Annotated in this window: 119 protein-coding genes, 3 tRNA genes and 2 riboswitches (2 of these 124 running past the window's edge); of the genes, 39 read left to right on the top strand and 83 right to left on the bottom strand. The window is 38.1% G+C overall.

The features are described from left to right. From BM143_RS14785 to BM143_RS14755, 6 genes are all read right to left on the bottom strand, one after another. Nucleotides 1-929, bottom strand: partial view of a YEATS-associated helix-containing protein gene (locus tag BM143_RS14785; RefSeq protein WP_139222052.1) — the 5' portion only. 109 nt of this gene lie to the left of the window's left edge; only the first 929 of its 1,038 coding nucleotides appear in the window; it begins with the start codon at nt 927-929; the stop codon falls past the left edge of the window. Between the two features lie 74 nt (nt 930-1,003). Next, entirely contained in the window at nt 1,004-1,858 is an 855-nt protein-coding gene (locus BM143_RS14780; protein WP_090025183.1) for a trypsin-like serine peptidase, read from the bottom strand. 99 nt (nt 1,859-1,957) lie between these two features. Beyond that, nucleotides 1,958-2,710: a sensor histidine kinase gene (locus BM143_RS14775; protein ID WP_228430842.1), complete on the bottom strand. Its 753-nt coding sequence runs from the start codon at nt 2,708-2,710 to the stop codon at nt 1,958-1,960. Nucleotides 2,711-3,339: 629 nt separating this feature from the next. Continuing rightward, nucleotides 3,340-4,209, bottom strand: a complete 870-nt coding sequence (locus tag BM143_RS14765) for a hypothetical protein (protein ID WP_090025177.1) — start codon at nt 4,207-4,209, stop codon at nt 3,340-3,342. A gap of 5 nt (nt 4,210-4,214) precedes the next feature. Then, nucleotides 4,215-4,847 carry a response regulator gene (locus tag BM143_RS14760; RefSeq protein WP_090025176.1) on the bottom strand — a complete coding sequence of 211 codons (633 nt, stop codon included), beginning with the start codon at nt 4,845-4,847 and terminating at the stop codon, nt 4,215-4,217. Nucleotides 4,848-5,099: 252 nt separating this feature from the next. Continuing rightward, the gene (locus BM143_RS14755) at nt 5,100-6,959 is read right to left on the bottom strand and encodes a glycoside hydrolase family 35 protein (protein WP_090025174.1); all 1,860 of its coding nucleotides are present in this window, start codon (nt 6,957-6,959) and stop codon (nt 5,100-5,102) included. 65 nt (nt 6,960-7,024) lie between these two features. On the opposite strand from BM143_RS14755, the gene BM143_RS14750 reads away from it, so the two are divergent. Then, the gene (locus BM143_RS14750; RefSeq protein WP_090025406.1) at nt 7,025-7,462 is read left to right on the top strand and encodes a hypothetical protein; all 438 of its coding nucleotides are present in this window, start codon (nt 7,025-7,027) and stop codon (nt 7,460-7,462) included. 49 nt (nt 7,463-7,511) lie between these two features. Here BM143_RS14750 and BM143_RS14745 read toward each other — a convergent pair whose 3' ends face one another. From BM143_RS14745 to BM143_RS14600, 30 genes are all read right to left on the bottom strand, one after another. Next, nucleotides 7,512-8,090, bottom strand: a complete 579-nt coding sequence (locus BM143_RS14745; protein WP_090025172.1) for a DUF2272 domain-containing protein — start codon at nt 8,088-8,090, stop codon at nt 7,512-7,514. Between the two features lie 131 nt (nt 8,091-8,221). Continuing rightward, nucleotides 8,222-8,746 carry a 50S ribosomal protein L17 gene (gene rplQ / locus BM143_RS14740; RefSeq protein WP_034725967.1) on the bottom strand — a complete coding sequence of 175 codons (525 nt, stop codon included), beginning with the start codon at nt 8,744-8,746 and terminating at the stop codon, nt 8,222-8,224. Between the two features lie 6 nt (nt 8,747-8,752). Continuing rightward, nucleotides 8,753-9,748: a DNA-directed RNA polymerase subunit alpha gene (locus BM143_RS14735; RefSeq protein ID WP_034725969.1), complete on the bottom strand. Its 996-nt coding sequence runs from the start codon at nt 9,746-9,748 to the stop codon at nt 8,753-8,755. A 33-nt stretch (nt 9,749-9,781) separates the two neighbouring features. Beyond that, nucleotides 9,782-10,390: a 30S ribosomal protein S4 gene (gene rpsD / locus BM143_RS14730; RefSeq protein ID WP_034725972.1), complete on the bottom strand. Its 609-nt coding sequence runs from the start codon at nt 10,388-10,390 to the stop codon at nt 9,782-9,784. 19 nt (nt 10,391-10,409) lie between these two features. Next, nucleotides 10,410-10,799 (bottom strand): 30S ribosomal protein S11, encoded by a 390-nt coding sequence (gene rpsK / locus BM143_RS14725; protein WP_027387198.1) that lies wholly within the window; start codon nt 10,797-10,799, stop codon nt 10,410-10,412. Nucleotides 10,800-10,811: 12 nt separating this feature from the next. Continuing rightward, complete coding sequence (rpsM, locus tag BM143_RS14720; protein ID WP_002983260.1) at nt 10,812-11,189, bottom strand: 30S ribosomal protein S13; 378 nt, start codon at nt 11,187-11,189, stop codon at nt 10,812-10,814. A gap of 9 nt (nt 11,190-11,198) precedes the next feature. Continuing rightward, a complete protein-coding gene (gene rpmJ, locus BM143_RS14715; protein WP_007839480.1) occupies nt 11,199-11,315 on the bottom strand; it encodes a 50S ribosomal protein L36 in 117 nt (38 codons plus the stop codon). Nucleotides 11,316-11,378: 63 nt separating this feature from the next. Continuing rightward, the gene (gene infA / locus BM143_RS14710; RefSeq protein ID WP_027381317.1) at nt 11,379-11,594 is read right to left on the bottom strand and encodes a translation initiation factor IF-1; all 216 of its coding nucleotides are present in this window, start codon (nt 11,592-11,594) and stop codon (nt 11,379-11,381) included. A 3-nt stretch (nt 11,595-11,597) separates the two neighbouring features. Then, nucleotides 11,598-12,977 carry a preprotein translocase subunit SecY gene (secY, locus tag BM143_RS14705; RefSeq protein WP_034725974.1) on the bottom strand — a complete coding sequence of 460 codons (1,380 nt, stop codon included), beginning with the start codon at nt 12,975-12,977 and terminating at the stop codon, nt 11,598-11,600. A 9-nt stretch (nt 12,978-12,986) separates the two neighbouring features. Next, nucleotides 12,987-13,436, bottom strand: a complete 450-nt coding sequence (gene rplO, locus BM143_RS14700) for a 50S ribosomal protein L15 (RefSeq protein ID WP_034726154.1) — start codon at nt 13,434-13,436, stop codon at nt 12,987-12,989. Nucleotides 13,437-13,455: 19 nt separating this feature from the next. Then, entirely contained in the window at nt 13,456-13,632 is a 177-nt protein-coding gene (rpmD, locus tag BM143_RS14695) for a 50S ribosomal protein L30 (protein WP_007839493.1), read from the bottom strand. Between the two features lie 10 nt (nt 13,633-13,642). Further along, nucleotides 13,643-14,164 (bottom strand): 30S ribosomal protein S5, encoded by a 522-nt coding sequence (rpsE, locus tag BM143_RS14690; protein WP_034703137.1) that lies wholly within the window; start codon nt 14,162-14,164, stop codon nt 13,643-13,645. Between the two features lie 19 nt (nt 14,165-14,183). Next, entirely contained in the window at nt 14,184-14,537 is a 354-nt protein-coding gene (gene rplR, locus BM143_RS14685) for a 50S ribosomal protein L18 (RefSeq protein WP_034725976.1), read from the bottom strand. Nucleotides 14,538-14,552: 15 nt separating this feature from the next. After that, nucleotides 14,553-15,098: a 50S ribosomal protein L6 gene (gene rplF / locus BM143_RS14680; RefSeq protein WP_090025171.1), complete on the bottom strand. Its 546-nt coding sequence runs from the start codon at nt 15,096-15,098 to the stop codon at nt 14,553-14,555. Between the two features lie 17 nt (nt 15,099-15,115). Beyond that, nucleotides 15,116-15,514 (bottom strand): 30S ribosomal protein S8, encoded by a 399-nt coding sequence (gene rpsH, locus BM143_RS14675; RefSeq protein ID WP_034725979.1) that lies wholly within the window; start codon nt 15,512-15,514, stop codon nt 15,116-15,118. 144 nt (nt 15,515-15,658) lie between these two features. Further along, complete coding sequence (gene rpsN / locus BM143_RS14670; protein ID WP_034702868.1) at nt 15,659-15,928, bottom strand: 30S ribosomal protein S14; 270 nt, start codon at nt 15,926-15,928, stop codon at nt 15,659-15,661. Nucleotides 15,929-15,931: 3 nt separating this feature from the next. Further along, entirely contained in the window at nt 15,932-16,483 is a 552-nt protein-coding gene (rplE, locus tag BM143_RS14665) for a 50S ribosomal protein L5 (protein WP_047454303.1), read from the bottom strand. A gap of 13 nt (nt 16,484-16,496) precedes the next feature. Further along, nucleotides 16,497-16,823 carry a 50S ribosomal protein L24 gene (rplX, locus tag BM143_RS14660; protein ID WP_034725983.1) on the bottom strand — a complete coding sequence of 109 codons (327 nt, stop codon included), beginning with the start codon at nt 16,821-16,823 and terminating at the stop codon, nt 16,497-16,499. Between the two features lie 22 nt (nt 16,824-16,845). Beyond that, nucleotides 16,846-17,214, bottom strand: coding sequence for a 50S ribosomal protein L14 (rplN, locus tag BM143_RS14655; protein WP_007839504.1), 369 nt, complete (start codon nt 17,212-17,214; stop codon nt 16,846-16,848). 2 nt (nt 17,215-17,216) lie between these two features. Then, nucleotides 17,217-17,474 carry a 30S ribosomal protein S17 gene (rpsQ, locus tag BM143_RS14650; RefSeq protein ID WP_053073319.1) on the bottom strand — a complete coding sequence of 86 codons (258 nt, stop codon included), beginning with the start codon at nt 17,472-17,474 and terminating at the stop codon, nt 17,217-17,219. A gap of 11 nt (nt 17,475-17,485) precedes the next feature. Further along, the gene (gene rpmC / locus BM143_RS14645; RefSeq protein WP_034725985.1) at nt 17,486-17,674 is read right to left on the bottom strand and encodes a 50S ribosomal protein L29; all 189 of its coding nucleotides are present in this window, start codon (nt 17,672-17,674) and stop codon (nt 17,486-17,488) included. An 11-nt stretch (nt 17,675-17,685) separates the two neighbouring features. After that, a complete protein-coding gene (rplP, locus tag BM143_RS14640; protein ID WP_034725986.1) occupies nt 17,686-18,111 on the bottom strand; it encodes a 50S ribosomal protein L16 in 426 nt (141 codons plus the stop codon). A 98-nt stretch (nt 18,112-18,209) separates the two neighbouring features. Then, nucleotides 18,210-18,962: a 30S ribosomal protein S3 gene (gene rpsC, locus BM143_RS14635; RefSeq protein WP_034725987.1), complete on the bottom strand. Its 753-nt coding sequence runs from the start codon at nt 18,960-18,962 to the stop codon at nt 18,210-18,212. A 7-nt stretch (nt 18,963-18,969) separates the two neighbouring features. Continuing rightward, a complete protein-coding gene (gene rplV, locus BM143_RS14630) occupies nt 18,970-19,368 on the bottom strand; it encodes a 50S ribosomal protein L22 (protein ID WP_034725989.1) in 399 nt (132 codons plus the stop codon). Nucleotides 19,369-19,370: 2 nt separating this feature from the next. Beyond that, on the bottom strand, nt 19,371-19,649 hold the full coding sequence (gene rpsS / locus BM143_RS14625) for a 30S ribosomal protein S19 (protein WP_034702850.1): 279 nt from the start codon (nt 19,647-19,649) through the stop codon (nt 19,371-19,373). A 2-nt stretch (nt 19,650-19,651) separates the two neighbouring features. Further along, nucleotides 19,652-20,473, bottom strand: coding sequence for a 50S ribosomal protein L2 (gene rplB, locus BM143_RS14620; protein ID WP_034702846.1), 822 nt, complete (start codon nt 20,471-20,473; stop codon nt 19,652-19,654). A gap of 22 nt (nt 20,474-20,495) precedes the next feature. Next, nucleotides 20,496-20,786, bottom strand: coding sequence for a 50S ribosomal protein L23 (rplW, locus tag BM143_RS14615; RefSeq protein ID WP_034702844.1), 291 nt, complete (start codon nt 20,784-20,786; stop codon nt 20,496-20,498). Between the two features lie 3 nt (nt 20,787-20,789). Next, a complete protein-coding gene (rplD, locus tag BM143_RS14610) occupies nt 20,790-21,419 on the bottom strand; it encodes a 50S ribosomal protein L4 (protein WP_034725990.1) in 630 nt (209 codons plus the stop codon). Next, entirely contained in the window at nt 21,410-22,036 is a 627-nt protein-coding gene (rplC, locus tag BM143_RS14605; RefSeq protein ID WP_034725991.1) for a 50S ribosomal protein L3, read from the bottom strand. Before rplC ends, rplD begins: the two co-directional genes overlap by 10 nt. 247 nt (nt 22,037-22,283) lie before the next feature. Continuing rightward, nucleotides 22,284-23,048, bottom strand: coding sequence for a DeoR/GlpR family DNA-binding transcription regulator (locus BM143_RS14600; RefSeq protein WP_090025169.1), 765 nt, complete (start codon nt 23,046-23,048; stop codon nt 22,284-22,286). Between the two features lie 117 nt (nt 23,049-23,165). On the opposite strand from BM143_RS14600, the gene BM143_RS14595 reads away from it, so the two are divergent. The 7 genes from BM143_RS14595 to BM143_RS14565 all read left to right on the top strand — a co-directional run bounded on the left by BM143_RS14595 (nt 23,166) and on the right by BM143_RS14565 (nt 32,444). Further along, nucleotides 23,166-24,764 carry a glycerol-3-phosphate dehydrogenase/oxidase gene (locus BM143_RS14595; protein ID WP_047454293.1) on the top strand — a complete coding sequence of 533 codons (1,599 nt, stop codon included), beginning with the start codon at nt 23,166-23,168 and terminating at the stop codon, nt 24,762-24,764. Between the two features lie 11 nt (nt 24,765-24,775). Continuing rightward, nucleotides 24,776-26,272 (top strand): glycerol kinase GlpK, encoded by a 1,497-nt coding sequence (gene glpK / locus BM143_RS14590; protein WP_090025168.1) that lies wholly within the window; start codon nt 24,776-24,778, stop codon nt 26,270-26,272. Nucleotides 26,273-26,296: 24 nt separating this feature from the next. Then, nucleotides 26,297-27,028, top strand: coding sequence for an MIP/aquaporin family protein (locus BM143_RS14585; protein ID WP_034726001.1), 732 nt, complete (start codon nt 26,297-26,299; stop codon nt 27,026-27,028). An 8-nt stretch (nt 27,029-27,036) separates the two neighbouring features. Further along, nucleotides 27,037-27,837 (top strand): hypothetical protein, encoded by an 801-nt coding sequence (locus BM143_RS14580; RefSeq protein WP_090025166.1) that lies wholly within the window; start codon nt 27,037-27,039, stop codon nt 27,835-27,837. Between the two features lie 374 nt (nt 27,838-28,211). Then, nucleotides 28,212-28,631: a hypothetical protein gene (locus BM143_RS14575; RefSeq protein ID WP_090025165.1), complete on the top strand. Its 420-nt coding sequence runs from the start codon at nt 28,212-28,214 to the stop codon at nt 28,629-28,631. Next, nucleotides 28,628-29,599 carry a hypothetical protein gene (locus BM143_RS14570; protein ID WP_090025163.1) on the top strand — a complete coding sequence of 324 codons (972 nt, stop codon included), beginning with the start codon at nt 28,628-28,630 and terminating at the stop codon, nt 29,597-29,599. The genes BM143_RS14575 and BM143_RS14570 overlap by 4 nt, the downstream gene beginning before the upstream one ends. A 112-nt stretch (nt 29,600-29,711) precedes the next feature. After that, nucleotides 29,712-32,444, top strand: coding sequence for a hypothetical protein (locus tag BM143_RS14565; RefSeq protein WP_090025405.1), 2,733 nt, complete (start codon nt 29,712-29,714; stop codon nt 32,442-32,444). Between the two features lie 390 nt (nt 32,445-32,834). Here the strand turns inward: BM143_RS14565 and BM143_RS14560 are convergent, their stop codons facing one another. The 10 genes from BM143_RS14560 to BM143_RS14515 all read right to left on the bottom strand — a co-directional run bounded on the left by BM143_RS14560 (nt 32,835) and on the right by BM143_RS14515 (nt 44,455). Further along, complete coding sequence (locus BM143_RS14560) at nt 32,835-33,335, bottom strand: low affinity iron permease family protein (RefSeq protein ID WP_090025162.1); 501 nt, start codon at nt 33,333-33,335, stop codon at nt 32,835-32,837. An 83-nt stretch (nt 33,336-33,418) separates the two neighbouring features. Beyond that, entirely contained in the window at nt 33,419-34,243 is an 825-nt protein-coding gene (locus tag BM143_RS14555; protein ID WP_090025161.1) for a GLPGLI family protein, read from the bottom strand. Between the two features lie 179 nt (nt 34,244-34,422). Then, a complete protein-coding gene (locus BM143_RS14550) occupies nt 34,423-35,652 on the bottom strand; it encodes a PepSY-associated TM helix domain-containing protein (RefSeq protein WP_090025159.1) in 1,230 nt (409 codons plus the stop codon). A 264-nt stretch (nt 35,653-35,916) separates the two neighbouring features. Continuing rightward, nucleotides 35,917-36,534 carry a hypothetical protein gene (locus tag BM143_RS14545; protein WP_090025157.1) on the bottom strand — a complete coding sequence of 206 codons (618 nt, stop codon included), beginning with the start codon at nt 36,532-36,534 and terminating at the stop codon, nt 35,917-35,919. Between the two features lie 18 nt (nt 36,535-36,552). Beyond that, nucleotides 36,553-38,727, bottom strand: coding sequence for a TonB-dependent siderophore receptor (locus BM143_RS14540; protein ID WP_090025403.1), 2,175 nt, complete (start codon nt 38,725-38,727; stop codon nt 36,553-36,555). Nucleotides 38,728-39,303: 576 nt separating this feature from the next. Beyond that, nucleotides 39,304-39,609, bottom strand: a complete 306-nt coding sequence (gene rpsJ, locus BM143_RS14535) for a 30S ribosomal protein S10 (protein WP_002661363.1) — start codon at nt 39,607-39,609, stop codon at nt 39,304-39,306. A gap of 17 nt (nt 39,610-39,626) precedes the next feature. After that, nucleotides 39,627-41,744: an elongation factor G gene (gene fusA / locus BM143_RS14530; RefSeq protein WP_090025155.1), complete on the bottom strand. Its 2,118-nt coding sequence runs from the start codon at nt 41,742-41,744 to the stop codon at nt 39,627-39,629. A 6-nt stretch (nt 41,745-41,750) separates the two neighbouring features. Continuing rightward, nucleotides 41,751-42,227 (bottom strand): 30S ribosomal protein S7, encoded by a 477-nt coding sequence (rpsG, locus tag BM143_RS14525; RefSeq protein ID WP_034726018.1) that lies wholly within the window; start codon nt 42,225-42,227, stop codon nt 41,751-41,753. 23 nt (nt 42,228-42,250) lie between these two features. After that, nucleotides 42,251-42,664: a 30S ribosomal protein S12 gene (gene rpsL, locus BM143_RS14520; RefSeq protein WP_002983146.1), complete on the bottom strand. Its 414-nt coding sequence runs from the start codon at nt 42,662-42,664 to the stop codon at nt 42,251-42,253. A 204-nt stretch (nt 42,665-42,868) separates the two neighbouring features. Continuing rightward, nucleotides 42,869-44,455, bottom strand: coding sequence for a hypothetical protein (locus BM143_RS14515; RefSeq protein WP_090025154.1), 1,587 nt, complete (start codon nt 44,453-44,455; stop codon nt 42,869-42,871). Between the two features lie 121 nt (nt 44,456-44,576). Between BM143_RS14515 and BM143_RS14510 the strand changes: the two genes are divergently transcribed. The 13 genes from BM143_RS14510 to BM143_RS14450 all read left to right on the top strand — a co-directional run bounded on the left by BM143_RS14510 (nt 44,577) and on the right by BM143_RS14450 (nt 55,784). Next, nucleotides 44,577-45,053, top strand: coding sequence for a Dps family protein (locus tag BM143_RS14510; RefSeq protein ID WP_034726023.1), 477 nt, complete (start codon nt 44,577-44,579; stop codon nt 45,051-45,053). A gap of 93 nt (nt 45,054-45,146) precedes the next feature. Then, nucleotides 45,147-46,325 carry a nicotinate phosphoribosyltransferase gene (gene pncB, locus BM143_RS14505; RefSeq protein ID WP_034726026.1) on the top strand — a complete coding sequence of 393 codons (1,179 nt, stop codon included), beginning with the start codon at nt 45,147-45,149 and terminating at the stop codon, nt 46,323-46,325. Between the two features lie 54 nt (nt 46,326-46,379). Beyond that, complete coding sequence (locus tag BM143_RS14500; RefSeq protein WP_090025152.1) at nt 46,380-46,850, top strand: YciI family protein; 471 nt, start codon at nt 46,380-46,382, stop codon at nt 46,848-46,850. 11 nt (nt 46,851-46,861) lie between these two features. After that, nucleotides 46,862-47,326, top strand: a complete 465-nt coding sequence (locus tag BM143_RS14495; RefSeq protein ID WP_090025151.1) for a hypothetical protein — start codon at nt 46,862-46,864, stop codon at nt 47,324-47,326. 27 nt (nt 47,327-47,353) lie between these two features. Beyond that, nucleotides 47,354-47,920 carry a cysteine hydrolase family protein gene (locus BM143_RS14490; protein WP_090025150.1) on the top strand — a complete coding sequence of 189 codons (567 nt, stop codon included), beginning with the start codon at nt 47,354-47,356 and terminating at the stop codon, nt 47,918-47,920. 102 nt (nt 47,921-48,022) lie between these two features. Continuing rightward, the gene (locus BM143_RS14485; protein WP_090025148.1) at nt 48,023-48,862 is read left to right on the top strand and encodes a hypothetical protein; all 840 of its coding nucleotides are present in this window, start codon (nt 48,023-48,025) and stop codon (nt 48,860-48,862) included. A 162-nt stretch (nt 48,863-49,024) separates the two neighbouring features. After that, nucleotides 49,025-49,261 (top strand): hypothetical protein, encoded by a 237-nt coding sequence (locus BM143_RS14480; protein ID WP_090025146.1) that lies wholly within the window; start codon nt 49,025-49,027, stop codon nt 49,259-49,261. Nucleotides 49,262-49,525: 264 nt separating this feature from the next. Continuing rightward, nucleotides 49,526-51,118, top strand: coding sequence for a GEVED domain-containing protein (locus tag BM143_RS14475; protein WP_090025144.1), 1,593 nt, complete (start codon nt 49,526-49,528; stop codon nt 51,116-51,118). Between the two features lie 195 nt (nt 51,119-51,313). Further along, a complete protein-coding gene (gene rmuC, locus BM143_RS14470; RefSeq protein WP_394332580.1) occupies nt 51,314-52,816 on the top strand; it encodes a DNA recombination protein RmuC in 1,503 nt (500 codons plus the stop codon). Between the two features lie 4 nt (nt 52,817-52,820). After that, nucleotides 52,821-53,246: a hypothetical protein gene (locus BM143_RS14465; protein ID WP_090025143.1), complete on the top strand. Its 426-nt coding sequence runs from the start codon at nt 52,821-52,823 to the stop codon at nt 53,244-53,246. Between the two features lie 18 nt (nt 53,247-53,264). After that, nucleotides 53,265-54,113, top strand: a complete 849-nt coding sequence (locus BM143_RS14460; protein ID WP_090025141.1) for a LytTR family DNA-binding domain-containing protein — start codon at nt 53,265-53,267, stop codon at nt 54,111-54,113. Between the two features lie 91 nt (nt 54,114-54,204). Continuing rightward, nucleotides 54,205-54,990 (top strand): CPBP family intramembrane glutamic endopeptidase, encoded by a 786-nt coding sequence (locus BM143_RS14455; protein WP_090025139.1) that lies wholly within the window; start codon nt 54,205-54,207, stop codon nt 54,988-54,990. Between the two features lie 26 nt (nt 54,991-55,016). After that, complete coding sequence (locus BM143_RS14450; RefSeq protein ID WP_090025138.1) at nt 55,017-55,784, top strand: TrmH family RNA methyltransferase; 768 nt, start codon at nt 55,017-55,019, stop codon at nt 55,782-55,784. Between the two features lie 141 nt (nt 55,785-55,925). Here the strand turns inward: BM143_RS14450 and BM143_RS14445 are convergent, their stop codons facing one another. Further along, nucleotides 55,926-56,267, bottom strand: coding sequence for a hypothetical protein (locus BM143_RS14445; RefSeq protein WP_034726052.1), 342 nt, complete (start codon nt 56,265-56,267; stop codon nt 55,926-55,928). 182 nt (nt 56,268-56,449) lie between these two features. On the opposite strand from BM143_RS14445, the gene BM143_RS14440 reads away from it, so the two are divergent. Together BM143_RS14440 and BM143_RS14435 are read left to right on the top strand one after the other, a co-directional pair. Then, the gene (locus BM143_RS14440; RefSeq protein WP_090025137.1) at nt 56,450-57,631 is read left to right on the top strand and encodes a hypothetical protein; all 1,182 of its coding nucleotides are present in this window, start codon (nt 56,450-56,452) and stop codon (nt 57,629-57,631) included. Continuing rightward, nucleotides 57,615-58,196, top strand: coding sequence for a hypothetical protein (locus BM143_RS14435; RefSeq protein WP_090025136.1), 582 nt, complete (start codon nt 57,615-57,617; stop codon nt 58,194-58,196). Before BM143_RS14440 ends, BM143_RS14435 begins: the two co-directional genes overlap by 17 nt. Here BM143_RS14435 and BM143_RS14430 read toward each other — a convergent pair. Beyond that, nucleotides 58,145-58,720 carry a 5-formyltetrahydrofolate cyclo-ligase gene (locus BM143_RS14430; protein WP_090025135.1) on the bottom strand — a complete coding sequence of 192 codons (576 nt, stop codon included), beginning with the start codon at nt 58,718-58,720 and terminating at the stop codon, nt 58,145-58,147. The two genes, BM143_RS14435 and BM143_RS14430, sit on opposite strands and share 52 nt — an antisense overlap. A gap of 48 nt (nt 58,721-58,768) precedes the next feature. Continuing rightward, nucleotides 58,769-60,139 carry an oxygen-dependent tRNA uridine(34) hydroxylase TrhO gene (trhO, locus tag BM143_RS14425; RefSeq protein ID WP_090025134.1) on the bottom strand — a complete coding sequence of 457 codons (1,371 nt, stop codon included), beginning with the start codon at nt 60,137-60,139 and terminating at the stop codon, nt 58,769-58,771. Nucleotides 60,140-60,531: 392 nt separating this feature from the next. On the opposite strand from trhO, the gene BM143_RS14420 reads away from it, so the two are divergent. Continuing rightward, a complete protein-coding gene (locus BM143_RS14420) occupies nt 60,532-62,058 on the top strand; it encodes a trypsin-like peptidase domain-containing protein (RefSeq protein WP_090025133.1) in 1,527 nt (508 codons plus the stop codon). Nucleotides 62,059-62,120: 62 nt separating this feature from the next. Here the strand turns inward: BM143_RS14420 and BM143_RS14415 are convergent, their stop codons facing one another. The 3 genes from BM143_RS14415 to BM143_RS14405 all read right to left on the bottom strand — a co-directional run bounded on the left by BM143_RS14415 (nt 62,121) and on the right by BM143_RS14405 (nt 65,684). Beyond that, nucleotides 62,121-62,576, bottom strand: coding sequence for a hypothetical protein (locus BM143_RS14415; RefSeq protein WP_034726085.1), 456 nt, complete (start codon nt 62,574-62,576; stop codon nt 62,121-62,123). Further along, the gene (locus tag BM143_RS14410; RefSeq protein WP_034738882.1) at nt 62,576-62,956 is read right to left on the bottom strand and encodes a RidA family protein; all 381 of its coding nucleotides are present in this window, start codon (nt 62,954-62,956) and stop codon (nt 62,576-62,578) included. Before BM143_RS14410 ends, BM143_RS14415 begins: the two co-directional genes overlap by 1 nt. A gap of 142 nt (nt 62,957-63,098) precedes the next feature. Further along, entirely contained in the window at nt 63,099-65,684 is a 2,586-nt protein-coding gene (locus tag BM143_RS14405) for a putative LPS assembly protein LptD (RefSeq protein WP_090025132.1), read from the bottom strand. Between the two features lie 53 nt (nt 65,685-65,737). On the opposite strand from BM143_RS14405, the gene BM143_RS14400 reads away from it, so the two are divergent. The 6 genes from BM143_RS14400 (at nt 65,738) to BM143_RS14375 (ending at nt 68,068) form a co-directional block, all read left to right on the top strand. Next, nucleotides 65,738-67,027, top strand: a complete 1,290-nt coding sequence (locus BM143_RS14400) for an N-acetylmuramoyl-L-alanine amidase family protein (protein ID WP_034726093.1) — start codon at nt 65,738-65,740, stop codon at nt 67,025-67,027. Nucleotides 67,028-67,085: 58 nt separating this feature from the next. Beyond that, nucleotides 67,086-67,160: transfer RNA gene (locus tag BM143_RS14395), tRNA-Glu, on the top strand. 11 nt (nt 67,161-67,171) lie between these two features. Then, nucleotides 67,172-67,492, top strand: coding sequence for a hypothetical protein (locus BM143_RS14390; protein WP_047454243.1), 321 nt, complete (start codon nt 67,172-67,174; stop codon nt 67,490-67,492). 67 nt (nt 67,493-67,559) lie between these two features. After that, nucleotides 67,560-67,814 (top strand): 30S ribosomal protein S20, encoded by a 255-nt coding sequence (gene rpsT / locus BM143_RS14385; protein ID WP_034726096.1) that lies wholly within the window; start codon nt 67,560-67,562, stop codon nt 67,812-67,814. 10 nt (nt 67,815-67,824) lie between these two features. Beyond that, nucleotides 67,825-67,896 (top strand) — tRNA-Glu (locus tag BM143_RS14380). 100 nt (nt 67,897-67,996) lie between these two features. Next, a tRNA-Glu gene (locus BM143_RS14375) sits at nt 67,997-68,068 on the top strand. 399 nt (nt 68,069-68,467) lie between these two features. Here the strand turns inward: BM143_RS14375 and BM143_RS14370 are convergent. From BM143_RS14370 to tssD, 6 genes are all read right to left on the bottom strand, one after another. After that, nucleotides 68,468-68,659 carry a hypothetical protein gene (locus tag BM143_RS14370; RefSeq protein ID WP_090025131.1) on the bottom strand — a complete coding sequence of 64 codons (192 nt, stop codon included), beginning with the start codon at nt 68,657-68,659 and terminating at the stop codon, nt 68,468-68,470. A gap of 79 nt (nt 68,660-68,738) precedes the next feature. Then, complete coding sequence (locus BM143_RS14365) at nt 68,739-69,035, bottom strand: hypothetical protein (RefSeq protein ID WP_090025130.1); 297 nt, start codon at nt 69,033-69,035, stop codon at nt 68,739-68,741. An 11-nt stretch (nt 69,036-69,046) separates the two neighbouring features. Beyond that, entirely contained in the window at nt 69,047-70,687 is a 1,641-nt protein-coding gene (locus BM143_RS14360) for a polymorphic toxin-type HINT domain-containing protein (protein WP_090025129.1), read from the bottom strand. 4 nt (nt 70,688-70,691) lie between these two features. Next, complete coding sequence (locus BM143_RS14355; protein ID WP_090025128.1) at nt 70,692-71,498, bottom strand: hypothetical protein; 807 nt, start codon at nt 71,496-71,498, stop codon at nt 70,692-70,694. Between the two features lie 6 nt (nt 71,499-71,504). Next, nucleotides 71,505-73,673, bottom strand: coding sequence for a type VI secretion system Vgr family protein (locus tag BM143_RS14350; protein WP_090025127.1), 2,169 nt, complete (start codon nt 73,671-73,673; stop codon nt 71,505-71,507). A gap of 240 nt (nt 73,674-73,913) precedes the next feature. Continuing rightward, a complete protein-coding gene (gene tssD / locus BM143_RS14345) occupies nt 73,914-74,318 on the bottom strand; it encodes a type VI secretion system tube protein TssD (protein WP_090025126.1) in 405 nt (134 codons plus the stop codon). Nucleotides 74,319-74,766: 448 nt separating this feature from the next. On the opposite strand from tssD, the gene BM143_RS14340 reads away from it, so the two are divergent. From BM143_RS14340 to BM143_RS14320, 5 genes are all read left to right on the top strand, one after another. Further along, nucleotides 74,767-75,804, top strand: coding sequence for a helix-turn-helix domain-containing protein (locus BM143_RS14340; RefSeq protein WP_090025125.1), 1,038 nt, complete (start codon nt 74,767-74,769; stop codon nt 75,802-75,804). A 120-nt stretch (nt 75,805-75,924) separates the two neighbouring features. After that, nucleotides 75,925-77,577 carry a serine hydrolase domain-containing protein gene (locus BM143_RS14335; protein ID WP_090025124.1) on the top strand — a complete coding sequence of 551 codons (1,653 nt, stop codon included), beginning with the start codon at nt 75,925-75,927 and terminating at the stop codon, nt 77,575-77,577. 188 nt (nt 77,578-77,765) lie between these two features. Continuing rightward, nucleotides 77,766-78,422, top strand: a complete 657-nt coding sequence (locus tag BM143_RS14330) for a FadR/GntR family transcriptional regulator (protein ID WP_167375298.1) — start codon at nt 77,766-77,768, stop codon at nt 78,420-78,422. Nucleotides 78,423-78,477: 55 nt separating this feature from the next. Further along, nucleotides 78,478-79,683, top strand: coding sequence for an MFS transporter (locus tag BM143_RS14325; protein WP_090025122.1), 1,206 nt, complete (start codon nt 78,478-78,480; stop codon nt 79,681-79,683). 177 nt (nt 79,684-79,860) lie between these two features. Continuing rightward, nucleotides 79,861-80,634 carry a T9SS type A sorting domain-containing protein gene (locus tag BM143_RS14320; RefSeq protein WP_034726104.1) on the top strand — a complete coding sequence of 258 codons (774 nt, stop codon included), beginning with the start codon at nt 79,861-79,863 and terminating at the stop codon, nt 80,632-80,634. Nucleotides 80,635-80,760: 126 nt separating this feature from the next. Here BM143_RS14320 and BM143_RS14315 read toward each other — a convergent pair whose 3' ends face one another. From BM143_RS14315 to BM143_RS14220, 20 genes are all read right to left on the bottom strand, one after another. Continuing rightward, entirely contained in the window at nt 80,761-83,040 is a 2,280-nt protein-coding gene (locus BM143_RS14315; RefSeq protein WP_090025121.1) for a DUF5074 domain-containing protein, read from the bottom strand. Between the two features lie 39 nt (nt 83,041-83,079). Then, nucleotides 83,080-84,288, bottom strand: coding sequence for a cell surface protein (locus BM143_RS14310; RefSeq protein WP_090025120.1), 1,209 nt, complete (start codon nt 84,286-84,288; stop codon nt 83,080-83,082). A 14-nt stretch (nt 84,289-84,302) separates the two neighbouring features. Next, entirely contained in the window at nt 84,303-85,436 is a 1,134-nt protein-coding gene (locus BM143_RS14305; RefSeq protein WP_090025119.1) for a YncE family protein, read from the bottom strand. Beyond that, complete coding sequence (locus BM143_RS14300) at nt 85,433-87,463, bottom strand: TonB-dependent receptor plug domain-containing protein (RefSeq protein WP_090025118.1); 2,031 nt, start codon at nt 87,461-87,463, stop codon at nt 85,433-85,435. The genes BM143_RS14305 and BM143_RS14300 overlap by 4 nt, the downstream gene beginning before the upstream one ends. Nucleotides 87,464-87,572: 109 nt before the next feature. Continuing rightward, nucleotides 87,573-87,757, bottom strand: a riboswitch (cobalamin riboswitch). 268 nt (nt 87,758-88,025) lie between these two features. Then, nucleotides 88,026-88,967, bottom strand: a complete 942-nt coding sequence (locus tag BM143_RS14295; protein WP_185116549.1) for a transporter — start codon at nt 88,965-88,967, stop codon at nt 88,026-88,028. A gap of 11 nt (nt 88,968-88,978) precedes the next feature. Next, complete coding sequence (locus BM143_RS14290; RefSeq protein WP_090025117.1) at nt 88,979-90,025, bottom strand: cytochrome-c peroxidase; 1,047 nt, start codon at nt 90,023-90,025, stop codon at nt 88,979-88,981. Beyond that, nucleotides 90,018-90,845 carry an MbnP family protein gene (locus BM143_RS14285; protein ID WP_090025116.1) on the bottom strand — a complete coding sequence of 276 codons (828 nt, stop codon included), beginning with the start codon at nt 90,843-90,845 and terminating at the stop codon, nt 90,018-90,020. The genes BM143_RS14290 and BM143_RS14285 overlap by 8 nt, the downstream gene beginning before the upstream one ends. A 254-nt stretch (nt 90,846-91,099) precedes the next feature. Then, the gene (locus BM143_RS14280; protein ID WP_090025115.1) at nt 91,100-91,468 is read right to left on the bottom strand and encodes a hypothetical protein; all 369 of its coding nucleotides are present in this window, start codon (nt 91,466-91,468) and stop codon (nt 91,100-91,102) included. A 3-nt stretch (nt 91,469-91,471) separates the two neighbouring features. Then, nucleotides 91,472-92,146, bottom strand: coding sequence for a superoxide dismutase (locus BM143_RS14275; protein WP_090025114.1), 675 nt, complete (start codon nt 92,144-92,146; stop codon nt 91,472-91,474). A gap of 209 nt (nt 92,147-92,355) precedes the next feature. Next, on the bottom strand, nt 92,356-93,039 hold the full coding sequence (locus BM143_RS14270; RefSeq protein ID WP_090025113.1) for an SCO family protein: 684 nt from the start codon (nt 93,037-93,039) through the stop codon (nt 92,356-92,358). After that, nucleotides 93,026-93,301, bottom strand: coding sequence for a YHS domain-containing protein (locus BM143_RS14265; RefSeq protein ID WP_047450552.1), 276 nt, complete (start codon nt 93,299-93,301; stop codon nt 93,026-93,028). The genes BM143_RS14270 and BM143_RS14265 overlap by 14 nt, the downstream gene beginning before the upstream one ends. Before the next feature lie 137 nt (nt 93,302-93,438). Continuing rightward, the gene (locus tag BM143_RS14260; protein ID WP_090025112.1) at nt 93,439-93,801 is read right to left on the bottom strand and encodes a hypothetical protein; all 363 of its coding nucleotides are present in this window, start codon (nt 93,799-93,801) and stop codon (nt 93,439-93,441) included. A gap of 421 nt (nt 93,802-94,222) precedes the next feature. Further along, nucleotides 94,223-96,187, bottom strand: coding sequence for a heavy metal translocating P-type ATPase (locus tag BM143_RS14255; protein ID WP_090025111.1), 1,965 nt, complete (start codon nt 96,185-96,187; stop codon nt 94,223-94,225). A 44-nt stretch (nt 96,188-96,231) separates the two neighbouring features. After that, nucleotides 96,232-96,651 carry a Fur family transcriptional regulator gene (locus BM143_RS14250; RefSeq protein ID WP_047450562.1) on the bottom strand — a complete coding sequence of 140 codons (420 nt, stop codon included), beginning with the start codon at nt 96,649-96,651 and terminating at the stop codon, nt 96,232-96,234. A 15-nt stretch (nt 96,652-96,666) separates the two neighbouring features. Next, on the bottom strand, nt 96,667-97,563 hold the full coding sequence (locus BM143_RS14245; protein ID WP_090025110.1) for a cation diffusion facilitator family transporter: 897 nt from the start codon (nt 97,561-97,563) through the stop codon (nt 96,667-96,669). 21 nt (nt 97,564-97,584) lie between these two features. Next, a complete protein-coding gene (locus BM143_RS14240) occupies nt 97,585-98,466 on the bottom strand; it encodes a bestrophin family protein (protein ID WP_090025109.1) in 882 nt (293 codons plus the stop codon). 20 nt (nt 98,467-98,486) lie between these two features. Beyond that, nucleotides 98,487-99,224, bottom strand: a complete 738-nt coding sequence (locus BM143_RS14235; RefSeq protein ID WP_090025399.1) for a methyltransferase family protein — start codon at nt 99,222-99,224, stop codon at nt 98,487-98,489. A gap of 22 nt (nt 99,225-99,246) precedes the next feature. Further along, nucleotides 99,247-100,509 (bottom strand): efflux RND transporter periplasmic adaptor subunit, encoded by a 1,263-nt coding sequence (locus tag BM143_RS14230; protein WP_090025108.1) that lies wholly within the window; start codon nt 100,507-100,509, stop codon nt 99,247-99,249. 1 nt (nt 100,510) lies between these two features. Beyond that, nucleotides 100,511-104,872, bottom strand: coding sequence for a CusA/CzcA family heavy metal efflux RND transporter (locus tag BM143_RS14225; RefSeq protein ID WP_090025107.1), 4,362 nt, complete (start codon nt 104,870-104,872; stop codon nt 100,511-100,513). A gap of 135 nt (nt 104,873-105,007) precedes the next feature. Further along, a complete protein-coding gene (locus BM143_RS14220; RefSeq protein ID WP_034723892.1) occupies nt 105,008-105,331 on the bottom strand; it encodes a DUF6660 family protein in 324 nt (107 codons plus the stop codon). Between the two features lie 135 nt (nt 105,332-105,466). On the opposite strand from BM143_RS14220, the gene BM143_RS14215 reads away from it, so the two are divergent. From BM143_RS14215 to BM143_RS14205, 3 genes are all read left to right on the top strand, one after another. Further along, a complete protein-coding gene (locus BM143_RS14215; RefSeq protein ID WP_090025106.1) occupies nt 105,467-105,940 on the top strand; it encodes a hypothetical protein in 474 nt (157 codons plus the stop codon). Nucleotides 105,941-106,008: 68 nt separating this feature from the next. Next, nucleotides 106,009-106,356, top strand: a complete 348-nt coding sequence (locus BM143_RS14210) for a hypothetical protein (protein ID WP_090025105.1) — start codon at nt 106,009-106,011, stop codon at nt 106,354-106,356. Nucleotides 106,357-106,368: 12 nt separating this feature from the next. Next, nucleotides 106,369-106,833: an SMI1/KNR4 family protein gene (locus BM143_RS14205; RefSeq protein WP_090025104.1), complete on the top strand. Its 465-nt coding sequence runs from the start codon at nt 106,369-106,371 to the stop codon at nt 106,831-106,833. 237 nt (nt 106,834-107,070) lie between these two features. Here BM143_RS14205 and BM143_RS14200 read toward each other — a convergent pair whose 3' ends face one another. Beyond that, nucleotides 107,071-108,564, bottom strand: coding sequence for a RagB/SusD family nutrient uptake outer membrane protein (locus tag BM143_RS14200; RefSeq protein ID WP_090025103.1), 1,494 nt, complete (start codon nt 108,562-108,564; stop codon nt 107,071-107,073). A gap of 18 nt (nt 108,565-108,582) precedes the next feature. Further along, on the bottom strand, nt 108,583-111,516 hold the full coding sequence (locus tag BM143_RS14195; protein WP_090025102.1) for a SusC/RagA family TonB-linked outer membrane protein: 2,934 nt from the start codon (nt 111,514-111,516) through the stop codon (nt 108,583-108,585). A gap of 83 nt (nt 111,517-111,599) precedes the next feature. Beyond that, a riboswitch (SAM riboswitch) is annotated at nt 111,600-111,697 on the bottom strand. A gap of 234 nt (nt 111,698-111,931) precedes the next feature. Here BM143_RS14195 and BM143_RS14190 point away from each other — a divergent pair. Beyond that, a complete protein-coding gene (locus tag BM143_RS14190) occupies nt 111,932-112,342 on the top strand; it encodes a type II 3-dehydroquinate dehydratase (protein WP_090025101.1) in 411 nt (136 codons plus the stop codon). 146 nt (nt 112,343-112,488) lie between these two features. Here the strand turns inward: BM143_RS14190 and pckA are convergent, their stop codons facing one another. The 3 genes from pckA to fabD form a co-directional block, all read right to left on the bottom strand. Continuing rightward, nucleotides 112,489-114,105 (bottom strand): phosphoenolpyruvate carboxykinase (ATP), encoded by a 1,617-nt coding sequence (pckA, locus tag BM143_RS14185; RefSeq protein WP_034723906.1) that lies wholly within the window; start codon nt 114,103-114,105, stop codon nt 112,489-112,491. 127 nt (nt 114,106-114,232) lie between these two features. After that, on the bottom strand, nt 114,233-115,138 hold the full coding sequence (locus tag BM143_RS14180) for a GYDIA family GHMP kinase (RefSeq protein WP_090025100.1): 906 nt from the start codon (nt 115,136-115,138) through the stop codon (nt 114,233-114,235). Nucleotides 115,139-115,147: 9 nt separating this feature from the next. Further along, a protein-coding gene (gene fabD / locus BM143_RS14175) for an ACP S-malonyltransferase (RefSeq protein WP_034723909.1) crosses the window boundary here: on the bottom strand, nt 115,148-115,343 show its 3' end. It continues 680 nt past the right edge of the window; 196 of the gene's 876 nt are visible here — the last part of the coding sequence; the start codon falls outside the window, past its right edge — the gene reads right to left on this strand; the stop codon is at nt 115,148-115,150.

The raw sequence follows: 115,343 nt of genomic DNA, 5'->3' as shown, positions 1-115,343 counted from the left end.
GGAATTTTATATTCTACTTCTTTCTTCCCATTTCCGTCAAGATGAATGATGGATTTAGCAAAAGAATTATGTAGAAATAAATAAACACCGCTGTTTAAATCCCCTTCTGCAGAAGACACCTTGATGGTGAGATTGAGAACACCTGGAAGATCGGACTGGCTATAATCTGCGGTAAGCGTTTTACCATTGGCACTGCTCCTTCCTCCGAACCTTCCTTTCTGCGGATCATTGGAATGAGTAATCGGTGGCAGCCATGAGAGTAATAATGTGCTTTGATCCGGTGCATTGATTCCATTCTCAGCCAGGCTACTCCTTTCCACGGCATCTTTAAGCTGAATAGATTCACTTATTTTATAATTATTCAGAGAGGTTATCATTTCTTTTTCCTTGCCTTCAATTTCTTTACTCAGTTCCTGTATCTCAGTATTTTTCTGATTCATAGCTTCTTTACTGATAATTTTTGACATCAGCAGATCTATAAACCTCATTCCGGCACACGCAGCAAGCAGGCAATATGCTGTCCAGATCAGATAATCTGTTGCTTTTTCTTCTGGTTTTGGCTCTTTAGGATCGGTTTGAGTTGATGCATTTGTACCAGTACCTGATGGCGTAGTTTGTAAGGAATCAGCCTTTACCAAACTGTAATTTGCGGTTTTAGCAGTGGCCGTTCCTGATGATTTCTTATCACCTGAATCTGTCTTTTTCGGAATATAGATTTCCTGCAATAATTTGCTGTCTGCAAATTTCAGAAATAAGGGAACCAGGACAGTCGCTGCTATTCCAAAAAGGATACAGATTCCCCAGTGTCGTAACTTGGTTACAGTAGTACTTTCAGGTTCTTTTTGAGCATTGGCATCTGAGAAGTAATTCACAATTCCTCCAAAAACACCTGTTGCAGCCATAATGATCGCGATATAATACAATGACATGGTTATTAGTTTTTATGGTTATTGGTATTAGTTTATTTCCTTTTAAATAAGTTTCATATACAATCAGCGCATGATTATAGTCTCGCCCATTCAGCCCATCTTTGAAAAAAGTAATCTCGTACTCTTACAGCCTTATTGGGACAGCCTCCATACCCGTGAACCCCTACTACGGAACGCACCGGAGCGTTTACATAAACAGGGCTCCCGCTTTGTCCTCCTTCTGTGTCTATCATGTATTCAAGTTTGTAATCTGTCACATTAGTGGGCATACCTGCATTAAACCATTGGGTTCCTCTTGGTTTATCTTTTGGATATCCAGAATTATTTAGAAGAGTAGAAGTTTTCAATTCGGAATAACCAAAATAGCCACCTACTCTGTTAAAAAGTGTATTATCCGGAAGAATAATAGCCCCATGATCAAAATCCGAATTTTCATTCCGGATAAATTCTTCCATACTTCTGAAATTCGTACTGATCTGTGATCCAAACGGTGCATTTCCTCCGTCGCGACCGGGAATAACCTGAACTGACCGAACCCAGCCTCCAGCATTTTTTATAAAAACGCAGTGGCCACTCGTAATGATACATCTTTTGTTAATAAAAAAACCGGTACCGATGTATTGTCCTCCATTGCTTGCCGTAATAATCAGACTGCATATGTATCTATACGGTATATTCTGAGGGTTGACCATTACCCTGTCATCGTTGCCACAAGTACTTTCCGGCAGGAACGAATCAATGTGCGGAAGATTCACAATATCATCTGATAGAGCTTCAAGCCAGTCTGCATTTCGTAATTTAAATCCCTGAACTTCTTCCAGGGTGTTTTTATCAAGTCCTTCAACCTGAACAAAGGGCGATGGTAAAGTTTTGTTTTCAAACTCTGCCAGCTCACCTGTATTTGATACTGAAAAAAAATTATTATCCATTGTAATTAGTTTTTATTTCAGTAAAGTTCAGGTTAAAAATTTCTCATGTCAATTACACAAAAGGGTGATTAGAATAAGTAATAGACCTCTATGCAATATTTATATGGTAACTCTAAAAAGTATCTGAGTTCCGGGCCCGTTTTTTAAAATCTGGCATTCTCCGTTTTGCTCCTGCATTCTTCGTTTCATATTTCTTAATCCATTTCCTTCCGAATGTGCTTCAGGAATTCCTGTACCGTCATCTGAAATTTTCATGGAAAAGACATTTTTCGCCTGTGAGAAAGAAAGCTTCAGTGTATTTGCCCGGCTATGTTTGTAAGCGTTATTCAGAGATTCTTTTAAACATAAAAACATATTCCGTCTGAGCTCTGTGGAAATTGGGGTATCAGAAATAATGTCTACACTTTCTGACCATAATTTGATTTTCGTTTTTTTCAGGAAGTTATCCGCGTATTGAACAGCATAATCTATAAAGCTTCCTAGGGTATCATTTCCTGAGTTTAAACTCCAAAGCATTTCCCGCATGGACAGATTCATTTCTTCGGAGGTTTTCAGAAGTTCGTCAATGTCATTTTGCAGATCACCATCTTCAGCCTTCTGTTTGAGGAATTCCGCCTGAAGTTTCAGGGCTGAAATGCCGGCTCCGAGATCGTCATGCATGTCATGGGAAATACGTTCCCGCTCTTGTTCTATTGACTTTTGTTTTTCAAGCTCTTTTTGAAGGAGCTGGTTTTGATATTCTGCTTCTTTAAGTTGTTGTTCTTTGAGATACAGCAACTGTTTTCTTTTGTACATGAGGACAACGAAAATAATAAAACCAACAAAGAATGTAACAATCAGTAATGCTATCAAATATGTCAATTTAATTTCTATTGGTAAAACTTTCATAATCTTTTACTTAAAAGTCCTATTAAAAACAAAATGTAAGATAGATTTGTAGCTACCTGAAATATGTACTTCAGAACAATTAAAAAATTTTTATCTTCAGATTGAATCCAATACATCGGTGTCATTCTGAACAAATAAAATACGGCCCAAAACAGTAGTGAAGATGATATCCAAAATAATTGTTCTTTCAATAATGACCCGTTTTTCTCCTCATTTATTACTTTTTCACAAAACCAAGTTAAAGAAATAATGATCATGTATAAACAACAAATTACACCTGTATATATTGAATATAGCGTTTTACTTATTGAAAAAAAATATATAGATAATAAGATCGCTGAAAAAGAAATAATTGCTAGCCAAATTTTATTTTTAATTTCTTTCTGAAAAATAAAACCCAAAAAAATTATAGTAAAAATATCCAGAATATTATATATTTTTTGTGCATTTGGGAAAAGGAGTATTAAAAACTCTGCGACAATAATTACAAAAAAATATACGAAATAAAATTGTTTCCATAACCTTACAAAGATTATGGAAACAACGAAATTTATTACTATAATTAAGTAATATATAATATCCAGAGTAGTCATTTAGCAATTTCCAGGAGGGCAAAGACCATTTCTATCAAAGAATGCTGTGTGTGAAACTATTTCAAGATTAAACATATAATAATCCCCAATGACCATCACAAAAGTCACTAAATTCTTATGTTTCATTTTTACTAAATGTCCATCAACATCTTGCTCTATTTCATCATCTAATGTATAAATTGCCGGATAAAAAAGAACACAAGAAGTATCCGGTTCTTTTTTTGAAGCTTTTAATTCATCATAAATTATTGATCCAATTTCAAATTTTCTTGTATTTCTTGATATATTCCCACCTGAAAGATCATGAACATAAATATCGGCTTTGGAACCAAAATCATTATTAAATTGATTATTGTAATCTATCAAATCTGCTGAAATTTCATTAATTTCATGCATGTCATTAATTTGAAAAATTTGTCCACCTTGTTTAATGTAAAATACAACGTTATTACCATTCTGGGTTAGATAAATATCAATTGTTTTTTTTCCTTTTAACATTAAGTTATCTTCAAACAATTTAATAATGATTTCACTTTTAACTCTAAGAGGTCTGTTTAAGATAGGGCTAACTCCTGTTTTAAATTCTAATATAAAATTATTAGCATCACCCGGATCTATTCTTGTTGTACTTCCATCATAAGCAGTGTAATGTAATTCTAAATCATCCGAAAAGATTATTTCTGGTAATTTAGGGGGCTGTTTCTTCTCTAAACCGTGAAGTTTATTATTAGCCCAAAGGTTTACAGTCTCTTCTTTGTCTGAAATTAAGGCTTTGTTAATTACGTCTAAATCATCAGTATTTAACAAATCATAATCTAATCCTTCCTTAATAAATGCTAATGTTCTTTCTAGTCTTTCATTTGGTTTCATAATTCTTAGTTTTTAAAATGGTTAAATTTATTGATTGCCTCTACCTTATTACTGACATGCAGCTTTCGGTAAATGTTTCCTACGTGTTTTTTTACGGTATCAATGCTGATGAACTTTTGGTCGGCAATTTCCTTATACAAAAGTCCCTGTGAAAGAAGTTCAAGAATTTCTTTTTCGCGTTCAGTGAGATCGTCAAAATCTTTGGTTTCGGGAAGTTTTTTTTCGAAGTGGCTCAAAACTCTTCGGGCAATAGAGAGGCTCATAGGTGCACCACCGTTATAGACATCCCGGATAGAGGATAAGATTTTATCCATACTTTCTCCTTTGATGAGATAGCCCATAGCACCGGCTTTTAAAGAATTGAAGATTTTTTCATCGTCTTCAAAACTGGTACACATAATAAACTGTGTTTCCGGCATTTTTCTTCTGAGTTTTTCAATGATTTCAATCCCCAGCATGTCCTGTAGCTGAATATCCATCATCACTACATCCGGAGAAATATCTGGGAGATTTTTCAGGGCGTCATTCCCGTCGAAGAACTGGGCGGCCACCTTCATATCATCCTGGTAATTGATGACTTTCTTCAACGCATTGTTGTAGTTCTTTTCGTCTTCTACTATGGCGATGGAAATGCTCATTGTTTTTTTGTTTAAGACAAATTTCGTAAGAAAACAAGGCGGAATCAATTACACCTTTGTGTAATTTTGAGACTTGAGTTCAGGGTTATTGGTTTACTTTTTATTATCATTAAATTTAACATTTTTTTTAGATTTTAACCATCAATTCTAAATAATTAATAATAGTTTCAAACTTATCCTGTTTCAACCGCAAAATAAAAACGTCCCTGAAAAACAGGGACGTGTATGCTGAGTCGCAGTCAGAATAAAAACCTATTTTACCAGCTGATCAAGAATAGGCGTATCAATGCTGCTTATTTCCTGAATATCCTTATCATTGATCTGTTCAAAAACCTGAATGGTATTTTTTCCTTTCTTCAACCATACTCCGGGAACATAAAGCGTCAACTGCGGCCCTACTTTACTCCAGTATCGTCCTATATTTTTTCCGTTCACAAAAACGATTCCTTTTCCGAAGTTTCTCATATCAAGAAAAGTGTCTCCGGTTTCATTAAGATTGAAATGAGCTTCCTTGATAACGGGCGTTTTCGCGGCTATAAATTTTGATTGCGTCGTAATACCTGGGATTTTATCAAATGGTAAGACAAACATCTCCCAATGACTGACCATCTCGTTCTCGCCGATCGTTACCGGGCTTATGATGCCTTTGAGGTTCTGAACTATTTGTGCACCATAATTAATCCTTCCCATATTTTCTACAAGGATATCCAGGACATCCCCAGACTTAAGGTCAATTTCAAGATCATACTTTTTATAATAGCGGTTGAGTTCTCCTTTCCAAATTCCGTTTACATAAATGTTAGCGTAATCTCTTAAACCTTTTATTTCAAGCTTTCCCTTTTCATCTTTTTCAAATTTTCTCCGGTAAAGAACATAGCCGTGCCCAATGCCAAGATCTTCAAAGCTAAGGGGTCGATCTGCCTTGACTGAATTTTGCTTTTTTATCATATCAAATAAAGCAAGCGTTTTGGAAAATTTTACATTTTTAAAGGTGATAACATTGGGTGTCTTCGGAACTTCCGGAAGGTTTTCCTTATTTATTTTCTGAAACACAGCTCTCAGGGCATTGTATTTCGGACTTGCCCAGCCTGCTTCCGTGATCGGTGCATCATAATCATAGCTTGTCATATCCGGCTGGATATCATGATCTTTATCGTAATTCGCCCCACTGGTAAAACCAAAATTTGTACCTCCATGAACCATGTAATAGTTGAAAGAAACGTTATTACTGATATACAATTCTGATTGTTTCACCACTTCTTCCACGGAAACTCTGGGAAAAGGCTCAGCCCAGTGATCAAGCCAGCCCGGATAGTATTCTGCTACCATGTACGGACCTTTACCTCCATGATATTCATCTACCACTTTTTTCAGGACTTCTATATCACTCTCTCCATTTGCTGTAGGCAAAGCACCTTCAATAGAACCTCCTTTAAACAGCGAGCTCCCATCTGAGGTAAAAAAAGGAACGGACAGACCTGATTTCAATAACAAATCTTTTATTTTATAACTGTATGTTCTGTGCTGCTCCAGTGAAATATCTTTCCGCTGAGCGACATAAGATCCAAATTCATTTTCAGCCTGAACCATAATAACCGGCCCGCCATTATTGATCTGGAGGGGAATAATCTGTCCTGCCAATTCATTAATATAATTTTCGCACTGTTTAAGAAAAGCTTTATTATCCGTTCTTATTTCCAAACTTTTATCTTTCTGCAGCCACCAGGGGTACCCCCCAAATTCCCATTCCGCACAAACATAGGGTCCCGGACGGATAATTACATATAAACCTACTTCCTGTGCTGTTTTAATAAATTTGCTTAAATCTTTTTCACCTGAAAAGTTCCATTTTCCAGGTGATTCTTCGTGATAATTCCAAAAAACATATGTAGTAACGGTATTCAGGCCCATTGCTTTCATCATTTGTAACCGGTGTTTCCAATATTCTGACGGAACCCGGGGATAATGCATCTCCCCTGAATAGATGGTAAAAGGTTTTCCATCCAACAAAAAATGGCCATCCTTAATGTCGAAATTTCTTTTCTGAGAGTCTATTAAATTAACCGTAAAAAAGAAAATAGTTATGTATAAATAATGACAAAAAGATTTCATATTATAGCATGATTTTTGTAAAATTAAAGAATAAAATTCAAGTAAAATCTCAAACTTTAAAAATCATGAAAAAAAGCCTCATAGTACTGAATGCTATACTTGCAATGACCGTAATCAGCTGTAAAAAATCAAGTGAAAGCGGAAACAAAAACGTGATCAAAATGGATAGTTCTACAACTGTGGTCACGGATAATAACGGAAAAATAGATTCCGTAACCCAAAGTTCTTCCACCATTGAAGTGAACGGCCAGAAGATAGAAAAAACAGATTTCGTTTACAAGGCTACAGATGGAACATTGGTAAAAGTAGTTTTCAAAAATGATCCTAAGGAAAGTACAGTAGCAATTACAAGCAACAAAAAAACATTCACTCTTCCTAAATCTGAAATTAAGAATGGTGAAGCCATCTATCAGAAAGATGATATGACTGCAAGAGTAAAAGGAGATAGCATACACCTTGAACAAGGGAATAATGTGATTGAACTGAAAAGAACGAAAATATAACAAAAAAATAACCCTCATTTTCATGAGGGTTTTTCATATCATCTGATCTCTACTTTAAGGTTTCAATAATTGAGATATAGGGATTGATACTTCTTTGTTTGATAAATCCATTCTTATCGAGCCGAATTTCTTTCATTCGCACAGAATCACTTTCGTTTCCACCTACTGTAAGCAGATATCTTCCACCGCTGTCTTCTCCTACTTCAACTACAATGGCAGAGTGGGACTGGTAGCTTTCGTGGTTTTTTGCGTACTCATAATCAAACGTTGAATTTCCCCGGTTGTTATGGATGATATCACCAATTTTAGGTTTGTATTCATTCAGTTTTCTTGCCCTGAAAACGCCTGCTGCCTGAGTAGCATTTTGAATGGCTTTATATACAAATTTAGAATGTGCCACAGAGAATTTAAATTCCGTAGCGTTGGCACCTCCTTTCAGGACACACCATGAAATAAAAACGGCAGACCACGGTTCATCTACGCAGCTTGTAAAAGTAAAGCCCAGATCTGTGTAGTATTTACGGATTTGTTTGCAGAGTTTTTCATCTGCTTCATCCATACTTTTATAAAGTTGGTATTGCTGTTGAGCAGTCTCAACGAGTTTTTTAGTAAAAGGGGTAATAGCCATGGTATTAGATTTTGTTGATTGATTAGTGGAACAAAATTAGATCTCCACTCTACTTCCTACAATACCCCTTTTGTGTAATAAAAAAGCCATCCGGAATCCGGATGGCTTTTCATTTATATCTGAATGAAATATTATTCTTCAGTTTTCTCTTCTGTAGAGTCTGTTGCTTCAGCCTTAGGCTCTTCAACTTTTTCTTCTACTTTAGGAGCATCAGCAACTACAGCTTCTTTTTTAGCAGTTGTAGCTCTTCTACTTCTTCTTGTAGTCTTTTTCTCTTCAGCATTAGGATTGTAAAGTTCGTTGAAATCAACTAGCTCGATAAGAGCCATGTCAGCAGCATCACCTTGTCTGAATCCAGTCTTGATGATTCTTGTATATCCACCGTTTCTTTCTGCGATTTTAGGAGCTACTGATCTGAAAAGTTCAGTAACTGCTTCTTTACTTTGAAGATATGAAAAAACAATTCTTCTATTGTGTGTAGTATCTTCTTTTGCCTTTGTTAATAGAGGTTCAACATATACTCTTAAAGCTTTAGCTTTAGCTACAGTAGTGTTGATTCTTTTATGCTCAATTAGAGAACAAGCCATATTAGAAAGTAAAGCACTTCTATGAGAAGCTGTTCTTCCTAAGTGATTGAATTTTTTACCGTGTCTCATTATTAATTATTTATCAGCGTCTAACTTATATTTTGCAACGTCGAAACCGAAGTTAAGACCTTTTGAATGCACTAATTCTTCTAGTTCTGTCAAAGATTTTTTACCAAAATTTCTGAATTTCATCAAATCAGACTTACTGTAAGAAACAAGTTCTCCAAGAGTTTCTACTTCAGCTGCTTTCAGACAGTTAAGGGCTCTTACTGAAAGATCCATATCTGCTAATTTAGACTTAAGTAATTGTCTTGTGTGAAGTGTTTCTTCATCATATTGGATAGATGCTTTTACAGCTTCCGTTTCAAGTGTGATTCTCTCATCAGAGAACAACATGAAGTGATAAATTAATATCTTAGAAGCTTCAGTTAAAGCATTTTGAGGACTGATGGAACCATCAGTTTCTATATCTAATACAAGTTTTTCGTAGTCTGTTTTTTGCTCTACACGATAATTTTCAATGCTGTATTGTACTTTCTTAATTGGCGTGAAAATAGAGTCAATAGCAATAGTTCCTACAGGAGCATTGTTTGACTTATTTTGTTCTGAAGGAACATACCCTCTACCTTTTTCAATATTGAAAGTGATTTCGAAAGTTACATCACTGTTCAGGTTGCAGATCAAAAGATCCGGGTTCAGCACCTCAAATCCGTTGATAGACTTACCTAAATCACCAGCAGTAATAACCGTCTGACCTGATACTTTAGCAATTACCTGCTCGTTGGCCTGGCCTTCTGCTGAAGCTTTTAATCTTACCTGCTTAAGGTTAAGAATAATTTCGGTAACATCTTCGATTACTCCTGGAATAGTTGAAAATTCGTGCTCTACACCTTCTATTTTGATAGATGAAATAGCATATCCTTCCAGAGAAGAAAGCAACACTCTTCTCAAAGCATTACCGATTGTAAGCCCGAAACCTGGTTCTAATGGTCTGAATTCGAATTGACCTTTAAATTCATCAGAGTTAAGTAAAATTACTTTATCGGGTTTTATGAATTGTAAAATTGCCATATTATTGGGTTGAGCAAAAATTTGATTAAAAAATTATTTAGAGTAAAGTTCGACGATAAGCTGTTCCTTGATGTCCTCCGGAATTTGGATTCTTTCAGGAGCAGAAACGAAAGTACCTTCTTTCTTCTCATCGTTGAATTGTAACCACTCATAATTAGCTTTAGAAGCTAATGAATCAGTAACAACCTCAAGAGATTTAGATTTCTCTCTTACAGCGATCACATCACCTGCTTTTACTAAATAAGAAGGAATGTTAAGGATCTCACCATTCACAGTAATGTGTCTGTGAGAAGTTAACTGTCTAGCAGCAGATCTTGTTTTAGCAAAACCTAATCTGAATACTACGTTATCCAATCTTGATTCACAAAGCTGTAATAGAACTTCACCTGTTACACCTTTACTTCTGTGTGCTTTTTCAAATAAGTTAGCAAACTGCTTTTCTAAAATACCGTAAGTATATTTAGCTTTTTGCTTTTCAGCTAGCTGAACTGCATATTCTGATTTCTTAGCACCTCTTCTTTTGTTAGGACCGTGTTGTCCTGGCGGTTGGTTTTTTCTTCTTTCGAAGTTTTTGTCATCTCCGTAGATTGCAGCACCAAACTTTCTAGCAATCTTAGTTTTAGGTCCAATATATCTTGCCATAATGGGTAAATTCTAAAAATTAAACTCTTCTTCTTTTAGGTGGTCTACATCCATTGTGCGGCATAGGAGTCACATCAATGATTTCGCTAACTTCAATACCTGAATTGTGGATTGTTCTGATCGCAGATTCTCTACCTGCACCAGGACCTTTCACATACACCTTTACTCTTCTTAGTCCAGCTTCGTGAGCAACATTAGAGCAATTTTCAGCTGCCATTTGAGCAGCAAATGGAGTATTCTTTTTAGAACCTCTGAAACCCATTTTACCGGCAGACGCCCAAGAGATAACTTCTCCGCTTTTATTTGTTAAAGAAATGATGATGTTATTGAAAGAAGCTTGAATATGCGCTTCACCAATAGCTTCAACTTTTACTTTTCTTTTTTTAACTACTTTAGTTTGTTTTGCCATAATTCCTAACGATTATTTACTTGCTTTTTTCTTGTTAGCAACTGTTTTTCTCTTTCCTTTACGGGTTCTAGAGTTGTTTTTCGTTCTCTGGCCTCTTAAAGGTAGTCCTAGTCTGTGACGTATTCCTCGTTGGCATCCTATGTCCATCAATCTCTTGATGTTCAATTGCACTTCAGATCTAAGTTCTCCTTCTACTTTTACGTTTTCTGAGATATAAGTTCTGATTGCAGCCAATTCATCGTCATTCCATTCGTTGACTTTCTTGTCTTCGCTGATACCGGCAGCCTTAAGGATTTCAGAAGAAGTACTTCTTCCAACTCCGTAGATGTAAGTTAAACCGATAACACCTCTTTTGTTTTTTGGTAAATCAATACCTGCAATTCTCGCCATAATTTAATGTTAGCCTTGTCTTTGTTTAAATTTTGGGTTCTTCTTGTTGATTACGAATAGTACACCTTTTCTGCGTACAATCTTGCAATCAGCGCTTCTTTTTTTAATTGATGCTCTAACTTTCATTTTGATAGTATTTATTTTTCAACAAGAGCCAAATGGAACATACATTCCATTTGGCAGCTGTTTTTAATATCTAAATGTGATCCTCCCTTTAGATAAATCGTAGGGAGACATTTCTAGTTTTACCTTGTCTCCAGGTAAAAGTTTAATATAATGCATTCTCATTTTACCGGAAATATGAGCGATAAGTATATGCCCATTCTCCAGCTCTACACGGAACTGGGCGTTCGAAAGTGCTTCCGTGATAACGCCGTCTTGTTCAATATGTTTTTGTTTTGCCATAAATTAATATCCAGTCGTTCTTGACAATTTAGACTGCATTAAGCCATCATAATGATGGTTCAGCAGATAAGTATTAATCTGTTGAACGGTATCTAAAATAACTCCAACCATAATCAATAGTGATGTTCCCCCGAAAAATAGGGCGAACGCATCTGTCTGAACAAAGCTTCCATGCACTATTGCTGGAAGGACTGCAAAGATAGACAAAAATATTGCACCTGGCAAGGTAATTTTTGATAAAATATCATCTAAATAGTCAGCTGTCTCTTTACCGGGTCTTACTTTCGGTACTAAACCTCCATTTCTCTTCAAATCATCAGCCATTTGGTTCACCGGAATTGTAATTGCAGTATAGAAAAATGAGAATATAATAATTAATAGCGCGAACAATACATTGTACTGCCAGCTAAAAACATTCTTGAAACCTGCAAGAAAAGTATTGGACTCATCGAATTTCGTCAATAATCCTGGTACGAACATCAATGCCTGAGCAAAGATAATCGGCATTACACCAGCAGCATTCACTTTCAATGGGATCCACTGTCTTGCTCCCTGCATAAGATTTCTGTTTACACCTCCTCTTGCTTGAGCTCTGCTTACATACTGAATTGGAATTTTCCTAACAGCGACAGATAATACCACTGCTAAAAGAACTACCAGCATCCAGAATATTACTTCTATAAGGATCATAATAGATCCCATTCCTCCTTTTCCGTTCTGCACGGCCATTTCCTGAACGAATGCTTCAGGTAATCTTGAAAGGATCCCCACCATAATAAGGATGGAAATACCGTTTCCGATACCTTTGTCGGTGATTTTCTCACCTAACCACATTGCGAATACTGAACCAGCAACCAAGATAACAATACTTGGCAACCAGAACATGATAGAATTTGGCTCTACATAGTATGCAGAAGAGAACTGAGCATATGGTAAGAATAATTGAGTAATAGAAGTTAAATAAGAAGGAGCCTGTACAAGACAAACACCAATCGTTAACCATCTAGTAATTTGATTCAATGTATTTCTACCTGACTCTCCATCCTTCTGAAGTTTCTGAAGATAAGGAATAGCCATTCCCATCAACTGAACAATAATAGAAGCAGAAATATAAGGCATGATTCCCAACGCCATTACGGAAGCGTGGCTGAAAGCTCCCCCCGTAAACGACGAAAGCAAGCCAAGGAGACCTGCTCCTTGCTTGTTACCGCCTTGATTTTTATAATGCTCTAAGAGATCTCCCACCTCTGCAAGGTTAATTGCAGGAAGTGAGATATAAGATGCGAATCTATACACAAGGATAATACCTAACGTAAAGAGAATTTTATCTCTTAATTCCTTTAGGCTCCAAATATTCTTAAGGGTTTGTATAAATTCTTTCATTAGTAAGTATTATAAGGTAATTGCTTTTCCACCTGCTTTAGCAATAAGCTCTTCAGCAGATTTAGTGAACTTGTCAGCAGAGATTGAAACCGCAGATTTCAATTCTCCTCTACCCATAATTTTCACTAATTCGTTTTTAGAAACGATCCCGTTCTCTACTAAAACTTCTTTCGTGATCTCTCCAGTAATGGATTTGTTCTCGATTAAAGTTTGAATAGTGTCAAGGTTTACGCCTCTAAACTCTTTTCTGTTTACGTTTTTGAATCCGAATTTAGGTAATCTCCTTTGTAAAGGCATCTGTCCACCTTCGAAACCGATTTTCTGAGAATAACCAGCTCTAGCTTTCTGACCTTTATGTCCTTTCGTAGCAGTACCTCCTTTTCCTGTACCTTGCCCTCTACCAATTCTTTTAGAGTTGTGAGTAGCACCTGCAGCAGGTCTTATGTTGTTTAAATTCATTTTAATTTTTGTTTTAAAATTATTTTTGAACTTCAAGTAAATGACTAACTGCAGCTATCATTCCTAAAATAGAAGGCGTAGCTTCGTGTTCTACAACTTGGTGAAGTTTCTTAAATCCTAATGCTTCAAGCGTTCTCTTTTGGGTTTTTGTTCTTCCAATAGCGCTTCTTACTTGCTTTACTTTGATTGTTGCCATTGTTCTAATATTAACCGTTAAACACTTTACTTAGAGAAACTCCTCTCATTCTAGCGATCTCTTCAGGTCTTCTGATATCTAATAACGCTTTGAAAGTAGCTTTCACTACGTTGTGAGGGTTAGAAGATCCTTTAGATTTTGAAAGGATATCGTGAATACCAGCAGACTCAAGTACCGCTCTTACCGCACCACCGGCGATAAGTCCTGTACCGTGAGAAGCAGGTCTTAAGAAGATATCTGCACCTCCATATCTAGCAGTAGTCTGGTGAGGAATAGTGTGGTTCATTACAGGAACTTTCACTAGGTTTTTCTTAGCATCTTCAACAGCTTTAGCAATTGCAGAAGCTACTTCTTTAGATTTTCCAAGACCGTGACCGATTACTCCGTCTTCGTTCCCTACTACAACAATAGCAGAAAATCCGAAAGCTCTACCTCCTTTGGTTACTTTTGTTACTCTGTTAACAGCTACGAGACGATCTTTTAATTCTAATCCTCCCGGTTTTACTCTTTCTATATTATCTAGTCCTAACATATTTCCGAAATTTTTATGATTAGAATTTAAGTCCTCCTTCTCTCGCTCCATCAGCAAGAGCTTTCACTCTTCCATGGTAAACGAAACCGTTTCTGTCAAATACAATACTTTCGATTCCTGCAGCGATAGCTTTAGCAGCGATAGCTTTACCAACAGCAGCAGAAACTTCAGTCTTAGTACCGTTAGCATCTACACCTTTCTCTCTAGAAGAAGCGGAAACTAAAGTTGTACCATTTTTATCATCGATTAACTGAGCGTAAATTTCCTTATTACTTTTATATACAGATAATCTTGGCAATTCAGAAGATCCAGAGATTTTTCCTCTTACTCTTCTTTTGATTCTTATTCTTTTTTCTAATTTACTTAATGCCATAATACTTATAATTTATTAAGCAGATTTACCAGCTTTACGTCTAACAATTTCTCCAAGGAATCTTACACCTTTTCCTTTGTAAGGCTCAGGCTTTCTGAAAGAACGAATCTTTGCAGCTACCATTCCTAGAAGTTGGTTGTCATGAGACGCTAAAGTAATAATTGGGTTTTTACCTTTTTCAGTCAATGTATCTACTTTTACTTCGCTAGGAAGTTCTAATACGATACCGTGAGAGAATCCTAAAGCTAACTCAAGTTTTTGACCTGTGTGTGATGCTCTGTATCCTACTCCTACTAGTTCTAGTTTCTTTTCGAAACCTTGTGCTACACCAACAATCATGTTGTTGATCAACGCTCTGTATAAACCGTGAAGCGCTTTGTGTTGCTTAGAATCAGATGGTCTGTTTACATTAAGCTCGCCATCTTTTTGTTCTAAAGTAATTCCTGCTGTAAGCTCCTGAGAAAGTTCTCCTTTAGGACCTTTTACTGTTACAACACCGTTATTTTCAGTGACAGTAATTCCAGCTGGAATTGTTATAATTGCTTTACCAATTCTTGACATTTTCCTCTGATTAAAAATTAATAAACATAGCAGATTACTTCACCGCCTACTTTTTCTTCTCTAGCCTTCTTGTCAGTCATTACTCCTTTAGAAGTAGAGATAACAGCTATTCCCAAACCGTTCAGTACTCTTGGAAGTTCAGTAGAACCTTTGTACTGTCTTAAACCTGGTCTAGAAGCTCTCTGGATAGATTTAATAGCCGGCTTGTTAGTTTGCTTGTCATACTTTAAAGCGATTTTGATCGTACCTTGAACAGCGCTTTCTTCAAACTTAAAGTTTAAGATATAACCCTGATCAAATAAGATCTTAGTAATCTCCTTTTTGATTTTCGATGCAGGAATTTCCACCACTTTGTGGCCTGCGCTTTGTGCGTTCCTTACTCTTGTTAGGAAATCTGAAATTGGATCTGTTACCATTTTTCTATTTTAAATTATTGGTTAAAGACAATCAGTATTGAAGGGACTTGAAGATTAAAATATCAGACTTCAGAAAAACTTGGGTCTGATATTTTTATTCTTTAGTATCCAGACAACTTAATTGTCCCGATTAATTAGTAATTATTACCAACTAGCTTTTTTCACTCCCGGGATAAGACCGTTGTTGGCCATTTCACGGAACGTTACTCTAGAAAGACCGAAAGTTCTCATGTACCCTCTTGGTCTACCTGTTAGTTTACATCTGTTGTGTAATCTTACAGGAGAAGCATTTTTAGGTAATTTCTGAAGACCTTCATAGTCACCAGCTTCTTTTAAAGCTTTTCTTTTGTCAGCGTATTTAGCAACTAGTGCTTCTCTTTTGCGCTCACGCGCTTTCATTGATTCTTTAGCCATTTCTTAGTTCTTTTTAAATGGTAAACCGAAGTGAGTTAATAATGCTTTCGCTTCTTTATCTGTTTTCGCACTCGTTACGAAAGTGATGTCCATCCCTTGGATTTTTTTCACTTTGTCAATTACGATCTCAGGAAAGATAATCTGCTCAGTAATACCTAAGTTGTAGTTACCTCTACCATCGAACCCGTCTGCTTTGATACCAGAGAAATCTCTGATACGTGGTAAAGCAGAAGCAGTAAGTCTGTCTAAGAATTCATACATTTTATGAGCTCTCAATGTTACTTTAGCACCTACAGGCATACCTTTTCTCAATTTGAAAGCCGCTTCGTCTTTCTTAGAGATAGTACCAACTGCTTTCTGGCCAGTAATCATTGTTAATTCTTCTACAGCGTAATCAATGATTTTTTTGTCTGCAGTGGCATCACCTAATCCTTGAGATAGGATGATTTTTTCCAATTTAGGTACCTGCATTACAGATTTGTACCCAAATTCTTCCATCATTGCAGGAACAATTTTCTCTCTGTATATATTTTTGGGTCTTGCTATAAATTCCATGTGTTAATTCAAATTATAAAGTTTCACCCGTTTTTTTATCGATTCTTACTTTCTTATCTCCGTCGATTTTATAACCAACTTTAACCGCTTTTCCGTCTTTACCAACTAGAGCGATGTTTGAGATATGAATAGAAGCTTCCTTTTCAGTGATTCCACCTTGAGGGTTGGAAGCTGAAGGCTTAACGTGTTTCTTAACGATGTTAAGACCTGCAACGATAACTCTAGGATCTTTTCCTTCTTTTTTGATCACTTCAATAACTTCACCAGTTTTACCTTTGATATCTTTCTTACCAGTAGTAATGATGACGTTATCTCCTCTTTTTATTTTTAACTTTGACATTTTCTTTTAAAAATTTTAAAAATTAAAGTACTTCAGGAGCTAATGAAATGATTTTCATATATTCTTTGTCTCTCAACTCACGAGCAACTGGTCCGAAAACACGCGTTCCTCTCATTTCTCCCGCTGCGTTTAGTAATACACAAGCATTGTCTTCGAATTTGATGTATGAACCATCTTTTCTTCTCACTGCTTTTTTAGTTCTTACTACTACAGCTTTAGATACCTGACCTTTTTTAGCATTTCCTGATGGCGTAGAATCCTTGATAGTAACAACGATTTTATCACCAACTGAAGCATATCTTCTTCTGGTTCCTCCCAGAACTCTGATAACTAGTACTTCTTTTGCACCTGTGTTATCAGCAACTTTTAATCTTGATTCTGTTTGTAACATTATTACTTAGCTTTTTCAATGATTCTTACTAATCTCCATCTCTTGCTCTTGCTCAAAGGTCTAGTTTCTTGGATAAGAACTGTATCACCTTCTGTGCATTCGTTGTTCTCGTCGTGTGCAGTATATTTTTTCGTTTTCAAAACGAATTTACCGTACATCGGGTGTTTCACTCTAGTAGTCTCACTTACAACAATGGTCTTTTCCATTTTATTGCTGGAAACTATTCCGATTCTTTCTTTTCTTAAGTTTCTTTCCATAATGTATGAAAATCTTATTGTTGTTTAGTGGTTAACTCAGTGTTTAGTCTAGCGATCGATCTTCTCAAATCTCTGATTTGAATCGGGTTTTCAATTGGACTGATCTTGTGAGCCAATTTCAGTTTTGAATATTGAGTTTTCAATTCAGCAAGTTTTGCTTGAATATCACCCGCGCTTAAATTTTTAATATCAGCTTGTTTCATTGTATCAAAGATTATAGAGGTTTAACAAAATCGTTAGCAACTACGAATTTAGTAATTACCGGTAATTTCTGTGCAGCAAGTCTTAAAGCTTCCTTAGCGATATCGTAAGATACTCCTCCGATTTCGAACATAATTTTACCTGGTTTTACTACAGCTACCCAATATTCCACAGCACCTTTACCTTTACCCATCCTTACTTCGGCTGGTTTCTTAGTAATAGGCTTATCCGGGAAGATTTTGATCCATAGCTGACCCTCTCTCTTCATATATCTAGTCGCAGCGATACGAGCAGCTTCGATTTGTCTTGCAGTGATCCAAGCACCTTCTATAGCTTTGATTCCAAATGTTCCGTAAGCCAGTTGATTACCTCTTTGAGCAATCCCCTTCATCTTCATCTTGTGAACTCTACGGAATTTGGTTCTTTTTGGTTGTAACATAATTTCTAAATTTTAGATTTTAGATTTTAGATTTTAGATTTTTTATATTTTAAAAAAGTAACGGTAATTTAAAATTCAAAATTTCTAACCTAAAATTTTTAATTATTATTGTTATTATTGTTATTATTCTTTCTAGGTCTTCTGTTATCTCGGTCTCCACCTCTGTTTCCGCCTCCTGAAGGACCTCCTTTCTTCTGTTGTCCTACTAGTGGAGAAAGGTCTCTTTTACCGTAAACCTCACCTTTCATGATCCAAACTTTCACTCCTAGTCTACCGTAAGTAGTGTGAGCTTCAGCCCAGTGATAATCGATATCAGCTCTGAAAGTAGACAAAGGAATTCTTCCGTCTTTGAAAGATTCGCTTCTTGCCATTTCAGCACCGTTCAATCTACCAGAGATTTGAACTTTGATACCTTCAGCACCCATTCTCATTGTACTTGCCATCGCCATTTTAACAGCTCTTCTGTAAGAAATTCTGTTTTCGATCTGCTTAGAGATGCTGTCAGCCACTAATACTGCGTCAAGTTCAGGTCTTTTGATTTCGAAAATGTTGATTTGAATATCCTTACCTGTAAGTTTCTTCAATTCTTCTTTTAACTTGTCAACTTCCTGACCTCCTTTACCGATGATAAGTCCCGGTCTAGCAGTAGTGATTGTCACTGTTACTAATTTTAGTGTTCTTTCAATATAAATTTTTGAAATACCACCTTTAGATAATCTAGCCTCAAGGTATCTTCTGATTTTGTAGTCTTCCGCGATTCTGTCTCCATAATCGTTTCCGCCAAACCAGTTAGAATCCCATCCTCTGATGATACCTAATCTATTACCAATTGGATTTGTCTTCTGTCCCATACCTTGATTAATTTTCTTTATTACCTAAGATTAATGTAACGTGGTTAGATCTTTTTCTGATTCTATACCCTCTACCTTGCGGAGCTGGTCTTAGTCTCTTCAATTGTCTTGCACTATCCACGAAGATTTCTTTAACGATAAGGTTTGCTTCTTCAATATCAGCACCTTCGTTTTTCGTCTGCCAGTTTGCCATAGCAGAAAGAAGTAACTTCTCTAACTTGTTAGATGCATCCTTCTTAGAATATTTTAGGATATAAAGAGCTTTATCTACCTGCTCTCCTCTAATGATATCAGCAACTAATCTCATTTTTCTTGGAGATGATGGGCAGTCATTTAATGAAGCTTTTACAACGTCTTTGTTAGCTTCTTTTCTTGCGATTGAACTATCTTGTTTTCTTGATCCCATGATTATCTGCTTCCTTTGTTTTTGTTACCACCATGACCTCTGAAAGATCTTGTTGGAGAAAATTCGCCTAACTTGTGACCAACCATGTTTTCTGTAACATAAACAGGGATAAAAGATTTCCCGTTGTGTACAGCAATAGTTTGTCCTACGAAGTCCGGAGAAATCATCGATGCTCTAGACCAAGTTTTAATAACTGTCTTCTTACCAGACTCTATGTTTGTCTGAACCTTCTTATCTAAAGTATGATGAATGAATGGTCCTTTTTTAAGTGATCTTGCCATAATTATTTACGTTTAGATATGATATGACGGTTAGACGCTTTGTTTTTCTTTCTGGTTTTGTAACCTTTAGCAGGCATACCATTTCTAGATCTTGGGTGACCTCCTGAAGAACGACCTTCACCACCTCCCATTGGGTGATCTACAGGGTTCATTACTACCGGTCTAGTTCTAGGTCTTCTACCTAACCATCTGCTTCTACCAGCCTTACCTGAAACAGTTAACTGATGATCAGAGTTAGAAACAGATCCAATCATTGCATAACATTCAGTAAGGATCATTCTTGATTCTCCTGAAGGCAATTTGATGATTGCATATTTTCCGTCTCTTGAAGTTAATTGAGCTGAAGAACCAGCACTTCTTGCTAAAATAGCACCTTGTCCAGGCTTCATTTCAACACAAGAAATTACAGTACCCAATGGAATATTTTTCAATTTCATTGCGTTACCGATGTTCGGTTCTACGCTTTCTCCTGAAACTACCTTCTGATCTACTTTGATACCGTTTGGAGCGATGATATATCTCTTCTCTCCATCTGCGTACTCTAATAAAGCGATAAATGCAGTTCTGTTTGGATCATATTCTACAGTTTTTACCGTTGCTTCAACATCATGCTTGTTTCTTTTGAAGTCGATAATTCTGTATTTCTTTTTGTGTCCACCTCCGGTGTAACGCATGGTCATTTTACCAGTTTGGTTACGTCCACCTGACTTACTAATACCAACTGTTAGAGATTTCTCTGGTTTGTTGGTAGTAATTTCCTCAAAATTGTTAACAATTCTGAATCTCTGTCCTGGGGTGATAGGTTTTAATTTTCTAACAGACATTACTATTATTTATAATTAATAATTAATTTACAGCAAAAATATCGATAACCTCACCTTCAACAAGCTTGATTACCGCTTTTTTCAATTTGTTTGTCTTTCCTACTTGAAGACCTTTTTTAGTGTATTTTGAAGAAACCTTCGGAGCATAAATCATTGTATTAACGTCTGCTACTTTTACACCGTAAGCCGCTTCAACAGCTTTTTTAATCTGGATCTTATTAGCCTTAGGATCTACTAAGAAAGAATAAGAACCTCTTAAATCTGTAAGGTAATTAGCCTTTTCTGAAATAACTGGTTTAATAATTAGTGACATGATTTATTTCTTTAAATTTTCCTGGAATTTTTCAACTGCACCTTCTAAGAATACGATCTCACCTGCATTCATTAAGTCATATGAACTAATTTCGTTGAAGTTCATTACTTTAGTTTTAGGTAAGTTTCTTGAAGATAAATACACATTCTTGTTAGCTTCAGGAAGAACGAATAGAGATTTCTTATCGTTCAATGCCAAAGCATTTAGGATAGTGATGAAATCTTTAGTTTTAGGAGCGCTTAAGCTCATATCCTCCATTACTCTGATGCTGTTGTCTCTCATTTTCTGAGATAAAACAGATTTTTTAGCTAATCTCTTAAGAGCTTTGTTCAATTTGAATCTGTAGTCTCTTGGTTTTGGTCCGAATACTCTACCTCCACCTCTGAAAGTTGGAGATTTGATATCACCATATCTAGCAGAACCAGATCCTTTTTGCTTCTTAAGTTTCTTAGTAGAAGCAGTAATTTCGCTTCTTTCCTTTGATTTATGAGTCCCTTGTCTCTGTGCTGCAAGGTACTGTTTAACTTCTAAGTAAACCGCGTGCTGATTTGGCTCAATTCCGAATACTGATTCGTCTAGAGTTACTTTTCTTCCGGTCTCTTTTCCTGATGTATTTAATACTACTAGTTCCATTTTCTGATAATTACATAAGAATTTTTAGCTCCCGGAACAGCACCTTTTACTACTAAAAGATTTTGTTCTTGATCCACTTTTAATACTTGAAGGTTTTGAACAGTTACCTGCTTACCTCCCATTCTACCCGCCATTCTCATTCCTTTGAATACTCTTGAAGGATCCGATCCAGCACCGATAGAACCTGGAGCTCTAAGTCTGTTGTGCTGACCATGAGTAGCTTGCATTACACCTCCAAAGCCATGTCTTTTAACAACACCTTGGAAACCTTTACCTTTTGAAGTTCCTGTTACGTCAACGAATTCACCTTCAGCGAATAAGTTCACTTTTACTTCTTCTCCTACTTTCACTTCGTCAACGAATTCTCTGTAGAATTCTACCAACTTAGCTTTTGGAGCAGAACCAGCCTTTTTAAAATGGCCAGCTAACGCTTTACCTACGTTCTTTTCACTCTTGTCATCGAAACCTAACTGAACTGACTTGTAGCCGTCCTTTTCAATGGTTCTGACCTGTAAAACCGAGCATGGACCCGCCTGAATAACTGTACAAGGAATGTTTTTTCCTTCTTCGTTAAACAAAGACGTCATACCGATTTTTTTACCAATAATACCTGACATTGTTTATGTTATAATAAAATTTATCTTTCTATTTCTACATTTTTAGGAAGTCTGAAGTAATTTCTACTTTTGATATAGGCATACTACGCCCCTAAAATGGAGTGTGCAAATTTATGAATATTTTTATAACTGACAAGTATTTTGAGTAAAATATTTTGATTTTTAATCAATTAGATCATTTTGAAAAAATCCGGATGAAATTTTCAGAGAAATTATTTTGTTCTTAAAAAAGAAATGATGAAGAAATTTATTTTACAATTACCGAAACACCTATTTCTTCCAAGGCAACTTTATCCTCACCACAAATACCATCATCCGTGATCAGATAATCTATTTTATCCAGAGGAGCAATCTTCCCGAAACCTTTTTTATTCAGTTTCGAAGAATCACCAAGAATCACCACTTTTTCGGAACATTCTATCATAAGCTGATTCAGATGAGCTTCTGCTGCATTGGAAGTACTGATGCCGAATTCCATATCAATACCATCTACTCCAAGAAAGAGTTTATTACAGGAAAATTGTCTGAGAATGGTTTCTGAGATGGATCCTACTATAGAAGTAGAACTCTTTCTCACTTCCCCACCTAATTGTATGATATTAATATTAGGATTGTTGCATAGCTCCAGTGCAACCCTTAAAGAAGAAGTAAGAACCGTAAGCGGGCCAAAGTTCACCAGCATTCTCGCCAGATAATGCATCGTGGTTCCCGAAGCCAGAATAATACAGTCATTCTCCTGGATAAGCTGCAAAGCCGCTTTCGCAATGTTCTGTTTTGCTTCTACATTGATGTTTTCTTTTTCATCCACATTCCTTTCATAAGCATAGCGCACATGCTTACTCGCCCCTCCATGGTTTCGAAAAAGCAATCCCAGACTTTCGAGATAATTCAGATCCTTTCGAACCGTAACCGACGAAACATTCAGCTTCTCACATAAATCCTGTACCAGAACATGCCCTTTTTCATTCAGTTCCTTTAATATATCATCGTGCCTTGGTATTAACTTTTCCATTCTGATTCTTTCATCAAAAATACCATTTTTTTCCGAGACCGATAAAATTTCATTTATTTTCTTTTTAGTTTCGTTTTTAATTTATACATTTGAAAACGAAACATAAACGAAACATTTATGAAACGAAACGAAGAACTTAGTAAACTGACCAGTGTGCAGGAATGGGACTTTATTGTCATCGGAGGTGGAGCCAGTGGTCTGGGCTCAGCACTGGATGCAGCCAGCAGAGGATTTAAAACCCTGCTCCTTGAGTCCCACGATTTTGCAAAAGCAACATCCAGCCGAAGCACCAAACTGGTACACGGCGGCGTAAGATATCTTGCCCAGGGAGATGTAGGACTTGTAAAAGAAGCCCTGAAAGAAAGAGGGCTGCTTGCCCAAAATGCGGCGCACGTAGTCAAAAACCAGTCATTTATTATTCCCAACTACACATGGTGGGGAGGTATTTACTATAAGATAGGATTGTCTGTTTATGATTTCCTTGCAGGAAAACTCAGTCTTGGAAAAACAAAATACATCAGCAAAGCCAAAACCATTGAAAAACTACCTACGATTGAACAGCACAACCTCGCAAGTGGTGTAGTGTATCAGGACGGGCAGTTTGATGATGCGAGATTAGCGATCAACCTTTCCCAGACTCTTATAGAAAAAGGAGGAAGCGCGGTGAACTATATGAAAGTAACCGGCCTTCTGAAAAATGATTCCGGAAAAATAAACGGCGTAAAAGCGGAAGACCAGTTTTCCAACCAGCAGTATGAGCTTCGTGCGAAAGCTGTGATCAATGCAACTGGCGTATTCACGAATGACATTCTGAATATGAATAATCCTAAGCACGGTAAATTTGTCGTTCCAAGCCAAGGCATCCATTTGGTATTAGACAAATCTTTCCTTAAAAGTGATGATGCTATCATGATCCCTAAAACATCAGACGGCAGAGTGCTGTTCGTTGTCCCTTGGCACGACAGAGCATTGGTGGGAACTACAGACACCCTTCTTGAAAGTCCGAGCTTTGAACCACATGCTTTGGAATCTGAGATTAATTTCGTTCTCACGACAGCCAGACAATATTTAGCCAAGAAACCGACGAGAGAAGACGTAAAATCTATGTTCGCCGGATTGAGACCGCTTGCCGCACCAAAAGAAGGAGGTAAAAACACAAAAGAAGTTTCCCGAAGCCACAAAGTCATTACTTCAGATACAGGATTGGTTTCCATCATCGGCGGAAAATGGACCACGTACCGTAAAATGGCACAGGACACTGTAGATAAAGCGGTAGAAATTCTTCATTTAAACGGAGGACCTTCCCAAACAGAAAACATGTCTATTCACGGAAATATCAAAGCAGAACTTGTAGACCGTACCAGCCATCTTTATGTATACGGATCTGATATTCCTGCTATCAAGGCATTACAAAGCAGCGATCCTCAGTATTCTAAAAAAATACATCCGGATCATGCTTTCACTATAGCAGAAGCAGTCTGGGCCATACGACATGAAATGGCAGAAACCATAGAAGACATTCTCGCCAGAAGAGTCCGACTCTTATTTTTAGATGCAAGAGCTGCCATCGATAGTGCCCACACGATTGCACAGCTTATTGCCAAAGAAAAAGGCTATTCTCAGGAATGGGCAAATGATCAGGAAAAAGAATTTATTGAATTAGCACAAGGATATTTATTAACGCCTTACTCTCCCAAAACTATTACTCATAACTAAAGATTTGCAGTATGAAGGAAAAACTGATTCTCGCTCTGGACCAGGGGACAACATCCTCCAGAGCCATTTTATTCAACCACAGCGGAGCTATAGAATACATCTCCCAGAAAAATTTTGAACAGATCTTCCCTACTCCGGGATGGGTAGAGCACGATCCCAACGAAATCTGGTCTTCCCAGATATCCGTTGCCGCAGAGATTATCGCCAAAGCAGGCATTTCCGGACTGGAAGTTGCTGCCATCGGAATCACCAATCAGCGTGAAACAACGATTGTATGGGATAAAGAAACCGGTGAACCTATTTACAACGCAATTGTCTGGCAGGACAGAAGAACCTCCAAATATTGCGATGAATTAAAAGAACAGGGACATGCCGAAACCATCAAAGAAAAAACCGGACTTGTTCTGGATGCTTATTTTTCTGCAACCAAACTTAAATGGATTCTTGATAACGTAGAAGGCGCAAGAAAAAAAGCAGCAGAAGGGAAATTATGTTTCGGAACCGTTGACACCTGGCTGGTATGGAAACTGACCCGCGGGAAAATGTTCATCACCGATGTTTCCAATGCGAGCAGAACGATGCTTCTGAACATTCATACTTTAGAATGGGATCAGGATTTGTTGGATTTATTCGACATTCCGAGATCTGTTCTTCCTGAAGTAAAACAGAGCAGTGAAATTTATGGCGAAACTGCAACCACTCTATTCTCCACTAAAATTCCGATTGCAGGAATTGCAGGAGATCAGCAGGCTGCTTTATTCGGACAGATGTGCATCACTCCGGGAATGGTAAAAAACACCTACGGAACAGGATGCTTCCTTCTAATGAATACAGGAAAAGAAGCCGTTTCTTCTAAAAACAACCTGTTGACAACTGTAGCATGGAAAATTAACGGAGAAGTAAATTACGCACTGGAAGGAAGCGTATTCGTAGGCGGAGCAGCCATACAGTGGCTGAGAGACGGGCTAAAACTGATCCGTACCTCTGAGGAAGTGAATGATCTGGCCGCAAGCGTTGAAGATAACGGAGGTGTTTATTTTGTCCCTGCACTTACAGGATTGGGCGCACCATACTGGGACCAATATGCCAGAGGAACGATTGTAGGGGTAACCCGCGGAACCACCAACGGACACATCGCAAGAGCAACTTTGGAAGGAATTGCATTCCAGGTGTATGATATTGTAAAATCTATGGAAGCGGATTCCGGAAGACCAAGTCTTGAACTTAGAGTAGATGGCGGTGCTTCGGCAAGTGACCTTCTGATGCAGATCCAGTCTGATCTTTTCGGGTTCAAAATTACAAGACCGAAAACCCTTGAAACAACAGCCTTAGGGGCAGCGTATCTTGCAGGATTGGCCGTAGGATACTGGAAAGACATCAACGAAATTCAATCCCAATGGATTGTGGACGAAGATTTCCATCCGAAAGTGGACAAGGAAAAAGCAGATAATATGATCCATTTCTGGAACAAAGCTGTGAAGCGTTCTCAAAGCTGGATCGAAGATTAAATCCTAAACTTAAAAAAACTACTCATGAACCCATTTACCGCAGAACTCATAGGCACCATGCTTATGATATTATTAGGCAACGGCGTTGTAGCGAATGTTGTCTTAAAGGATACCAAAGGAAATAATTCAGGATGGATCGTCATTACAACGGCATGGGCACTGGCCGTTTTTGTGGGGGTTACCGTAGCAGGACCGGTAAGTGGTGCTCACCTGAATCCGGCTGTATCTATCGGGCTTGCTGTTGCAGGAAAATTCTCATGGGACCTTGTTCCCACGTATATTGCCGCGCAGTTTCTCGGTGCAATGCTTGGCGCTTTCCTTGTATGGCTTTTTAATAAAGACCATTTCGCTATTACCGAAGACGGAGGTGCTAAACTGGCTTGTTTCAGTACCGGTCCCGCGATCAGAAATACATTCTCCAATCTCATCAGTGAGATCATCGGAACGTTTGTCCTAGTATTTGTCATCTTTCATTTTTCGGATCCCAGCATTGCTCTGAATGCAGATCCAACCGCTAAAGTAGGACTTGGCTCTGTGGGAGCGCTTCCTGTTACCTTACTGGTTTGGGCTATCGGTTTATCTTTAGGTGGAACCACCGGTTATGCCATTAATCCCGCCAGAGATTTAGGTCCCAGAATCATGCACGCCATACTTCCCGTAAAAGGCAGCAGTGATTGGGGATATGCCTGGATTCCTGTTGCAGGCCCTATTCTGGGCTGTATTATCGCAGCAGTTCTATATGGAATCTTAAAATAAACACATCCATGAAAGTTTTAAAAATAGCATGCCTGATTATTTTGGGCACAGGAAAACTATGGTCTCAGGAGAACACTGAACCTAAGGAAAGCAACAGACTCGATTTCACGGCAAATATTCAGAATAACCACTTGTGGAGAGGTTTGATCATTACAGATAAACCAGTCGTCATGGGAAATCTGTCGTATGCCTTCGATGCGGAAAAGAAATGGAAAGCAGGAATCTGGGGCGCCTCTTCCCTGACGGATGACAAAGACGGAACACATTATAAAGAGATCAATTACTACGTTCAGTATTCAGACGGAAGGCTTTATATCGGGCTTTGGGATCTTTTTAATTCCAGAAACATCAATACGGCGGTTGCGTCAGAAGACATATTCCATTATTCACGTACAAGAACGGCTCATATCATTGATCTTAGAACCAATTATACATTCGGACCTTCTTTCCCTCTGAATATTGAAGCTGACATTATGCTGTACGGAGGAGCCAATGCAGGAGAAGTGGTTCTGGAATCTGACGGAAACTATAAAAAGAATAAGTATTCGACTTACGTTCAGGCAAGCTATCCCGTCATTGCAGGACAGAAAGTCAATCTGGATGCTTTCATCGGTGCAGGATTTGCCCTTAACGACAGGAATTTTCTCTATGGAAACGGCAAAAACAGTTTTGACATTGTTAACGTTGGGGTAAAAGCCAGCAAGACGGTCAAAATCACGGAACATTACAGTCTTCCGGTTGCCATGATGGCCATGTGGAATCCTTCGAATAAATATGCAAGAATTCAGCTGGCAGCCACTGTTTTTTAATCTGAATTTAAATTAATTTATACTAAGACCACTCCAATTCGGGGTGGTTTTCAACTTTTATACTGATTTAAAAGATTCAACCACAAAAGTCACAAAAGCTTTTCGTTCATTTAAACACTTAAGAACACATTAGCTTAAAAGTTTTATCATGCTGAAAACACTAAGATTATATAAGTAAGAAAATCGTTGATTTTCAGAAAACTTAAGTGTACTATATATGTACAAAGTATGTAACTTTAAAATAACTAAAGTGTTTCAAAAGCTTTTGCGACTTTTGTGGTTAAAAAAAACGCTACAATTACCTCCAACAGCCAATCACCGGGTTTTTACGGTTTCATTTTTGCTTAAATATTTTTACTTTTGAAAAAAAAAATATGAAAAAGATTTTCAGCTTAGTGATCTTATGCATCAGCATTTTATCTTTTGCCCAGACAAAAGCACCATTTGTCGGTCACAGAAGTTTTAACATCATTGAAGGATTCAGCGGATCGGGAACGCCATCTTACTATCTGGATGTGAAGAAAAACGGCGATGTCTATTTTGGATTCGTTCAGGTGAATCAGGCCGATGGAACCGAAACTACCGAAGAAATGAATGCCGGAAAATACAATCCAAAAGTCATGAACGTGGTTTTCAAAAAGTACGGAGAAAACTTCTATGTGAAATTTGACAAAGACAATATCTACCTTACCGATAAAGAAGGAAACATCCGGAAATCAGAAGACTGCTGCTCTTCCATGGAAAGCGCTTCCACCGACGTCTGTACCTGCGAAAGCAAACTGTACAAGAAATGAAAGCATTAAAACTCCTGTTGATCCTTCTTCTCGCTGTTTCGTGTAGCGGAAAAAAGAATCATCCCTATACTTTTTATTACTGGAAAACTCAGCTTAAGCTAGATCAGGAAGAGAAAAAAGCATTGGACAAGGCTTCGGTTCCTTATGTGTACACAAGATTTTTCGACATAGATAAAATCGGCGGACAGTTTCAGCCGGTTGCTGTGATTACGAAAGACAAAAGTTTCCAAACGGATAAACAGATTGTACCGACTGTTTTCATTACCAATCAGTCGATGTACCGTATCTCTGCGGAAGAGATCAGGTTTCTTGCCAAAAACATCAACGATCTGGTTCAGAAGAAATCCAAGGAATATGGTTTAAAGATTAATAATGAAATTCAGATCGACTGCGACTGGACGGCCGGAACCAGAAATGATTATTTTAAATTTTTAAAAGAACTGAAAAAGGTTTCCGGAAAGGAGATCACCTGTACTTTACGCCTTCATCAGGTTAAAGATAAAAACCAGACCGGAGTTCCGCCTGTAGAAAAAGTATACCTTATGTGCTACTCTACTTCCTCACCATTGGAAAATTCGAATAAGAATTCTATCCTGGATGTGACGATTCTAAAAAGCTACCTTTCCAAACTGGAAGACTATCCTATAAAGAAAACAGAAGTCGCGCTGCCGATCTACTCCTGGGGAATCGTTACCAATCATCTTGAAAAGCATAAATTAATCAATGCCCTGTCCAGAAAAGATCTTGAAAACCCGGAATTCAAAAAGATATCCGATCATGAGGTTGAAATTATGAAAGACGGTTTCTATTTCGGAAGCTTTCTAAGTAAAGGTTTCAGAATAAAGGTGGAGGAAATCTCTGATGAGCAGCTGGAAGACGTCGTTCGTTTTCTGGAGAAAAAAATACCTGATTTTAATGTAATTTATTATCAATTAGATAGTAAATTTGTAAGTAACCGGGATTTTTAAAATTTTATCTCCCGCAGATTGAGCACTTTAAGCAGATATCAAATCCTGTTGATCATACAGCTTTTGAATTCTATTGACATTTAATTATAAAAATAAAAACACCCTCAACTATATGAAAAAGTATATTCTTTCACTGGCGGTTCTATCGCTGTTTTATACTAAATCTGACGCCTGCGCGTGGTCAGACCCCGATTATGAATACTTCAACCTGTTTACGCAGAGCATCATTAAGGATAAATCTTATCTTCCTTTCCTGCTTACGTATTCCAATAGGTTCTACGGTGATTATAAAAACATGACGATTCCTGACGACAATATTGAGACGTGGAAGAAATTCTTCAACAACCAGCTCAATTATGCGGAAACAGAGAATCTGGTGTACAAAATAAGCATGGCAGATTTGAATGCCCTGAAAAACGGAACACCGAGTAATCCCCTTTTGCAGAAATTGGGAACAGGATTCTACCAAAAGTATAAGGAAGGCATCGATTATTTAATTGAAGCGAAATATCTGGAGCCTTACATGAGCATCAATTATGTGGAAAGCCCGGATTCCTTTTACAATAATGGCCCTTCAAAAAATCTCAATGCCACTTCTGTTGATTACGCGAAAACAGTCAATGCACTGACTTCTTTATACAATGCCACAAGAAACCCTGAGATCAAGCAGCGTTACGGATATCAGCTGGTGCGTTTCAATCATTACACGAGAAATTATGATGCCGCACTGGAAGCGTTTAAAACATATATTGAACCGATCAAACAGAAAGGTGCCGTGTATTTTATGGCCCTTGATCAGCTTTCGGGTGCTCAGAGAGGTAAGGAAATGAACAGTGATGCGAACTGGAATTTCTTCCAGGTTTTTATGAACAGTAAAGACCGTAAGGAATCTGCTTTCGTTTCCATGAAACTTTCGGATACGGCTTCTTTCAGCAATATTATGAAAAGAGCGGATACCAGTGATGAGAAGAATATGGCTTATTTCCTGTTGGGCTACGAAGGTTTTACAGATCCTATTCCCATCATGGAAAAGATGTACGACATCAATCCCGATTCTGAGATTCTGAAAGTCATGGCCGTAAGAAGCATCAATGAATTGGAAAGAAGCTATCTGCCGATCTATTACTACAACTCGGATGCTTCAGACAATGTGTATATGCAGAGAGGCAATGCGGATGATCATAGCAAAGCTTCCACCGATACAAAATCTGAACCTGCAGCTGCAGAGGTAAAAAAAGAAGAGAAGCTTTCGTTCTGGCAAAAGATTGTAAGGTTTTTCAAAAATCTTTTCGGAGGTTCAAAATCTGACAGTGCGGATGGTGGCAAAAATGATAAGAGTGATGATGAGCTATTGAACAACCCGGACAGAATTCCGTTCTACACCAAATCCGGCTACGGCTATGATGAAAAAACGAAAGATTATCTGGACAACCTGGAAAAATTCACAGAGAAAACGAAGAAGGTATCTAAGGATGAATATTGGCAGATCGCAGATGCTTATCTAAAGTTTTTGAAAAAAGATTACAAAGCCAGCTCCGAAATACTGGAAGATATCAAAACAACCAACCCGGAATATCTGGAAGAAATCAAAAGAATGAAAGTTCTGAATGATATCGTTTCTCATCCCAGAGTTGATGCTGAATTCGAAGATCATCTGATGAAAGACTACGCCGATTATTTCGTTAAAAAGGAAGTAAAAAAAGACACTGCTGCCGTTGCAGATTATGACTATTACGGTGAAACTCCGTCTACAGCAGACTTCCTTAAAGATGTTCTTGCGAACCGTTACTTCTTACAGGGTGAGGATGGAAAATCGTTCTTAATGAACAATAAACTTTCCGATCTTCAGTACAACCCGAATTCAAGCCTGGTAAAAAGCGTTGAAGACTTTTACAAGAAACCGAATAAGACCCAGTTTGAACAGCAGATCATCGCCAAAAACATGGACAACGTAGGAAATATTGATGCGTTCTTCAGCATGATCTACGGAGACAGAGCTATGAAACAGGCAGATTTTGAAAAGGCCAAATCATATTACGAAAAAGCCCAGGGCTTTGCAGGAATTCCAAGAATGAATTATGACTGGACCGATAAAGGTGAAAAGATCACGGCGAAACAATATGCAGCCGGAGAATACAACGGATTCAGAGATATTTCCAATCTGGTTTTCGGACATAATGTATGGGAAAGTTTTGGAAGTGCAGAAACGGAAAGTATGGAGGCTGACGATTATTCTGCGTTCCCTTTCATTAAAAACAGCATGAATAAACTGGAACTGGCAGATGCATTGATCCAGCTGAAAAAGATCAGCAACGGAACAGATGAAAAGGCAGCTACAGCCAACCAGCTTATCGGAAACTTGATGTATAATACGTCCAGCTTAGGCTATTACCGTCAATTGTTCGTGATGGACATCGACAACAGCAATGGTGGAAAGTATGACTTCTGGAATACGGACCGAAAGAATCCTTACAAGTATTATTATAAGAATTTCCTTTATACTACTTATATCGAACCGGATAACTTTGACCTGGCGATTAATTATTACCAAAAGACTCTGAAACTGTCCAAAGACAAGGAACAGAGAGCAAGAGTTCTCTTCCAGATGGCCAGTGCAGAGCAAGGAAAATATTATCAGTATGAAGCGAAAAATGTAAAGACTATTGACTATTCAGATCCTAAATATTCTGAAAAGGAACAAGCTCACCAGACTGAACTGGATAACATCAGAAATGAGAAATACAGAACGTATTTTGCTCAGCTGAAATCCCAGTATTCTGATACGGAAACCCTGAAAGGACTGTCAGGAAGCTGTAGTTATTTTGGATATTTCCTGAGAAAATAATTTTCAACACTTATTAATCTGAGTTTGGGATAAGAAAATTAAGATTTAGGTATCGAAAGTTAAGGGATACGAGTTTGAGCGAATGATGATTTTTAACGCAAAGTTTCATCTTGCTAACGTTTAGTTTTGAGGAAGGCAAAGACTGTGACTGCGTCACTGAAGAAGCGATCGGTATAAAACATCTGCTTAATCGAATCAATGAAATTGATTCCCCCTTTGCTTCCCTTTATAAATAGGATAATCAGTTTCTTTGCATCAAAAAAACTATATGTTCTCCAAGTTTTGAAATTGATCAAGTATGTGAATGTAAGGGTAGTTTCCTGATTGAACTACGAAATAGGATACTAAGATTGATACTTTAAACATCTTGAAATCATTATAAAAAAGGGATCATTGCGATCCCTTTTTTTGTTCCTGTTTCTGTAACCATTCTTCGTGTTTCCTTTTAAAAACATCGTGTTTATAACTTTGATTTCTTTTAGCAGCATCAATAGAATGAGAGGTATGAATATCATTATCTTCTTCTGCAAAATCTGCCAGCTTTTCGTAATAGCAGTGAAGCTGATCCAGTTCTTTTTCTGTGAGGTCTTCTATATCTACAATTCTGTTGCTGGCTTTTTCATTGGCGGCCAGAAGTTCATTCAGTTTGATTTGTATCGCCTTGGAGTCTTTGTTCTGTGCTTTCTGAATTAAGAAAACCATCAGAAAAGTAATAATCGTGGTTCCAGTATTGATCACGAGCTGCCACGTTTCGGAATAATGAAAAACAGGTCCTGAAAACGCCCAAGCTACAACGATAGCTGTTGCACCGAGAAATGCGTAAGAACTGCCCGTAAATTTGGTAGCCCAGTCTGAAAATTTTTCAAAAATACTTTTATCTTTATTAGCCATATTATTAGTTTTAATCAATTCTTAACTATCAAAAACTCCGCCGAAGTGGCAGAGTTTTGAGGTTCGTTTACAGGTAATTATAATTAATATTTCATGGCCTTATTAAGTTCAATCGGATTATTGGTTTTCCTCAACATTTCCTGAACTTTTTTATTGAGGTCGTTGAATTGTTCTTTGCTTGTAATCTTAGTTCCCATTACATTCATTTCTCCCTTCATATTATCCTTATATTCATTTCGCATATCCCGCAACGGATCGTCATAGAATTCCTGCTTTTTTCTGATTCTTATCTTCTCTGATATTTCCAATGGTTTTGTTCCATAAAATGTTTCAATAAAACCAACCGTATTGTACGTTTCTTTTAAATTGCTGTTTTTAACCAGTGTAAAAATATAATTTGACTTAGAATCTTCCAGCTGAAAAATCAAGCCCGGAAGTCCCCGGAATTTATACGGACCTTCTGAAATATTGACTTCTTTATTGAACCACGCCGTCCAGATTCTGCCTCCGAAATTCGTAGTCGCTTTTTGCAATGTATATTCGCCGAACTTCTTCGTTTCGTTGGTTAAATTCCAGATTATTTTATCTTCAGATGGAAAGGAAAACATATCGTGCCCTACTAGCTCATAATTTTGATTCTTAAATGAATTTCTGTCTCTTTTTACTGATGGAAACCAACTTCCGTAATGGTGTGCATAATTTCCATTTACTTTATTAATAGAGTCTGCCCTAAGATAATCGTACTCATAGAACTTTACATCTTTTGGATTGATGTCTAATGCGAAGTTAATTTTTTCATGGCCTTCTTTTGCACTGTCCATCTTAAATTGCATTTCATAAATAAATCTTTGAGTCTGCGCAATGACACACACATTGATAAATAACATTAATAACAGGATTCTTTTCATAGTGTTTTTTTATTTCAAATATACAATTAAAATAGAACCTTGCAATACCTATTAATGTTAATTTTAAAATTCTAAAAATAAGTACAAAAAAATCCCTCTTCTTTCGAAAAGGGATTGCATAATAATGATCATTACATAATTTAAAACAGAACTATTTTATCCCCAGCTCAGGTAAAATTTTACTTTGATTTTGATGAACTACCAGCTCCCATCTTCCCGCTTCCCTTCTTAAACCTGTGCCACCAGATCAGGAATCCTGTCACAGGTAAAGAGCACCCAATCAGTGAAACGATGAAATAGAGAATGATACTCGGCAGTCCCATGATTTCTCCTGTGTGGAGAGGTTTCGCTAAAGCAGTGAACTGTTTATTCAACGGTTTATCTGAAAATAATTCTTTGGTTTTAAAAACTCCGGTTTTATCGAAGGTGATTTCATCCGGAAGCATCATTCCCAGGAAATTTTGGGTATTGGTCTTGATGACAACGTATCGTGGATTTTCTTTGTTAGGAAGTTCGATGCTGGTCACCGCTTTATACGGAAGCTGCCTGTTGGAAAGCTCAAGAATCTTGTCTATAGATGCTGAAGCTGTATTTTTAAGGTTCTTCTTTTCGTCCTGTTTCTGCAACATATCTTTAAGGAGACCTCCGAAAGGATCATCACCACTTTTCTCTTCAGCAATACGATCAATAGAGGAACCGCCTAAGCTTACAATAAGACCATTCTTTACCCAAGGATACGTAATATACAATCCTGTAACCGCAATAAAAAAAAGCATGAAGAAGGTATAGAAACCCAATGTATTATGCAGGTCGTAATTCACGCGTTGAAACTTCGCCTTAAGTTTAACGGTGAGTCCCTGTTTCAGAAATTTCAATTTTTTGGGCAACCATAGAATTAATCCGGAAATCAACAATAAACAAAATATCAGGACAGATGCCCCGACAATCTGCCGTCCGGCATTTCCCATCATCAGGTTTCGGTGAATATCGAGAACAACTTCAAAAAACCGATTGGCTCCTGTATCAGCTTGCCCTAAAATCTGACCTGTATACTGATTGTAGTACGAACTTTTATCAAGCTGGTTTTCACGATAGGAAACGACGTAGCTCCTGTTTTTGCTGTCCGGAATGAGAAGTCCGGTAAGTTCTTTCCCGTTTTTCAGCAATCCGGCCTGGATTTGATCCGGTGTATGGGAAACCTGCGACCCTGCAGTAATATAAACCAGGTCTTTATTGTAAAGGTCTATGATCTGATTTTTGAAAGCATACAGACATCCGGTAAGACACATCACAAACACAATAATACTCGACAAAAGCCCTAGCCAAAGATGGACGATCCACATCAGATATTTGATGAGGGATTCATTTTTTCTTCGTTTTCGGTAAAGACTTTTAAATAATGATTTCATTGAGTTTCGGGTGCGGGTTTCGGGTTTCGGGTTTGAGAATTTGAGGGAGAGTTTGGTTGCTAGTTGTTAGTTGCTGGTTGTATGGTTTACAAAATTGATTATAAAAAGATCTCATGTCTGATATCTGATATCTGGCATCTTGAATCTTGAATCAATTATTCACTAATCCCTTTAACAGCAAAAACATTAAGACAGGAAATACTGCCTTAATGTTTTCTAATTAAAATTTGATATGAATGTTTCTTAGTTTTGAAGGAAACTTAATTATTTTCTTCCCTTGAACTTGATGTCTTTTACGATCTCTTCAAACTTCGTATAGTGTTCCGGAGTAAGTGCTGACTTGATGGCTGCTTTTCTCTGGGCATCAAATTTCTCCCAGTATTCTTTAGCAAGATCATTGTTTCCGTGGTAGACATCGTGCGCATCGTTAAATGCTTTTTCAAATGCATCGTTGGCTGCATTCACTACTTTGAATTCATCTTCTGAAAGCTGACCTTCCGTTTTGATTCTTTCAAGAAGTGCATTGTCATATCTCGGTCTTTTTCTCGAATTTTCATCCACGAATTTATTGAACTTTTCCATCTGGGTAGCATCAAGTACTTTTGTCATTTCAACAGACTGCTGTGCTCTCAGTTCTTCGTTTTTGATTCCCAATGCTACGCGGTCCATATTTCCTCCCTGTGCTTTTGCAGCCTGGAAGTTCTGTTCCTGAAGATCCTGGTATTTCTTAGTAATCTCGTCAAAGCTTTTCACCTGATCCGGGGTAAGCTGTACTTCAGTTTTGAACTGATTATAGTCGATTCCTTTCTTTTTGTCTCCTGAACATGCAACAGATATTGCAGCAAGAGCAAAGGCTAAGAATAATGTTTTTACGCTTTTCATAATGAATAAATTTGCTGATTAGAATTTATAATTTACCTGTACGGCAAAGTTTCTCGGTTGGATCTGATCGATATAGCCCCCTCTGAAGTAAGAGTTGTACCCTACAGAATCAAAAATATTATTGAAGAAACCTCTTAGTCCCAATCCGTTTTTGAAAGTGTACCCGATCTGAGCATCTACGGTAGTATATTCCGGCATATTGAAAGGTCTTTCACCTGGTTGTGTTCCGTTTACGTGGCCATTGTCTGCATTGGTATATGTCTGCTTGAAATCATCAACCGGTCTTGTTCCTACGTAATAGATTCCTGCACCCACATCAAGTCCTGTCAGAGCTCCCTCGTTAAATTTATAATTCAACCATGCGTTCGCAGAATGCTTAGGAGTATTGATAGGCGCTGAACCATTTACAAATGACGGACTATCCTTATACTGAGCATCTACATACGCCCATCCGGTCATCACCTGAAGGTTTGGAAGAATTTTTCCAATCAATTCGATCTCCATTCCTTTTCTTCTTAATTCACCTGCCATTGCATAGATTCCCGTACTATTTCCGTCTTTCAGAAGTTCATAGGACAAGTTATCGGTGTTGATATCAAAGAATGTCACATTGAATCTTAATCTTTCATTCAGCCAGTCAGATTTAATTCCGGCTTCCCATTGTTTGGTTGTAGAAGCGCCCACGGTTCCACCTCCAGCTAATCTGTTATTAGAACTTCTCAATGCTGTGGTACTTGTATATGAACCAAAGACGTTCATATTTTCAATAGGAGAAATCATAATTCCTAATGAAGGGTTCCATGCATAATCTTTTTCTTTATCGGAACCGATTAATCTGCTGTAACGAAGTCCTAAATGGGCTTTAATATATTTGTTGAAAGTGATGACATCCTGCGCCATTACTCCCATAGTAGGTGCTACTGCGTTAATAGCTTTAGCTGTTGCAAGGTCGATATCAACTCCTGCAGGAAGAATATTGCTCACTTCTTCAAGAACATTGATCTTATCAATAACTTTAGTAGCATCGTATGAAGTCGTGGTCACATTAGATTCTTTCCAATCGAATCCTACCTGGAAAGTATGTTTCATAAAACCAGTCTTCACATCTACCCCGATAAAATCAAACTGAAAGACTTTGTTCAAATCTTCTCTATCTGATCTGGTTAAAGTTCTATTACGGAATTCAGTCGGGTTATTTCTATTGAGAGGCGCCAAAGCTGCACCAACAATCTCAGACTGATAAGAAGAGCTCATGTAAGCTGCTCTTAACTTTAATTTTTCAGTAAGTTTTCTTGTTACCGTTGTAGAGAAATTGAAAGTCTCAATTTTTGCATTATCCGAAGCAAAACCAAGGAACTTTCTTCCCGGCATTCTGTATATGGCTTCCACATCTCCTTTGGCAAGGTTTACCGTTCCTCTGTCCGGCGTGGTATTGTTGTGCATATAATCCATCTCCACCACGATCTCCGTCTTGTCATCAGGACGGAATGCAATAGATGGGTTTACATAAATACGGTCTGTATTGATAAATCTTCTGAAACTGTTGTTATCCTGGTAAGCAGCATTCAATCTTACGGCTACTTTCCCTTGAGCATCCAGAACTCTCTGGAAATCTGCTGTGGCTCTGTAAAAATCCCAGCTTCCATATCTGAAACCAACGTTGGTTTCGTTGATAAACTTAGGAACCTTCGTCACTACGTTGATGACACCACCTGCAGAACCAAGTCCGTCACCGATTCCCTGCGTTACTGCAGCAGAACCTTTTATCACCTGAATACTTTCCACACCCTGCATGTCTGTAAGCATCGCTCCGGTACGGAAATCCGAATCCATCTGAACCCCGTTCTTTAAAACAGGTACTCCACGATACCCTCTGATAGACATACTTTCTCGTGTTCCTCCATAGCTTCCGAACTGGGTAACACCAGGGATGTTTTTAGCAACATCTGTTACGGTCAATCCCCCAAGATCTTCAATTACTTTATAGGAGATCACGGAAATACTCTGGATCTGGTCTCTGGTTTTCAAAGGAAGTCTGGTAATGGCTTCAAGGCCTACCGGCTGTTTCTTTTTTTCACCAAATAATTCTACTTCATCAATCTCTTTTGATTTTTTAATAGAATCATTCACTTGCTGTGCGTTTACAAAAACCCCACCCAATACAAGCAGAGAAAAGGATACTACTTTATTCATCTGATAATTTTTTGCAAAATTATTATTTTTAATGATTCTAAATAAATAAACACAGGTGACATATCTCACCTCGATATGACTAATCATTATCAGATTATAAATGAGTCTGCAGATGTGGTAGAGATCCTTTAACGATACCGGAACATCATTAAAAGTACCGGGAAAAAGTGGACTTATGGGTGTAAAGGTTGAAATGTTGAATAATTGATTCAAGAACCAAGATGCTAGATTTCAGATTTCAGACATGAGACTTTTAGGGAGTGGTTTAAATTAAGGTTGAAGAATATGAAGGGTGAATTTTGCAGTACATGTGAATGATTTTTTCACAGATAAAGAATTTGAGCTGAATATTCAAAAAGGGAAAACGAAATCTGCTCATTTTGGTTGTTTTTTATCCGTGTCAGGGTTTTAAACCTTGACACTGGGTCTTAAGGATTGCTTACAAAGCGTTCTATGTAGCAAAATAACAATCATCAACTACAACCCATGAATTGATCATTTCTACCTATTTATAAACAAAAAAAATCCGTCCCTAAAAAGGAACGGATTCTTTTATCATTGCAAAGTATGCAGTTATCACACTTTAATTTCAACGTCTACACCGCTTGGTAACTCTAACTTCATTAGAGCATCAACAGTTTTAGAAGAAGAAGAGTAGATATCCATTAGTCTCTTGTGAGCTGAAAGTTGGAACTGCTCTCTTGCTTTCTTATTTACGTGCGGAGATCTCAACACTGTGAAGATTCTCTTATTAGTAGGCAATGGAATTGGTCCGTTTACAACAGCACCAGTAGCCTTTACCGTTTTTACGATTTTCTCAGCAGACTTGTCTACCAAGTTGTAATCGTAAGATTTTAGTTTTATTCTGATTCTTTGTGACATTTTTCTAATTTAAAAAATTAACCTTTTGCTTTAGCTATGATTTCTTCAGCAACGTTTTGTGGAGTAGCCTGATACTTCTCTAATTCCATAGAAGAAGTAGCTCTTCCTGATGAAAGTGTTCTTAGAGTAGTAACATATCCAAACATTTCAGAAAGTGGAACAGAACCTTTGATAACAACAGCTCCGTTTTTCTCTTCCTGACCACTGATCGTACCTCTTCTCTTGTTAAGGTCACCAATGATGTTACCCATATATTCTTCCGGAGTTACAACTTCCAGTTTCATAATAGGCTCCATAATTACTGGCTTAGCAGCACGTCCCGCTTCTTTAAATCCTAATTTAGCAGCCATTTCAAAGGAAAGAGCATCAGAATCCACCGCGTGGAAAGATCCGTCTTTAAGAACAACTTTAATACCTTCAACTTCGAAACCAGCCAAAGGACCGTTCTTCATTGCAGCTTTAAAGCCTTTTTCAATTGCAGGAACAAATTCTCTAGGAACGTTACCACCTTTGATCTCATTGATGAATTCTAAACCAATTTTACCTTCGTCTGCAGGTCCTAATTCAAATACAATATCAGCAAATTTACCTTTACCACCAGATTGTTTTTTGTAAACTTCTCTGTGTTGAGCAACTCTTGTAAGATTTTCTTTGTATTCTACCTGAGGTTGACCCTGGTTAACTTCTACTTTGAATTCTCTTCTCATACGGTCTACAAGAATGTCAAGGTGAAGTTCACCCATTCCTGAGATAATCGTTTGACCAGAAGCTTCGTCAGTTTTAACCTGGAAAGTAGGATCTTCTTCAGCTAGTTTAGCTAGAGCGTTACCCATTTTATCCTGGTCTGCCTTAGTTTTAGGCTCAACAGCGATACCAATTACCGGATCAGGGAAAACCATCGATTCAAGAACGATTGGGTTTTTCTCGTCACACATTGTATCACCAGTTTTGATAGATTTAAAACCTACAGCTGCACCAATATCTCCTGCTTCAATATATTCTACAGGATTTTGCTTGTTAGCGTGCATCTGATAGATTCTAGAGATTCTTTCTTTATCTCCTGAACGAGTGTTCAAGATATAAGAACCTGCATCAAGTCTTCCAGAGTAAGCTCTGAAGAATGCTAGTCTTCCCACGAACGGGTCAGTAGCAATCTTAAATGCTAAAGCTGCGAAAGGCTCGTCTACAGATGGTTTTCTTGTAATATCAAGATCTGTTCTTGGGTCAGTACCTTTGATATCATCTTTATCCAATGGAGAAGGAAGGTATTTACATACCGCATCCAACATAAACTGTACTCCTTTATTCTTAAATGAAGAACCACAAGTCATTGGGATAATAGATAAATCGATAGTAGCTTTTCTAAGAGCTTCGTTGATTTCGTCTTCTGAAATTGAATCCGGATCTTCGAAGAATTTCTCCATCAAAGTATCATCATAATCAGCAACAGCTTCAACTAATTTCTCTCTATATTCCAGAACTTCAGCCTTCATGTCTTCAGGAATTGGCACTACTTCGAAAGTAGCTCCTTGTCCTGCTTCGTCCCAAACGATAGCTCTGTTTTTAATTAAGTCTACTACACCTTTGAAATCTTCTTCAGCACCGATTGGTAAAACGATTGGAACTGCGTTTGATCCTAACATTGTCTTAACCTGGTTTACCACGTTAAGGAAGTCAGCACCTTGTCTGTCCATTTTGTTTACGAATCCCATTCTTGCAACTTTGTAGTTGTCAGCAAGTCTCCAGTTTGTTTCAGACTGAGGCTCTACTCCATCTACTGCAGAGAATAAGAATACCAATCCATCCAATACTCTCAAAGATCTGTTTACTTCTACGGTGAAGTCAACGTGTCCCGGTGTATCGATGATGTTGAAGTGGTAAGACTTACTTTCAGGTAACATTTTACCTTGGTCAGTCGGGAAGTTCCAGTTACAAGTAGTCGCTGCAGAAGTAATAGTAATACCTCTTTCAGCTTCCTGCTCCATCCAGTCCATTGTAGAAGCACCATCGTGAACTTCACCAATTTTGTGGTTTACTCCCGTATAGAATAAGATTCTTTCCGTAGTAGTAGTTTTACCAGCATCAATGTGCGCAGCAATACCAATATTTCTTGTAAATTTAAGATCTCTACTCATTTCTAATTAGAATTTAAAGTGTGAGAAAGCTTTGTTAGCTTCCGCCATTTTGTGAGTATCAGATTTTTTCTTGTAAGCAGCACCTTCTTCTCTTGAAGCGGCAACTACTTCATTAGCTAATTTCAAAGCCATAGACTTATCATTTCTTTTCTTAGAATAGCTAATTAACCATTTCATTGCCATAGAAATTTTTCTGTCGGCTCTGATTGGCATAGGAATCTGGAAGTTAGCTCCACCTACTCTTCTAGAACGTACTTCTACGTGAGGCATAACGTTAGTTAATGCATCTTTCCAGATTTCAAGGGCTGTCTTTTCAGTTTCTCCTTTTTTAGTTTCTACGATCTCTAAAGCATCATAGAAAATTTTGAATGCAATTGACTTCTTACCGTCAAGCATTAGGTTGTTTACAAATCTAGTTACCAATTGATCATTAAACTTCGGATCTGGTAACAACGGTCTTTTTTTCGCTTTTGTCTTTCTCATTGCTTCTGTACCTTATTTAATGATTATTTTTTCTTTCCTTTTGCTGGTGCAGCAGCTGCCTGACCTGGCTTAGGTCTCTTAGCTCCATACTTCGATCTTCTCTGTGTTCTTCCATTTACACCTGCAGTGTCTAAAGCTCCTCTTACGATGTGGTAACGTACTCCCGGTAGGTCTTTCACCCTTCCGCCTCTCACCAATACTATCGAGTGCTCTTGAAGATTATGTCCTTCGCCCGGGATGTAGGCGTTGACTTCCTTCCCGTTAGAAAGTCTTACCCTTGCTACTTTTCTAAGTGCAGAGTTAGGTTTCTTAGGAGTGGTAGTATATACTCTCGTACATACACCTCGTCTTTGTGGACAAGAATCAAGGGCAGCCGATTTGCTCTTCTTGGCAAGCGTGGCTCTTCCTTTTCTTACTAATTGTTGAATAGTAGGCATTTAATTGCTTTTTATTTTAGGGTGCAAAAATAGGAATATTTTTCCAATCTACAAAAACTTATAGAAAAATTAAAATCAAACACTTACACCAAAAAGACATTGCCCCTGAATGGCTAAATAACAGACCACCGATATACATTGAGAAAATGTGAAATTGGAAGGTGGTATTTATCTTATCAACTCTATATTAAATAATTGTAAAACTTATTCAATTATTTTCACATCTACATTTTGAGTCCAGTCAAAGTTTTTCACATTCTGCATCAAAGCGTTATGAATCTCAGGATTGATAGAATAAATGGTCACTTTGGTATCTCCCAACACTGCATTAATATCCTTAATTTCAAGTACAGCAGCCTTTTTCCAGTTTTTGGGAACATGCCCATCCAGCCAGCCTTCATATATAATAGCTAATTGATACTGGTTTTGCGTAGAGTATTGCGTTAAAAACTTTTCAAACTTATCATCGGTCCCATTTTTTTTAAGCTTAAACGGAACCATCTCTGCTGAGCCTAATCCTGCGGTATCCAGCAAATGAATATCTGTAAAGTAACAGATGGCCCCAATATCATTCGCTACCACTTTGGAACTGTTGTAGTATTTTTTCAGAAATCCTGCCGACTGGATCTGCTGTTCATAGATATTCCGGCTTCCGGTTATAATCAAACTATTGAGAAGCTTCATTTTCAGAACGAACACCATACCTATGAGTAATAAAAGAATGACAGCACTTCTGCTTTCCTTTAATAAATAAGTTCTGCTAACAAAAATAGTTTTTAACCGTGGTATCATAACCATAGCAAAAGCTGCGAGCAAATAGGCTTCATAACGGTAAAAATTGGTAAACTGCCCAAAAGCTCCCTGAACAAATAAATTGATCACCAACACAATCAGCAGAAAGTTATGAAGAATGATTTCCCTGAAGCTTAATTTATTTTTATAATCTTTAAAAATCAAAAGGACAGCCATACAAATAGGAAATAGTCCTGCCAAATAAAAGTAAGGCTTCAGTAGTATTTTATTTAATACGATATTCTTCATCTGCAAAAGAAGATCTCCTGAAAAGTCAAATTTTGTCCCCTTTACAATCACAGAATTTGGAAAATAATATCCTGTTTTCTGATAGGTGAAGTAAGCAAATATTAAAAGGGGTATAAAACCTGACAATAGTACGATGCCACTCTGCTTCCCTTTTCTCAGCAAAAGAAAAACAAACGCAAGCGCAAGGAAATAGAACATACTTTCAAACCTGATGAGCCCCAACACCGCAATGGTCGCATAAAACCAAACTGAACATGGAGACTTTTCAAAATCAGCAGCTCTCCATTTTTCAAAACAATAAATATTGATGACTACCACCAATACCTGAAGAACATGCTCCATTCCCGAAAAAACAAGCAAATGAACGGAGGCAAAAAGAAGCGTAAAAAGACCTGCAAAAACAACGGATTTACTTTCTTTAAAAAAATCCGAATAATATTTGTTGAGAAAATAAATGAGCAGAAAAGCACATCCCAGATTAAAAATCAGAGGAATCAACTGATGATTTCCAAAACAATAGATCAGCCCTGCTAAAACAAAAGTAAAAACCGGGGACGAAGAAGAAGAGGAAAAAGAATGCTCCGTTACACCCCATACGCCATGAAGCGCAAAATTCTTGGCCATTGCCAGATGAATGTAGGCATCATCTAATATATAGGTGAAATTATTCTCCGTTTCAGAAAGCATGAACAGGATGTATACCAAACACATCCCGAAAAATACCGCTGCCGTTGTCAGTAAACTTTTCATTTCACTGCAATATTAATACTTCCAAACTATTTTAAAAAATTTTCTTATAGTTATCTTCTATTGACATTGAAGGCTTTTCGGCACAATATTTTCTAAATTTGTTAACATAAAAAATAAACATATGAAAAATGCAAGCATTATCGGCTTAAAAGAGGCCGACTGTAAAAACATTTCAGAAAAATTAAATACCCTTTTAGCCAACTATTCTATATTCTATCAGAACACAAGAGGTTCACACTGGAACATCAAAGGAGATCAGTTCTTTACCCTACACCCAAAGTTTGAAGAACTATACAACAGCCTTGTATTAAAGATCGATGAGATCGCAGAAAGAATCCTGACATTAGGTGCAACTCCTGCCCACAATTATTCAGATTATCTGAAAGTATCTACCATTAAGGAAAGTAAGGAAGTAAGTGACGGCACAAAGAGTGTAGAGAACATTTTAAGTTCATTTAAAGTAGTTCTGGATTTACAGAGAGAGCTTCTTGATATTACAGATGCAGCGGGAGATGAAGGAACCAATTCGCAGATGAGCGACTACATTACAGAACAGGAAAAAGAAGTATGGATGTACAATTCTTATTTAGGGAAGTAACAGACAGAATTCCACTGATAAATAAAAAAATCGCCTTACATTTAGGCGGTTTTTATTTTAAATGACTATATTTGCGTTAAAATTACACATATTATGTACGACGTTCGATTAAACTCTATCCTGGATAACGATTTCTATAAAATAACGATGCAGAATGCGGTGGTAAAATTATTCCCAAGCTCCATTGTAAAATACGAATTCATCAACAGAGGGAAGCATCAGTTTCCGGAAGGATTTGCAGCCGCTTTGAAAGAAGCAGTGAATAAAATGGCCGAACTGAAACTGACCAAGGATGAAAAAAAATTCATGGCAAGAACCTGTCCTTATATAGACCTGCCCTACCTGGATTTTCTGGAAGGCTATCACTACGATCCGTCTGAAGTGAAAATTCATCAGGAAGGAAGTGAGCTGTCCGTAACCGTAGAAGGACTTTGGTACAGAACGATCCTTTGGGAAGTCCCTTTACTTGCTTTGATTAGTGAACTGCATTACGAAATGAATCATATGGAAAGAGATTCCAATGAGATTGTGATGAACAGAACTTTGGAAAAAGCTGATTCACTGGCAAGACTTGGAGTTAATTTCGCAGAATTCGGGACCAGAAGAAGACATTCTTATAAAGTACAGAATCTGGTGATGGAAGCTTTAACGCAGAACAAAGAATCTACATTTATCGGAAGTTCCAATGTGCATTTTGCCATGAAGTTCGGGGTAAAACCAATCGGTACCCATGCGCACGAATGGTTTATGTTCCACGCAGCCGAATACGGATTTAAAATGGCCAATGAAATGGCTCTTGAACATTGGGTAGATGTTTACAGAGGTGATCTTGGAGTTGCTCTTTCAGACACGTACACTACAGATGTTTTCTTCCAGCAGTTTGACAAAAAGTTCGCCAAACTGTTTGACGGCGTTCGTCACGACAGCGGTGATCCTTTGGAATTTGCAGATAAAACAATCGCTCACTATAAAAATAACGGAATCAATCCTTTATTTAAATACATCATCTTCTCTGATGCTCTGAATCTTGAAAAAGTAGAGGAAATCACGAATTATTGCAGAGGAAAAATCGGCGTTTCTTTTGGAATCGGAACCAATCTGACCAACGATGTAGGCTTAAAACCAATGAATATCGTCATGAAACTGATTGGTGTACAGGCTCCAAACAAAGAATGGATCCCAACGGTAAAACTTTCCGACGAACACGGAAAATATACAGGAGATCCAAAAATGATTGAGCTGGCTAAGGAATTTTTGAGAATAAAAGATTAGATTAGATTCTAGATATCAGACTTCAGATATCAGACTTATCATAAAATCATTGCTATGAAATTAAAAATTTATGTATCCCTAAGTCTTTTAATAGCCATTGTATCTTTTGGTCAGGAAAAGAAAGCAGAAAAAGCAAAATTCAACCAGGAACTGGCAACCTCGCTTGGTGCAGACCAATATGGCATGAAAGCCTATACTATTGTGATGCTTACCACAGGCAGCACAAAGATTGAAGACAAAGCCAAAATGAGCGAAGTGATGAAAGGCCATATGACCAATATCGGGAAGCTGGCAGATGAAGGAAAAATAGTGGTGGCCGGTCCGTTTTTAGAGAAAAACAAAGAAAACTACCGTGGTATGTTTATCTTCAATACAAAATCTAAAGAAGAAGCTGAGCAATGGGTAAAAACAGATCCCGCTGTACAGGTTGGCGTTTTCAGTTATGAAATTTTCCCGTGGTATGGATCTGCTGCTTTGCCTTTATACCTGAAGCATCATGAGGAAATATCTAAAGTGAATCCGTAAAACGAAAACAAATGGGCCTACTATCCAACATTCTTTGGGCTTTTCAAAAGAAAGGCTACAGCAACATTGAAGATTTCAATAAAGAAATCACAGACTACCAGACCCGTATTTTAAAAGAAAAAGCATCCTGGGAACCTCATAAGGTGGTAATAGATGCACCCGAAATCAATGTTTCCTATGAAGCATGGATTAAAGGGAAAGAAGATATTGCAGATAATGAAACCATAATCGGTAATGAAAATGAGGTATTCAGTGAAGACAATAGTGACTACGGTATGTTTCAGGTGGAATTTTGTGCAAAACTTAAAGCAGCCAACGGAGCTAACTTTACAGCTCTAGATCTGATGTATCAGCTACACAACCAGGTTAGCCATAAAGAACTTGGTGATCATATCTTTTTTGAAGGACTCACAGCAGATGATAACGAAGAACTGGAAAATAATATCCCACACTACCTTATGTATCTGGGAAGCTAATCTAATTTCTCTATAAAATCAACACCTATGAAACTTCGGGATAAAAAACCAGCCCTACTTTTAATTGATATTCAGAAAGGATTTCTTGATGAACAGTATTGGGGAGGAAACAGAAATAATAAATCAGCAGAAGAAATCAGTGGAAAATTATTAGAAAAATGGAGAGCATTAAGCTTACCCATATTCCATGTCAGACACAGCTCATTAAATCCTGATTCAAAACTGCATGAAACCCATCCCGGATTTGAATTCAATGATTATGTACTTCCGAAAAACAATGAGCCTGTCATTACAAAAAATGTCAATAGTGCTTTTATAGGAACAAATTTAAAAGAGCAACTTGACCAACAGCATATCAATTCTTTAGTTATTATTGGAATAACGACCAATCACTGTGTTTCCACCACCACAAGAATGGCCGGAAATTACGGATATGAAACCTACGTCATTTCAGATGCCACCGCAACTTTTGACAGAACAGGAATCCATGGAGAAAAGTATGATTCAGAATTAATACATCTCACCAGTCTTGCCAATTTAAATGATGAATTTGCAAGCGTCTGGAATTCAGAAAAATTATTAACCGAATTGTAAAAATCCTAAAACATCAGACCATTTTTCCCTCAAACTACAGAATAAGGAGGAAGTAATAAAAGTAAATTCATAAAGATCTATTTAAAAATTAATTGATGCACCATGAAAACACAAATTATCACTCTTTTTCTAATCATCCCTATTCCTCTTTTTTCCCAAAAGACTGAAAAGGATTTTATTACAGACGATGACGGAATTACTGTTGAAAAACTGAATACAACGCTTTCATATGATGATAACTATAATAAGGATAACAAAATTTATAAAATTGGCAGACGTTTTATTTACTCCTATTATTACGAAAACCACGACGGAAAAAAATTTTTGGTTGGAAAAGGTGAGCCCATAAAACAGCAGGACTATTTTATACATGACTGGAAGTTCATTCCCATAGATAGCCCTACAGAGGAAACTGTAAAAAATATAATTTTAAAACCTGTCACCGGCAATATATTTAAAAACCTCCTTCCTGACTATAACCAAACCGGTATCTCATATGAATATGTAATGGGCAATAACCTTTCCTTGAACTCGGAAACCACCGGTGTAGTAGAAAATGAAATGAATATCTGGCTCCATCCGCCACGGAGTAATTTTTTTGAGATTTTAGAGATCAATCCTTTTCCTTACATTAAAGCACCCTACCAAATGGGCAACAAATGGAAGTGGAAACTGGAAATCGGAGACGGATGGTCGGATAAAAGATGGAAAGAATGGAAGGGCGGAATAGAAAACAGCTACGAATATGAAATTACAGACAGAAAAAACATATCAACAAAATTAGGAAATCTTGACTGCTATGTCATCACTGCAAAAGCCACAAGCAGAATCGGAGAAACGGGACTCATCTCCTACTTCAGTCCAGACTTCGGATTTGTAAAACTCGAATATAAAAATATTGATGGGACAAAAACGGTCCTTGAACTTGAAAAGATAGAATAAATTATTCACACAAACTCCGGATTTATCAGAGTTTTACTCTTATCACGAATACAAATAAAAAAAATAAATGACTATATAACCAGATAGTGATTTATTTTTTCAGTATCTTAGGCGTTCATTTTCAGAAATATACAAATTAAAACCATCAAAAAAATTAATTCCATGAAAAAAACGAACCTATCCAAACTTTCGAGAACAGAACTGAAAGAAGTATTCGGAGGAACACTGTATCCCGCACCATGTCCGGGAGGATGCCCGGGTGAGGCCCTGATCAGATGTCCTGACGGCTCTACCACGATGACTAATTTTATATGCATGGGGAACAGATGCGAACCGGCCGCAATGTGCAAACCATTGGTCCTTGAGCCTTTTCCAGATCCGGTTATCGTTACTCCATAATCTGACCAACAAAAATAAAGTGAGCTTTCCGGCTCACTTTTTTATTTTCTATCCGGTAAAAATCAAAAAAAAATTGAATCAATAAAATCTTTGTAGAAAGCTTCTGGTTTTATAGGAAAAAAAAATCAACACAATTTTTAGATCACTCATTCTAATAATATAAAATTCTCTATATTTACGGTATAATAGATTGAATTTCAAATTAAATACCACATTTTGGTTTCATTTATTTAAAATATTATTATATTAGTAAAAAATTATCCTATGAAAAAAACATTACTTTTGAGTTTTATGGCACTTGCAACTATGGGCAGTGCACAGATTTTAGTTACGGAAAGCTTTGAAAATGCAACCTATCCAGGGTTCGTAGTAAGTGGTGGCTATACAGGTACACAAGGCACCTATATTTCCGGAGCCTGTGATGGCACTGTAGCCATAGGAGCTGAATCATACGGCTCCAGTGATACCAACAGAACCGTTAATTTAATATACACAAAGCCTGCAAGTATAACGGCCAACGGTAAGAAAATTGATATTTCTTTTACATACAGTACAAGCGCCTATGATGCACTGAGCAGCATCGGAGGTACTGTGAATGTTGGTTATTCTACAGATGGAGGAACTACCTATCTACCAGTTGGATCACCTGTTACCTTAACATCTGCAGCTCAAACTTGTGCAGCTTTTTCGGGTACAATCCCTGAAAGTGCTAATGTAAACGGAAATTTCATGCTTCGTATTCAGACTGTAGGAACATCCGGTACTTCTTACGATTTTTACAATTTTATAGATAATGTTAAAATCAAACAGGAAGTGACAGCTCTTCCCGCCTGTACAACAATAAGTAGCCCGGTAAGCGGAGCAACTGGTGTTTCAGTACGCCCACAAATAAGCTGGGCAGCTACAGCAGGTGCAGAATTTTACAAAATAAAAGTAGGAACTACTACGGGAGCTTCAAACGTATATACGGGAATTACAACCGGTACTTCTTTCACTCCTCCATCTACAGAAGTATTTCCTCAAAACACACTTCTTTATGTGTCTATAACACCTACCAACGCTATTGGAGATGCTACAGGATGTCCGGAAATCTCTTTCACAACAGCGGCCAACCCATATGCTCCTTATTGTGGATCTCTTGTTTCTAAACTTGGTGTATATCCTATATCCAATGTTGTCCTGGCCAATATGACCAATGCATCCAGCGCAACTGCCAATACAGGTGATGGTCATGAAAACTTTACCAGCAAAATAGCCACCGTTACCAGAGGAACTTCTCATCCTATAACGCTTACGGGTACAGGGGTAGGAACGAACAGATTTGGGTTTACCGTATTTATAGATTGGAACCAGAACGGAAGCTTCGGAGATGCAGGAGAAGCCTACTTCGTAACTTCTGATTTTGCAGGATCTACAGGAAATACAGTAACTGTTAATAAAAATATTGCAGTACCGGCTACGGCAGCTCTTGGAAACACAAGAATGAGAGTGAAGTATCAGTTCAACAGCTCTACTACCAGTGTAAGAGCGGAACTGTCCAGCCCTTGTAGTGACCTTAGCCAGGGACAGGCCGAAGATTACACCATTACTGTACAGAAAAACGTACTGGGAACTTCAGAGGTAAATGCTGAAAATAAAGCAATCTCTTTATATCCTAATCCATTCAAAGACATTGTGAATATCTCTGACATAAAAGACGTGAAATCTATTGTAGTAACAGATGTTGCAGGCCGTCAGGTGAAAACAATGAAATCCAGCACAGAAATTAATCTTTCTGATCTGAGTGCAGGTCTTTACCTTGTCTCTCTTCACATGGAAGACGGAACAGTAAGAACTTTAAAAGCGATCAAGAAATAATATTTCTTAAATAAAATTCATTTTTAGCATAAAGCGGCGGTATTTATACTGCCGCTTTTATTATTCTGTCTATTGAGAAAAAAAATGAAAGAGAAAAACACAACTGCAATGTACAGTAACTCCCCGCTTCCCTCCTCCATCTTCCAACCATCATTTTTAAACACAAATTAATTTTTCTTTTCGTAATTTTGAGACATGGAGATGACCTATTTAATTATTGGATGTATTGCCGGCGGAGTTCTGGGAGCTGTAATTTTGTATTTTGCCTTAAGATCGTCTACGGTTTCAAGAAGCTCTTATGATGAACTGAATAATCTGCATATCAAAAAACATTCAGATCTAGAAAATCTTCAGCTGAAAGTTCAGGAACTAAGCCAAAATATCGACAGAGAAAAAGAACAGCATCAATTACAGACCGATCTACTGAATGATCTGAAAAATGAATACGCAAAAATATCTGCAGAACATACTTCCTTGAATTCCCAGTTTTTGGAACAGAGACAGCTCAATTCGAAACAGATTTCTCAGATAGAAACGCTGATCTCTGAAAAGCAGGATATGTATGCTAAAAATTCTGAGCTTTCTGCTAAGAACGAGAGTATGCAGCAGTCTCTTGATACCCAGAAAGACGAAATCATTAAGATTCAGGATGAATCAAAACTTCAGTTTGAAAATCTGGCCAATAAAATCTTAGAAGAAAAAACGGAAAAATTCACCACGCTAAACCAAAATAATTTAAAAAATATTCTGGAACCTTTTCAGGAAAAAATAGCTGATCTTAAAAACAGAGTCAACGAAGCCTATGAAAAGGAAAATAAGGAACGTTTTTCTCTTGCAGAAAAAGTAAAAGAACTGGCAGAACTGAATCAGCAGATCTCTGAAGATGCCAAAAAACTGACAAGAGCTTTGAAAGGAGAAAGCAAAACCCAGGGAAACTGGGGTGAAATGATCCTTGAAAGTATTCTTGAAAAATCAGGACTTGTAAAAGGAAGGGAGTATTTCCTTGAGCATGAACTTCGTGATGAAGACAATAAAGCCCTCTTCTCTGAATTTTCAGGAAAGAAAATGCGTCCGGATGCCGTTGTAAAATATCCGGATGAACGAAATGTAATCATTGATTCTAAAGTTTCTCTAACAGCCTTCACCGAACTGGTAGATGAAACCGATCAGGATGTTTACGCCATTAAACTCAGCCAGCATTTAGGTTCAATCAAAAACCATATTCTGCAACTGAGCCAGAAGGCGTATGACGATTATGGAAAATCTCTGGACTTCGTGATGATGTTCATTCCTAGTGAACCCGCTTATATTGCAGCGATGCAGGCAGACCAGAATCTCTGGAACTTTGCCTACGACAGAAGGATCCTTCTGCTCAACCCAAGCAATCTGATTACCTCTCTGAAGCTTATCGCAGATCTTTGGAAGCGTGAGTACCAGAATAGAAACTCCATGGAGATTGCTGAACGTGGTGCGAAACTGTATGATAAATTTGTAGGTTTCGTGGAGAACCTTGAAAAAGTAGGAAAAAACCTTGATCAGGCTAAAAATGTGTACAATGACGCCTACAAACAGCTTTCGAGTGGGAATGACAATCTTGTGATCCAGACCCAGAAACTGAAATCTCTGGGTATCAAAAACAAAAAAGATTTGCCGCAAAGTCTTATCGACAATGGTAATTTTTTAGAAACAGAAAACTAATCGTATGAAAAAAAGTCATATCATTTTAATCATCAGTGTGGCCGTTTTTGTAATTTCTCTGGCTTTGCCCGCGGTTTTTACTCAAAAAGGCAGCGAGATGTATGGCCTGGCTCTTTTTATGTTGGGATGGGCCGATCTTTCCGGAGACGGAACTTCATGGCTGGCCAATCCTATCCTTCTCTTCTCCTGGATTTTTTTATTAGTTAAGCAACCAAAAATTGCCGCTTTTTTAGGCTTGCTTTCTGTAGGTGTAGCGCTTTATTACTTTAGTGAAACTGAGATAACCGTTAATGAAGCCGGGCATAAATCCCCAATTACATCTTATGGTCCGGGATATTATCTCTGGCTGGCAAGTTGTATCACCATGTTTGTGGGCAGTCTGCTTCTCTTACGCTCTAAGCCGGATCCTCAGACCGGTTTAAAAAGTTAACCCTTAAAGGTTCACGATATGTTATCCTTTGCAGCCTATTCGTTTCCCAAATCTGATTCTTATAAAGAGATTCTGGTGTCGTCAATGGTTGCTGGTCTGCTGTTTTATATATTCCTGATTGTTTTTCAGCCTTTTGGAACGGAAAACTTCCATCATCAGTATAAGTATCTGCTACTTTTTCCCTATTCATTTATTTTTGGCATCGCTTTCTTTATTGGGGACCTCTGCATCATCCGTTTCAAAGACTGGAATATTGGCCTCGAACTATTGAAACTGATCGGAATTATTTTTTTAGCCTCTATCCTGTCTTATTTTTACAATAGTATATTCATCAGCCATGTTAAACTGAGCTTCATCAACTATCTTTATATGTTTCTGTACTGCCTGGCATTGGGAATTCCCATTTCCACTATTTATATATTGTCAAGGTATATTTATTTAAAAAACATTCACGAAAAAACGGCAGATCAGGTCTCAAAAAAACTGGCAGAGCACCCCCAACCTACAGATCATAAACTCAATAAGGCTCTTAATATATCTGCGAATAGTACCAATCTGCAGATCCCAGAAAGTCATTTTCTCTGTGCACTTTCTATGGAGAACTACTGCTCGGTGTATTTCATAGAAAATAATCAGATTAAAAAAGTATTGATCAGAATCAGTCTTTCCAATCTTCTGAATCAGGTTCAGACGGATTATATAAAAAGATGTCACCGCTCTTATATTGTCAATTTAGATAAGGTCAAAAATATTAAAGGAAATGCCCAGGGCTATCGGCTTTTTCTTTCTGAAATTGACTTTGACATTCCCGTCTCCAGAAGTTTTATTTCGCTGATAATCCCCAAATTAAAAGATTTTAAACCTTAATATTTGTGATCCGTCACTTTTTCTTTGTCATTGATCACTTAAATTTGGACAAGCTTATCACAAACTGCAATTTTGTTCAAAATTTAAAACAATGAACAAGATTATTTTTTTCTTCTTCTTTTTTATTCTTGGATTTTCCGTGTATTATTTCTTTGATCTTTTATATTTTAAGACCATTCAGTCCTTTGTAAGAGAACTATCAGGAAGCAAGGCAGTTGCTCATGTCGCAGCCTATTCACTAACTCTTATTCCTCTGATTATCACTTTAAAAATTCTATTTCCTAAAAAGAATATCACGGATCTATTCTCGATTAATAAGTCAATGTTAAAAGGCTTTTATCTAGCTTTCATAGGTACGCTTCCCATGCTCATAGGATACTTCATCAATTTTAATCTGACAGACAGAATAGACATTCAGTCCCTGTTCATCAATACCTTGTCATCTGCATTTTTTGAAGAAATCATTTTCAGGGCATTCCTTATCGGAATCCTGTATAGGTTTACCGGGTTGGGATTTATTACATCCGCATTATTCGGATCATTACTGTTTGCGCAGGTGCATTTGTATCAGGGAAGCAGCATAACAGAACTTATTGAGATATTCCTCATCACATTTTTCGGATCGGTATTTTTCTCATGGGTTTATTTTGAGATGGATTTTAATCTCTGGGCGGCCATATTTCTTCACATTTTCATGAATCTGTATTGGGAAATATTTAATGTTTCAGAAAATGTTTCAGGAAATCTGTTCGGAAACTCATTTAAGATTTTATCCATTCTACTCATTATAGCCATGATTATCTATAAAAAATATGAAGGTAAAATACCATTTCAGATCACCGGAAAATTCCTTTTCATGAAAACTAAACCAGCCTAATCACAAATTTTGCATAATTTTGCAGCATGTTGATAGAAAGTTTTCAAAACGATAAAATAAAAAATGTCACCAAACTTCTGGCTGACAACAGGTTTCGTAAAAAATCAAAGGTTTTTGTTGTAGAAGGGCAGCAGGAAAATGAAAGGGCATTACAGTATGATTTTGAACCTGTAGAGTTTTTTATCTGTGAAAACATCTTTAAAGGAAAGCTTCCTGATAGCAAAATTCATCAGGTAAGTGAAAAAGTATACGAAAAAATTGCATACAGAGGAAGCTCGGAAGGAATCATTGGGATTTATAAGACCAAAGATCATCTGCTTTCTGCGTTTGTTCCTAAAGAAAACTCGACGGTCATTATTGTAGAAGGCGTTGAAAAACCTGGTAATTTAGGGGCAATCCTTAGAAGCTGCGAAGCTTTTGGAATAGATGCCCTGATCGTTGCAGACGGAAAAGCCGATTTTTATAACCCCAATGTGATACGCTCAAGTGTCGGATGTCTGTTCGGAATGGAAGTGTATGAGGCTGAAAATGAAGAAACCCTTGAATTTCTGCAGAAAAATAATTTCAATATCTACACGACTCTTATGGATGAGACTGCGGAAGATCTGTACAAAAGAGATTTTAAGCAGCGTTCTGCGGTATTATTCGGAACCGAGCATTCCGGTTTAAGTGATTTCTGGGTTGGAAAAGGAAAAAACACCTTGATACCCATGACAGGAAGTATAGATTCACTGAACTTAAGTAATGCAGTGGCTATTACATGTTATGAATCATTGAAGCAGAAGAAAGGATAGGTTGTAAGGGAAAGAAATCCGGATGTTCGAAGGGGGAAGATTCTGAAAGTCATTGATCTTTTGAATCTTCTTCACGATAAAGCATAAAAAAACCGTCTCACCAGGTGAAACGGTTCTTTTATTGTTAAGCTTAAGCTAGAATTATTTCTTAGCAGCGTCTTTAACTTCTTTAGCAGCATCTTTAGCAGCTCCTTTAGCAGCATCAGCAGCACCTTTAGCAGCGTCAGCAGCAGCTTCAGTTGTAGCTTTAGCAGCATCAGCACCAGCAGCAGTAGTTGCAGCAGCAGCGTCTTTAGTTGCGTTAACAGCAGTAGTAGCAGCAGAATCGATTACTTTAGCAGCAGAATCAGAAACTACAGCAGCAGAATCAGCTACGTTAGCAGCAGCAGAATCAGTTGCTCCTTCAGTAGAAGTAGCTTCAGTTTTTTTACAAGCAACTAGAGAGATTGCAGCGATAGCAGCTACGAATAATGACTTTTTCATAATAAATTAAATTTAATTTTGTTAATATTGTTTTTATAAATTTTCTTCTGTTCTGTTATTTGAACAAGACAAAGGTAGACCAGATAAGAAAGTTGTTTATGAAAAATAATTGTAATACATTTGTAAAATAGTTTTACAAATAAATAAAGCTGATAATCAACAATTTAATTATTTTATAAAAATTGACAGATTTAGATCTATTGCATTTTGAACAGCTCAAAAAAGACGTTCAGACCGAATATTTAAAAAGATCCACCCCTTCCCATGATGATATTTCAAAATGGAAGGGGATAGATATTATATATTTCCAGGAAGACCTACGCAAAAAAGCCAAAGGCAACATCAGTGAAAAGTCATTTTACACCTATTTCAAAACTTCACCGGTAACCAAATTACCAAGAATCGACATGCTCAATTTATTGAGTATTTATGCAGGATACGAGTCATGGTATGACTTTAAAAAGCAACATCTTTTTGCAGGAGAATTGCTGCTGGAAAATGAAGATCTTGAGGAGGAAGAAATCGCAGAATTGGAAAAAACAGTTTCCGAAGCCCCGGAAATTCCAAAAACTGAAATTTCAACCAAAAAAATCGAATTTCAGCCCCAACAAAACACCGATTTACAAAAATCAAATACTGATAATCAATTAAATACACAAAACACAACCCATGCTTCTCAGGCAGAAATACAACCTCCCGTAACGAGAAAAAATTTCTTTAAAAAGAACGCCTGGGCTATTGTTACTTCTATTTTAATTACCATTACCGGAATTCTTGGTTTCAAAGACACTCTATTTTCAAAAACTTATAAATATTGTTTTACGGACAAAGACCGTGGGGTTTCTGTTATCAATACCCTTGAAATAAGAGTGATCAAAGAAAATGAGTCTCCACTATTCTATAAAATCAAACCCGGAGAATGTTTTTATTACTCTACCAAGGATAAAAATATCAAAATGCAGATCAGTGCTCCGTTCTACGAGTACCTGGAAGTCAACCGAAATCTTGAAAATGCTCCTGAAGAGGAAATGATCGAGCTGAAACCTGATGATTATAAGATGGCAGCCTATTATTTCTCCATTAAGGATGTAAAAGGTGGAAACCCGGAAGAGCAGGTGGCATTGATCAAACAGAAAAGAAACCAGCTGGAAAACCTGATCAGTAACAGTGCTGTTATTTACCAGGTGTACGACAACAAAACCTACGGTATAGAAAGACTTGATAAACAGAGATACATTACCCTGGTAACCACCCCTACTACCTCTCTGAAAAACCTTAATGTCATAGAGATGAAAAAAGACAGTAAAGGAAAAATAGTATCTATTAAATTTAAAATTGCATCCACAGATGAAGAGAATAAATAAGTTTTTAATTTTCGCAGTACTTTTTATAGCATTTGTTTCCTGCAATAATAAAAAGACGGAAGTAAGCGATCTGGATAAACTGAGAAACAGCACCAATATAAAAAGCTATCCAGCAGTACAGATGGACAGCATGCAGGCCATCAATTCCATTACGAAGCAGAAAGTACAGGAACTTCTTGACCTTTCTACTTTATATTTGTCCGGTAACAGAAATACAGAGATAGATACCGTAATTTATTCACAGATGGAAAGCTATTTCCACAAACCGGATTCTGTGACGTTTAAAAAACTTTTAAGGGAACTTGACAGTCTGAAGGTAAAATCTGTAAAGGTAAACAGCCTGAATGTGTACAAAGAATTCTATAAAAAGGACACACTGGATTATGCTAAATTCAATCTGGAATATTTTGATGCAAAAAATAAATCTCTGGGAACTTTTGAAAAGAACGCCCAATACATTTTGCTTTCAACCCCGATGATTAAAAAAGAATTTAAATTTTACTTCCTGGATTTCTACTCAACTCCGCTGAAGAAGGACAGCACTTCGGTAGGCGTTACCAAATAGTCTACAGGAATATCATTTTCCCAGACATCGTCAATAGATTCGTCCGGATTAAAATAATTAGCACCGATCTTTTTGGATGCGGCAGAAATACTTTGGAAAAAACCATCGTAAAAGCCCTTTCCGTAGCCTACTCTATTTCCTTTATGGTCACAATAGAGTAAAGGTGTGATCACAAAATCAAAATGAAGTTCTCCGGAATCTTCATTGGAAACAGGTTCGGAAATCCCCCAGCTGCTGGTTTCAAATACGGTATTTTCAGTAATCTCCACCGAGATCAGATCATCTGCAACCACTTTAGGCACGAAAACACGGATACCCTTCTCTAAAAAAGCATCAATAAAGATTCGTGTATCAACTTCATTGAACTTTTTGATGGGTATAAATACATGCACCTTCTGCCCTTTTTCGGGCTTGAAATAATCGAGAAAATGGTTTAATATTTTCTGAGATAACAGGAAAGCCTCATCAACTGACAAGGCTCTTCTTTTCTGCATGTATTTTTTTCTAAGCTCAGCTTTTAGCATGACTCAATTATTTTTATTGAAATCAATTAGTACAGATTTGCTATTCTGCTATGCATTTTCAGCAGGCTGTATAATTTTATATAATTTATCTGACAAACGAACTTTGAACGGAATTTCAAAAGTAATCTGATCACCTTTTTGTGCCGTTTCACAAGGTCCTCCATTTGCATAAATTTCGGTAATGGTAAGTTCCTGCTCACCGGTTGTAGGTCCTGAAATCAAAACTTTATCCCCAATTGAAAGATCTTTGTTCTCCATTAAAAACTGTCCGATTCTCGATTTTGTATAATAATGTTCTGCCTTTCCAACCAAAACTTTCTTGATGGCTATTTTCTGGCGGATATTTTTTGTTTCAGCTTTCGCTAAAGGTTTATGAGGTAAATCTCCTGAATTTTTAAATTTCAAAGCATCGGATTTTCCTTTTCTGAAAACCTTATTTCCTACCTGTAATCCTTTTCTTAATTCTAACTGTTCAGCCAAAGGTAAGTGGATGATGTCCTGACATTCTGTAGAACAACAGTTTTCCATGGTCTCTTTACACTCATCACACTGAATAAACAATAAATGACAGGCATCATTGGAACAGTTGGTATGGTTATCACAAGGCTTGCCACATTGGTGACACTGTGCAATAATATCTTCTGTGATTCGCTCTCCTAATCTATGGTCAAACACAAAGTTCTTCCCGATAAATTTACTTTCTATCCCTTCTTCTTTGATCTGACGGGTATATTCAATAATTCCGCCTTCCAGTTGGTAAACGTTTTTGAAGCCCTGATGTTTGAAATAAGCACTGGCTTTCTCACAACGAATTCCGCCTGTACAGTACATCAATAGATTTTTATCTTCTTTAAAATCCTGCAGCTGATCGTTGATAATGGGTAAACTTTCTCTGAAGTTTTCCACATCAGGAGTGATAGCCCCTTCGAAATGTCCTACTTCACTCTCGTAGTGATTTCTGAAATCCACCACAATCGTATTGGGATCTTCAAGCAGATTATTAAATTCCTGCGCCTTTAAGTGAATTCCTTTATTGGTTACATCAAAAGAATCGTCATTCAAACCGTCAGCTACTATTTTATGTCTGACTTTGATGGTCAGCTTTAAAAAAGAATAATCATCCTGATCCACCGCTACATTCAAACGGATGCCTTTCATAAAGTCGTAAACCTCCAATGTATCGCGAAAAGCCTCAAACTGATCCGCAGGAACACTCATCTGAGCATTAATTCCTTCATGTGCCACGTAGATACGGCCAAGTGCATCAAGGGCGTTCCAGGCTATAAATAATTCGTCGCGAAATTTTTTGGGATCTTCAATTTTGGCATACGCATAGAAAGACAATGTAAGGCGTTCCTTACCAGCTTCATCAATAAGTTGAGCTCTTTCTTCTGCGCTTAAGGTGTTATACAGTTGCATGCTATAAACGTTTTAAGTGAGAAAAATATTTTTGCAAATATAATGATTTTTCAATTGAATCATCCCGCTATGACATCAGTCATAGATAATGGCCACAAAGCAATAAGCCGTCAGATCATAATGAATGAAGGACATTCAGATAAATTGTCGTATCTTAATCATGACATTTTTACTGTTCTCAGGTTTACAAAATGTCACATTTTTCCTTTAATATTTTTTTAAGTTTTGTTAATACACGGGACCTAATTATGACATAATGCATAAAATGACATAATAGCCGTTAAATTTTAGTTAAAATTGAAACATAGCATGCTAATTGCTTACTTATTTAACATTAAATTTGTTTACGATAAAACAAAAAAAATCAATAAATAAAAAAAGAAAGATATACAATGAAGAGTACTTTAAAAAAACTATTACCATTTGCAGTAGTGGGCGTTGTCTCAGGAGCTACTACCGTTGGGACATTACAATATTTCGGTAAGCATAACAATAATGCTGACCAATCTTACTTCACCGCTGCGGCACCTAACGCCTCATTCGTAGGAATGAATACAGCAACTGTGGGCGATGATTTCGTAAAGGCATCAAAAACGACCGTTCCGGCAGTGGTTACTATTAAAAATTATCAAAGCAGATCTACAAGCAGAGCTTCAGAACAGGATTTGTTTGATTTCTTCTTCGGAGATCCTTTTGGAGGAAGAGGACAGCAGAGACAGAAGCAGCAGGCACCGGACAATATGCCCTCAGGAATGGGATCCGGGGTGATCATTTCACCGGACGGATATATCATTTCGAACAACCACGTGGTGGCAGGAGCGAATAAACTGGAAGTTGTTTTGAGCAACAAAAAATCTTATATCGCAACGCTTGTAGGTACTGACCCGAATACAGATATTTCCTTACTTAAGATCGAAGAAAAAGGACTTCCTTATTTAAATTTCGCCAATTCAGACAATATTGAAGTTGGACAATGGGTACTTGCTGTAGGAAACCCGCTTGGATTAAACTCTACAGTAACAGCAGGTATTGTTTCTGCTAAAGGAAGAGGAATCGGGATCTTAGGAGGTCAGGGGAAGGCTACCAACCCAATTGAAAGCTTTATCCAGACCGATGCCGCGATTAACCCGGGTAACTCAGGAGGAGCACTGGTAAACGTTAATGGTGATCTTATCGGGATCAACTCTGCGATCCAGTCTACTACTGGATACTATCAGGGATACGGATTTGCAGTTCCGGCTAACTTAGCAAGAAAAATTGTTGAGGATATCAAGAAATTCGGAATCGTACAGAGAGGATTCTTGGGCGTTTCGTCATTAGACCTTTCCAGCGATCAGCAGGTAACGGCTTACAACAAGCAGTATAAAACCACTCTTAAAGTAGGTTCAGGAGTTTATGTAACAGGATTTGGAGACAACAGTGGTGCTGAAGATGCAGGATTGAAAAAAGGAGATATCATCACTAAAATTGACACCTATGACATTACAGATTTTGCGGATCTTTCCATGTCTATCGGAAGCAAACGTCCGGGTGATAAAGTTCAGGTAACTTACTCAAGAAACGGTAAAGAAAGTACAACTACGGTAACGCTTAAAGACCAGAAGGGAGGAACTACGACCAGAACAAAAGCTGACCTGAGCGTCTCTGAAAAAATAGGAGCCGACTTTGATCCGCTTACTGAAAAATTCAAAACAGAATACGGACTGAACAGCGGTGTAGTTGCTAAAAACGTAAGCGAAGGAAGCGAAATGGCTAAGATCGGAATCGTAGATAACTATATCATTATCGAGATCAATGGCAAGCCGGTAAATTCACAGAAAGATGTAGAAAAGGTACTGGATAAATACCAGGGGAATGTACAGGTGAAGTTTGTGGATGACTACGGAAGAATCTATACCAAAGGGTTCAGAATGCCTTAATACATAAAGACAACAGTCTTTTCATATCAACAAAAAACGCTGCAGAATCTGCAGCGTTTTTTTTATTTGGTTTTGTTCATTTTCTCAGCAATCCTTTTCTTTTTGTTCCGCTCATAAATGACTTCTACAATCTTTCCTCCTATCCACGAAAACGGGAAAAACGTAAGGAAAATAGAAATCTTATAAAACGTAGGATGATATGGAAATATAATAACATCCAGCATGGCAATGAAAAGCATAATGAAGCCGATAAGAATCGCATAAGCCACCTTAGCGTACTTCACGATAAGAGCAGTAGCCACTCCTCCAATCGTAGATCCCAGGCCGGAAATAAACAGCAGAAAACCGAAAAATGCATTGTCGTTCTTCATGCTGAAAAGAAATCTCTGCCAGTGCTCAAAAGGGGCAAAAGCTTCGAAAGTGATCCATTGCGGAAAAACCCTTATACCAAGAGTGATAATAAGCCCCGCTATACCAAGGCCTACCAGAACCGCAACTGTATTTCTAATAAAATTCATTAATCCTGATGTGCAATCATAGAAATTTCAATATCCACATTCTTAGGCAGACAAGAAACCTGTACTGTTTCACGCGCCGGGTAGCTGTCTGCATCAAGATATGAAGCATAAATATCATTCATTACCGCAAAATCATCCATGCTCTTAAGGAAGATGGTGGCTTTTACTACGTTTTTAAAGGTCATTCCAGCTTCAGTAAGGATCGCCTCAAGGTTTTTCATCACCTGATGTGTTTCCTTCTCAATTCCCTCTACCAATTTACCAGTTGCAGGATCTACAGGAATCTGTCCGGAAATATATAAAATTCCGTTGGCCATATTAGCTTGTGAATAAGGCCCGATTGCTGCAGGTGCATTAACTGTGTTGATTATTTGTTTCATATATGGGTATTTATTTTTTCAAAAGTCATATGCCATCACTATTTCCGGTATTTGTTTGCTAACTGATTTCGTTAACAGTGATTTCATTGAATTTATTTTGGTTGCAAATATAAAATTTATATTTACAATAGTCAATCTGATATTAGAAAGGTGCGTTAGGCTGTGTAAAACTTCTGTCTTTGTACTTCAGCGCATCACTTAAGATATTGGCTTTGATACCGATAAAGAAGTCATATACTTTATACTGTCCGAAAGGCACCCAGTTAAAGTTGATTGTAAAACTTCGCTGGTCTCTTGAGAATCCGATTCTGGTATACGCCAGATCTTTCGTCACCAAGTCAAAATGCGTACTTCCGTTGATATTCCAGTAAGGAGTAAGCTTAATACTACCATCCAGACCTACAGAAGCAATTTTGGTTCCAAGTAAGGAAGTTCCCTTTGAATAGGCATAGTTTGCATTGATATTTAAAGTCCACGCCTGATCGAAATGAGCGTAGTTATCATCATCAAAATAATAACTCTCATTCCTCACTTCTCCTTTTGCAGGATACTTTTTAGCATAATCTGTTTTCTCGCCGAAAATCTCGCTGCTCAAAGGATAAGAAAGCTGTACATTGAATCCCTGTACACTGAAATGACCGAACTCTTCCGTTCTTATACCCTGGGTAGCACCCGGAGCAAAATCAATTCTATAAGGATCCAGTGAAAGACTGGTGTTTACGTTTAACTTATTATTAAAGAAAGATGACTGTCCGTTGATACTGAATACAGACCACGGGTGATCTTTTGCTGCAAAGTTATAATTCCCTGACAAGCTAAGGGATTCGAAGATTTTAATTTTCTTCACTCCCGTAGAGTCACTCTTAGATTTCACCTTCATTTCAATATTGTTCCCGATATTGAAACCTAAAGCGCCTACTACTCCACTTGACGGGCTTCCCACAATTCCTTTATCAAAAATAGAATAAGGAGTCAAAGCACCTTCCGCATTATAATAATTTCTGTAATATCCGAAACCCGGGCTGGAGAAATCCGGTGAATAGGTAAAGCTAAGACTCGGCGTCATCATATGTCTCACCGCTTCTACGGCAGCTCCTTTTTTGAATTTCAGCATTCCGTAAAGAGTGGTCTGAAGACTGGCAGAAGTAGAGAAGGTAGAATATCCTCTAATATTTTTCTGAACTTCATCTACATCAACCGTTTTTATCGGATCGTAGTATCTTTTAAGGGTTTTTGTCGTTAATGCGTTGTCAATATTGGCACTTAAACTGAATGTGAAATATTTCGCTACCGTTGTATTGGTTCCTAAGGCAATATTATTTTTAAGTCCTGTCTGCATTTTATCCCACATCGCCTTTGTAAAAAGTTCATTTTCCTGAGTACTTGCAAAGTTCGTCAGGTTGAAACCTGTATTCACTGTAATGTTCTCAAGAAGTCCCTGTCTTACCCCTGTTTTAGATTTAAACAGATAAAACTGATTGATCGCTACGTTCATCTGAGGAAGACGGAGATCCGCCAGTCCGGTGGCAAAATTTTGAGCATATGATGCAGATCCTGTAATCGTAATCGGCAGTTTCAAAAACCTTTTGGTTATGGTTACCGCTGAATTCTGCTGGGTATTCAGGACGTTCTGGTTGAAAATATAATTATTGTTCAGGTTATTGTTATAAAACTTCGTACTTACGATATCTACGGAAGCACTGAAAGTAAGGAAAGGATTGGATTTTGAATCCTGAGTGTGCGTCCATGCAATTCTGTACGTACTGTTTTTGGTATAATCATCAAGCCCTTTGATTCCACGTACCATGGTCCCGATGTCTGCTGTAAATGTTCCTGAATACCTGTATTTTTTCAGATAGTTCATCTGCGGCCGTACATTCCAGCTTCCTTTGGTATAAATATCGGCAAGTACCTTAAGGTCAAAATGTTCCCCTATTGGCTGATAATACCCCAACCCGTTGAGGAAAAACCCGACATCCTCTCTTTCCCCAAAACTCGGGATCAGGATACCGGCTGCCCTCTTGTCTGAAAACGGAAGGATAGCAAACGGTAAAATCAGAGGAGTGGGAACCTTTTCGATATACATCTGGATAGGTCCGGTGACGATCTGTGATTTATTTTTAGTCTTGATCAGCTTGATATTAGAGGCACGCATGAAATAATCCGATGCTGTATCTTTTTTCTTGATATAATATTCATCGGTCGTATAATCTGCGTTCTTCATGGCGAAGACGGAGTCGTTATACTTTTTGGTTTTCTGTGCGGTGATTACTCCTTCGTTTTCTTCGGTTCTCGCATTAAATGCAATAGCCTGCTTCGTTTTGGTATTGTAGCTGAATTCGTTGGTTTCGTATTTTTTCCCCGCCTGAGTAGTAATTACAGGCTCAATAATCTTCCCCAAAGAATCCTGTTTTCCACGGGCATAGATGAGATTTTTATTGTCGTCGATAGAAATATAATCCGCATCAATCTGCATATCCTGGTATTTTACCTGGGCTTTTTTGTTGAGGAATGTCATTTTCTTAGGGACATCTCTTCGCTGATCTTCCGCTTTGGTGCGAAGAATATCATCTAAAGATTCCTTTTTTACAACAATGGTATCCTTTTTGGAAATAGTATCATTAACCACATTTTTAGGCAATTTTTCAGGTGTTTTCTGTGCTAAAAAATTGTTAAAAATTAGGATAATTAAAATTTGTAATATATTTTTGAGGACGGTTTTGGCCAATTTTGTTCTATATAATTAAGGCTCAAAATTAATATAATTTTTAAAACTGTAAGATGCACAACCAAAATTTTAAAATAATTTTATCATTTCTCCTTATTTTTTCGAGCACTTTAATATTTTCGCAAAAGAAGTTTACGATCGTTTTAGATGCTGGTCATGGGGGAAGTGACCACGGAGCGAACCGATCTTATGCAGACATTGGAAGGGTTGCAGAAAAAGACGTTACGCTCGCCGTTACACTAAAAGTAGGGGCAATGTTGGAGAAAAACAGAGATTTCAAAGTAATATACACCCGTAAATTTGACGAATATCCTTCTCTTTCGGACAGAACCAACCTGGCGAACAGAAGTAAGGCCGATCTTTTTGTGTCTATTCACTGTAACTCTTCGCAGAGACCTACCGCTTACGGAACTGAAACCTATGTACAGGGCCCCAATCAGAACGACGAAAACCTGGAAGTAGCCAAAAGAGAAAATGACGTGATCTTTCTGGATGAAAAAGACAGACAGACCTTCGGCTCTTATAACCCAAGTTCTCCGGAATCTCTTATCGCTCTGAAACTGCAGCAGAATAAATATCTCGAGTCCAGTTTATTGCTTGGCGGATTGGTGGAAGATAATTTCGTGAATAAAGATAAAAGATTTTCAAGAGGTGTTTTCCAGAAGAACCTACACGTTCTCCGTATGAATGCCATGCCTTCCGTACTGATAGAGACCGGATTCATCAACCACCCCGAGGAAAGCCACTATTTGGCCTCCGAAAAGGGTCAGAACGAAATTTCAGAAAGTATCTACAATGCCATCATCGATTATAAAAAAGCAATTGACCGAAAAACAGGAGGTTCATCCATGGCTGTAAAAAAACCTGAACCGGAGAAGCCTGCAGAGTCGCCTCTTAAAAATGATTTCAGAATTTTACTGCTGAGTTCACCTGTAAAATACAACGATGGAGATCCTGCCTTAAAAGGTCTGAATTACATTCTTCCTCTAAAAGATAACGGACAGTACAAATATTATTATGGGGTTACGAACATGGCTTCCGTAAAAGACATCAATTTAAAAACAGCCAAAGATGCAGGGTTTAGAAATGCGTATGCGGTAGGATTTATGCCTAATCAAAAACTGCTTTCAGGCTACTATACTATTGAGGTTTATACGGGCGAAAAGCTGAACGGAAACTCATTTATCTTACAGACACTGAAGGATGTAGAACGAAATAAAGAGAACGGAGTTTTCTACTATACGTATGGAAAAGTATTCACTTTAGAGGATGCTGTAAAGCTTCAAAAAGACCTTGAAACCAAGGGAATCAAGAATACGATTATTCAAAAAGTTTTTAAATAATTTGAAAAATAATTTTGAAGTTAAAAAGTTAATCATTACTTTTGCAACCTCAAAATTTGGCCTATTCGTCTAGTGGTTAGGACTCAAGGTTTTCATCCTTGCAACAGGAGTTCGATTCTCCTATAGGCTACCAAATTTGATATCATGCCGGATTTAAAAATACAAGAAGCAAAACTTCTTTTTAAGAAAATCCACTCTAACCCAAAAAGTTACGATTTACAAATCAATGAAGACGGGATTACAGGCAGGGATGATAAAATAAGTTTCAGACTTTACCGGACTGGAGAAAGGGTCGCCTTTGAAGTAACAATTGATGGACTTACCTTCACCAACACCACTGGAGAATGGAACAACGCAATGATTATGTTAAGTAGCACAATCAAGAAAATAGAACGAGAACAAGAGAATTTAAAAATAGAACAAGCAATAGATAAACTCAGAAAATACCTGTCAGAAGAAAATTGAAAAATTTTAAAAATAAATTTGGCAGATTAAAAAAAAGTTTATAGTTTTGCACTCACATTTGAACGATATGGCAAATCATAAATCAGCACTAAAGAGAATTAGACAAAACGAAGTTAGAAAAGTTCGTAACAGATACTACCACAAAACTGCTAGAACAGCAATCAAAGTTTTGAGAAATGAGGAAGATAAAGCTTCAGCTACTGAGCAACTTCCAAAAGTTATCGCTTTATTGGATAGATTAGCTAAGAAAAATATCATCCACAAGAACAAAGCTGCTAACTTAAAGAGCAAATTGACAAAGCACGTTAATAAATTAGCGTAATAGTATAGTTGGCCCGTTCGTCTATCGGTTAGGACCTCAGATTTTCATTCTGGTAAGAGGGGTTCGATTCCCCTACGGGCTACAAAACTTAATCACTACTAACCGGGTGGTTAAACTAAGAGTCGAAACTTATAAAAACAAAAAACTAACCCTGTAGGTATTTTATTTACAGTTTGGTAGATGGCCCGTTCGTCTATCGGTTAGGACCTCAGATTTTCATTCTGGTAAGAGGGGTTCGATTCCCCTACGGGCTACTTAACAACAAAAGACTCTGGTATTTTTATCAGAGTTTTTTTGTTTTATAAGAACTCGATATTCTTTATGGATATTATATAGAATGAATACTCAATAATTTCGTTACTGCCAATATTACTTATAAATAAACCCAGCCAGTGGTGTGCTTCATCTTCAGTATCTTATCAGGTGGTACATTAGCGTAAGAAGCAACAAGGTTTAAAGCCGGTCTTTTTGGGAGACCACGGTCAAAGCCCTTTCAGTTGTTCTATTGTTTTGCTTATCATTTTTTTTACGGATAACCGGGATAAGCGCATCCATTCTGCGACAATATCATCGTTTATACAATCATTTTGCCCGGCTTCAATATCTAAGGTATAGTCTCAATAAAAAAGGCTTCCTTTTCGGAAACCTTTTTGCTACTTATTTGTTCTATCATCAATTTGAAAATTGAGTTCCGACAGCATATTTATAAATATTAATTTTTCTTCTCCCGTAAATTCTTTGCTAAAGTTTATATCTAAAAAAGAAAGTGTCATTTCATCATAGCCCGTATCTTCAGAACAGATATATGTTTTCAATTTTCCTCTGAGCGTTTCTTTATTTCTCACAAATTTTACACTTATTTTTTTTCATGTTTTTAGTAAAAAACGTCCATTACAGAAATTATTTTATGAATATTATATGGAACTAATACTCAATAATTTCGTTACTTTCAATATTACTTATAAATAAATCCAGCCATTTGTATGCTTCATCTTCGGTATCTTCATCAAGTGGTAAATTAGCATCAAAAGCAACAAGGTTTAAAGCTTGCCCTTTTGGTAGATCCCGGTCATTAATTAGATTTTTAATCTTATCCCATACTTCATCGGAAAGTTTTCCGGAGGTTTTCAAATCTTTAATTTTATTAACAGCATCTTTGTACTTATAATACTTAAAAAATTCGGCCAAAAGCCCTTTCAGTTGTTCTATTGTTTTATTCATAATTATTTTTTTTACGGATAACTTGGATAAGCACTATCAAGAGTATAGCCACCATTTCCATCCGGTTTCATAGCAATGGTTACTTTATTTGATGAAACAGGTACAGAATTCGGGTTTGATCTGGTTTGGGTATTTGTATAACCAGTTCCTGTCTGGCTTCCATAATCATATTCCCATTCTTTATAATCTCCACCATTGGCAAAATGTTCATCAATATCAGCTTTTTTTGCATCAAATGCTGCGTCAACTGCTGACTGATGAACTTCCGGGCTGTCAAATTTCATAGCTGTCCTCGATTGTGGCATAGATGGATGAGTTCCTAATACTCTTTGTTGCATTTCTGCTTCCGATAATTGAGATCCATGTCTTTCAATTGAGTGGCCACCTGCAGATTCTGCTTCATCAATTTTATACCCATTATGCACCAGAATTCCATCCTCAGTAACATAATAATTTTCATTATCCTCAATATCGAAGTTATAAACTTTTTCGTAATGCGGCAATGTTTCTACACTTATGATTGTAGTATAATGACCACCTTTTAAATGTAATACATCTCCGGGACTCAAATCTCTTGCTTCTATCCATTCATCATTACAAAAGAAACGATGTTCAGGCGTTACCCTTACAAATTCCCCGGTAGGAAGTTCCAGAGACAGCATCTGCATTGTATAACGTTCATGTTTAACCAGAATGGCTTTGTATTCTGTCTGTTTTGTTTCTTCATTATACGTCAGCACCAAATCTCCTTCCAATAGATCCTCGATATTGACCAGTCCCTTTTGAGCATGCACTTTCGTTCCTGCGGGAAAACATACTAAGGTTGCCCCTTTGGCGGCAAAAATACCCAATATCAGGCTTACTCCGCTTTCCTGCAGTTTTTCAAGGGCACTTTTATCACTGCTCCAGATATTATACTGATCGTAATACGCCCCACCGATACCGGCACCCCGCATCAGTTTACAGAAAAACGGAGCATTTTTAAATCCTTTGAAGGTAAACTGTTCTATCAATTCCTTCCTTGCTGTATTCATAAACTGCTGTCCGAAACTTCTGGCAAATGTGGTGGCACCCTCTCTTAATGTTGCTGCCCCCATGGCTGCTGATCCGGCTCCTGTTACCATTGCCGTACCACCCCGTCCTGCAAGAAAGCCGAAAGCAAAATTGGCGACATGCCCAAGGTTGGTAAGCGCTGCACTTCCCCAGGCTTCCCAAGCCGTCTCTTTTGGGGTAATGGTTCCTCCTTCTGCAGGACAGACCATAATGGAGGACAGTGTAAGCGCTTTATGCTCTTCTATAGAAAATTTTTGAGCCGTATTGGTCCATTTTCTGGTAGCCGCTGCAGCCTTGCATTTCAGAGCGCCTATAGCAACGGCAGCTAATATGGCAGCAGCAATAATAGCAGCAACAAGCCATCCCGGACCGGGAATCATGGCACAAATCCCGACAGCTATACCTGCTACGGCTCCTGCAATGAATGCTGTTTTCCCCAAGCAGATAAAATTATTTCCTTTTAAAGTATCCAGTTCTGTCGCAGCCTTATCACCACTGAAAGTCACAAAATCCTGACTGGTTACCTTCATTTTTTTGGGTGCAACGCCTTTATCACAGACTACGTAATGTTTTTCGGTAAGATATTGTTCATCAGCCATACGATTATATTTCTAAGTGAGTATCCATAAAACAGTGATAATAAAAGAACTCACCCAGTTGTTCGGTGATTGTAAAATCAGACTTTACAAGAACTCTTTCATCATACAAGTACTTTCCTTTTACTTTGTATTCAGGATGCATATAGTTGTCTTTCGCAAACTCCCGCAGCCTTCGTATCATTTTATCGTCCCGGATCAGTTGTCCGTCCACGTTCCATTCACTGAAATTCTGCTCTATTACTTTTTCGGAAACAGAGATATTGACAGGCATTACCACGCCAGCCCCAAACCGGTCCATATCCTCTCTTCTCTGATAACTTTTTGAACCTTCATTAATAGGTTCTTTTCCGAAAATATAGAAAAACTGGTAAAGAAAATGAATGTATCTGATGCTTTTAATTTCCATTTCTTCATTAGTCAGTTCATATTCTTTTGCTCTGATAATTTCATATGCTTCTATGGGGTGGGCATTGGTTAACCATTCTTTCACCCCTTTCCATTTCTCCCGGATTTCATCTCCATTATATATTTTAGCTATTTCGCCCTTTCTATTGACTCCAACCACAAGAGTGCTGTATAAACTGCATATTTTATTGGTCATCTCGGTAATCTGAACAATGAGAGGGTCCTCATACATTTCCAGATTGTAGTCTGTTTCCGTAATTTCAAAAATGTGATAATCCTCATCAGGATCCTTACCATTAAAAGTAACTGCTGTTTTGATATTTATCTTATAATTACTATCCAGACTGTGCACTTTAGTTTTTCCAATAATATCTGTATGATATACATATTCTTTCCCGATCTCCATACGTATCTACTTATTAATATTTACTTTACTTCCATTAATCTGCACTTCTGAACTTCCTGATATATTAACTTTTTTGCCTCCGATTTTTGCTTCATTGGTAGCAGAAACACTAATGTTATTTTTGGCATCTACTTTTATTTCTTTTCCATTGACTGTAATATTCCCGTCTTTATCAATAATTACCGTACTGGCTCCCACCACTATTTTAAATTCAGTAGTGGCAGTGAGTGAAACCTTTCCGGATTTGTCCATCTGAAGAATTGAATTGTCACCTACATTAATCATATTGGTATTTCCAGCCTTCACTGTATTGTTGTTTCCGACTGTTACATTTTTATCATTATTGGCATGAGTTGTTGCATTTCCGGCTCCGTCAAATTTCATATTTGCTCCTCCCTGATCTGTCAGAAATACAGATCCGGCTCCGTCATCAAGCTCCAGTTTATTACCACTTCTGCTGCTTAAGCTTTTAACATTATTGTTTTGCCCGCCTCCACCGCCAACACCGCCGTGAAACATTCCTCCCATTACAAAAGGCCTATCCGGATGTTGATGAACAAAATTCACAACCACCTGATCTCCAACTTCGGGGATTGCCATAAAACCGCGGTTTTTACTTACTTTATCGCTTCCGCCTGCATCAGGAGTCATCACCCGTATAAATTCAGTGGTATCTGGGCCATTCTGCCAATCAAACTGGACCTGTACCCGCCCCTGATTCAATGGATCTGTATTGGAAATTACTTTGGCAAACTGGGCTTCTGCTTTTGGTAAATCAAATTCTGGCCTTGGGATAAACCCTGTATCTGCTGCGATGGCTTCAAAGTTTCCGGTATAATACCCTCTGGCATCTACTTCGTGGCTTACTTCAGTAATCATCAATTTTGTAAAGTAAGAAGTCTGATTGGTATCTGCTTTACGCATTTCAACATCTGCTGTACATCCTGGATATAAAAAAGGAACCGTAGTACTTCCTGAGGTGATAAAAACATCCACGGCCTTACTGCCCGCTGTAGCTTTCTGTGAAGCATCAATATCCATAAAGGTAGAAGCTTTAATAGGGGCTACTCTTAAAGAAGGAGTTGTAAATGTTTTCTCTGATATCTCGTATGCTCTTTTGGCAATATCTGATACATGGCTGATCTTTGAGCTTCCTGCAGTCAGTTTTTCATTCTTACTACTGTTATATCCATAGAAAGTAGGATTGACATGCTGCGCTTTCATTTTGATCTTAACATCATTAACACTGCTTCCATAGGTAAGTTTTACAGGTTCTTCAGACGGAGGAAGCTGACCAAAGTGAAGTACCTCACCATCATAAAAGAACTGCTCACCATAGGCTTCAGCCATTCTTGCCAAATAATTGTAATGGGTTTCTTCATACTGTGAGCTGTAAGACACATTCCCATGCCGGGAATCTACTCTGAAATCAAATTTATTTTGACCCAGCCCCTCTTTGATCATATGATCGGCTATACTATTCAAGCTTATTTCCTGAGCACCTCCAAAGCTCTGAATATGGGGCGCAGCATCCAAAAGAACGGTTGGACTGCTGCCTGTAAGAATAATATTTCCCAGACTTCCTTTTTCCTGGCTGAAACCGACTTCGGTAATGACCCCCACAAAATTTCTTTCAGGGCTGTCCTCAACATCTTTGTATTTAAAAATCACTGTAATCCTTTTTCCCAAGAAATTCTGAGCCTCCTCCAGATTATGATTCTCAGCGCTCCCTAAGGTATCATATGCGAGTGTAAGACTGAAGCAGTGGTGCTTTACAGCGCTTTGACTAAGGGTGAAATGCTTAAAATGTGCTATTACTTTTCCATCAATAACAATTTCAAGTTTCACAACTCTGTTTATTCCTAAAATTTGGTTTGTAGGAATTGATGCAGCATTATGAATCTTTGAGGTAGGCTGATTGAGCCATAATTTCCCGTCTGTTGTCAGTGGATTGTTCTGCTGGCGGTTCTCGTTCATAAACATCGTGGAAGTATTCTGAATAGATCCCGCATAGCTCTGAGCCTGATTGATCTTCTGTCCTGCTTTCTTAATCTTTTCACCTGCTTTTACAGCACCTTTCCGTACCGCTTTTTCCTGCAGGTCCTCTACTGCTCCGGAACTTTTTAAGTTTTTTGGAGCCTGTTGTTTTTTTGAAGATTTATTATCCTGAAACATAAGATTTTTTTAATATTTGTGACTTTGTTTTTTAGATCCTATGAGTAAAATGATACTCAATAATTTTTCATCAAGTAGAAAAAATGAAATATGCCGTATTATCCAGTTGTTTGAATTTGCAGAAAAAACTGTAAAAACATATGCACTCCCCCCTACTGATGAATGAAACACCAAAACAGAACAGCGTACCTGGATAAGTATACTGTTCTGTCTTACATTCATTATTTAAAAGGAGTCAGGCTATATGGGCCATCCTCCATCAAAGGCTGAACTGCCGTAGGTAATTTTTTCAGCACTTACTACGAAACTGATGAGCATAGAGTTTTCGTCTACCGCATCAAAATCGATTTCATGCTGAACCACATATCCGTTTTCCCAGGTTAGTGTAATAAGGGTTCCTTCTTCATGTGATTTATTAAAAATAATCTCTCCGCCTGTAGGTTTATATTTACCATTAAGTAAACTTTCAAGAATGTCTGATTTTTCTGTAGCTTCTACCGTTACTTTGATGAGTGCATTAGACGGGTCTGATGCAACACGTCCTGAAACATCCGTCGATCTGGATACACTGTAATTAAGTTTAAGAAGTTTCTGACCATCGCTTCCGTTGAATTTTAAAATTCCTCTTGAATTTGCTGTCATGATTGGTAAATTTCAAATGTTAATATTTTTTGATTTGTCATTGGGTGTTTACCAAAATTAAGAGCTTCTATTCTATCAGCAAAACATTTATACAGGTTTCTCATTTTTTGTAGTAATTCTACTATAAAGGATTTAAATACACAAGCAATCATTTCATTTACAGCAAATTAAAACTGTTAAATAAATTAACATATTATTTTAAAAACAATTTGGTTTCATAATTTTTATGGCTTCCTTATTTATTCTGCACTATCAGGCACTGCAGAATCATTGCTTATTTTTCACTCATATTTACACTGTAATTAACTCCAATATTACTTTAGTCTCCGTATTTTTCACAAAACATAATCTCCTCTTATTGTAAGGTCAGTGCGATAAAACTATTGATCTGTATATTAATTCTTACAAGAGAAACTATAATGTGTAGTTTTGTAATATTCAAAATAAAAACATGGCATTTATTAACGATTTAGGTAAGATTATTGTTTTTTTGTTTTTACTGTTAAGTGTTTTTCTGATTACTGCAAAATCTGAAAGAAAATTGCCTGATTATTTATTTGCTGCTTTTCTCCTGATATCTGTGATCGATTTTTCCGGTCTTTTCCTGTCACCACCCGACTCTAAAATAATCAAAGGCGGGAAACTGGCTAGTGTTCTGCTGCAGATGCCTCTGTATTATTTGTATGTCAACTCGGCCTGTTATTATAATTTCAAACTTCAGAAAAAGCATCTTTTGCATGGGCTGCCATTTTTATTCGTTTTTTGCTTCTTCAGCGTTACAGGAATTTCAGAACAGGATTACAAGATATTTGATGTGATCTCTATCATTCAGTATTACTTTTACATCATTGCTGTATTTCTGGTGTTGCAGAATTTCAGAAAACTATATCAGGAAAATTATTCCAGCAATCATCATCTTACCTACCAATGGCTGATGCAAACCACTTTCCTTTTTCTGATAGGAAATATCTTCGTTCTTATCCGGGGATTTGTTGAGAAAGATAGTCCTGTCTATAATTACTTATTCACCTTCACCTCTGTATTTGTCTTATTTGTGATCACCTGGTTTGTGCTGAATGCTTTATACCGGCCTAACCTGTTTGCGGGAATCAATAAAGATCTGGTTCCTGTACAATCAGACAATGAAGTAAAAGAACAACCGGAGCAATTGAAAAGTCTTCTCCAATTCATGGAAACTGAAAAACCTTATTTGGATGATAAGCTGACATTGCAGAAATTGGCTGAACAAATTCATCTACCAGAAAAGCAATTGTCGCTTTTGATCAATCAACATACCGGAAAACATTTTTTCGACTTTATCAACGAGTTCAGAATTAATGACGCCAAAACTCTTCTGAAGGAACAATCGCAGCTAACTGTACTGGAAATATTGTACGAAGTAGGCTTCAACTCAAAATCTTCATTCTATACGGCGTTTAAAAAGGAAACTAACTTAACGCCTACAGATTACAGGAAATCAAGCATTTAAAAGTGTCCGATTTTAAGTCGGACTGTTTTTATGCTTTAAAATCAGTCCGGTTTCCGATAGTCGGATGTTTAGCTCATGGTAAATTTCCAGATTTGCTTCATCATTTAAAAATTAAATCAAATGAAGCTACCAATCCAATGGGCATTGTTCCTTTTTTCTTTATTGAGTTCCGGACTCTGCTCTGCCCAATCCAAACCAACTGATCCGGTCAGAAGAACAGACTCTCTGCTGAATGTCTATCAACAGGAAAATGCGCCAGGCATGGCCATTGCCATTATAAAAGATGGAAAAGCAATCTATAAGAAAACCTACGGACTGGCTAATCTGGAAAACAAAACTCCGATCACAGATTCCACGGCTTTTAATATAGCCTCCGTATCCAAACAGTTTACTGCATTTATTACTCTTTTAGCTGAAAAAGAAGGAAAATTATCCTTAGAAGATGACATCAGAATCTATCTTCCGGAGCTGAAGCATCTTCCCTACAAAATTACGATCCGTCAGTTAGCCAATCATACCCACGGATTACCCAATTTTTCTGAAATTAAGAAACTACAGGGTTTTGGGGATGAATTTAAAGTGACCCATGAGGAAGGAGTACAGACCCTTCTGGGCATTAAAAGCATCAACTTCCCTCCCGGAAAAAAGTACCAATATAATAATACCGGTTTCACGCTCCTTGCTGAAATTCTCCACAGGGTTTATAAAAAGGATTTTAACGAAATCGCAAAGGAATATATTTTTAACCCTTTGCACATGAAAAATACCATAGCATTAGACGATCCTGATAAAATCATTCCCAATGCGGCAGAATCTTACCGGCCAAACGGTAATACTTTTCTAAAGTTTCCTATCGCACAAATGGTGGATGGCTCGTCCAATATTTATACAACGCTGAATGACCTGAGTCAATGGGCTATCAATTTTCAAAATCCAGTGCAGGGAAGCCATGAGCTCTACAATACAATGCAAAAAAATACTGTACTCAATACGGGCAAAACCATAGAATACGGATTGGGCCTGCAAACGGAAAAGTATAAAGGCTTAGACATTATATTTCACGGTGGCGGTACAGTCGGCTATCGTGCCTATATTCTACATGTTCCTTCACAACAGTTTTCTATTGTTATGCTAGGTAACAAGCAGAGCTTTGAAGGTTTGCAGATTGTGTATCAATTGGTAGATTTCTTTCTCAAAGACCAAGAAACACTTCCTCCGTTACCGCAAAAAACAACTTATACTCCTGCTGAGCTTAAGAAATTTGAGGGAGTGTATGCATTCAGTCCTGGAAATTTTCTTGAAATATCTACGGAAGGGAAAGATCTTTCTATGGGAACCTATAACCGAAATGGTAAAGAACCGCTTCAGATCATCGGTGACGGAAAATTTAAAATTACCTCTATTCCTACAGCAAGCTTAACCTTTCATAGCGGATCGGTTACCCTTAGAATTGCTGATTTCACCTATACTGCAGAAAAGATAAAGTTGAATCCTCCTAAATCTGATACAATGGTTTTGAATAAATTAATTGGTTTCTACAGGAATGAAGAATTTAATACAACCTATCAACTCGTCGTTGAAAAAAATAAGCTTATAGCCAAACATCCTTTGAATGGTAATATTGAACTCCATCCTTTAACTCCTACAAGCTTCTACTCTACAACGGATTATTTCGGACAGCTTGATTTTAAGTATGATCAAAATAATGGAGTCACTGAATTTATGTTATCGGGATCTAATCTTTCTAATATTGAATTTAAAAAAATAAAATAGTTTTATCTTCCTTAGTTACTAAGGTTATTTCCAGTGTTTAACCATGTCAAGGTTTTGAACCTTGACATGGTTTGCTGAACTACTCATCCATCTTATCCTTTTTTCAGGTAAATAAAATCCTTTTAAAATTTATATTCAATTATTAAAAAAAAGCCATACCTTTGCATTCATCAGATGATAAGATGTTTATGCAAATTCAAAGAAAATCATTAGCTCAGGAAGTCGCAGAGAGATTAATTCAGGGGATTACCAATGAAGAATATGCTGTTGGTGATAAACTTCCAATTGAACCGGAACTGATGAAAATATATGGTGTCGGGCGTTCAAGCATCCGGGAGGCTATAAAAATTTTATCGATAAAAGGAGTTCTGAGTGTACAGCAAGGTGTGGGTACCTTTGTTACTTCTAAGAATATCCAGGAATCGCTGGAAGACCAGATCAATAATGCAGAATTCAACGAAGTTTATGAGGTTCGTGCTCTCTTAGATTCAAAGATTGCAGCGAAAGCAGCGGCTAACCGAAGTGATAAGGAGCTGGGGACGATTAAAATGTATCTGGATCTCAGAGATCGGTTTGCAAAAGACAACCAGGCACTGGAGTGTTATCAGGCAGACATTAATTTCCATATATCTATTGCCGAAGCCTGTGGCAATACCCTATTGAAAGAAATCTACCGAATTGCCAGTAAGCATATTCTCAGAACTTTTGAAGTCAGTCACAATAACAATACGGACTCTTTCAAACTTTCTCAAAAAATACATACTGATCTTTATAAAGCTATTGAAAATAAAGATTCCGACACGGCTGCCCGTATTGCTCAGCTCATTGTTGAAAAAGTATACTAATTATTAAAATTATAATCAAATTCATCAGATGACCTGATGAATTAAAGACAACATTATGGAAAAGGTACAGACACAAACCATTGATACCACTAAAATTGTTTACCCTATTTTATTTATGATCAGTTTTTCACATTTGCTGAATGATCTGATCCAATCTACGATTCCTTCATTATATCCTATTCTGAAAGGTGAATTCAGTTTATCTTTTGCACAGATCGGAATCATTACGCTGGTGTTTCAGCTTACGGCTTCTATTTTACAGCCGTTTGTTGGAATTTACACTGATAAAAAACCGAACCCAAGATCTCTGGCCATAGGAATGGGGCTGTCAATGGCAGGTTTATTACTTCTGGCAGCCGCTCATCAATATTATGTGATTCTTATTGCCGTTGGACTGATTGGGATGGGATCCTCCATTTTTCACCCTGAAGCTTCAAGGGTTGCCCAACTGGCATCCGGTGGACAAAAAGGACTGGCTCAATCCATCTTTCAGGTAGGCGGAAATTCGGGAAGTGCTATCGGGCCTTTATTGGTTGCATTAATCATACTTCCGTTGGGACAAGGTTACGTCGCTCTTTTTGCGATTGCTGCCTTTATAGGAATCATCGTATTATGGAGGATCGGAAACTGGTATGCAGAAAGGTTATCCCTTAAGAAATCAGCCAAACATCCGGATAACATCATTGAAATACAGCTGTCCCGCAAAAAGGTAATTTTTTCTATTACCATTCTATTGGCTTTGGTTTTTTCCAAATACATCTATCTGGCATCTATGACCAATTATTTTACATTCTTTCTGATTGATAAGTTTCATATTTCTGTGCAGGATTCCCAGCTGTATTTATTCATGTTTCTTGCCGCTGTAGCTATTGGAACAATTCTCGGTGGAAAATTAGGTGATAAATATGGAAGAAAGAAAATCATTTGGGCTTCGATTCTTGGAGCAGCACCTTTTACCCTTTGTCTTCCCTATCTTTCTCTGGGCTGGACCATCGTATTTGCTGTTTTAATAGGGTTAATTATCGCATCCGCATTTTCTGCCATATTGGTTTATGCTACCGATCTTATGCCTAATAAAATTGGATTGGTGGCCGGATTATTTTTCGGATTTATGTTTGGGATGGGAGGAATCGGTTCTGCCGTTTTAGGAGCTGTAGCTGATGATACCGGAATCGAATATGTATTCAGAATCTGTGCTTTTTTACCTCTAATCGGGATTATTACCGCTTTCTTACCTAATATTAAAGGGCGAAAAAAATAAGCTGGAAATAATGATGCAAAAACAGATGTACAGATTTCAGATCAAATTATTTTCTGACAATCAACATGTTCAACGTTAAGGAATTATTATATATTTCACATTTTATAGAGATAATATTGTATACATATACTTTTATGCTTAAATTTGGTTAAAACATTAACCTTAAATCTCTATAGTATGAAATCTATTCTACTTTCCAAGAGCCGCCTTTTCCAGGCCGCATTGTTTTTAGCATTTTTATTCCAATCGAGTAATACACAAGCACAAAGCAGGATCTACGCCAACGATCAGTACTCCAATGTATATGGAGTATGTCTGGGATGTGCCGTACAGAATCCTCTGAATGCCGTGGGAGACAACGAAGACAACTATTCTACCATGGTCATGGGTACTGTTTTATTAGGAGGCGTTGAGCAAACTCTTAGATTCCCTGAAGTAAGAATCAACACCAAATTAGTAATCGGTATCGGAACCAATAACATTCCTCTGACAGTTCAACTGTTGAGCGGTGTGTATATAGAAACGATCAGCGGAACAACGTCTAATAATGACAGTCAAATGATCACGGCCAGTTTACTGAAACTAGCAGACACTCCTAACAGAGCCACGATTGAACTTACTCCTGCCAGCTCATATAACGCTGTTAAAATAAGACTGAGCGGAGGTGTATTGAGTCTTGGTGGCGGATTCAGAGTGTATTACGCTTACCAGGATCCTCTTGCTACGATCATGGCTTACAGCAAAGCTGGACAGATTACTCTGGGTGGTACCGTTCCATTGGAAGGAGCCGAAGTTAGTCTAAGAAATACTTCAGGAAAAGAAGTACACCGTTCTACCCTGAAATCAAATACTTTCGAACTGTCTACTCCACAGCCTGAAGGTGTTTATATCCTGACAGTGGAAGCAAAAGATAAAAAGACTTACACCCGTAAGATCAGAATTACAAACTAAGTAAAAGGACATATTAAAACTCCGGCAGGCTTTCAGCCTGCCGGAGTTTTTTTTGCCTCTTTAACAGCAAAAAAATCGGCGGCCCGCAGGGCCGCCGATTCATTGAAATAAAATAGACTGTGAAAACTATTTTTTAATTAATTTCTGTTGGTAAACTGCTTTATCAGTTACCGCTTTCAGAATATATACTCCGTTCGGAAGCATGCTTACATTGATCTGGCCATTGTTAAGCTGTGTATTCACCACTTTTCCGGAAGCATCATAAACGGAAACGTTTAGGATTTTCTCCTGAGTTTTGATGGTCAGAATATCGGTCACCGGATTCGGGTAGATGCTGAATTCAATTTTCTTCACTTCAGCAGTTGCTAAAACAGAAACTGTACTGTTTACGGTAAGCGTTTTCTCAACTACTTTACCATTTGAATTAAATGCAATTTTAATATCAGCATTTCCTGAAGTAATTGGGGTAAGAACAAGTTCGTCATTTTCGTTAATCACTGCAGAAACAGCTGCCGGATTTGAATTGGATTTAATTGATTTTACAATAGCTGATGAAAGGTTATCCTCATCAGAAACGATTGTTTTCAGATCAATTACAGACGCACTGTTCACACTAACCTGTGAAGGGAAAGTACTGCTTACTGTAGGAAGTGTATTATCCGGGAATACAGCCAAAGATGGGAACCAATAGTAATCGTTAAGTGTTTTTGTATTGGTAAGGGTTCCGTTGGCATCATAAGTATGGATCCAGTTTTTCTGGTAGTGTGCTCCGTAGCCACTTTCTGTCGTATTTAAGATTAACTCATCTGTTGTAGGGTTCACACGAAGTCCGGCACCATAAGGAATCTGTTTGTAAGTACCTGTCTGACCCGGAATGGTTGCAAAGCTTTCGTTAAATGTTTTTGTCGTTACATCAAATTTTACAATTTGTGCTCCTGATACAAAACTGTTGACCGAGTTATTCCAGTATAAAACATTCTGCTTGCTGCTCGCTGTAAAGCTTCCTGCGTTCCATGCTCCCCAGGATCCTAAATATTTAGTCGTAGGGATATTATATGGAGTCGTTGCAAATGTCGTTGTATTAATGTTCACCACTTTCTGATCCTGGATAGCCCAGATACTTCCGTCTTTTGCCTGAACAACAGAATGGAATGCACCAGGAATTGTACTCACCAAAGTATCAGTTGCAGGGTCAATCACTAAAATTCCTGCAGACTGCTTCACGGCAAATACATATTTTGAAGAACGGACCATATTTCCGATCTGCCCCGCATATTGGCCGCCGCCACCTGTTCCGGTGATCAGACTTCCAACCTGCATATTAGCGATATCAAATACAAAAATACCGTTAGAAGCTCCGATGTATCCTTTATTTTCATTCACCCCAACGAATGATCTTCCGTCACCCCCTCCAATGTTATTAAATCCTGCGATTTTCTGCATCGTCTGCGCATTGGCTACAACAAGTCTTCCACCCGGAGTATATTGAGTATCGCCACCGTCTGCCGCTTGCTTTGAAATAAAATAGAATTTATCTCCGTAGATCGTTCCATACTGAGTGGTAGCACCAAAAGCATGGTTGTTATTGGCATTGCTGTAAACACGGTAATTGATCTGTCCGTTGTTATCAATGAAGTTTACGGAACCGTTGGTGTGTCCATACCAATCTTCATTTACCATGAAATATCCATTCGTGAAATTGGTTGATGTAACGTAAGGAGATACCGGCGTTAATGTCGAAGAAATAGGGAAACTAGCCATTCCTACGTTAAAATTCCATACATCAAATGAACCATTCTGAAGCACGCGGGATGTAGCACCTACTCCTGAATATCCAAAATCAGCATCGGTAGGATCTTTTACCCAATATGACCAGTAGCTGTTGTACCATCCTGATCCCCAATGATCCGTAGCATCTGCTGCGGTGTAATCATCAAAATCATAGGCAGCAGTATTAACAATCCCATTGACAGGATAATAAGGATAGGTTACATTTCCGCTTTTGTAAAGCGCATTGGTGTTCTGCCCGTTCAGGTCAAAACCCATTCCTCCGATTGCTGTTCCGAACTGTGTTCCCGGATAAAGCAATGTGAAAAACCTGTGATCTGCCTTGGCAATTGCTTTCAGCATATCTTCTCCGGTAGCGTTTCCGTTCCATCTGAAGCCCCATACCAAAGCATCAGGATTTTTGCTGTCATTCCACTGTACCACGAAAGCAGCTTCGTTGGTACCGCTTCCCACCCAATACTGGATATCAGAAAAGTTGATGGTGGTCGTTACTGTTGTATTCAGCTGATTGCTGCCGGTACCCTGAATATCATTTCTGGGTACGCCCTGTACTTTTATCTGTGCATTCGCAAAGAACGCAAACAGAAACAGTACGGTAAAAAGGTAAAACTTTTTCATTTTTAGAATTATATGTATTAAATTTTGTTGTTTGTATGATTAATTGAGATGTAAATCATAAGCTCCTGCCACTTCTGTAGAAACTTCTCCAAGCCAGCCGGCTTCCTGATTGATTCCCGTATACACCTTAATAAAATCGATGCCCGGAAGTTTTACATACTTTCCGTTCTTATCTACGGCCCACGAAATGTCTATATTGGAAGCTTCATCGTTGTTCGGGGCATTGTCTGCATAGCCGTAATCATATGATGTTCCCACCCAATAAGTCCCCGTTCCGCTCTGGTCATGAAAATTATCCTTAAGTCTGGTCCCCGTCAGGCTATAAGAAGCGCTGGAGAGCCATAAAGGATAGTAGCTTTGTGCATGGAAGGCATTTTTAGTTTTAAATCCAGAATTCCCAATATTGTCCTGCCACTTGATGTACTCCACATCAGCTTGCCAAAACTCACTTCCGGGAACGGGGGGCTTACTTTCGTTGGGTTTGAAGTAGGTTATGCTGTAATTTTTTGTTGTTGAATTTTTAAAATATTCGCTGCCGGCAATCTCGTACCATTCATCTTCGTCCGGTTTACCGTTTTTATTTTTATCGTAGCCAACCATGATGATACCGGGTTCGCAAGATCCTGATCTGGTGGCATTGGCATCATTTCCCCAGAATGCATTTCCGAGAATTTTAAAATCTTTTCCATCAAGATTGGGAATCGTATGATCGAAGCCGAAACTAACATAGCCACCGAAGCCGCCAAGCGTAATCATCGTAGAATTTCCTCCTACCAATGATTCTTTTGCTTTTCTAATCATATCGGTCTCTGTATATCCGTTAGCATATTCCGGGATTTCATTCATAAACTGGCCTACTGCCGGACGGAATTCAAAGACATCTGAAATATATTTGCTGTAAGGTGTAAGTTCTTTATTCACAATGATCGTTGACTTATAAATCTTCACCGCTCCTTTCAACTCTACTTTCAGGGTCAAAGGATAATTTTGTACGGTTGGACTCACAAAATCCAGCTGTAGCTGATCGGAAATCACAGCATCATTAATGCTCCATGTTAATTTACCCTCAATTTTAGGATCAATATTCAAAAGCTTAAGCCTGTCAATCGTATAAGATTCTTTAAGCACTTCCGCAGGAAAAGTTACTTCCTCTACCCCTTCTTCACTGTCGCTTTTACAAGCTGCAGTTCCTAACAGAACCGAAGAGAGCAATATCGTTTTTAAAATATGTTTGGTTTTTATTTCCATTTTTTCTGATCTGATTATTTATATAAAAAAGCAAAGTGAGCTGGGATATTCCCGCCTTCTGTTTTCCACTTGAATTTCCCGGTCTTGTCGAAACAGTACACATATCCTGTGGTCACATAGTTTTTCGCATCCGTTAGATAGATGTCTTCTGTATAAGGGTTTACAGCAATTCCGTAAGGTGCTTTGATCTCATCCACATATTGCTGGTCGATAATTTTGTTGGAAATAACCTGCTCCGTCTTTACATCGATGATTCCGAAGGTTTTGACATAAGCATGGGTATTGTAGTTAAATTCATTTCCATAATAGTACAGCTTGTCATTCACAATCGTCATTCCGCTGACGGCGACATGAAAGTCTTTTTTTACGGTTCCTGTAGCAGCATCCACAAGGAAAAGACTGGATGGAATATTGTAATAATCTCCTCTGGAACTCACATACAAATCTCCATAATTGTCTTTCTTAATACGGTGAAGATTAATGGCTACATCAATTTTCTTGGTTTGCGTAAAGCTGCTCAGATCAATAACAGATACGGTTTTATCATAATTCGGGAACATATACCCTCCGGAATTGGCTACAAAAAGCTGATTTCCCATCACTTCTATTTCTTCCGGCTGATACCCGACTACGACCTGTCTCTCGATGTTCAGTGATGTTGTATCAATTTCTACTACTTTTCCCGGTGGAGAGTTCGGATTCAGTTCAACCGGCCCCGCATAGCTGCTGGCATAGACTTTATTTCCTTTAAAAGCCAGATAACGGCAATTCTGCAGCTGTATGGTTTTAATTCGTTTAGCTGTTTTTGCTTCCAGGACTTCAATTTTATTGGAAACATTCACCACCACATACATTTTGCTTCCGTAGATCATGATATGGTTTCCCACATCACCCAATTCTTTTACCACAGAAGGATTAGTTTCTCCATAAATATTCTTGCGGTATGTTCCTGTCGCATAATCGAAATAATCGAGCGTACATTTGTTGCTGCCCATATTTCCTTCGTTCAGAAGATAAAACCCTTTAATAGGAGTATCTTCACCGTTGCTTACCTCTTTAGTTTCCGAAGGAACTATATTGTCATCTGTCCTACATGAGAACAGGAAGAAAAGGGTAAAAGCCAGCAGGCAAAAGTTTAGTTTTTTCATAATGTAAAGCTTACAATAAGTTTAAAATTTCTTCCGGGCATCGGATAATTCCTGACCACGTCATAGTATTGATTAAGGACATTATTGACCTCAAAACCGGCTTTAATCTGGTGAGAATGCCAGTTGAATTTTTTCTGAACGGATAAATCATGCGTGTACCACGGCTGAAGATAATTGGCTTTGATATTATTCAGCTGAGCATCATAACGCTCTCCGGTATACATAAAACTGTAATTGAAACTCCAGTCTTTATAATCTGCCATCATGGTAAAGGTTAGGGCATGCCACGGCACATAGGAAATCTGGTCTCCGTAATAGTCGTCACTTTTATCGGTATAATCACCGGCACGCTGATAGGTATAGCTTACCAAAGGTTTCAGTTTCACTTTATTGATATCAAATTCCGCCTGAACATTCACGTCTGCCCCGATGATTTTCACTTCACCCAGATTCACCATCATCCATCTGAAAAGATTGGTGGTAGGAACAGCGATAATCTTGTTCTCTACTTCATTATAATAGCCATCTACTTTCACATAGATGCCTTTAAAAAATTGATGGTCATAGAGTTTTTCGTAGGTAAAACCTGCATCATACTGGTTCGTGTATTCAGGTTTCAGCATCACATTTCCGATCATCGTGTAATACAGATCATTGAAAGTCGGCATCCTGAAGACTCTTTTGTAGAAAGCCCTTACGGTAAGCTCTCTGGATTGAAAAGGCTGGTAGCTCAGGAAAGCAGAAGGAGTCCATTCGGTTTTATCAGGAGATTTTGCATTCATCTTCACTTCTTCATGGACAAAAGTTCCGAGAAGGCTTCCCAAAAATTTAAAACGATTCCACTGATAGGTCGTAGCAAAAGCAACGAGTGAAGTATATCGTGTAGGATATGAAAAATCCCTTAGGCTGGCATCGAGATTATTGTACTGAAAGTCAAAGCTTGCACTTACATCCCAGTTTTTATTAATAGAATAGATATTGGAATTGGAAAAATAGAGTTCTCTCTGAACATAAGAATTGTCTATCGGCAGAACGGTTGTTGCCACATTCACGGTATCTAAAAACCGGGTGTAGTCATAGGCAAATTTAGCTTTGAGCTGCGTTTCGAATTTTGGAAATAATTTTTTACGGAAACTGGCCTGAACAAAATAGTTCTCATCCAGCATCTGCTGGCCTTTAGGCGTAAAATTATTATTAACAATGGCTGTAGGAACTCCACGATCGGAAATATAGCCGAATCCGCGTACACTCCAGCTTCCATCATTAATAGTTCCGTTTAAGGCGCCTTCAAAACGCTTCGCACGGATATAGGAATCATATCTTCTCGCAATGGTATCATTGGCAACGGAACCGTCAGAATTTTTCTTTTCGTATTTATACTTATACAATCCATCACTCTGTACAAATTCCGAACTGAAACTTGCCGAAACTCCGTCTGAAAGCTTCTGTTCCACACGGAAGGAAGGATTAAATAAACTGATGGAGCCTAATTTCAGCTTCACCGTTAAGTTGGTCTTCTGATCTCCTTTAAAAACAGGTATTTTAGGCTGAAGGTAAATAGATCCGGAAGATCCGAAGTCCTTTGCTGGCTGAAAAATTTCACTTTTCTGACCGTTGTATAAAGAAATAGCTTCAAGATCATCCAGGGAAAACTTTCCAAGATCCACGATTCCGTTCTGAATATTCCCCAGCTGGATACCGTCATAGAAAACACCCACATGCTGGCTTCCCATACTGCGGATATTCACCGTTTTCAGACCGCCCATTCCACCATAGTCTTTGATCTGAACTCCTGAAAAATACCGTAAGGCATCAGCCACCGACTGACTGTTCAGCCTTTCAAGCTGCTCCCCGGAAAGGACCTGTGCAGGAAGAATTTCTTTAAAATCTTTTTTGTAAATCTGGATCGGAAGAATGGTTTTCTCCCTGATGGTGTCTCCGGATTGTGAGAATAGAAGTTGAGATGCTGCCACAAATAATGTGATAACGCCTTTTTTAAACTGTGAAGCAGTAAATTTTCTGACCATTAGCTCATTGAGAATAATGTTGACGCTAATGGATATAAGATAGCAAAGATAAAGCGCAGCTGTTACTGCACAGAATCATTGTTGTCCTAAGCTTTATTCCACGAAAGCATCAAACGTTTATCTTCTGGCAGGTCTTCTGACTTACTCCGTTTTTGAAATCCTTCCCATTAAAAAACAGTGGATATAATTTTCAAAAACTTTGATGTGGAGCTTACAGCAGCGGGTCTGTCCCGGATTTACACCGGATTCCCTTTTAAGTGCTTGTTACAGCGCACCAGATTTCGGCAAAGATAGAAAATAATTAACAGATGCAATACATCACATAATAAATTAACTATCAACACTATAAAAACGTCTTAAACGATATTTTTTAATGACTAAAAATCCTAAAGACTCTCTTTTTAATGGATAAAAGCAAGTTTGCAAAGAAGAAATTGTATAAAAACCGGTGGCTTCGGGATCCTCAGCCACCAGTTTTTTTTAGAAATTACAGTGAAATGTAAAATTACTTCTCATGTAATGAACATTGAATCATTTGCGCCGGGTGGCAGCCACCATGACCTTAGATTCCAAAATTGATAAAAACACTGAATCTGGATTTTGCTTCAATGTCCCCGCTTGCCAGATTGGAATAAGCAGGAAGCATAACTTCCCCACCCAGACTGAACTTTTTATAGGAAGCCTCGAAACCGAGTTTTCCATATAAAGCGCTTCCGGCTGTTTTGGGCAATACTTCATCAAACTGTTTGTTTTTATCATAGACTTCGCCCTGAAGTCCGGCTTTGGCAGAGAAAATAGTTTTTTCATTTCCTGCAAGTTGATAAAACCCCGTTGCGGCGTAATTCCACTGGTTTCCGAAACGGTAATTCTTTTTGTTTTCAGTTTTTACCGTATAATCTGTATTGACCAGCACAGCCAGTTTATTCTTTTGAAACTTATAGTTCAAAGCGGCCTGATAATCCCAGCTTCCTGTTCCCAATTGAAAACTTGGGTTGACGCCGGAAGCACCTTTTTCATCAAATTTCCCCAAAGGAATTTTCACGCCCAAACCACCGTTGAGCTGATGAAAATTATCTTTGGAGCTGATGATCCTATAGATTCCCATCAGGTTCAGATCTCCGATACCATTAATGTTGATATCGCCCTGCATGGTTCTCTTCTCATGAAAATGAAAGGGCAGGCTGGCGTATACACTCAGTTTTTGTGTCAATGGAATTTTCCCCCAAACCTGCAGGGTATTAAAATACTGGTCCTGTGTAAGATCTTTTACAAAAAGGTTTTCTTTGGCTTTATAATGCTGGGCAAAATATTTTATCCCGATAAACTGAGGATTCAGTAAAGACTCAAAACCGGAAGATCCGTTTCCTGCCGCACAGCCGCACGCATCACAGTCATCAAATACAATCCTATTTATCGGATCTGTTATATACAGACTATCGTTGACCGTTTTAGCCTGACAGACTAATGATAATGTCAGGCTTAGTATAAAAATTATGTTTTTCATGTTCATGATGCTCATTCTGCAAATTTTGGATTAGAAATAAAGTTTTTATCGGATAAGGTTTTCAAAAAGGCGATGATAAACTGCTTTTCCTGCGTATTCATCGCAATTCCGACATGTCCGTTCTGTTTCAGCTGCGGGTCCAGATTCGGATTGTCTTCCACACTGTCTGAATAGAAATTAAGAACTGCGCTCAGCGTGTAAAATCTTCCGTCATGCATATACGGTGCCGTATATTCTACATTTCTGAGGCTCGGTACACGGAATTTCATCCAATCATTCTGATCAAGGGTCACACGGTGACGGCCCGCATCTTTGAACTGATTATTATAATACATTCCTGTATTCCTGAAACTCTCATCGGTAAATAATTCTCCGCTGTGGCAGGAAGTACATTTCTGGCTAAAAAGAGCCAATCCCTGAGATTCGTCAGAGGTGAAATTTTCTTTTCCCTGTTTAACCCTGTCATATTTCGAATCTGCGGAAATCATGCTGACCATAAATTGCGACAGCGCTTTTAAAACTCTTTCACCAGTCATATTTTCGTCACCATAAGCTGCCATGAAGAGTTTTTTATACATCGGATCATCTTTTAATTTAGAAAGTACTTCCGGCATTGAACTGTCCATTTCATTGGCATCCGTGATCGGAATGATGGGTTGCTCATTCAGGTTATGGATCACGCCGTCCCACATATATCTTTTCAGGAATGCCATATTTTGAATGGGTGGCGCATTACGGATTCCAATCCTGTCATCTACCCCATGGCTTACATTATGACCGTGGTGTGTAAAAGCATTTTCCTGGATATGGCAAAAACCGCACGATATGGTATTATTTCTGGAAAGCCTGCCTTCGTAAAATAATTTTCTACCCAGTTCTACTCCGTTTTTCGTCACCGGATTCCCGGATGAATCGAAAGTCATTTCCGGAAAGTACGATGGAAACTGCAATGAATAGGCCTCATCTTTTTCCAGCGGCTGCATTACCTCATCTGAACAGGACCAACAGCTCAGAAATGTAATGACCAGCAATATTGTTTTTAATAAAATCCTAATCATTGTGAACATGATCTACTTTAAACATTGCAGTAAGGTTATTCGTCACATCCAAAAGATGCGGACCTGAACCCATCATCATGTTATTTCCTATCGTTAAAGAAAGTGTTTTACTGCCGCTCAGAAACTGATTCAAATCTGCAAGAATGTGGATGGAAGGCCTTACCTGAGCTGTTACTCTGGCTGTAGTCGGAAGATTCAACGTAATTTCCCGATAAAGATCAGGCACATCATTGGCTGTTATGTTTCCCATATTTCCGGTATGGTTCATGAATTCTGTATCTGCAGAGGATATTCCGTATTTCCCTTCCAGTTTTACAAAAATATAGCCGCCTGCCCATGACCAGGACATCCCTTTCTGTTTAGCTTTATTCCAGAATTCTGCCTGACCGTTCTGTCCCAGCAGGTAAGCCTTCTGGCTGATCCCCAGTCCGAATTTCACTTTTTTATAGTTGTTTTTCGGAATACCATTCAGATCAATATAGACCACTCCTGCAACGGCATCTGCCTGGTCTATGATAAAAGCTCCTTTATCCGGGTTATTTTCATTGTATTTGAATTCGTTTCCACCTTCATCAATCAGTGTGATATTGCTGACCACGTATTTTAGAGCTGAGAAATTATGTTTCTGCCCGGCAGCTGAAGTCTGCACAGTCTGGTTGAGTACGATATTCCCCAGATTATTGAATCCGTTTTCAAATTTTATCTGCAGGTTTCCGGTTGAAGTTTCCTGTGAATCGTCGTCATCGCTGTTTCGGCATGATGATAAAGTGAATAAATTAAAGGCAATAAAGAGTAATGATAAAAATTTATAAATTTTCATTTTGATTTTTTAAGTTGAATTTTTTAAAATAGAAATGTTTTTGAATGGGTGAACATTCATTTTTTTTAACCACAAAAGGCACAAAAGTTTTTTAACACTTCAGTTGTTTAAAGTGAATTGAAAAACTGCATAGAAGAACACTTAAGCTTTTTAAAATCTTCGATTTTTCATACTAACCTTAAAATAGTATGTATGACGAAATGCTTAAGAAAATTCTTTATGGTCTTTGCGGTCGGTAAAGATTAAAATTGAACTTAAAAAACCGGTGGTTTGAAAATGTGTTTGAGAAACAGAAAAGAATAGGCTGTTTCGTAGAGAAAATTGGAGTGTAAAGAAAGAAAACTTTCCGCTTTATTGATTCCCGTAATTTCAGGGAGTGTACAGATATCGAGAATTTTCTGTCCTGAATTTTTGGTTTTGTTTAAAGGCGAAGAATCAGAATCATTTGTTTTTGCGAGTTCTTTGCTCAGGTAGCATTTACCATTACAGTGAAGTTCCGGGTTGCTTTTATTGATACAAAGAGTGGTGGAGATATAATCATAATTTACAGCATACTCCATCAGTGGGATCAGAGGCCTGAACACCATATAAAGAGTGAGGAATATGCTGCAAATTAAATTCATCTTTTATTTCTTGCTTACGGCTTCATCATATCTTCTGCTCACTTCTTTCCAGTTCAGCACATTCCAGATGGCAGTAAGATAATCTGCTCTCTTGTTCTGGTATTTCAGGTAATAAGCGTGTTCCCAAACATCAATTCCTAAGATTGGAGTTCCTTTTTCCTCTACCACATCCATCAAAGGATTATCCTGATTTCCTGTAGAAGACACAAATAATTTTCCGCTCTTATCCACAGAAAGCCATGCCCATCCTGAACCGAAACGATCTGCACCTGCTTTGCTGATTTTTTCTTTAAAAGCATCCATACTTCCGAAAGTTTCCGTAATCGCTTTAGCCAGTTTCTCAGAAGGCTGCGTGTTTTTTACAGGCGTAAGAACGGTCCAGAAAAGCTCGTGGTTGTAATGTCCACCTGCATTATTTCTTACCGCTGGCGTCAGTTTAGAAACTCCTGAAAGAATCTGGAAAAGCGTTTGTTTTTCCTGTGGCGTTCCGGCAATCGCTTTATTCAAATTGGCAACATAGGCTGCAGCATGCTTTGAATAGTGAATTTCCATCGTCTGTGCATCTACTGAACCTTCCAGTGCATTGTATGCGTACGGAAGCGGTGTCTGCTTAAACTGCGCAAAAGCGAACTGTGCGGCAAATACGGCACTTACAGCTGCTATTTTCAAAATCTTCATAACGTTTTGTTTTTATGGTTTAACAATATTTTTTTTATAAAAGGGAAGCAGGATGATGGAAGCACGAAGACATTTCTGTCTGAAGATGACTCTCCTTCATTGATACTTCTTCATCTCATCTTTTTTAACCATCTGCATTCATGAGCTCTATCAATCATTATCCTCATCATTACCTTCCAGCTTCATTCTTCCATCTCCCTTTCCCTACTCTATTTCAATAATTTCTTAATATCCTCAATCAATATTTCTCTGTCAGGATGATACTTGCCGTTAAGTTTAGCAGTTTTCCCTTCCGGATCTTCATAATTCAATCCTGAGTAATACAGGATAGGCATATTATCTTTATTGTATCTGCAACGGATATTTCCTTCTTTATCCACCAAAGCGATCATTCCGCTGTGGTTAAGACTTTCGCTGTCGTCTTCCTTATCCCCTACATAGATATTGAACTGGTCTGCCAACTTTCCGATATACTCCCTGTCTCCGGTAAGAAAATGCCAGTCCGGAGATTTTGCTCCGACACTTTTAGCATGTTGTTTCAATGCAGCGGGTGTATCATTTTCCGGGTCTATACTTATTGAAATAATCCCGAATTCAGGACTGTTTACCTCATCTTCAATAAATCTCATATTCCGGTTCATCACAGGACAAATCGTAGGACATCTGCTAAAGAAAAACTCTACCAGATATACCTTTCCCAGCATATCTTTATTGGTGATTTTTTTGTTATTCTGGTCGGTGAGTTTAAAATCGGGAACCTTCATTACGGTGTACAGGTTCTTCTTGAAATATCCCATTCCAACACCTATTCCCAGAAACAGAAGAGCGAAAATCGCAATCGGAATGATCACCTTTCTCTTTGCTCCGTTTTTGGTCTTATTATTTTTGGACATATTTCTCAGGATTTTTTTTGAACTCGTCCTTGCATAAGCTACTGCAAAAACCGTACGTTTTATTTTTATAGACTGCCGTATCTTTCATATCGTCTTCTGTTTTCATGTGACAGATAGGATCTTCCGCATTGGCAAATTTCACTTTTTTAGCAGTCGATTTTGAAGAGGCAGTGCTCTTTTTATGCTTTACTTTAGGGGTTTCCTGGCCACAGGCGAATAATGAAACTGACAATAGTGCAGTCAAAATAATTTTTGATTTCATTTTAATGGTCAATTGAAATTGATAGTATGATGAATGTGTGAATTAATTTTTAACACAAAGGTCAGCACCGCTTTTACAACATCAGGTCATAAAAAACGAAGACACTTTGAGAAAAAACTAAAAGAATAGTTGAAAATTTAAGCTAAAGGAGGATGAAATATCCTGGAAAAATATTCTGAATGATGATCCAGACTATAATCAGAATGTATAGCCTCATCTTCAGTCTCAGATTCTTTCAGGCCTAAAAATGAAAGGGTATCGTGGGAAACAAAAACATCCAGAACGGATATTTTGATGACCTGGGAATTGTTGGACTGTTTCTCTGTTTTCGCCAGTTCTTTGCTTACGTAGCACTTCCCTTTACACGTTGACTGAGGAACATTTCTGTTCTCACAGAGGTTTTTTACAATATAATCATAGTTCACGGCATAGTTCACCAATGGCAAAACAGGTCGTAATGCAATGGTAAAAATGATGAATATGGATATAAAAAGTCTCAATGATCAGTTCTGTTGTACAAATATACTACTCAAATTGGGTTTATAGATTATTTATGATGAATGTCATTGATTATTTTGGAGATTAGGGATTAGGGATTAGGGATTAGGGATTAGGGAAAGTAAGGTTTCTTATTGTTGTGATAGTTTGCTCGCGCGGATTGTGGTGATTTTGCAGATTCTTTTTTTTTTATGAAAAAACCTTATAGATTTTGGAAATCTATAAGGTTTGGGTGTTTTTATTTTAAATAGATGATGTTGTGTTTTGTAATCGCAAAGGCGCGAAGAATATGACAAAAAGGATGCTTTAAGGCGCAAGGATTTTATCTCCGATAAAATTTTATAATCCTAATAATGGATCGCTTATCCTAGAAGCTATTGTTTGACAGCCGCTACCTGCTACCTGCAACCTACCATCTGCAACCTAACCAAACTTCATCCTCTGAATCCTCACCGCATTTAAAATCGCCAGCATCGCTACTCCTACATCTGCGAATACGGCTTCCCACATCGTTGCCAGACCTCCGGCTCCGAGCACTAAGACTACAGCTTTTACCGCAAAGGCAAGAACAATATTCTGCCAAACGATCTTTTTGGTTTGTTTACCGATATTGATCGCCATTGGGATTTTGCTTGGTTTATCGTCCTGGATAACGACATCTGCGGTTTCAATCGTAGCATCGCTTCCAAGTCCTCCCATGGCAATTCCTACGTCGCTGAGTGCGACTACAGGAGCATCATTCACCCCATCCCCAACAAAGGCAACGGTTTGACTTTTGGCTTTGATTTCTTTTACTTTATTTACTTTGTCTTCCGGTAAGAGATCTCCAAAAGCACTGTCGATGCCCAATTGGTCTGCTACATATTTAACAACGGTACTTTTATCACCGCTCAGCATGGTGGCTTTTACGCCCATTCTGTGCAGGTTGTCAACGGTTTCTTTGGCATCACTTTTTATACTGTCTGCTATGGTGATGTACCCTGCAAACTTTTTATCATAAGCTATGGCAATAAGCGTGTATACGATATTGGCGTGGTTGGTATCGTAGCTGATATTGAATTTATCCATCAGCTTAAAATTACCTACCAACAGCTCTTTTCCATTGACGGAAGCTTTTAGACCATGCCCTGCAATTTCTTCCACATTTTCCAGGGGAATAGAATGATCAATCTCTCCTGCGTAATTATGGATTGCGGTGGCTACCGGGTGTGTACTTTTGCTTTCCAGTACATTGACCAGTTTCAGGATTTCGTCTTTATTGAATTCTGGGTTAATGCTTACTTCCTGTACTTTGAAAACGCCTTCCGTCATGGTTCCGGTTTTATCCATCACCACATTCTGGATCTCTGCGATACTGTCTAAGAAATTACTTCCTTTAAACAGAATTCCATTTCTGCTCGCAGCTCCAATTCCCCCAAAATATCCTAAAGGAATGGAGATCACCAATGCACAAGGACATGAAATCACCAGGAAGATCAAGGCTCTGTAAAGCCAGTCTCTGAACTGATAATCATCAACAAAGAAATACGGCAGAAGACAGATTCCTATGGCCAGAAATACGACAATTGGCGTGTATACTTTTGCAAATTTTCTGATGAACAATTCGGTTGGGGCTTTCTGCGCGGTGGCGTTTTGAACCAGTTCCAGAATTTTACTCAGCTTGCTGTCTTCGTAAGCGGTATTTACTTTTACGAGAGCAATGCTGTTCATATTGATCATCCCGGCCAGTACGGCTTCCCCTTTTGTTTTAGTATCCGGTTTACTTTCACCGGTGAGCGCTGCGGTATTGAATGAAGCTGATTCAGTCATCAGTTCACCGTCAAGGGCCAATTTTTCCCCGGGTTTCAATTGGATGATATCTCCTATTTTGGTTTCTTTGGCTTTAATGGTCTTTGGCTGACTGGCTTCAATGATCGTCACCTCATCAGGTCGCTGATCCAATAAGGCTTTGATATTTCCTTTGGCTCTTGAAACCGCCATTCCCTGGAATACTTCTCCTACGGAATAAAAAAGCATTACGGCCACACCTTCGGGATATTCCCCGATCACAAATGCACCTACTGTAGCGATTCCCATCAGGAAAAATTCGGAGAATACATCTCCCTTGATGATACTTTCATACGCTTCCTTTAAAACCGGAAGACCTACGGGAGCATAAGCGGCCAGATACCAGACTAAACGTACCCAACCTGTGAACCATTCTGTTTTTATATAATTGTCTAATGCTATTCCTATCAGCAACAGCACAAATGAGATGATGGCAGGAAGAAACATCTGGAAAGGTGTTTTGTCTCCTGTATCGTGAGAGTGGTCATGCCCGTCTCCTTCTGAATGATCATGCGTATGCTGTTCTTTCTTTTTTGGTTTTGTACTGCAACATTCTTCCATAAATACTATTTTGATGTAAAATTAGGGTTATACACGATGCAATACTATTGCAAACTTTCAAGACAGTTTTCGCAGATTCCTTTGGCAAAAAGTCTTATTTCATCTATTCTGAAATTGGTCTGAACATTTTCCGGGAAGGAAATATCTTCTCTGCAAGTGGTCTGTTTGCATATTTTACAATAAAAATGCAGATGCCAGTCTTTGTGGGTTTTCTCATCGCAGCCGTCATCGCATAATTTATATTTTGTCGTGGTATTTTCCTGTATGCTGTGGACAATTCCTTTTTCTTCGAACGTTTTCAATGTACGGTAAATCGTCGTTCTGTCTGCATTATCAAAATGATTTTCCACTTCCGAAAGGGAAAGTGCAGCTTCCTGTGTACTCAAAAAATCATACACCAGAATCCGCATGCTGGTAGGCTTGGTATTTTTATCGATGAGTTTGGTTTCTATATCTTTTTTCATTTCTACAATTAATTTTTAAAGATGCATTTCCTGTTCTTCATAGCCTTCCTCTTCAATCTGAAAGGTAGTATGACTGATTTTAAAATTTGCAGTGGTCACTTCTGTCAAGGTTTTCAGCAATGGATTCTGAGCCATTCCGTTATCTCTGACAATGTGTGCGCTCATGGCATTTACGCTTGATGTCAATGACCATACGTGAAGATCATGAACATCCTTCACTCCCGGAACTTCTTCCAGTGATTGACGCAGCTTGTGAATATCCACATCTTTGGGAGTCCCTTCCAATAATACATTAACTGCTTCTTTCAGCAAACGCCAGGTTCTGGGGAAAATCAAAAGACCAATCAATGCTGAAATAATTGGATCTGCATAATACCAACCCGTTGTCAGCATAATAACTCCGGCGATCATGACTCCGATGGAAGTAAGCATATCTGAGAGAACTTCAAAATACGCACCTTTCATATTCAGGCTTCCTTCTGAGTCTTTTCTAAGGATCATCATTCCGATAATATTGACTACAAGTCCTATCCCCGCTACAATCAGCATTGTTTTACTCTGGACTGCAGGAGGATTCTGAAATCTTTGGTACGCTTCATACAATACATACAGCGAAATAGCCAGTAATATGACAGCATTGATTACAGCTGCCAATATCTCTGTCCGGTAATACCCGAATGTTTTAGAAGCATCTGCCTTCCGCTCACCTATTTTGATAGCAATAAATGCCAAAAACAAGCCCACCACATCGGTCAGCATATGGGCGGCATCTGCCATTAGCGCAAGACTTTGGGTAACGAGGCCGCCGATTACCTCAGCAATCATATAGGTTCCGCTGAGCACCAGGACAAAAAGCAAATTCTTTTTATGTCTGCTGGCCGGTGAACCTGTCTGTGTTTTTATTTCTTCCATGTTTTTCTGAAATTTAGTGGATCACATTTCGTAATACAAAGAATTATCTTTTTTGGCAGGAACATTCTGATCTCCTGTCATTTGTTTAATATTAATTTCGATGGTCTGTGCCAATGAGGTCACAGGTGTGTCTACAGGTCCGTTTTCAAAAGGATCCTGCATGATAATGGAGGTCTTTTCTATCGCAAGAAACATGACCGGAATCAGGAACGTAATGATAATTTCAACAGCCAGCTGTGCATCATCCAGCCCAAAAGGAAGGATGGCCGCAAAAACATAGATTAAGGTATGCAGCAAAATACTGTACGACCTTGGAAAAACCGTATTCTTCAGTCTTTCACATTTCCCCATACTGTCGCAGAGTCTGGTGATCATGTCATTCAGCTGCATCTGTTGAAAATCCGTTAAGCCTTTTGAAGAAGCTGTCTCTTTGAGCTGTTGGGAATGGGCATCCAGAAGTGCATTCGGAATATTCGCCGCTTTGATCTGATGCTCATTCAGATAATTCTGAACCCGGTCTGAAAAAGGCTGTCTTCTCAGAGATTCACCAAGTGCATAGGTCCAGATGATCTGTCTTTCTGCAAATTCCTTTATGATCTTATCTTCTCCTGCCGGGAAAAACTGGATGACCAACCTCATCAGGGTCCTTGAATCATTCACTATCGCGCCCCAGACGGTTCTGGCTTCCCACCATCTTTCGTAAGATTGGGAAGTACGGAACGCCAGCAGCAATGATACAGCCGTTCCCAAAAGAGCCGGAATATTAAGGGGAAGTGAGATTTTCCGGAACCATGGGAGAAGGTCTAATAATCCTATGGATACAGCAAATATTCCCATATACAGGATCTGGGTTTTTATTTCACGGATGAAATACCAGATGGATATTTTCTTGTTTAACAGCATAATTCAAAATTTAACTGATTTTATCTGTTATTTTCCAGATATGTAGTTCTTGTTTTTATTACTTTAAGTACAATATAGATCAACATCGTCACTATACATCCTGCAATAAACAGTACATTATAATGGGTGTGGTTTTTAATGCCTTCTCCTATTAAATCAAAAATCATAAAAATTAAAAACACTGCAAAAAGTCCGTTTTTCTCCTTTTTCAGAACTTTTTTTATACTGAATGACAGTCTGCTCTTCGAAAACATCTGTAATTTAGGAATAAAAATCGGCACTTTACCAGCCCAGTTTCTATAAATATCACCGAATTTTCTTTCTAAAAACTGCTCTTCAGCATATATGATTCTTTCATAGTAGATCCAATAAAAAAGGACAAAAGATATTATAAACCAGACATTTTCCGTCATTAAAGCAGGCCCCAGCCACATAAAGAAATTGCCCAAATAGAGCGGATGCCTTACAACACTGTATATTCCGGTTGTATTAAGGGTATCCGCCACCTGCCCATCGGTAGTGTTTCTCCCTGATGTATTTTTCGGTGTGTGCCCCACGGTATATATTCTGATGCCTAAACCTGCAAGACTAACAAACAGACAGAACAGTTCATAATATACTCTGCATTCCGTAGCCGTCTTCTGCAGATTGGTGTCAATAAAAACAAGCAGCCCCACCAATAAAATTCCTATCGGCAGAATACTCCGATATTTAAACAGCCAGTTTCCCTGTTTTTCAAGTTCTTCTTTTAAAGCCATATTTTGTGATTTAATATTGATTTTAATGTTCGTGCCCGCCGGAATTGGAAAGTTTAGCATTAACAAAAAAGGCTCCTTTCACTACAATTCTGGCATCAGCAGGAATTCCTTTGACAGGAGTAATGGCTGTATAGCCCATATCTGATGTTCCTTTTATCACTTCTACTTTTTCAAAATTCAAAGTCTTTTTATGTTCAGTAGCTTCTCCTTTTTCATTTTTGTGATCGTCTCCTCCTTCTTCCTCTTTATGTTCCTCCGGTTTTTTATCGGTACGGATGAAAACATAATATTTTCCGTCTGCTTCTACGATGGCTTCATTAGGAACGGCAGGCGTTGTATTCTTATCCAGGCTTACAATTCCGGTGATATTCATTCCATCGATGAGACCTGCTTTATTTCCGGTCACCGTTCCGTGTACCGAAACTGTCTTGCTTTCGTTTTCAAAGGAAGATCCTACACTGTACACCATAGCATCGTATTCAATTTCAGGATTATTGGTCAGCTTGAAATGCACGATCTGACCTACTCTCATTTTGGGAAGATCTTTTTCAAAAACCTGCAGGTCAAGGTGGATAGAATTATTGTCGATAACCTCCGCAACAGGTGACGAAACATCTACATAACTTCCGATCTGTGCTGAAATACTGCTGACGGTTCCGCTGATTGGTGCGGTAATAACCAATCCTGATCTCATATTCCCATTATTTACTTTCCCCGGGCTGATTCCCATCATCTGAAGCTGTCTCAAAAGGGAAGCTTTTTTCGTTCTCAGGGTTTTAAGTTCAGCATCTGAACTCTGCAGGTTTTTCTTGGCACCTGCATCATTGTCAAAAAGTTCACGCTGTCTTCTGTATTCCTGCTCTGCATAGGTAATTCTGCTATTCGTCGTCAGGTATTCTTCCTGTAACTGGATAAATTCAGGATTCGCGATGGTTGCAATCACCTGCCCTTTTTTCACAATGCTTCCTACCTGTACAGTCAGCGTTCTGATCACTCCTCCGTACAGAGAGGTGATAGTCGCTTTATTATTATTGGGAACTCTCAAAAGTCCGTTGGCTTTCACAGTGGAAGTAAGTTCCTTCATTTCGATGGGACCTAAAGATATCCCGACGGATTTGATCTGTTCTTCCGTTAATGAAGCAATAGTCTGTGGTGCTTCTTCTTGACCGGCTTCAGCTTTTTCAGTTTTTACTTCGGGTTTTTCAACAGGCGTTTCTTTTTTTCCGCAGCTTACAAGTAAAAGTGCCGTGACGGTCAGAGATATGATATTGTGCTTTATTTTCATGTTATTTATTGATGATTGAATTAATGGTAACTACAGATTGGTTGACCTGCTGAATGGATTCTAAATATTTCAACTGAATATTGGTAGCGGTCTGCAGGGCAAAAAGATATTCTACATAAGAGATTTCTCCCGTTTTGTAGCCTAACTGAGCTGCTTTAACAATTTTTTCCGCATTCGGAATGGCCTGACTTACATAATATTCATACTGCTGTGTATCCTGCTGATATTGTCCGAAAGCGTTTTCAAGCTGTGTCGAAAGCTGCTTCTGTTGCATCTTCGCATTGGTTTCAGCGGCATATTTTTCGTATTCCAAAGACTGCATTCTCGCTTTTGTCGCTCCAAACGTCAATGGAATGGCAACACCTACAGAAAACGAATTGAAACGGTCTCCGGCATTATAAAATTTCTCCTGTCCGTTTTTGGTATGCAAACCTATTAATGACTGGCTCGTCAGACCAAGGCTGAATTCAGGAAGTCCCTGTGATTTTTCCACATTTTTATTCTTTTCGGCAATTTCCATTTCATGATAAAAAGCCTTAACCGTAGGATTATTGGCTACTGATAAACTGTCCAGAATATTTTCGGTCTTCAAAGGTTCGTAATCACTTTTAAACGGAACTTCGAAATTCTCGGAAGTATTCAGCAATGTCTTTAGATTTTTATAGGCATTGTTTAAATACACTTCATTCTGTTTCAGCAGCAGATTGATTTCTCCTTTTTGGGTTTCTGCTGTATTAATTTCAATCTTCTTGATATCTCCTGCTTTAAATCTTACGGTTGCAATCCTGATAAAATCCTGATAAAGACTGTCAAGATCTTTCAGTTTAAATTTATTGTACTGAAGATATTCGATCTGATAATAATACGTTCTCACTTGCCTGGTCAGTTCATTCGCCGAAACTTCTTTATCAATCTGTCTGGTTTTTATATTTTCAGTGATCAATTCTCTCCTTGCTTTGAACAGCGTAGGAAAAGGAATACTCTGCGAAATGGCAAATGACTGGTCAAATTTCGGACTGTTGTACTGTCCAAGCTGTGCTTCAAAATTTAATTTGGGAAGTTCTTTTGCGGTCCCTTTCAAAGCTTCTGCTGATTTTATATTCAGATCTTTTGATTTTAAAACCAAATTGTTTTCGGCAGCCATTTCTACTGCCTGATCTACGGAAATCTGTCTGGTCTGTGCTTTGAACGTCTGTCCGAACATCAGAAATCCAAGAACAATAACTGTTGTGATGGGCTTAATTCTATTCATCTTTCGTGGAATCTTTGAATTAAAAATAATATAGAGCATCGGCAGAACAAATAAGGTAAGAAATGTAGCGGTTACCAATCCTCCGATGACTACGGTTGCCAATGGTTTCTGTACCTCCGCTCCTGCTCCTGTAGAAATCGCCATCGGCAGGAATCCTAAGGAAGCTACTGTTGCGGTCATCAGAACGGGTCTTAATCTGGTTTTCGTTCCTTCATATACTCTTTTCAGTACATCCGTCTCGCCATCTTTTTCAAGTTGGTTAAAGGTTCCGATCAAAACAATTCCGTTAAGAACTGCGACTCCAAAAAGAGCGATAAAACCGATTCCTGCACTGATACTGAACGGCATATCTCTTAAAAGAAGGGCAAATACTCCTCCGATGGCACTCATCGGAATGGCGGTGAAGATCAATGCAGCCTGCTTAAATGAGTGGAAGGTGAAATAGAGCAGCATAAAAATCAGAAACAGGGAAACCGGAACCGCGATCATCAGACGCTTGCTGGCTTCCTGCAGATTTTCAAACTGCCCGCCATAGGTAAAGTAATATCCGGAAGGTAACTTGATTTGTTTATCCAGTTTGGCCTGAATATCTTTTACCACACTTTGTACATCACGACCTTTTACATTGAATCCGATTACGATCCTTCTTTTCCCTTCTTCACGGCTGATCTGTGCAGGACCCAGTTTATAGCTGACATTGGCTACCTGGGAAAGCGGAATCTGAGCTCCTGTCCCGGTCGAGATCATTAAATTATTCACATCATCGATATTCGTTCTGTGAAGGCTGTCCAGACGCACGACAAGATCAAAACGTCTTTCGTTTTCAAAAACCTGACCGGCTGCTTTTCCGGCAAAGGCTGTACTTACGGCATTGTTTACGTCTTCTATATTTAAACCATAATTGGCCATTCTTGTTCTATCGTATTCTACGTTGATCTGGGGAAGTCCGCTTATCCTTTCGATCTGAGGAGGCGTCGCGCCATCCACGGTTTGGATGATCTTTCCTACTTTATCTGCATAAATAGACAGTGAATCCAGATTTTCACCGAAAATTTTAACGGCAACATCCTGTCTGATCCCGGTCATCAGCTCATTGAAACGCATCTGAATCGGCTGGTTCTTTTCAAAAAATACGCCGGGAATGGTTTCTAATTTCTCACTGATCTCATCGGCGAGTTCCGTGTATGATTTTTTTGATTTCCATTCGCTTTGTGGTTTTAAAACAACAATCAGGTCGGTGGCTTCGGGAGGCATAGGATCGGTAGGAACCTCAGCGGAACCTGTTTTTCCTACGACCATTTTCACCTCATCAAACTGTTTGATAATTCTTGAAGCCTGCATAGAAGTTTCGATACTCTGACTGAGTGAACTTCCCTGCGGCAGAATACAGTGGAATGCATAATCTCCTTCCTGTAACTGCGGAATAAATTCACCCCCCATATTTTTGAAAATAAAGGCACTGATGACGAAAATAAAAATCGTGGCCGAAACAATGATGTATTTTACTTTAACCGCTTTATGCAACATCGGCTGATAGATCTTCTGCAGGAAATTCATCATCTTATCTGAAAAAGTTTCTTTATGCGAAATCTTTTTGGATAAGAACAAGGCGCTCATCATTGGAATATAGGTCAGGGAAAGGATCAATGCTCCTAAAATGGCAAATCCTACTGTTTTAGCCATTGGTGTAAACATTTTCCCTTCTACCCCGGCCAGTGTAAGGATCGGGATGTAAACGATAAGGATAATGATTTCTCCAAAAGCCGCACTGCTTCTGATTTTTGAGGCAGAAAGGAAAACCTCCTCGTCCATTTCGCTTTGGGTAAGATTCCGAACAGATTTTCTTACGCCTAGATGATGCAAGGTGGCTTCAACAATGATCACGGCACCGTCTACAATCAATCCGAAATCTATGGCTCCAAGGCTCATTAAATTGGCACTGACTCCGAAAACATTCATCATTCCCAAAGCAAAAAGAAGGGATAATGGAATGGCTGAAGCTACGATAAGTCCTGCTCTCAGGTTTCCAAGGAAAACCACCAATACGAAAATAACGATCAGGGCACCTTCAATAAGGTTTTTTTCTACGGTATTGATAGCTCTTCCGACAAGATCTGTTCTGTCTAAGAAGGGCTCTATCACCACATCATCGGGAAGGGATTTCTGAATGGTCGGGATTTTAGCTTTAATCAGGCTGACAACATCGTTACTGTTGGCTCCTTTCAACATCATGACAACACCGCCTACCGCATCTACTTTTCCGTTGTAGGTCAATGCTCCGTAGCGAACAGCGCTTCCGAGACGTACATCTGCAACGTCTTTTATAAAAATGGGAACGCTTCCTGTCTCGTTTTTAACGGAAATATTTTTAATATCTTCCAATGAGGTGACAAAGCCGATTCCACGGATGAAATAGGCATTTGGTTTTTTGTCTATATAAGCTCCACCTGTATTCTGGTTGTTTTTTTCTAAGGCTGTAAAAATGTCGGAAATACTTACGCCCATCGCTTTCAGGCGGTCTGGATTTACCCCTACTTCATATTGTTTCAATTCTCCTCCGAAACTGTTGATTTCTGCTACACCCGGCGTTCCGTTCAGCTGTCTGCGGACAATCCAGTCCTGCATGGTACGAAGTTCTTTGGCGGAATATTTCTTTTCGCTGCCTTTTTTCGGGTGGAGAATATACTGATACACTTCTCCAAGACCTGTACTTACAGGGGCAAGCTCGGGAGTTCCCGCTCCTTTGGGGATTTCTTCAACGGCCAGCTTCAACTGTTCATTGATCAGCTGTCTGGCGAAATAAACGTCTACATTTTCTTTGAATACCACAGTGATCACGGAAAGCCCGAATCTTGAAATACTTCTGGTTTCCTGGATATCCGGAACATTGGCAATACTCTGCTCTATGGGAAAGGTAACAAGCTGCTCTACTTCCTGTCCTGCAAGTGTAGGACACGCCGTGATGATCTGCACCTGATTGTTGGTAATATCAGGAACAGCATCTATGGGAAGTTTTGTAGCACTCCATACGCCCCAGATAATGAGAAGCAGGGTCATGATACCAACGACCACCTTGTTTTTGATACTGAATTTTATGATTTTATCTAACACGATCTGTATTTAATTTTTTATTGGTAATAACTGCATACGGCGATAATGCCGTTGCAAAAATATCACGAAGACCTCTGCAATGATATTGCAAAGTTCAATAGATAGAAAGCTTAACTTTCTACTCATCAATAAAAATTAAATCTTAGGAGGTTGCCAGATATGATCGTACATCTGGTACGCGAAATTGTTTTTCTGAAAAAGAATTTTCTTTGAAAAGTAAGCCTGAACATGGCTCGGAATTTCAAATAAAGGATCCATTTTGAAAGAAGACACGGTCATCTGGCAGCAGCTGCATGTACACAGCGGTGAACAGATATCTCCCTTATCTTTCGAATGGGATTCCTGAATATTGAATGAAAGTTTAATTTCTGAAGGCCCTGCAGGACGGTGCACATCTTCGCAAGGCATCAGTGACAATGCCATGAAATAAAATGCAAGTATCCATCTTAACAGGTTCATATGGACAAAGGTAAAGATTTTTTCTAAAACGGGAGATTTATATAAGTCATTTAATATATTCTTGACATTGCAGTGTTTTTTGAAAGGGCGGTATATTTTCTTTATTTTTGGAGAAGGATCTGTCTGATACAGCTTATGAAAAAACTATTTTTAATTCCTTTATTTTTAACTCTGTTCGCCTGTGTAGGCTCTGATACTGAATTTCTGCCACAAACTGTTTCAGAATCGAAGAGCAGAAAACTTTTAATCAAAGAATATCGTCCTACGGAAAATAAGGTGATAATCAATCAGGGAGAATATGAGATTGTGGAAGCATTTACCACTTTTAAATTCAATTCAAAAAATGATCAGACAATCAATAAAAATTTCTTTGCCTTCAGTGTAAGGATTAAAAATCTTAAAACAGGCGAGATAGGTCTCTCCCCTGAAGACAGCGATCACAGCCAGTTTCTTGATTTTCATTGTGATTTCTGCGGAGGCATTAACAATGATAATCTTGTGCTCTATTATGATGACATCAGGAAAAGAGAAAGTCTGGACAGCATAAAGATCGGTTTTAAAGACCGAAATAAAAGTGAGAAGATTGTTTATTTTGTTCAGAAGAGGTAAAAATGGAGAATATATAAAAGAACATAAAGCGTATGAAGGTTAGAATAATAATGCTAATATTTTTTTTCATGCTGTTAATAGGTTGCAATAATTCTACAAAAGAAAATGAAATTCAAGTCACCATCAAGGTTGTTGATTCCTATACGCAGAAACCCAGAGTAAATGACAGGGTTGAGGTCAGAATGGGAGCATGGGGATTTCCAACCAGAAGATATGTGGAAGTGGGACAATATTTTACAGACAGCTTGGGAACAGTATCCATGAATCTTGATAAGAATGAGAGGTATAGTTTTATGACTTTCGGTCCTCAGCATGCATTTGGTTCTGATGAATATAAAAAAGGTGAATTAAAAGATCAACAACAGGTTGTTATAAAAGTAGTTCCGCCAGAGAAGAAGCAGTTTAAGATCGAATAAGTAAATATATTTATGGAAATAGATAGTTTAAAACAAATGTTGATCGAATTAGCTAAATTTTGGAGAAAACAAAGTGTTATGACATCTTCAAAGTCAAAGCAAGAGATTGAAGAATTTCAAAAAAATAATGGTCTCCATTTACCTGATGACTTTGTGGAGTTTTATTCACAACTCAATGGTATGGAAACACTTTATCCTAATGAAACAGACGAAGAAGGTTTTTTACTATATCCATTAGAAGCAATTCTTCCACTCAGTTGCGAATTTCAGGATTCTGAGCTAAAAAATAAAGAACGTTTTTTTTTATTTGCAGAATATATGCATAAAAGTTGGTGGTATGGTGTTGAAGTAATAAATGATAAAGATTACATTATTGGAATTATTCCTGAAAAAGATTTTTTTAAACCTATTACTAATTCACTGATAGATTTCATAAAGCTATATATGGATAACTCTCCAAAACTATATGATTACTAATTTAATCATAAAGAAAACATCTACATTATACAGATTCATTACTAATTTACAGCCATATAAAAATTGATTATTAATGACAGCATTATGTATTTCACCATACTTACTTCACGTAAAATAAAATAATCAAGCTCATCTAAAAAACTACAACACGCAATAATCCCCCGAGTTTTCGGGGGATTATTCAACAAAAAAGCCACCGCACTACACGATGGCAAAAAAAATCAAATCTAAATAAAATTACAGGTTGGGATTATTATCCAGTTCTTTCTGAGGAATACTGAATAACAAATACTTGTTGTTGGGTGCAAAAGGCACCTGTTCCGGGAATGAGAAAACTGTATGTCCTCTTCCATTTACTGTTTTTAGGGTTCCGTCAGGAGTGGTTACCTGAACTTTTATCGGCTGTCCACTGGTATCTACGAATGGTTTTCTTACCACAGTTCCCTGCGTTCTGATAATATCTGAAAGGGAGAATCCTTCCCCGAAAAGTTCTTTTCTTCTTTCAAGCAGAATTTCTGTGATGACATCAGTCTGAGCAAGAGATCCTGTGTAAGGATTGGCATTTCTGGCCGCTTTCAATTGGTTTAATGCTGTAACCGCATTGGCAACATTTCCGTTTCTGGCTTCAGCTTCAGCTTCAATCAGGTACATTTCTGCAGCTCTCATGAATACGATATCTGCGATAAGTCCGGTTTTAAATTTAAACTTGGAATACCTTAGCAGACCTTCTCTACCCGGCAGACCATCCCACTGAAACAGCTGAGACCGGATATCATTGGTATCAAACAGGTTTTTGAAAAATGGGTCCGCCATAAAACTATAGTAATAACTTCCGGAAGAAGACACATCCAGAAAATGGAAAGCATAGCTCGCTCCCGACTGTTCCTGAGTTTGTCCGTGTCCCCAGATCCATTCACCGTTATTGATGTCATTGAAACCTTCTTTGTATTTTTCAGGGATCATTAACGGATATCCTGTTCTGGCTATTTTGGCCGCAGCGGCAGCTTTGCTCCATTCACCGGTATTCAGGTAGGTTCTCGCTAAAAGTCCGTTGACAACAGCTTTGTTGATCTTGTCTTTATTATTTCTCGTATAATTGGTCAAAAGGTTATCTGCTTCCGTAAGATCGCTTTTGATCAGTGTATAAATTTCTTCAAGACTCGCTTTTTTCTTCGGAACAGAACTGATTGTCGAAGGTTCTGTGTAAATTGGAGCCGTAAGTGCCGTTTTGTCTTTCAGATAGCTGAACTGGTAAAAACTCGCCAGGTTCAGATAACAGAAAGCACGCAGTGCTTTAGCCTGGCCTTTGACCTGATCTTTTTTTGCCTGACTTCCTTCTGTCTGGTCAATACGGGCAATCACATTATTCATATTATTGATCGTGGAATAAAGCGTAGTCCATATATACTGTGGTCGTGTAAGTGTATTATTGATCATCTCGGTAAAAGCATATGCCGACGGAAAACCATACTTATTCGTAAGAACCGCCACATCACTTCCCATCGCATCACTAGTTCTCAAAACGGTTGAATATCCGCTATTCGCGTAGTTCGGGCCATCATCATTAAGTTTAGCCCATGCACCATTAATTACTGTTTCTGCACTTTCCGCTGTTTTAAAAACCTCTGCACCGTTGGCCTGATCGGTAGGAGCCGTTTCCAGCTCGCTTTCACAACTTGTCAGCGACCATAAAGCAATCACGGCAAAAGATATATATTTTAATTTTTTCATTGTTTCGATTTTAAAAGTTTAAAGAGTCGCCTGAAGACCGAAAGTGATTGTTCTCATCGCAGGATATCTGTAGTACGTAGTTCCATCCAGAGCCTGTTCCGGATCCATTCCTTTATGTTTGTAGAAAGTCAGAAAGTTTTCAGCCTGAATATAGATTCTGAATTTCTTCAGTCCCAGCTTTTCAAAATAATCCGAAGGCAGCGTATATCCCAGACTCACATTTTTAAGCCTTGCATACGTTCCTGAATATAAAAATCTTGAAGAAGAAGCGTTCCAGTTATTTGTTGTGGTGTTCAATGCAGGAACATCCGTGTTAGGGTTGTCCGGAGTCCACCGGTTCAGCATTTCTGCACTCCATGCCCGTCCTGCAGAACTTCCGCTGGACATTAATGAAGTATAATCCGTATCCAGGATCTTTCCTCCGATACTGAAGGTCAGCAACCCTGAAAAGTCGAAATTTTTATAAGCTACACTTGTGCTGATCCCACCGGTTACTTTAGGCAATGCGGATCCCTGAAGAGTTCTCGTAGCTTTTGAATACTCGGAAGTGGTTCCGTCCACGGTATTTCCGTTGGCATCCTGATAGATATATCTCCACAAAGGTTTTCCGTTCGAAGGATCTACACCTTTCCATTCCTGAAGATAAAAATCATAAACAGACCCTCCTACTTCCATACGTTTTGTGGAAGTTACGACTGCTCCTTTCGGCAGCTTTGTAATTTTGTTCTGTAAAGTACTAAGGTTCACATCCACATTCCACTGGAAATTATCATTCTTGATGGGCGTTGTGAATAATGAAAATTCAAAACCGGTATTCTGTAATGTTCCGACATTGAAAGGAAAATCACTGATTCCAAGGGATGGCGCAACGGGCATATTAAACAAAAGATCCTGGCTTTTACGTTTAAAATATTCTACGTTACCTTTAACCCTGTTATTAAGAATAGCAAACTCCAAACCTACGTTTAAATTAAGATTGGTTTCCCATTTCACGTCATTAGTCTGCACTTTCTCAAGAACAGTTCCCGGCTCGCCAAGGTTATTATAAAATTTGTATAATTCCTGATAAGCATAATAAAGTGAAGATCCACTAGGCCTCCTTAGTTTATCATTCCCTTGTCCACCGTAACTTGCACGAAGCGTCAGCTGGTTGAAGAAGTTCAGATCTTTAATAAAGTTTTCATTGGAAACTTTCCATGAACCTCCTACTGACCAAAATTTACCCCATCGGTTATCCGCAAAGAATCTTGAAGAACCGTCTGCCCTACCTGAAACGGATAGGAAATACGTATTGTTAAAATCATATTCTGCTCTTCCCAGGAAACTCAACAGAGAGAATTTATCACTGTTTCCACTGAAACTCCCCAACAAAGCGGCTGCATCCGGTTCATAATAATAAGGAAGTGAAAACTGGCTTCTGGAACCTGAAATCGTCTGGTAATCGTATTTATAAAATTCCTGACCTCCCAAAACATTGATGTGGTGTTTCCCGAATTTTTTATCATATGTCAGAATATTACTCGTGGTATAAGAAAGTGTTCTGCTGTTTGATCTCGTCACAGAACCACCGATCTCACTCCCTTCCCCGATAAGCGGATTCGAATAATAATGGCCATTGTAATTCACTAAATCAACAGAAAAGCTGCTCTTAAATTTCAGTTCGGGAAGGAAAGTAAATTCTAAAAATCCTTTTCCGGAGAAGTTATCTTCTTTGTTTTCATTTTTATCTAAAGGTAGCGTTGCAGCAGCATTTTGATTCTGCAATGCATTCGTAGGTCTGTATTTACCGAAATCATAGATCCTGTTTCCATCCGCATCAAGCCTGTAACTTCCATCAGCATTTCTTTCGTAATAAGGATAGAAAGACGGAACTGCTCTCGCTGCCTGGATGATATTGTCCTGTCTTGAATCGGAAGATGGCGGCGCATTCTGTATACTGTTGGTATAGCTTAAGTTCACCCCTGCATTCAGCCACTTCTTCACTTCAGTATTCACCTTCAGTCTGGTTGCAAATTTTTGAAAACCAGATTCGATGGCGATTCCTTTATCATCCAGATACCCCAATGAAAAGAAATAATTGCTTTTCTCACTACCTCCGCTGATATCAAAATCCACCTGACTTCTGGAAGCCGTTCTTTGAAGAATATCTCTCCAATCGTCGTTCCATAAAGGTTTTGCTCCTGGAAGAAGTTTTCCGTCCGGTCCTACCGGCTGTGGATATCCGGCTCCGTAAGGATTGATTCCAAGAGCAGTAACAAGGTTGTCACTGGCCATCTGACCTGCCTGTTGCGAAGAAATCTGACCGGACTTGTATCCGTTTCTCAATGCTTCCCAATACAGCTGGAAATATTGGTCTGTGCTTACCTGCTTATAATCTTTTACCGCTCTGCCGGAAAATCCCTGGCTGATATTAAAATTCACCCTTGACTCTCCTTTTTTGCCGGATTTTGTTGTAATGATAATGATTCCGTTAGCACCTCTTGATCCGTATAATGAACTTGCCGTAGCATCTTTTAAAACACTGATCGACTCAATGTCATTAGGGCTGATGGAATTGATATTTCCGTCAAAAGGAATTCCGTCTACCACATACAGAGGATCGCTGGAAGCACTGATAGAGCCAACTCCTCTTATTCTTACAGAAGCGGTAGCGCCCGGCTGTCCTGATGCACTTACTGCCTGAACTCCCGGCACCTGCCCTTCCAAAGCTTTTGTAATATTGGTAACCGCTCTGTTATTGATTTTATCGCTGGAGATGGTAGCTACTGAACCGGTATAGCTTGTTCTCTTGGCCTTACCGTAGGCGATCACTACTACTTCATCAATTTCCTTTTCCTTGACCGTATCTTTTTTAGGTTTGGCTTCCTGAGCCTGCACACTTATAATTCCAAGGAAAAATACAGCAACAGATGGAATCCAAACTTTAGAATTAATTAAACTTTTACTAATCATAACCAATTTTATTTGTCATATATTAAAATTTAGCCCTTTGCAGAAAAGTCAGCAAAGGGCATCGATAAATACGATTAACCAAATGCTTATTTTTCCTTTATAGGCTGAATGTAACACCTTGCACATGGGCAGGTTGTCAAGATTTCACAGGGTCAGTTCCCTCCATCTTTCTTTATAAGCCGATCGAAATATGTCTGCAAATCTAAAAACAATTAGTCTACAAAACAAGTAGACTTTAAAATTTATTATGAAATATTTTCAAAAATTAACTTAATTATTAATCAAACACCGCTACAGTAAACAGTTACAGGATTACGAAATAACCAAACATGATAAATATCATTACACATAATGTAATTCACCAAAACTGCAAAAAAATGCGCGAAAATAGAACGAAACTATTTAAATTTATAGAATGAAAGTTTTAATTGTAAACGGCCCCAATCTGAATCTTTTGGGCACAAGAGAACCTGAGATCTATGGCAGTACTTCTATGGAATCATGCATGGAAACACTGAGATCTGAATTTACATCTGATGAACTGGACTACTATCAGTCTAATATAGAAGGGGAAATTATTAACAGACTTCAGGAGGATAATTTTGATGCACTGGTGATTAATCCCGGAGCGTATACGCACTATTCGTATGCTATTGCAGACTGTTTAAAGAATATCAGAAAACCTAAAATTGAGGTTCACATCAGTAATATTTACAAAAGGGAAGAATTCCGCCAGAAATCTGTAACAGCCGCGAATACAGATGCGGTATTGTCAGGTTTTGGAATGGATGGATACAGATTGGCTTTATTGAGTTTAAAAAAGTAAGTCTATACTAACCACTGATTTCACAGATTTACACAGATGATTGCGTTTTTGTTTAATGGGCAAAGAATCTTCTGCAATTCAGAAATTATAGAAATCTAAAAAATGATCATAAAAAAAGCCTCATCGATGATGAGGCTTTTGTGATATTAAGTAGTCTGCTGTTGAAGCTGAGGTCCGGAAGCGATTAACTTTCTTCCTTCTTCAGTATCGCAGTACTGTTCAAAGTTTTTGATATATCTTGCCGCAAGATCTTTTGCTTTTTCTTCCCATTCTGCAGCATTGCTGTACGTTTCTCTAGGATCAAGGATACCTTCAGAAACATTTGGAAGCTGAGTTGGAATTTCAAGATTCATGATAGGAACCTGAGTTTTAGGAGCATTTTCGATAGAACCGTCAATGATAGCATCGATAATCGCTCTTGTATCTTTCAGAGAGATTCTCTTTCCTGTTCCGTTCCATCCTGTATTGACAAGATAAGCTTTAGCTCCGTGCTCTTTCATTTTCCCGATCAGTGTTTTAGAATACATGGTTGGGTGAAGAGTAAGGAAAGCTTCTCCGAATGCAGGAGAGAAAGATGGTTCCGGTTCAGTAATTCCTCTTTCGGTACCTGCCAGTTTGGAAGTATATCCGCAAAGGAAGTGGTACTGAGCCTGGTTTTCATCCAAGATAGAAACCGGAGGCAATACTCCGAATGCATCAGCAGAAAGATAAACGATCTTCTTAGCATGTCCAGCCTTAGATGGAAGAACAATCTTGTTGATATGATAAATTGGGTAAGATACTCTTGTATTTTCAGTGATAGATCCGTCTGTATAGTCAGCAACTCCGTTGTTTACAACTACATTTTCAAGAAGCGCATCTCTTTTGATCGCTCTGAAAATATCCGGTTCTTTCTCTTCAGAAAGGTCAATCACCTTAGCGTAACATCCACCCTCGTAGTTGAATACACCATTGTTGTCCCAACCGTGCTCATCGTCACCAATCAGGAATCTTTTAGGATCTGCAGATAAAGTTGTTTTTCCAGTTCCGGAAAGACCGAAGAAAAGAGCAACATCTCCTTCTTCACCTACGTTTGCAGAACAGTGCATAGAAGCCATTCCCTTCAATGGAAGGTAATAGTTCATCATGGCAAACATTCCTTTTTTCATTTCACCTCCGTACCAGGTACCTCCGATGATCTGTAGTTTTTCTGTAAGATTGAACATGATGAAGTTTTCAGAGTTTAATCCCTGAGCTTCCCAGTTCGGGTTCGTAGTTTTAGAACCGTTGATTACTGTGAAATCCGGCTCCCCGAAGTTTTCAAGCTCGTAGTGAGACGGACGGATAAACATATTAGTAACGAAATGCGCCTGCCACGCTACCTCAACGATGAACCTTACTTTTAGCCTGGTATCTGTATTGGTGCCACAAAAAGCATCCACTACATAAATTTTCTTAGCCTCAGAAAGCTGGTTCAGCACTAATCCTTTACAAGAATCAAAATTTTCCGCTGTAGTAGGAAGGTTTACTTTCCCATCCCAGAAAATTGTATCTCTTGTAACATCATCCTGAACTATGTATCTGTCTTTAGGTGAACGACCTGTGAAAATTCCAGTTTTTACTGATACTGCACCGGATTCCGTAAGTTCAGCTTGCTCAAAGCCTTGATTATCAGGAGCCACTTCAGCCTGGTATAACTCTTCGTAAGACGGGTTATAGACTACTTCATAATTTCCTTTAATCCCTAATTTTTCTAAATCCTGGATGATTTTAGCGTGTTTCATTTTACTTATATTTTCTATTTCTTTATTGGGTTCAACAAAATTAATATTAATTATTTGTTAAAGGTGGTTTAAATATAATGATATAAGTCAGAATGACAAATAAAAAAAAAGGATTGTAAAATATTGATTATAAATTAATTATATCAGACCATTGAAAAACGGTATTAAAACCTTTTCCCCAAAAATAGTCCTCATAGCCGTCAAATTTAGCACTCATCACAAAATCTCCGCCCCAGGCCCCCAAACTTTTAACAAAAACCGGACAGTCTGCGAAAAATTTCTCTTTAACTGTGGGAATTTCAAGGAATTTCGAAATTTTTTGTTCATGAATCATCATCAGTTCGGAAAAATTTTCCAATTCACTGCATAATAAAACTTTTTTTGTGATATCCGAAAATTCATCAACAAGTATTTGAGACTTCGGTTTCGACTTGTAAAAATGGATTCCTTCCCTGCTGTCCTGTTTCTGATTTAAGTGAATAAAAATCAGTTCATTTTTGAACGGAGGATTAAAATCTGTCTTTTCGTAAAAGATCTCAGGTTTACTTCTAAACAGGATGGCTGATTTCTCTTTGGCAACAGCAATATCATACCCGCTTCCGCCTAAACTGATGCTGTTTAAATGAAAAGGATCAATAGCTGCCCATTCCGCAAGGTTGTTCATCAGCGTTGAACTGCTGCCGAGTCCGTAATCTGCAGGAAACTGAAGATTGGTCTTCAGATGGTAAGTATAATTATTTTTGAATTGAGTTTTAGAAAGCTGCTGAACGTTTCGTAAGGTTTTAAGAATAAATTCAGCGCTTGAAGGAATATTGGCTTCCAGGATCTGCCAGTTTTTATAGTCTATGACAGCCTTAAACCATAATTTGTTTTGATGATAGGCTTCCCAAAAGATCAGGGATTGTTCATCTTCTTTTTCTTCAAAAAAAAACTCTTGTCCAAGCTTGGTAGGTACCGCCAGGACAAGAGCTCCGTCTATCGCGAAATATTCAGAAGTAAGCATAAGCTTTCCCGGTGAAAATATTCCGCTCATATTTTTTTATTAAATAGCTGAAGCAACTTCCACAGAAGGATCAATTTTCTTGATCAATCCCTGAAGTGTTTTTCCAGGACCTACTTCTACGAAATTAAACGCTCCGTCTTTGATCATATTCTGAACAGACTGCGTCCATTTTACAGGACCTGTAAGCTGAGCGATCAGGTTTTGTTTGATCTCCTCAGGATTAGTCACTGCCGTA

Origin of the sequence: Chryseobacterium oleae, assembly GCF_900115055.1 — a bacterium.
In the GTDB taxonomy this organism is placed as follows: Bacteria; Bacteroidota; Bacteroidia; order Flavobacteriales; family Weeksellaceae; genus Chryseobacterium; species Chryseobacterium oleae.
The sequence above is the reverse complement of the archived record's forward strand: the minus strand, read 5'-3'. Positions and strand labels throughout refer to the sequence as shown.

What these genes read in the sequence shown, in the direction of transcription:
- BM143_RS14780 (WP_090025183.1), bottom strand. Translation starts at nt 1,858, where the DNA reads ATGGATAATAATTTTTTTTCAGTATCAAATACAGGTGAGCTGGCAGAG.
- BM143_RS14765 (WP_090025177.1), bottom strand. Translation starts at nt 4,209, where the DNA reads ATGAAACCAAATGAAAGACTAGAAAGAACATTAGCATTTATTAAGGAA.
- BM143_RS14760 (WP_090025176.1), bottom strand. Translation starts at nt 4,847, where the DNA reads ATGAGCATTTCCATCGCCATAGTAGAAGACGAAAAGAACTACAACAAT.
- BM143_RS14755 (WP_090025174.1), bottom strand. Translation starts at nt 6,959, where the DNA reads ATGAAATCTTTTTGTCATTATTTATACATAACTATTTTCTTTTTTACG.
- BM143_RS14750 (WP_090025406.1), top strand. Translation starts at nt 7,025, where the DNA reads ATGAAAAAAAGCCTCATAGTACTGAATGCTATACTTGCAATGACCGTA.
- BM143_RS14745 (WP_090025172.1), bottom strand. Translation starts at nt 8,090, where the DNA reads ATGGCTATTACCCCTTTTACTAAAAAACTCGTTGAGACTGCTCAACAG.
- rplQ (WP_034725967.1), bottom strand. Translation starts at nt 8,746, where the DNA reads ATGAGACACGGTAAAAAATTCAATCACTTAGGAAGAACAGCTTCTCAT.
- BM143_RS14735 (WP_034725969.1), bottom strand. Translation starts at nt 9,748, where the DNA reads ATGGCAATTTTACAATTCATAAAACCCGATAAAGTAATTTTACTTAAC.
- rpsD (WP_034725972.1), bottom strand. Translation starts at nt 10,390, where the DNA reads ATGGCAAGATATATTGGACCTAAAACTAAGATTGCTAGAAAGTTTGGT.
- rpsK (WP_027387198.1), bottom strand. Translation starts at nt 10,799, where the DNA reads ATGGCAAAACAAACTAAAGTAGTTAAAAAAAGAAAAGTAAAAGTTGAA.
- rpsM (WP_002983260.1), bottom strand. Translation starts at nt 11,189, where the DNA reads ATGGCGAGAATTGCAGGTATTGATTTACCAAAAAACAAAAGAGGTGTT.
- rpmJ (WP_007839480.1), bottom strand. Translation starts at nt 11,315, where the DNA reads ATGAAAGTTAGAGCATCAATTAAAAAAAGAAGCGCTGATTGCAAGATT.
- infA (WP_027381317.1), bottom strand. Translation starts at nt 11,594, where the DNA reads ATGGCAAAACAAAAACATATTGAACAAGACGGCGTTATCACGGAAGCA.
- secY (WP_034725974.1), bottom strand. Translation starts at nt 12,977, where the DNA reads ATGAAAGAATTTATACAAACCCTTAAGAATATTTGGAGCCTAAAGGAA.
- rplO (WP_034726154.1), bottom strand. Translation starts at nt 13,436, where the DNA reads ATGAATTTAAACAACATAAGACCTGCTGCAGGTGCTACTCACAACTCT.
- rpmD (WP_007839493.1), bottom strand. Translation starts at nt 13,632, where the DNA reads ATGGCAACAATCAAAGTAAAGCAAGTAAGAAGCGCTATTGGAAGAACA.
- rpsE (WP_034703137.1), bottom strand. Translation starts at nt 14,164, where the DNA reads ATGTTAGGACTAGATAATATAGAAAGAGTAAAACCGGGAGGATTAGAA.
- rplR (WP_034725976.1), bottom strand. Translation starts at nt 14,537, where the DNA reads ATGGCATTAAGTAAATTAGAAAAAAGAATAAGAATCAAAAGAAGAGTA.
- rplF (WP_090025171.1), bottom strand. Translation starts at nt 15,098, where the DNA reads ATGTCAAGAATTGGTAAAGCAATTATAACAATTCCAGCTGGAATTACT.
- rpsH (WP_034725979.1), bottom strand. Translation starts at nt 15,514, where the DNA reads ATGGTAACAGATCCAATTTCAGATTTCCTAACAAGAGTAAGGAACGCA.
- rpsN (WP_034702868.1), bottom strand. Translation starts at nt 15,928, where the DNA reads ATGGCTAAAGAATCAATGAAAGCGCGTGAGCGCAAAAGAGAAGCACTA.
- rplE (WP_047454303.1), bottom strand. Translation starts at nt 16,483, where the DNA reads ATGGAATTTATAGCAAGACCCAAAAATATATACAGAGAGAAAATTGTT.
- rplX (WP_034725983.1), bottom strand. Translation starts at nt 16,823, where the DNA reads ATGTCAAAGTTAAAAATAAAAAGAGGAGATAACGTCATCATTACTACT.
- rplN (WP_007839504.1), bottom strand. Translation starts at nt 17,214, where the DNA reads ATGTTACAAACAGAATCAAGATTAAAAGTTGCTGATAACACAGGTGCA.
- rpmC (WP_034725985.1), bottom strand. Translation starts at nt 17,674, where the DNA reads ATGAAACAAGCTGATATTAAAAATTTAAGCGCGGGTGATATTCAAGCA.
- rplP (WP_034725986.1), bottom strand. Translation starts at nt 18,111, where the DNA reads ATGTTACAACCAAAAAGAACCAAATTCCGTAGAGTTCACAAGATGAAG.
- rpsC (WP_034725987.1), bottom strand. Translation starts at nt 18,962, where the DNA reads ATGGGACAGAAGACAAATCCAATTGGTAATAGATTAGGTATCATCAGA.
- rplV (WP_034725989.1), bottom strand. Translation starts at nt 19,368, where the DNA reads ATGGGATCAAGAAAACAAGATAGTTCAATCGCAAGAAAAGAAGCTAAC.
- rpsS (WP_034702850.1), bottom strand. Translation starts at nt 19,649, where the DNA reads ATGGCAAGATCACTTAAAAAAGGACCATTCATTCATCATACTTTAGAT.
- rplB (WP_034702846.1), bottom strand. Translation starts at nt 20,473, where the DNA reads ATGTCTGTTAGAAAATTAAAACCTATCACCCCAGGACAGAGATTCAGA.
- rplW (WP_034702844.1), bottom strand. Translation starts at nt 20,786, where the DNA reads ATGTCACTAATTATTAAACCAGTTATTTCAGAAAAGGCTAATTACCTT.
- rplD (WP_034725990.1), bottom strand. Translation starts at nt 21,419, where the DNA reads ATGGAACTAGTAGTATTAAATACATCAGGAAAAGAGACCGGAAGAAAA.
- rplC (WP_034725991.1), bottom strand. Translation starts at nt 22,036, where the DNA reads ATGTCAGGTATTATTGGTAAAAAAATCGGTATGACGTCTTTGTTTAAC.
- BM143_RS14600 (WP_090025169.1), bottom strand. Translation starts at nt 23,048, where the DNA reads ATGGAAAAGTTAATACCAAGGCACGATGATATATTAAAGGAACTGAAT.
- BM143_RS14595 (WP_047454293.1), top strand. Translation starts at nt 23,166, where the DNA reads ATGAAACGAAACGAAGAACTTAGTAAACTGACCAGTGTGCAGGAATGG.
- glpK (WP_090025168.1), top strand. Translation starts at nt 24,776, where the DNA reads ATGAAGGAAAAACTGATTCTCGCTCTGGACCAGGGGACAACATCCTCC.
- BM143_RS14585 (WP_034726001.1), top strand. Translation starts at nt 26,297, where the DNA reads ATGAACCCATTTACCGCAGAACTCATAGGCACCATGCTTATGATATTA.
- BM143_RS14580 (WP_090025166.1), top strand. Translation starts at nt 27,037, where the DNA reads ATGAAAGTTTTAAAAATAGCATGCCTGATTATTTTGGGCACAGGAAAA.
- BM143_RS14575 (WP_090025165.1), top strand. Translation starts at nt 28,212, where the DNA reads ATGAAAAAGATTTTCAGCTTAGTGATCTTATGCATCAGCATTTTATCT.
- BM143_RS14570 (WP_090025163.1), top strand. Translation starts at nt 28,628, where the DNA reads ATGAAAGCATTAAAACTCCTGTTGATCCTTCTTCTCGCTGTTTCGTGT.
- BM143_RS14565 (WP_090025405.1), top strand. Translation starts at nt 29,712, where the DNA reads ATGAAAAAGTATATTCTTTCACTGGCGGTTCTATCGCTGTTTTATACT.
- BM143_RS14560 (WP_090025162.1), bottom strand. Translation starts at nt 33,335, where the DNA reads ATGGCTAATAAAGATAAAAGTATTTTTGAAAAATTTTCAGACTGGGCT.
- BM143_RS14555 (WP_090025161.1), bottom strand. Translation starts at nt 34,243, where the DNA reads ATGAAAAGAATCCTGTTATTAATGTTATTTATCAATGTGTGTGTCATT.
- BM143_RS14550 (WP_090025159.1), bottom strand. Translation starts at nt 35,652, where the DNA reads ATGAAATCATTATTTAAAAGTCTTTACCGAAAACGAAGAAAAAATGAA.
- BM143_RS14545 (WP_090025157.1), bottom strand. Translation starts at nt 36,534, where the DNA reads ATGAAAAGCGTAAAAACATTATTCTTAGCCTTTGCTCTTGCTGCAATA.
- BM143_RS14540 (WP_090025403.1), bottom strand. Translation starts at nt 38,727, where the DNA reads ATGAATAAAGTAGTATCCTTTTCTCTGCTTGTATTGGGTGGGGTTTTT.
- rpsJ (WP_002661363.1), bottom strand. Translation starts at nt 39,609, where the DNA reads ATGTCACAAAGAATCAGAATAAAACTAAAATCTTACGATTACAACTTG.
- fusA (WP_090025155.1), bottom strand. Translation starts at nt 41,744, where the DNA reads ATGAGTAGAGATCTTAAATTTACAAGAAATATTGGTATTGCTGCGCAC.
- rpsG (WP_034726018.1), bottom strand. Translation starts at nt 42,227, where the DNA reads ATGAGAAAGACAAAAGCGAAAAAAAGACCGTTGTTACCAGATCCGAAG.
- rpsL (WP_002983146.1), bottom strand. Translation starts at nt 42,664, where the DNA reads ATGCCTACTATTCAACAATTAGTAAGAAAAGGAAGAGCCACGCTTGCC.
- BM143_RS14515 (WP_090025154.1), bottom strand. Translation starts at nt 44,455, where the DNA reads ATGAAAAGTTTACTGACAACGGCAGCGGTATTTTTCGGGATGTGTTTG.
- BM143_RS14510 (WP_034726023.1), top strand. Translation starts at nt 44,577, where the DNA reads ATGAAAAATGCAAGCATTATCGGCTTAAAAGAGGCCGACTGTAAAAAC.
- pncB (WP_034726026.1), top strand. Translation starts at nt 45,147, where the DNA reads ATGTACGACGTTCGATTAAACTCTATCCTGGATAACGATTTCTATAAA.
- BM143_RS14500 (WP_090025152.1), top strand. Translation starts at nt 46,380, where the DNA reads ATGAAATTAAAAATTTATGTATCCCTAAGTCTTTTAATAGCCATTGTA.
- BM143_RS14495 (WP_090025151.1), top strand. Translation starts at nt 46,862, where the DNA reads ATGGGCCTACTATCCAACATTCTTTGGGCTTTTCAAAAGAAAGGCTAC.
- BM143_RS14490 (WP_090025150.1), top strand. Translation starts at nt 47,354, where the DNA reads ATGAAACTTCGGGATAAAAAACCAGCCCTACTTTTAATTGATATTCAG.
- BM143_RS14485 (WP_090025148.1), top strand. Translation starts at nt 48,023, where the DNA reads ATGAAAACACAAATTATCACTCTTTTTCTAATCATCCCTATTCCTCTT.
- BM143_RS14480 (WP_090025146.1), top strand. Translation starts at nt 49,025, where the DNA reads ATGAAAAAAACGAACCTATCCAAACTTTCGAGAACAGAACTGAAAGAA.
- BM143_RS14475 (WP_090025144.1), top strand. Translation starts at nt 49,526, where the DNA reads ATGAAAAAAACATTACTTTTGAGTTTTATGGCACTTGCAACTATGGGC.
- rmuC (WP_394332580.1), top strand. Translation starts at nt 51,314, where the DNA reads ATGGAGATGACCTATTTAATTATTGGATGTATTGCCGGCGGAGTTCTG.
- BM143_RS14465 (WP_090025143.1), top strand. Translation starts at nt 52,821, where the DNA reads ATGAAAAAAAGTCATATCATTTTAATCATCAGTGTGGCCGTTTTTGTA.
- BM143_RS14460 (WP_090025141.1), top strand. Translation starts at nt 53,265, where the DNA reads ATGTTATCCTTTGCAGCCTATTCGTTTCCCAAATCTGATTCTTATAAA.
- BM143_RS14455 (WP_090025139.1), top strand. Translation starts at nt 54,205, where the DNA reads ATGAACAAGATTATTTTTTTCTTCTTCTTTTTTATTCTTGGATTTTCC.
- BM143_RS14450 (WP_090025138.1), top strand. Translation starts at nt 55,017, where the DNA reads ATGTTGATAGAAAGTTTTCAAAACGATAAAATAAAAAATGTCACCAAA.
- BM143_RS14445 (WP_034726052.1), bottom strand. Translation starts at nt 56,267, where the DNA reads ATGAAAAAGTCATTATTCGTAGCTGCTATCGCTGCAATCTCTCTAGTT.
- BM143_RS14435 (WP_090025136.1), top strand. Translation starts at nt 57,615, where the DNA reads ATGAAGAGAATAAATAAGTTTTTAATTTTCGCAGTACTTTTTATAGCA.
- BM143_RS14430 (WP_090025135.1), bottom strand. Translation starts at nt 58,720, where the DNA reads ATGCTAAAAGCTGAGCTTAGAAAAAAATACATGCAGAAAAGAAGAGCC.
- trhO (WP_090025134.1), bottom strand. Translation starts at nt 60,139, where the DNA reads ATGCAACTGTATAACACCTTAAGCGCAGAAGAAAGAGCTCAACTTATT.
- BM143_RS14420 (WP_090025133.1), top strand. Translation starts at nt 60,532, where the DNA reads ATGAAGAGTACTTTAAAAAAACTATTACCATTTGCAGTAGTGGGCGTT.
- BM143_RS14415 (WP_034726085.1), bottom strand. Translation starts at nt 62,576, where the DNA reads ATGAATTTTATTAGAAATACAGTTGCGGTTCTGGTAGGCCTTGGTATA.
- BM143_RS14410 (WP_034738882.1), bottom strand. Translation starts at nt 62,956, where the DNA reads ATGAAACAAATAATCAACACAGTTAATGCACCTGCAGCAATCGGGCCT.
- BM143_RS14400 (WP_034726093.1), top strand. Translation starts at nt 65,738, where the DNA reads ATGCACAACCAAAATTTTAAAATAATTTTATCATTTCTCCTTATTTTT.
- BM143_RS14390 (WP_047454243.1), top strand. Translation starts at nt 67,172, where the DNA reads ATGCCGGATTTAAAAATACAAGAAGCAAAACTTCTTTTTAAGAAAATC.
- rpsT (WP_034726096.1), top strand. Translation starts at nt 67,560, where the DNA reads ATGGCAAATCATAAATCAGCACTAAAGAGAATTAGACAAAACGAAGTT.
- BM143_RS14365 (WP_090025130.1), bottom strand. Translation starts at nt 69,035, where the DNA reads ATGAATAAAACAATAGAACAACTGAAAGGGCTTTTGGCCGAATTTTTT.
- BM143_RS14360 (WP_090025129.1), bottom strand. Translation starts at nt 70,687, where the DNA reads ATGGCTGATGAACAATATCTTACCGAAAAACATTACGTAGTCTGTGAT.
- BM143_RS14355 (WP_090025128.1), bottom strand. Translation starts at nt 71,498, where the DNA reads ATGGAGATCGGGAAAGAATATGTATATCATACAGATATTATTGGAAAA.
- BM143_RS14350 (WP_090025127.1), bottom strand. Translation starts at nt 73,673, where the DNA reads ATGTTTCAGGATAATAAATCTTCAAAAAAACAACAGGCTCCAAAAAAC.
- BM143_RS14340 (WP_090025125.1), top strand. Translation starts at nt 74,767, where the DNA reads ATGGCATTTATTAACGATTTAGGTAAGATTATTGTTTTTTTGTTTTTA.
- BM143_RS14335 (WP_090025124.1), top strand. Translation starts at nt 75,925, where the DNA reads ATGAAGCTACCAATCCAATGGGCATTGTTCCTTTTTTCTTTATTGAGT.
- BM143_RS14330 (WP_167375298.1), top strand. Translation starts at nt 77,766, where the DNA reads ATGCAAATTCAAAGAAAATCATTAGCTCAGGAAGTCGCAGAGAGATTA.
- BM143_RS14325 (WP_090025122.1), top strand. Translation starts at nt 78,478, where the DNA reads ATGGAAAAGGTACAGACACAAACCATTGATACCACTAAAATTGTTTAC.
- BM143_RS14320 (WP_034726104.1), top strand. Translation starts at nt 79,861, where the DNA reads ATGAAATCTATTCTACTTTCCAAGAGCCGCCTTTTCCAGGCCGCATTG.
- BM143_RS14315 (WP_090025121.1), bottom strand. Translation starts at nt 83,040, where the DNA reads ATGAAAAAGTTTTACCTTTTTACCGTACTGTTTCTGTTTGCGTTCTTT.
- BM143_RS14310 (WP_090025120.1), bottom strand. Translation starts at nt 84,288, where the DNA reads ATGGAAATAAAAACCAAACATATTTTAAAAACGATATTGCTCTCTTCG.
- BM143_RS14305 (WP_090025119.1), bottom strand. Translation starts at nt 85,436, where the DNA reads ATGAAAAAACTAAACTTTTGCCTGCTGGCTTTTACCCTTTTCTTCCTG.
- BM143_RS14300 (WP_090025118.1), bottom strand. Translation starts at nt 87,463, where the DNA reads ATGGTCAGAAAATTTACTGCTTCACAGTTTAAAAAAGGCGTTATCACA.
- BM143_RS14295 (WP_185116549.1), bottom strand. Translation starts at nt 88,967, where the DNA reads ATGAAAAACATAATTTTTATACTAAGCCTGACATTATCATTAGTCTGT.
- BM143_RS14290 (WP_090025117.1), bottom strand. Translation starts at nt 90,025, where the DNA reads ATGATTAGGATTTTATTAAAAACAATATTGCTGGTCATTACATTTCTG.
- BM143_RS14285 (WP_090025116.1), bottom strand. Translation starts at nt 90,845, where the DNA reads ATGAAAATTTATAAATTTTTATCATTACTCTTTATTGCCTTTAATTTA.
- BM143_RS14280 (WP_090025115.1), bottom strand. Translation starts at nt 91,468, where the DNA reads ATGAATTTAATTTGCAGCATATTCCTCACTCTTTATATGGTGTTCAGG.
- BM143_RS14275 (WP_090025114.1), bottom strand. Translation starts at nt 92,146, where the DNA reads ATGAAGATTTTGAAAATAGCAGCTGTAAGTGCCGTATTTGCCGCACAG.
- BM143_RS14270 (WP_090025113.1), bottom strand. Translation starts at nt 93,039, where the DNA reads ATGTCCAAAAATAATAAGACCAAAAACGGAGCAAAGAGAAAGGTGATC.
- BM143_RS14265 (WP_047450552.1), bottom strand. Translation starts at nt 93,301, where the DNA reads ATGAAATCAAAAATTATTTTGACTGCACTATTGTCAGTTTCATTATTC.
- BM143_RS14255 (WP_090025111.1), bottom strand. Translation starts at nt 96,187, where the DNA reads ATGGAAGAATGTTGCAGTACAAAACCAAAAAAGAAAGAACAGCATACG.
- BM143_RS14250 (WP_047450562.1), bottom strand. Translation starts at nt 96,651, where the DNA reads ATGAAAAAAGATATAGAAACCAAACTCATCGATAAAAATACCAAGCCT.
- BM143_RS14245 (WP_090025110.1), bottom strand. Translation starts at nt 97,563, where the DNA reads ATGGAAGAAATAAAAACACAGACAGGTTCACCGGCCAGCAGACATAAA.
- BM143_RS14240 (WP_090025109.1), bottom strand. Translation starts at nt 98,466, where the DNA reads ATGCTGTTAAACAAGAAAATATCCATCTGGTATTTCATCCGTGAAATA.
- BM143_RS14235 (WP_090025399.1), bottom strand. Translation starts at nt 99,224, where the DNA reads ATGGCTTTAAAAGAAGAACTTGAAAAACAGGGAAACTGGCTGTTTAAA.
- BM143_RS14230 (WP_090025108.1), bottom strand. Translation starts at nt 100,509, where the DNA reads ATGAAAATAAAGCACAATATCATATCTCTGACCGTCACGGCACTTTTA.
- BM143_RS14220 (WP_034723892.1), bottom strand. Translation starts at nt 105,331, where the DNA reads ATGAACCTGTTAAGATGGATACTTGCATTTTATTTCATGGCATTGTCA.
- BM143_RS14215 (WP_090025106.1), top strand. Translation starts at nt 105,467, where the DNA reads ATGAAAAAACTATTTTTAATTCCTTTATTTTTAACTCTGTTCGCCTGT.
- BM143_RS14210 (WP_090025105.1), top strand. Translation starts at nt 106,009, where the DNA reads ATGCTGTTAATAGGTTGCAATAATTCTACAAAAGAAAATGAAATTCAA.
- BM143_RS14205 (WP_090025104.1), top strand. Translation starts at nt 106,369, where the DNA reads ATGGAAATAGATAGTTTAAAACAAATGTTGATCGAATTAGCTAAATTT.
- BM143_RS14200 (WP_090025103.1), bottom strand. Translation starts at nt 108,564, where the DNA reads ATGAAAAAATTAAAATATATATCTTTTGCCGTGATTGCTTTATGGTCG.
- BM143_RS14195 (WP_090025102.1), bottom strand. Translation starts at nt 111,516, where the DNA reads ATGATTAGTAAAAGTTTAATTAATTCTAAAGTTTGGATTCCATCTGTT.
- BM143_RS14190 (WP_090025101.1), top strand. Translation starts at nt 111,932, where the DNA reads ATGAAAGTTTTAATTGTAAACGGCCCCAATCTGAATCTTTTGGGCACA.
- pckA (WP_034723906.1), bottom strand. Translation starts at nt 114,105, where the DNA reads ATGAAACACGCTAAAATCATCCAGGATTTAGAAAAATTAGGGATTAAA.
- BM143_RS14180 (WP_090025100.1), bottom strand. Translation starts at nt 115,138, where the DNA reads ATGAGCGGAATATTTTCACCGGGAAAGCTTATGCTTACTTCTGAATAT.